The organism is Peptoniphilus pacaensis, assembly GCF_900088125.1.
Classification (GTDB): Bacteria; Bacillota; Clostridia; order Tissierellales; family Peptoniphilaceae; genus Aedoeadaptatus; species Aedoeadaptatus pacaensis.
This window is the reverse complement of record NZ_FLQT01000003.1, coordinates 1660862-1776204: the sequence shown is the minus strand read 5'-3', so window position 1 is coordinate 1776204 and position 115343 is coordinate 1660862. Positions and strand designations below refer to the sequence as shown.

The window sequence follows — 115343 nt, the reverse complement described above, 5'->3', positions numbered from 1 at the left end:
TTAAGTCAAACCATATTAAATGATGCCGCCGAAGCGTGTTGTTCCGACGTGCATATCGAGCCTGCCGGCGAGAGCTGGCGGGTCCGTATGCGTCGTAACGGCACGCTTTTTTTGTACGGCACCTATCCCAAAAGCGCCTACTCCGAGTTTGTAACGCGGATCAAATTTCTTTCCTCCATGGATATCGGCGAAAAGCGCCGACCTCAGGACGGCCGCTTCACCTTTGAATACGGCGGGCGAGGTGTAGACGTTCGCGCCTCGGCTATTCCCGTAAAAGGGGATGAGAAGCTGGTGCTACGTCTTTTGGACCGCACGGGCCTGGACTACACGCCGGAAGGCATCGGCTTAGGCGGAAGTAATTTGGAACTGGTTCAAAAATTACTGCGTCAGCCCCTTGGTCTGGTCTTGATCTGCGGGCCCACGGGCTCGGGCAAGACCTCCACCCTCTATACATTTATTCAGCTGTTAAACCGCGTGGAGCGAAATATTTTGACCATTGAAGACCCGGTGGAGTTCGATATCGACGGCATCAATCAAATGCAGGTCAATCCCAAGGCGAACATCACCTTTTCAACGGGCCTTGAAGCCATGCTTCGGCAAGATCCGGAGGTCATGATGGTCGGCGAGGTGCGCTCCATGGAAACGGCGGAAATCGCTCTGCGCTCCTCCATTACGGGCCACTTAATTTTTTCCACTCTACATACGACGGACTCGCCTTCGGCCATGATTCGCCTCATGGACATGGGCGTCGAGCCCTACATGCTTTCGGCGGGAATCATCGGCGTCATCTCCCAGCGCTTGGTGCGAAAGCTATGTGACCATTGCAAAAAAGAAGTCCACACGCAAGACGACTATTTCAAAATCGACGACACCACCTACGAAGCGGTGGGTTGCGAAAAATGTTTCGAAGGTTATACGGGAAGGAAAGCCGTATTTGAAATCATGGTAATGGATGAAAAGATACGTTCCCTCATCAAGCCCGGTGTCTCCTTAGATGCCTTAAAGGCTGCGGCAGTGGAATCGGGCATGATACCCTTGAAAGAAGCCCTCAGAGAAAAGATTCTGGAGGGCAGCATCAGCATTGAAGAAGCATACCGCACCATTATGACCATGTAGGTGAGCCATGAAATACAAATACAAGATGTTCGACGGATCTTCCGGTCTCTTCACAGGAGAAATGAACGCCGACAGCATGGAGGAAGTGAAAGACCGACTTCACGAAGGTGGCTACCGCGTGATCTCCATTGAAAAATCTGGCGGGAGTTTTCATTTAACCAAACCCCGACGAATGCTACCCAAGGGGCAGCTGGCCGTGATGTTTTCTCAACTGGCCCTTATGTCCTCCGGCGGTTTGGATTTAGTTACGGTCATGGAATTAATGGCCAGACAGAGCAAAGGGCTACAGCAGGAGAAGCTGGAATTTATTGTGGATTCCGTAAGGCAGGGAAAGTTGCTTTCCGAGGCTTTTGCCGATGCCGACTGTTTTCCCCGTTTCGTCCCCGGCATGATTAAGAGCGGCGAAGCGGCGGGCACATTGGATGAAATTTTTCATCAGCTGGCGGATTTTTTCGACGACGAGCAGCAAATGCATCGAAAGCTGACCAATGCCTTGGCCTATCCGGTGATCCTTATGATTACTTCCCTCTTCGTCTTGCAAGTCGTGCTTCACTCGGTGCTTCCCGTATTCACCGATGTATTTGAATCTCAGCAGGTGCCGCTTCCGGTCATGACCCGCATGCTCATCGCCATGGCCCGCCACTTTGAGCATTACGGCCTGGTTTACATGATTGCCATATTAGTGGTGGTGCTGGCGATTCTTATTTTGAAAAATCATCCGAAGACCTCGGAAGGCTTTTACAGACGGCTCTACCATATGCCATTGGCAACACCTTTTCATAGAGATCCCTTCGAGCTACGCCAGTTGAGAACCATGAAAATGCAAATGGACAACGGCGTGGATCTTTTGCGAATAATCGAAAACATTCACGTGGGCTCTGAAAACCCTTATATTCAGCGGCAAGCCGGCGAAATGATTCAAGGCTTGATGAAAGGGGAGGAGTTGTCCAAGGTCATGAACGAAAGCGATCTCTTTAAGGAGCAGAACTGCTCATTTGTCGCCTTAGGCGAGGCTTCTTCAGCGGTGAGCGATATGCTGAGCGTGGCGATCCACTTGGAAGAAGGCCGACAGAAGAATCGCGCCGAACGCATCAGCGTCTATATGGAACCGGCTCTGATTTTAATTATGGCCGCCGTCGTCGGATTTATTATTTTTTCTATCGCCATTCCTATGTTTGACATGGTAAATAGTTTTTAGGAGGAAATCATGAAGAAGAAAAAGGCATTTACCCTTATCGAACTGATCATCGTCATTGCGATTTTGGCGCTTCTCATCGCCATTGCCATTCCTAAATATCAAAAATCCAATTTAAGCGCCCAAGCCACGGCACACAATGCCAATGTGCGGGTCTTAAAGAATGCGGCCATTCTTTATTCCATTGACCATCCCAAAGAAGGGAAGATCGAGGAAAAGTTTCTGAAACCTTATCTGGAATCCGGCGAGTATCCTAAACCGGCAAAGGCTTTGGATGAAGACAAATTTACCGTCGAATTAAAGGACGGGCAGGTGATTGTAAAACCGGGTCCGGTGAAAGTCGGTGACAAGAAACTTGTTCCTGACAATTCGAATCAATGATTCCCATCTATTTTGCCGTTTTTTTCCTGGCGGCATCCTTTGTTTCTTTCTTTAACTTGTTCGACGAGAGGCGCAGGCGGGGAGAGGATTGGATCCGCGCCAGAAGCCACTGCAACGCTTGCGGTCGACCGATTCCTTGGCCCTATTTAATTCCCGTCTTCGGCTATTTTTTGGCCAAAGGACGCTGCATCTGCGGCGAAAGAATCTCCCCCTTTCATCCTTTAACGGAAGCCATCGGCGGCATCCTCGTCGTCTTTTTGTGCCTCAACCACGGCATGGACAGCAGAACACTGTTTTGGATTGCGGGAATCTTCATCCTATATCTTTTGGCAGTGGAAGACTGCCGCCACCGGGACGTATACACGAGAGATTTAATCGTCGGCGGGATTGTTTTCGTCCTCAGTCTCTTTCTCAAACATTCCCTGCATCCTCTAAGCGGTCTTTTTATTTTACTTATCATGGGCGTTCTGTATCTTCTCTTTCCGAAGGCCGTGGGCGAAGGCGATATTTATTACGCAACTTTGCTCGCCTTAGGCATTGAGGGAATATGGAACAGCTATCTATTTTTTACCTGCGCCTTTGTTATGGCGGCCGTTGTGGGCGGGGGATTATTTCTTTTGAAACTGACCAAGGAGAGGGCCATTCCCATGTTTCCCTTTTTCCTTTGGGCCTATGTGATAGTAGAAAATTTTTTATTATAGAAATCGGCGGTTTTCCATAAAAATTTCGCATTCATAGGATATAATGCCTGTAGGAGGGTAAGATGAACTTATTTAATAAAAATGAAGCGATTGTATATTTTGAAGATCGCCGCTGTTACGTCTTCAAGTATGGCGATAAAGATGCTAACGGCGAAATTTATTCCTTTGATATACCGTTGAACGTCGTGGGCGACGGTCAAATTTCCGACAGCGCCCAATTACATTATTTGCTTAAAAAGACCTTGGAAGAAAACGGCCTGACCAAGTCCAAGGCATTATTTGTCGTGAATTCAAGCTTGGCGGTGAACCGCACCATGCACGTGCCGTCCATGACGGATAAGGAGCGGGCTTCTTTAATCGAAAACGAAAGTCCGTCCCTGTTTGCCCAAGATTTGGAAGACTACGCCATGGATTCGGTGGATTTGAAGAGCGACGACGATGTCAATCACTTGCTGATCACCATTTTCCCGGAAGCGACCTTGGACGGGTATCGGGATTTGGCGAAAAAATGCGAATTAAAACTTCGCGGCGTGATTCCTTTTTCGACCTTGTGTCTGGAGTACGCCCATTGGTTGGGCGGCGGCCGAATTAATTTCGTCGGCACGAGCCATCTGGGATTCTATTACGGTCACGAAAACCGCTACTTCGACCGCACGGAAGTCAACGACGCCGTGCTTGATTTCATGAGCAGAAACGAATTGGAAGCCGAGGACGTACTGCGTATTAAAGACGATAATTACGACGGTCGCATGAGCGATGTGGATCGTCCCAATGTCATGATGGACATGCAGTCGGCCTACTACGAAGCCCTGGGCCATGTAGAGCATATGGGCGGCGATTTTTCCCTCACCGACCGACAATTTATCGCCGGTTCCTTCGTCGAATGCGGCTTATTCGAAGAATTGGCGGACGACAAAAACTATCGTCCTCTTTTGCTGAGTGATATTTTCTCCTCGGCTATGGATAATCCCGATGCAACCGCTCTGTTTATGAAAAGCAAAGGCTCCGGCGGTCTGGGTAAAAATTATTATATTCCGGCGGCAGGGCTCGTTCTGGCCTTCGTTATCTTGATCGGCTCCTTTATTTACGGCGAAAAACTAAAACAACAAAATCGCGATCTTATTGTCGCGACCCACGAGCAGGAAAAGGAACAGGAAGAAGAAATGCCTTCCATGGAAGACGGCGACCTTCAAAACGCCGTCGATGTGGCCGATGCCATTACTAAAGTCAAATCTTCCGCCCCGGATACATTGACCGTAACGGGTCTGGATTATCAAGGAGGCACCTTAACCATTCGCGGCGAAACAAACGACGCCAATGTGGTTCAATCTTGGTGTAAGCAATTGGAAGAGCTTCTAAATGTAAAAGTGGAAGAAGAGCCGACGGCAACGGTCGCCGATGTGGTGTACTTCCAATTGACCGTATATTTAGCCGGCGGGGAAGGGGACACTTCCTCTGATACCGATTCAACCGAAGGCAATATGAACAATTCAAACGTCTCCGAAACGATGCCGGGCGACGAAGCCAACGGCGATATGGGAAGCATTTAGAGGCTGCCCATGAGAGTTTTCAAGGATGTGGGAAAATTATCCAATGAAGATTTGGATGCACTGATTCTTTCGAAGCTGAAATCGAAGCGCAAGGAAGTTTTATGCGCATCCTCTATTGGCGAGGACACGGCACTACTGGACATGGAAGGTGACTATATCGTCTTAAGCAGCGACCCCATTACCGGCGCCGCCGAAAATCTGGGTGCCCTGGCCATTCACATCAGCGTCAACGATGTGGCCACGAAATCCGCCGATGCCGTCGGCGTGTTGCTCACTTTGCTGCTGCCGGTAAACACATCGTCGAAAGAGATCGAAACCATTATGGCCGATGCCCAAAGGGCGGCGGATGAAGTGAATATGGATATTATTGGCGGTCACACGGAGATCACGGATGCCGTATCAAAGCCGGTGATGATCTCTACGGTGATCGGTCGCGTCGCCAAAGAGCATATGCCCGATTCCGACGCAGTCAAACCCGGTGATGTGGTGGCTATGAGCAAGGTTGCCGGCCTGGAAGGCACGGCGATTATATGTACGGATTGCGCCGATGCATTGAAGGACATGGGCGAGGAACTTCTTTCCCAAGGGCAAGAGCTGATGAATGAACTGAGCGTTCAGAAAGAGGGAGAAGTGGCCGCGGGCTATCACATCCGCGCCATGCACGATGTCACCGAAGGCGGCGTGGAAGGCGCCCTTTGGGAAATGGCGCGAGCCCTCGGCGTCGGCATGTGCATCGAAAAAGAAGCCATTCCCGTTCTCGATTCGACGAGAGCTCTGGCCGAGATAGCCGATATCGATTTATACCGGCTTATATCCAGTGGATCCATGTTGGTCGTTATGGACAGAAACGACTTTGAACCCATGAGAAACGAATTGGAAGAGCGATCTATTTTATTTACGAAAATCGGCGAGATCACAGACGATTTTCGCGTCATTTATAAAAACGGAGATGGAGAAGAAGCCATTCCATCGCCCGGTCCCGATGAGTTATATGGCGCTCTTTTAAAGTTACAGTAAAATTACAAAATCTCAGAAGCGTTTGACATTTTAGGGCGAGGCAAGGATAATTAGGGTGACAAATTGTTACGAATTGAAGGAGGTTCTCTTGAAGCGATTCTTACAGAGTCTCGCACTTTGCTTTGCCTTTCTCTTAGTACTTACGGGATTTTCAGAGGCGGCCGGTGCGACCTTGCGAGTCAAAACAAACGGCAATAGCCGCAGAGTCGGCACGGCCAATGTGAAAGTCAACGGATTCGATTTATATTGTGAATACAAACCCTACGTGGATAACGGACGCACCTTCGTTCCCATTCGCGAACTGACGGAACTTATGGGTGCCAATGTAAAGTGGAACCAAAATACGAAATCGGTCAGCATATCCATGCAGGACAAAGACATAAAATTAAAGATCGACAGCTCAGTCGTCTACGTAAACGGTAAAAAACAGAAGCTGGACAGTGCTTCCGTTCCGAGACTGACAGAATATACGGAACAAGGCAAAGCTTGTAAGACCATGGTGCCCTTGCGATTTTTATCGGAGTCCCTGGGCTTTGCAGTAAATTGGGATCAAAGCAAAAAGCTTGCCACCATAGACAACGGCGTGGTGCAAGCGCCGAAACAAACGCCGGCACCGCAAAAGACAGAAAAGCCTGCTGTGAAGGCGAAGGATCCCGCCCCCATGCCGAAAGCTCCGGAGGTCGATCAGGCGAAACCTCAGTCCATGAACAAGGGTCAAAAGAAGGATGTTACCATCGTACTTGATGCCGGACACGGAGGAAAAGATTCCGGCGCCGTCGCTGAAGACAAGACGACGGAAAAATCCCTGACTCTTCGCTTGGCGCCCCGCGTCGAATCCTTATTGCGTCAACGGGGCTACAATGTCATTATGACCCGTACCACCGACGAATTTATTGCATTGAGTGAGCGGGCGGCCATCGCCAATCGCAACAATGCGGATATTTTTGTGAGCATTCACTTTAACTCGGCGGGCAGCTCATCGGCATACGGAATCGAAGTACTGTATGCTTCCGAAAACGATGTGGATCGCAAGATAAATGCAGGCGATCAAACGAGACTGGCCAGAGAAGTGTTAAACGGCGTGCTGAAAGAAACCGGCGCCAATAATCGCGGCATTAAAAACCGTCCGGAACTTGCCGTCCTTCGAAGAACGAATATGACGGCCTGCCTGATCGAAGGTGGCTTTATGTCTAACCCCGACGAACTTGAAAAGATCAAGAGCGACAGTTACCTGGACAAATTGGCCATCGGCATCGTCAACGGCATCGAAAGTTACAATCGCAAATACATGTAAGGAAGGCGGAAAGCCTTCCTTTTTTTAAAGGAGAGCCTATGAACATAATCGTTTCAACGGACAATCAACACAAACTCAAAGAGATTCGCGAACTTGTGGAGGGCAAATGCCACGTCCTTTCAAAGACGGAAGCCGGCTACGGCGCCATTCACCCCATCGAAGACGGGGACAGCTTGGAAGAAAATGCCGTGATTAAAATAAAACCCCTCGAAGGCGAAATCGTCATTGGCGACGATACGGGGCTGTTTGTCCACGCTCTGGACGGCCGTCCGGGCGTCTATTCCGCACGCTATGCCGGGGAAGACGGAAACGATGAAAAAAATCGCGAGAAGCTTTTGCGTGAGATGAAAGGTAAAACCGATCGTCGGGCCTATTTCAAAACCGTCATCGCCGTGAAGCGAGGTGGCGATATTTACACGGTAGAGGGAATTTGTCCTGGCAAGATCACTGAATCGGCAAGGGGAGATGGAGGCTTCGGCTACGATCCTCTCTTTATTCCCGAAGGTTATGAAAAGACCTTTGCGGAGATGACAGATCAAGAGAAAAATGCCGTCAGCCATCGAGGTCACGCCCTCCGCGCCTTCGTCGAATCCTTAGAGCTATAAAACATTTGACATGGATATAAAATGATGTTAATATATATCCATCGTCAAATTTTGTGGTGGGTATGGCCTAGTAGGTTAAGGCGCCAGATTGTGGTCCTGGAGATCGTGGGTTCGATTCCCACTATCCACCCCATAATCCTTCGGGATTTCAACTCGCGAAAGCGAGCACGCGGGAATGGCGGAATTGGCAGACGCGCTAGACTTAGGATCTAGTGTCAACGACGTGGGGGTTCAAGTCCTCTTTCCCGCACCAAGCAGACTCCCCAAGTCGAGTTCCGTTGAGCTCGATGGCGGGTGTCCTATTGACGATATTAACCTTACAACCGTTAAAGGTTGTAGGGTTATTTTTTTTATGCGAAAATTTCTCCACTTTTCTCAAACGGTTGAATGACTAGGAGGATTTATATTACAATGGATTGGATCGAACAGAGGTATTTCACCGAAGGTTTAATATAAAGGGGAATCATATGAAGATAGCTTTTGATTGTCAGGGTGGCGACCACGCACCGGGCGCCATCGTACTGGGAGCACTGAAGGCAAAGGATGCCTACGGCATCGAGCCGTACTTTTTCGGCGACAGGGATTTGCTCGCGGAATTTAACGGCGTAGACGAGGCGCATATCGTGCACTGTCCTTCGTCTATATCACAGGACGAAAGCCCGGCTCTGGCCATAAGGAAAAAGAAAGACAGCGCCATCGTGCAGGGCCTTGCCGCGTTGAAAGAAGGCATGGTCGACGGAATGGTGAGCGCGGGCAGCACCGGCGCCTTGCTGGCCGGCGGCATGTTTATCGTCAAGAGAAAAGAAGGCGTGGAACGGGCGGCCCTTCCCGTATTTTTGGAAATCAGCGGCCAAAAGAAATTGATCCTGGACGTTGGCGCCAATATGGATGCCTCTCCCGAGCTGCTGTTAAGTTTTGCGAAAATGGGTTTGGATTATATGCGCCATGTGGAAGGCGTCGACGATGCGACGGTGGCCCTGTTAAATGTGGGCACGGAAGAAGGCAAAGGCAATCAACAGGTAAAAACCGCTTATGAACTGATGGCGGAAGAGCTGGATTGCTTCAAGGGCAATATCGAAGCGCGAGACGTCCTCTTTAACAATGTGAATGTCATCGTCGCCGACGGATTTGCGGGAAATATCATGCTTAAAACCATCGAGGGAACCGTTGGCTATATTCAACAGGGAATGAAATCTCTGGCGAAGGGAAGCGAACATGGGGGCGAAATAAAAATGCTCGGCCAAAAGATACTGGGCGATTTGGATTACAGCCGTTACGGCGGCGTTCCGCTCCTCGGTTTGGACAAGCCGGTGTTTAAAGCCCATGGCTCGTCGAATGAAGAGGCAATTCTTTCGGCGACGGCGGCGTTGGTTAAAATGGTTCGCGGGGAAGAAAGAGAATAAAGGAGTGTCATGATGAGAGAGAGAATTTTAGAAATTATCGCAGAACAATTAAATCGTCCGGTGGATGAATTGGATCCTTCCATGGATTTCGTCGAAGATTTAAATATGGATTCCATCGAGTTGGTCGAAACCATTATGAGCGTGGAAGATGAATTCGATATTGAAATCGAAGAAGAAAAATTGGAAAGCGTCCACACCATCGGCGACGTTTTGGATTTGCTGGAAGCGTACGATTTCGAGTGATCGATTTTAAAAAGCTAGAAGAGCGCATAGGCATTCACTTTAATGACACGGCCCTATTAAAAGAGGCCTTCACTCACAAGACTTACAGCAGGGAAAACAACACCCATTCATACGAGCGATTGGAGTTTCTCGGCGACAGCCTGTTAAATTTCCTCGTGGGAGACTATCTTTTTTCCAATTCAGAGGAAGAGGAAGGCGCCCTGACGAAGGAAAGGGCCGCCATGGTTTGCGAGGCGTCTTTGAAAAGGGCAGCGGATGATTTAGGTCTTCAGGAGTTTTTTCTCAAAGGAGAAGAGCTGAAGAGGGATGAGAAGTTTAACGTGCCCGGAGACGATTTATACGAAGCCCTTCTCGGTGCCGTTTATTTGGACCAAGGCATGAATGCGGCTAAATCTTTCGTGGAAAAGACCTTGTTAACAGGCGGTTCCGAAGAGGCGACGGACTACAAGTCCCGTTTGCAGGAGATGGTGCAGAAAGAGCATCACAGCAACGGCGTGGACTACCGCTGTGTTGAAATCGACGCCCAAGCCGTCGGCGACGAAGATCGCTTTGAAGCGACGGTCTATATTCTCGGCCGCCCCGTGGCTTCGGGCCGGGGGCGTAACAAGAAAAAAGCTCAAAGCCGTGCCGCAGCGCAGGCGATCAGAAAGTTGGAACATGGCGAAGCGTAATATTATTCCCATTTTTATACCTTTTTCCGGCTGCCCGGTGAAATGCATTTACTGCAATCAAAATCAAATCACCGGCGTATCCGGTCTTCTTTCTGTGAATGAAGTGGAGGAGAGGATTACAAGGGCTCTGGAAAGGAACGGCAACCGACCGTCGGAGGTCGCTTTTTACGGCGGCACCTTTACCATGCTGGCCTTGGAAAAACAAAAAGCCCTTCTTTCTTCGGTACAGCCTTTTATCGAGAGGGGACAGGTCACCGGGATTCGACTTTCTACGCGGCCCGAAGCATTATTTGAAGAAGATTTCGAACGGTTAAAGGTATGCGGCGTCAAGACCATCGAATTCGGCATCCAGTCTATAGATCCTGAGGTGCTAAGGACTTCTATGCGCGGCGTGAATGTGGAGGAGATGGACCGAACGGTAAAATCGGCAAAGGCTGCGGGGATTCAGGTGGGCCTTCAGCAGATGATCGGCTTGCCGAAGGATTCTTTCGAAAAAGATCTGAACACGGCACGCTGGATTGTCAATCGGGGCGATTTCGTGCGGATTTATCCCACGGTGGTATTTCAAGGGACGGAGCTTTATGCCATGTATAGCGATGCCCGATACAAGCCCTTAACCTTAAAAGAAGCTATCGGGCGAACGGCCGCTTTGCTTGATAAATACGAAGCGGCGGGTCTGGATGTTATACGGGCGGGCCTCCCTCAAATGGATCGCAGCGCCTATGTAGCGGGGCCTTATCACGATAATTTCAGGGAATTCGCTGAATCGCGACGGCGAGTGAATAAAATCCTTGCTCGCTACAAGTCGGTGCAGTCCGTGGAAGGAAGCGGCCGGGCGATCAATTACCTGGTCGGCCCTTTCGGCTACGGAAGAAAAGTCCTGGAAAAAACTTACGGTCCCATACTATTTCGAACCATTCCCGGCGAGGGAAATTTGTTGCGGATCGACGGAGAGGAAAAAGATACTTATGCACTTAATTGAAATGGAGCTTTACGGCTTTAAATCTTTTGCAAAAAGAACGCGCATACGCTTTTCCGAAGATATTACGGCCATTGTCGGCCCAAACGGCAGCGGCAAGAGTAATATCGTCGACGGCATTATGTGGGCACTGGGCGAATCCAGTGTCAAACAGCTCCGCGGCAGCAAGATGGAAGATGTTATTTTCAGCGGCACCGATCGTCAACAAGGGGTGAATTTTGCAGAAGTCGTTCTCACATTTGACAATAAGGACGGCTTTTTTGATTTGCCCTACGAAGAGCTGTCCGTTTCAAGAAAATATTTCCGCTCCGGGGAGAGCCAATACACGATCAACAAAAAGCGCGTTCGCCAAAAAGACGTACGAGAAATATTTTTAGATACGGGGATCGGCAAGAACGGCTACTCATTTATCGGCCAAGGGCAAATCGAAGAGATTTTAAGTACGAGGCCCCAAGACCGTCGAAATGCCTTCGAAGAAGCGGCGGGCATCAGCCGTTTTAAATTGCGGAAAGAAGAAACGGTACGAAATCTAAATAAAACCACGGAACACATCGAGCGTATCGACGATATTTTTTCCGAGCTGAAAAGCCGCAGCGGCGAAATGGAAGAAAAAAGGGAAAAAGCACTTCGCTTGGCGGAACTGGAAGTGGAGAAGGAAAGATACGGTTTTGCCCGCTTAACCCGAGAAGTGGAGGCGGCGAAGGAGCGGCAAGGAAAAGTCCTCCATCGTTTCGAAGATTTAGAGACGACTTGGAAGGAACAAAAAGAAGCGAATCGGCAAATGGAAGCAGCCATTGAGGCGGAGGAGGCGGCCATCGATGCCGACGGGGATCGTGAAGCCGCTTTAAACGAAGAGATCATGTCTTTGATCCGCCATAAGGAACACGCCTCCGGCGACCTTCGCTCGAAGATCCAGCGGCGAGATTATTTATCTGAAGAAAAAACACGATTGGAAGCATCTGCAGAGCTGTTGCAGAACGAATTAAAGGACCTGGAATCTGCAAAAGAAAAGCAACAGGAAGAAGCCGACGAGCTGAAGCGGGCCTCCGATGAAAAGGATAGCGCCGTGGAAGCTATGAGCGCGGAATACGACGCCTTCCGGGAAAGAGTCGAGGCCTTGGACCTCGGCGAAAAATCCCGTCGCGAGGCTTTGGAACAGCTTTCCGACCGCCGCCATTCCCTGGAATCCCGTTTGCAAGCCCTCGACTACTTATCGAAAGAACGCAAGGAGCGACTGGCGCAACTGAATCTACGAAAAGATGAATTAGTTCGCGAAACCGGGGAAGTATCGTCTCATGTAGATGAATACGAGAAGAAAGAATCGGACATCCGGCGGGAGCTCGGCGACTTAAACGACGCAATGGAAAAACTGCAAGGTCACATGAAAGAGATCAAAGCAGAAAAAGAACGGGCGGAAGAAGAGATCAAGAGCCTGTCCATTCGCGCCGAAGGATTGGACAGAGAAAAAAGATATTTGGAACGCTTACGGGACAATCACGAAGGCTTTCAATACGGCGTCAAGCAATTTTTAAAAGAAGCCAAGTCGGAAAGCTTTTACGGGGACGTTATCGGGCCCGTGGCGGAGCATTTGCATGTGGAAGAGCGTGATGCCTTGGCCATATCCACGGCCTTGGGCTACGGCGGTCAAAACATTATCTTAAAAGACGATCACAAGATTCGTTCGATTCTGTCTTACTTAAAAAAACACAAAATGGGTCGATTGACCTTTCTGCCTTTAACGAGCTTAAGCTATCGCGCGCTACCCGGTGACGTCAAAGATAAAACATCGGTCCCGTACCGCGTGGCATCGGATTGCGTGCGGGCAAAGGAGGAGCTGCGCCCCGCCGTCGAGTTTCTCCTCGGCCGAATTCTCATCGTGGATACGGTAGATGAGGCGAAGCAGCTGGCGAAAGATCTGAAGCATCGCTATCGCATCGTGACGAAAGGCGGCGACGTCTTTCAAGTCGGCGGCGCCGTGACCGGCGGTCAGGCGAAGAACCAATCCACGGAGCTTTACACTCGAGACGGCGAAATCACGAAAAAAGCCGGCGAGTTAAAAGAGGCATTGAATAAACTGACGAGGACGAAGGAAAACTTTGCATCCTTGGATAAAACCCACGGCGATCTGCTTGGAGAGGAAAAAGAGCTGGCGGCCGATGCACTGAGCCATGAAGAGAGACGCAGAAAATCTTCCGAGCAGCTCTATCGTCTGCGTTCAGCATTGGAATCCGTGGAAGCTCGGTTGGATTCCATTAAAGAAGAGATTCAAAAGGAAACGGACGCACTGGCGCGTGACGACGAAGACCGCAAGGAACAGGAGGCGGTCCTGGAAGGGGTGAGCCTTTCCGAAAAAGATTGGGCTCAAGATGCATCGGAAGATGTGGCCTCGTTCCACGAAAATCTTGAGAAGTTGCGTGAGGAACTGAATGCGGCGAAAATCGACAGACAGAAAAAGATTTCCGCCTATCGGGAATCGGCCCTTCGCTTGGAACAAATCACAAAAGATGCCGAAGGAATCAAAGCCCGACTGGAAGCTTCCGCAGAAGATTTAAAGTCCATGACCGATGAGACGGCAGAATTGGACGATGCCATCGCCTCGGCAGAGCCGGAACGAGCCGCCTTGGATGAAAAGGCGACGGCCCTTGAAGAGGCTTTGGCTGCGCTGAAGAATCACGTGACAGAGAAAAAGCACAAGCTTCGTGAAGAAAAGTTGAACCTCGAAGAGAAAAAAGAGCAGGCCTTTACCTTAGAAAAGGAAATGGTGCGCCTGCAAAATCAATTGGAAGAGGCGGATCGCGCCTGCGTTATTTTTACCGACGAGCTGAGTCAAATGAAAGACCCCGGCGATATCGGCGATCTGCTGGAGATGCCCGTCACCGGGCTACGCAAAAAAGAAGGGGCCATCGATAAAGAAATCGCCTTTATCGGACCCGTAGACGGCGACGCCTTGGAGCAATACGATGCATGGAAAGAACGGGTGGATTTTCTTTCCGAGCAGCGGGAAGACTTGGTGCTTTCCAAAGACAAACTTGAAAAAATGATTAAACGCCTGGACAAAGACATGCGGAAACAATTGGAAGAGGCGCTGATTTTAATCAACGGCTACTTTAACGATATTTTCCGGGAGCTCTTTCAAGGGGGCAAGGCCTCTCTGGCTTGGGACGAAGGCGATATTTTAGAGGCGGGAGTTTTAATTTCGGCACAACCGCCGGGGAAGAAGCTGCAATCCCTGTCCCTCTTGTCCGGCGGCGAGCGGTCCATGACGGCAGTAGCCCTTCTGTTTGCCCTGCTGCGCATGCGCCAGTCGCCATTCTGTATCGTCGACGAAATCGACGCGGCCCTTGACGACGCGAACATTCGACGTTACTCGAACTACGTGAAGCAAATCGAGGATATGCAATTCATAATGATCACCCACAGAAAGCAGACCATGGAAATGGCCAATGAAATTTACGGCGTGACTATGGAAGAAAAGGGAATTTCCCGGCTGTTATTTTTAGAACTAGAGGAGGTTGAATCCCATGTTGGAGTGGCTCAAGCGAAAGATCGGTAAGGAAGACGAAAACGCCGATACGAAGGAAGAGGCGAAAGTCGAAGAGTATTCGGAAGAACGCATCGACGAAGAAGCCTTAGAAGCGAAACCGGCGGAAGAAGTTTCGGAAGAAATCACCGTCGAAAAGGCGGAAGAAAAAAGCGAGGCGGATCCGGTCCGCCATAAAGCCTATGATTTTTCCCAATCGAAAAAGGACGCCGTTGAAGAAGTAAAGCTGGAAGAGGAAAGCCAAGAGCCCTATGAAGAGCCGGCAGTTGAAGAGGAGAAGGCCCCTGAAAGCCAAGAGGCCTTTGAGGCGCCCATGGAAGAAGGGGAAGAGATCGCTGAAGAAGAAGAGGCTTCCGATTCCGCCATTGAAGATGCGGAAGTTGAAGCTCCCACCACTGACTCTTTATCGGATGATGTCGAAGCGCCTGAGCTGAATGAAGCCTTCCAAGACGATAATGAAGAAACAGAAGCGGAAGAGATCGAGGGCGAAGAGCCTATAGAAGAAGCACCTGTTTCCGAAGGAGCCGAAGAAAAAGTCGGCTGGTTCCAACGTTTAAAACAAGGTCTCGAAAAAACGCGAGACGACATGAATTATAAGATCAACGACATCTTAGGCAATTATGTGCAAATCGACGACGACATGATGGAAGATTTGGAAGATCTTTTAATTTCATCGGACATGGGCATGGAAACCACCATGCTTTTAATCGACCGCTTAAAAGAAACCATTCGCGAAAAACAAATCAAGGATCCGAAGCTGGTGAAAGGCCTCTTGGCCGAAGAAATCAGAGCCATTTTGGAAGACGATCCGGCAAAGAACCGACTGAATGTGGAACCGTCTCCGGCGATTATCCTCATCGTCGGCGTCAACGGCGTTGGCAAGACCACCACCATCGGCAAGCTCGCTTATCGCTTTAAAACCGAAGGGAAATCCGTTTTAATTGCGGCGGCAGATACCTTCCGTGCCGCTGCTATCGAGCAGATCGAGACCTGGGGCGAACGTTCCGACACGCCGGTCATCAGTCACAAAGAGGGCGCTGATCCCGCGGCGGTGGTTTACGACGCCATTCAAGCGCAAAAATCCAGAAACATCGACGTGTTGATTTGCGATACGGCCGGACGCCTGCACAACAAGAAAAATCTGATGAACGAGCTTGAAAAGATTCATCGCATCATCGAAAAAGAAGCCCCGGAAGCACAAAAGGAAGCGCTTTTGGTTCTCGATGCAACCACGGGACAAAATGCCATTCTTCAGGCGAAAACATTTAACGAAGTCACGGACTTAAGCGGATTGATCCTCACGAAATTAGACGGCACCGCCAAGGGCGGCGTGGTCTTGCCCCTGGTTCAGGAATTGGATATCCCCATAAAGCTCATCGGTGTCGGCGAAGGAATGACCGACTTACAGGATTTTTCGGGAAAAGATTTTGCCAATGCATTAATCGATGCAGAATAATATGTACAATTCACTCTAACACTTGCAATTTATTTGCGAAAGTCGGATAATAAAGAAAAGAAATTGTTTTGAATTTGTTTTTTGAGGAGGAATTATGAAAATCACACGTCCCGCTTGGCTGGAAATCGACCTGGATCAAGTGAGAAAAAATATGCAGGAAATTCAACGGCACCTCGGCGAAGGAACCGAAGTCATATCGATCGTCAAAGCGGACGGTTATTCCTTTGGCGCCATAGAAATCGCCAAGGCCATGACCGAAGCCGGCGTGAAGCGATTCGCCGTTGCATCCGGCAATGAAGGTGTCGCCCTTCGCCGCGCCATGCCCGATGTGGATATTTTGGTCCTGGGTTATACTCCGGAAGAACTGGCCGACGTGATGATTGAAAACTCCATCGATATGGCTCTTTACCGCGTCGATGTGGCGGAAAAACTAAACGAAGTTGCCGCACGCATGGGTAAAAAAGCCGGCGTGCACATCGCCATCGACTCGGGCATGAACCGAATCGGCTTCAAGCCCACAGATGAAAGCATCGACGCCATCGAAAAGATCGTCAATATGGATCACTTGGAAGTAAAAGGTATGTTTACCCACTTCGCCCTGGCCGATGAAGATCGCGAATTTACGCTGAAACAATACGAACGCTACGATTGGGTCGTTCAAGAACTGAAAAAACGCGGCATTTCTTTGAATCGCCACGTTTCCAACTCCCACGCCCTGATGAACTTCAGAGAATTCGATTTGGAATATGTACGCCCCGGCATCGTTCAATACGGCACCACGGAAGGCGATTCCGGCGGAAAAGATTTCGACGTACACTTTGTCGCCCAATTAAAGGCAAAGATCGGCCACGTAAAGACCGTTCAGGCAGGCGAAGGCGTTAGCTACGGTCAAATCTATGTTACGGAAGGCGAAACGAAAATCGCCACGATCCCCATCGGTTATGCCGACGGCATGGAACGGAGCATGTCTGAAAAATTCGACGTTCTCGTCGGTGGGAAGCGTTGCCCGCAAATCGGTCGGATCTGCATGGACCAAATGATGATCGACGTCACCGGCGTCGACTGCAAAGTAGGCGATGAGGTTGTGTTGATCGGCAAACAAGGGGACGAAGAAGTAACCATCGAAGAGTTGGCAAAGGCCAACAACGAAATTCCCACATCCTTCGTCACCCACTTTAAGAAACGTCTCCCGAAGGTTTATATGAAGGGCGGCGTGCACTATAAAACAGTCGATGAAGTCATGGGAATTGAATATTGACAAGCCGCTGAAAGGATAGTATAATTCACAGGGTCAAGGAATAAACCTGACCCTGTTTTTTATTGGAGTGATCATGGATAAGACAGTACACGTCAATGTTTTGTTGGACTTATACGATCAATTGTTGAGCGACAGGCAAAGACAAGTGATGGATCTCTATTACAAGGAAGATTATTCCTTAAACGAGATTTCCGATCTCTTAAGTATTTCTAAACAAGCCGTTTCCGAACACATTAAACGTGCCGAAGCGGCATTAAAGAATTACGAGATGGCCCTTGAACTCGCCAGAAAAACGAAACGATGGAATGAAGACGGTAAGGCCATTGCCAGATCCTTGGAAGAGCTTCGGCAGTTTTCCTCGGATGCCCGTTTTCAGGACATTATCGATGGAATTGAAACTCGTATAGATAAGGAGGGATACTTTGATATTTGAATCCCTGGGCGATAAGTTGCAAGACACCATCGGCAAATTGCGCGGCAAAGGAAAAGTAACCGAGCAAGATGTCGACGAGGCGATGCGCGAAGTAAAATTGGCGTTGCTCGAGGCGGATGTTAATTTCAAAGTCGTCAAATCCTTTGTAAAAAAAGTAAAAGAACGCTCCTTGGGCAGCGACGTCATGGAAAGTTTGACGCCGGGCCAGCAGGTCATCAAAATCGTTATGGAAGAACTGTCCGCCCTGATGGGGGACAGTGCAGAAAAAATCGATTTTTCCAAAAATCCGACCGTCATCTTAATGACCGGCCTTCAAGGGGCAGGGAAGACGACGACGACGGCAAAACTGGCGCGGCTTTTAAAGAAAAAGAACAAGCGGCCTTTGCTCGTTGCCTGTGACGTCTACCGACCCGCGGCCATTAAGCAGCTGGAAGTCTTGGCTTCGCAAATCCAAGTCCCTGTCTTCGAGCAGGGAACGGATAAAGATCCCGTAGAGATCGCCCGACAAGGGATCGACCATGCGAAGGCGAACGGCAACGACGTCGTCATCATCGACACGGCCGGTCGTCTCCACATCGACGAAGCGCTTATGGACGAAATCAAAGGCATTAAAGAGGCTACGGAGCCTACGGAGATCCTTTTGGTTTTGGACGCCATGACGGGACAAGATGCCGTGAAGGTCGCTCAGGCCTTTAACGATGCTTTGTCTATTACAGGCGTCGTCCTGACTAAGCTGGACGGCGACGCTCGTGGCGGTGCGGCCCTATCGATTCGCTCGGTTACGGATGTGCCCATTAAGTTTATCGCCTTAGGCGAAAAAATGGATGCACTTGAAGTTTTCCATCCGGATCGAATGGCGAAGCGCATTCTCGGCATGGGCGATGTGGTCGGATTGATCGAAAAGGCGGAAGAGTTCGTCGACGAGAAAAAAGCCAAGGAACTGGAGGAAAAGCTCCGTTCCCAAACTTTTACCTTCGACGACTTCCTGGACCAGATGCAGCAGATGCGAAACCTGGGTCCCTTGGAAGATCTGCTGGGCATGGTCCCCGGCATGAACAACAAGGCCTTGAAGAACATGAAGATCGACGAGAAGGAATTTGCACGTGTCGAGGCAATTATTCGTTCCATGACGAAAAAAGAGCGGACACATCCCGAAATCATCGACAGTTCGAGGAAAAAACGAATTGCCAAAGGTTCGGGCACCGATGTCAGACAGGTAAACGCGCTCTTAAAGCAGTTTAAAGAACTGCGAAAAATGATGAAGAAGCTCGGCGCAATGAGTGGCGGAAAGGGCAAACGCAGAATGAAAATGCCGTTTCCGTTTTAAATGAGAAATATGGGAGGACATAATGGCAGTAAAAATTAGATTGAAGAGAATGGGTTCCAAAAAGAATCCCTTTTACAGAATTGTTGTAGCAGACTCCAGAAAACCGAGAGACGGTCGTTTCATCGAAGAAATCGGCTACTACAACCCCTTAACGCAACCGAAGATTTTACGTGTCGATGCCGATAAGGCAAACACCTGGATCAAAAACGGCGCAAAACCGACGGACACCGTGGATCGCCTCTTTAAGGAAAATTCCGTCTACGAAGCTACGGGCAATTACGATAACACCGACGTTCAAAAGGCTAAGCGTGCCGAAGAAAAGGCAGCTGAACAAAAGGCTCGTGCCGAAAGAGAAGCTGAATTAGATCGTTTGGACGAAGAAGCGAAAGAACGCAAGGCAAAAGAAGCTGAAGAAGCCAAGGCTGCCGCAGCAAAGGCTGAAGAAGAAGCCGCAGCTGCCGAAGCTGAAGCCGAAGGCGAAGAATCTGTTGAAGAATCCGAAGAAGCTGTAGAAGAAACAGCTGAAGAAGCGGAAGAAGTTGCCGAAGAAGAATAAAGTTCGAAGCAGGAGGTGAAACCGTGGAAGCATTGATTCAATACATTGTTTCAAAGCTCGTCGTGGATCCGGATTCCGTCGAAGTCGTCGAAACCAGAGACGGCGATGAGGTTCACGTACAGGTTTATATCAACCCCGACGATATGGGGCGCGTCATCGGCCGTCAAGGCAAGATCGCTCGTTCCATTCGCAGCATCGCTAAAGCTATAGGGACGAAAGAACAAGTCATGGTCTCGGTGGATTTCGATGCCAAAGAAGAATAGAGTGCTGGTCGGTGAAATTACATCGGCTCACGGCATTCGTGGCATGGTGAAGGTTTATCCCTATACGGACACGCCGGAACGGTTTCAAACCATCTCTCGCATCTATATCGAGGGCGAGGACGGCCTGCGTTCCGTGGAATCGGCATCAGTTCAAAAAAATATGGCTCTGATTAAAATCGAGGGCATCGATACGCGCAACGCATCGGAGGCGATCTGCAAAAAGAAATTGTTCATTCCTTTTGAAGATCGGAAGCCCTTGGAAGAAGATCAATATTTTATTGACGACTTAATCGGTCTTAAGGTATATACTGTAGATGGGAAACTCGTCGGCGAGCTGACCGATATTATGACACAGCATGGCAACGACATTATGGTCATTCAATCAGGCGGCAAAGAAGTGCTCATACCTTTCGTAAAGGCATTTGTACGCTCGGTCGATCAAGACGGCATCGTCGTCGAGCCCATTGAGGGGATGCTTTCATGAGATTTACCGTATTAACTCTGTTTCCCGAGTTCGTCGATGCGATGAAGAGCTATTCCGTCATCGGCCGTGCGGTAGACAATGGCTTGATTCAACTGGATTGCGTAAATATTCGCGACTATACCACGGATAAACACAACAATGTGGACGACTATAGTTACGGCGGCGGTCCCGGCATGGTGCTGCAGGCGCAACCCGTGACCGACGCTATCTTAAAAAATCGCGGCTGGGACGGTTACGTCATTCACCTTTCTCCCAGAGGGAAAGTGCTGGATCAGGCGAAGCTGGAAACATTGGCAAAGAAAGAACACATCGTGTTAGTCAACGGCCACTACGAGGGCATCGACCAGCGCGTGTTGGACCACTATATAGACGAGGAAATTTCTGTCGGTGATTATGTGCTTTCCGGCGGGGAGCTGGGCTCCATGATTTTAATCGACGGCATCAGTCGATTGATCGACGGAGTCTTGAGCAACGAAGATTCGGCGGTGGAAGAATCCCACAGCCAAGGACTTCTGGAACACGGCCACTATACCAGGCCCTATAATTTCAGAGGGTATTGTGTTCCCGATATTTTATTAAGCGGCAATCACCGAAAAATCGAAGAATATAGAAGAAGAGAAGCTCTGAAAGTTACCTATGAACGTAGGCCGGATTTGCTTAAATCCGCGGAACTGTCGGAGTCGGATAAGAGTTTTTTAAAAACTCTGGAAGAAAAACAAGAGGGGGAAAAACATGGACATCATTAAATCCATTGAACAAGCGCAATTAAAAGACAATCTGCCTGACTTTAAAGTCGGCGATACGGTACAAGTTCACTATCGCATTATCGAAGGTGCCAGAGAAAGAATCCAAGTATTCGAAGGTACCGTCATTAAGCGCCAAGGCGGCAGCATCAACGAAACCTTTACCGTCAGACGCCTTTCCTATGGTGTCGGCGTAGAAAGAACCTTCCCGGTACATTCCCCGAGAATTGCCGAAATCAAGGTATTAAAGCGCGGTAAAGTTCGTCGCGCCAAGCTTTACTATTTACGTGATCGTCAAGGTAAGGCTGCAAAAGTTAAAGAAAAGAAGTTTTAATTGTTAATAGGCATTGCTCTGGCAGTGCCTATTCTTTTAGATTCTATTCGAAACAAAGAAAGTAGCAGGTGCCATGAAAAAACTACTTATTTTACTACTGGTCTTCGCAGGCTTGCTGTTTGGCGGTTACACCGTGTTAAATAAAGCCGGCGGCAACAATCAATATTCCGAAATTTACAAATCCTTTCACGTGATCTATGAAGACGAGCTCGTGCCGAAAAAATACGCCATGCGTGAAGACGGCCAGTACTTCATGTCCTTGGAAGGAATTCAAAAATACATCGACGAAACGGCGCGCTTCGACGAAGCTAAAAATTCCGTCGTCTTTAACAATCGCAGCGGCGAAAAAGTTTTGCCCTTAGACAGCAAGGAAGCGACAATTAACGGCGGGAAGATCGCCTTAAGAGACCCGTTAGTGAAGAAAGACGATCAAATCTTTATCCCGGTGGAAGCTTTTATTCACGATTATCCCATTCGCATGAATTACGAAAAAGATAAAAACGTGTTGATCATGGATAATCGCATGAAGAAACACGCCGTCGGCAGTTTGTCCGGCGACGGCGTCAATCTCCGCGAATCGAACACCACGGATTCGCCCATCGTCGCCACATTAGATGCCGATAGCAAGCTTTGGGTTTACGGCAAAAAAGACGACTGGTATCACGTCAGAGAGCAAGACGGATACCTAGGCTGGATCCGCGAGGATAATATAAAGGTCGAGACCTTGGACGGCGGGGAGTATACTGCGGACAGCGGTCTTGTTCAGCAATCGGCCATTAAAAAGCCTTTGAACATCACCTACGACTACACCTATGCCCAAGTGAAGGACGAGGTGGTTACCGGCATTAAGAAGATCGAAGGGCTGGACGTCGTCATTCCTACTTGGTTCTCTGTAGAAAATCCGCAAGGGGATATTCGCGACCGCGGCGATATTCGCTATGTAGAAAACTATGCGAAGCTGGGCATTGCGACCTGGGCTTATTTGGACAACAGCTTTGATCCGGACTTAACCCATCAATTCCTTCAAAACGAAGAAGCCCGTAAAAAAGCGGTAGCGACTTTAATTAACTTTACCAAGTCCTACGGCATGAAGGGCATTAATATCGACTTTGAAAATATGAACGTGGAAGATCGCGACGCTTTAACGGCTTTCGTCAAGGAAGTTTCCGATGCCGCGAAGGCGGAAAATCTTCTCGTCTCCGTTTGCGTGACGCCGCAGATTTCAAAAAATGTAAAAAATGAACTCTACGACCGAAAAGCGTTGGCCGAATGTTGCGACTACGTCGTTCTCATGGCCTACGACCAACATTGGGGCAGTTCCGACAAGCCCGGATCCGTTGCCGAATACAAATGGGTGGAAGGGAATGTCAATGTCAGCTTAAAAGACATTCCGCCGGAAAAATTTATTCTGTCGGTGCCCTTCTACGCCCGTTTATGGAAAGAGGGAGAAGGCGGTCTGACTTCCAGCGCCGTGGGCATGCAAACCACCTCTGATTACGTCAAGTCTCACAACTTGAATCCCACTTGGGACGAGGATGCAAAACAATACACCATCAATCAAGACGTCAACGGAAAGAGCGAGAAAATTTGGATCGAAAATGCGGAATCCGTGGCATGGAAAGTATCGCTTATGCGCAAATACAATCTTGCCGGGATCTCCTCCTGGCGGTTGGGCTTTGAAACGCCGGACGTATGGACTGCCATGGCGGATCAATTCAGCAAATACCAGTATCCGTACCAATAAAAATTGCTTATTTCGGAAATTTTGATATAATAGCTTAGTAAGTTGGAATAAAGACAAAGGAGTGTTCATGGTACCTGAAACACATCGCATTATAGCTGGTGAATTAAGAGACCGCATCATGCAGGATTACGGCATCATTTTAGACGAATCCAAAATGTTACGCGGGTCCATTGCACCGGATATTTATCCGAAGTACAAATTTATTCCCCATTACTATGACGAAAGCATCGACTATATCGTGGACAAGATCGTATCCATCGTCCCCTATATGTCTGAATTGCTTCGTGATACGGCATGGAAGGATCTTTTAAATCTTCCGGTAAGCTATAAGATCGGCGTCATTAGCCACTATCTTTGCGACTACATGACCCATCCCCACGCGCGGCGCATTCGTTGCACGTCCATGAAAGACTTGCACGCTCATATGAGTTACGAAAAAGAGTTAAATCGCCATGTAAAAAAACACGGCATCGATCGCGACTCTATTCGCGGCTTTGACATGGGCAGCTTTCACGGAAATAAAGACGATTTAAGAGTCTATGTGAAAGATCAGATCGCGTCTTTAGTCGCGCTTTATAAAAAAGAGACCATCACATTTGAGAATGATGCAAATTTTGCCTACATGATCAATGTGTTTATATCGAACGTTATTTGTGAAGCGGCCTTAAGTTACGAAAAGGTCGGACAAGTTCAAATGGCATAACCTTAGAAGAGAAGGGAAGTAGGATCGCTTCTATCCAGCGAGGCATGACGGTGAAAGATGTCTTGAAGCACCTATGGAAAACATCTCGGAGGTTCTGCTCTCAAAAGGGCAGACGGTTTTACCCGTTATTTAGTAATAGAGTATGAAGTACTCGAACAGGTGGCATAGCGAATTTTTCGTCCGTTTGATGAAGAATTCGCTTTTTTATTTAAGGAGTTAGTATGAGAAACAATTCTGAAGCGACAAAATTTACCATTAAAGAAACACAAATCGCCATAAAAAGTTTAAAGGATTACTTTGAACGGGACTTGGCCAATACATTAAACTTAACCCGGGTATCGGCGCCTTTGTTTGTGCGGCCGGAAACGGGTTTAAACGACAATTTAAGCGGCGTTGAAAAAGCCGTGTCCTTTAAGTTGCGTAAGTACGATATCGACGTGGAAATCGTGCAGTCCTTGGCGAAATGGAAGCGCAATGCTTTAAAAGCTTATGGCTTTAATTATTACGAAGGTCTTTACACGGACATGAACGCCATTCGTCCCGACGAAGAGCTGGATGACATCCACTCCATTTACGTGGACCAATGGGACTGGGAAAAAGTGATTCGCAAAGAAGACCGCACCGAAGCCTATCTGCATTTTATCGTTTCGGAAATCTACGCGGTTTTCCTTCGGACGGAGACCTACATTAACAGCGTGTATCCTTATATTCTTACAAAAAAATTGCCGTCGTCTATCTACTTTATGACGGCTCAGGAGCTGGAAGACAGATATCCGGATATGAGTCCCAAGGAAAGAGAGTACGCCATCTGTAAGGAGAAAAAGGCGGTCTTTTTGCAAGGAATCGGAAAAGACCTTGCCGGCGGCAAGCCCCACGACGGCAGAAGCCCGGACTACGACGATTGGGATTTAAACGGGGATATTCTTTTCTATAATCCCACGACGGATGCCGTCATTGAGCTGTCTTCCATGGGGATTCGCGTCGACGAAGACAGTTTAATGCGTCAATTGGAATTGAGCGGTGAGACCCATCGAATGGAAATGGACTACCACAGAGCATTGATGGATGGCAAATTGCCTTACACCGTGGGCGGAGGCATCGGCCAATCGCGGATTTGCATGTTCTTTTTGGAAAAGAAATCCATTGGCGAAGTGCAAGCCTCCGTCTGGCCCGACGACTTTTTACTTGAAGCAAAACTGCGTGGAGAAGACATCCTGTAAAAGGTAGTGAACTCTTTCGCGCTTTATGATAAAATAAAAAGCGATAAGGAGGAAAGGCATGTCCGTACAAAACGCGCAATTGAATCAACAGACGTTGAATTTCGTCGATATGAAAACGAAGCTGACGCAGAAGTTTTTGTATGGTGCGGACAGCTCGGCCATGCAGCTCCTTTTAAATTTGTATGATCTGGAAGAGAAAATTCATAATATTTTCCCTTCATACGTTTCCATAAAAAACCTAAAGAAGGACATTTTGTCTTTTCTGCGTCGTAAAGAGAATCGCGATATTTTTGCCAACAGCTTAACCAATGCCATCTATGACGACATTAACCGCTTTGAACTGGTTATGTATTTGGCAGGTTATAAATACGGCTACAACGCGGCCTCAGAAGCCAATGAGCTTGAGGTCATTGCCCTTCGCCACATCGACTTATGTCATATGTTTGAGCGCAAGGTGTTGTTTCACTACGACATCGAACACGAGGACGTGCGACGCTTTAGGAAGGAAGCCATGGAACGCCATATGAACTATATCGGCGGCGGCAACCGGATTAAAGAAGAGGCGAATCGCTTTTCGAAGGTCGTATTGAGGCGAAAGGTATTAACTTTAAACCACTATGTGGATCGGCAACTGCAAGTCGATTTTTTAAGCCCGAAAAAGTTATACCGCGAATCGGATTACGTCCTTACGAGGGAAGAGCTGATCGGTTTAAATCGCAAGTTAAAGAATTTTTTATATCGAGACGGATTGAGAATTTACTTATCCGCATACTGGCGCGGCATAAATGATTCCGTCTTAAGAAGATATCATCCGTAACCGAAGGGCTCGCAAGGGCCCTTTTTTTAAGGAGTTTTATGAGAGTATTGGGAATCGATCCTGGCCTGGCGACCATGGGCTACGGCATCATCGACGTGACGGGCAACCGACTCACGGCGGTGGAATACGGCACCATCGAAACGGGAAGCAAGACGGACTACCCGAAGCGGCTGTTTCAACTTCACGTAGAGCTGAAAAAAATCATCGAAGATACGAAGCCCGGCGAAGTGGCCATGGAGGAGTTGTTTTTCAACAAAAACATAACTACGGCCATTTCCGTGGCCCAAGCTCGCGGCGTGGAAATTTTAACTTGCATGGAAATGGGGCTTCCCATTTACGAATACACGCCTCTGCAGATTAAGCAGGCCGTGGTGGGCTACGGCCGCGCGGAAAAACATCAGGTACAGGAAATGGTGAAGATGTTTTTGAATTTAAAAGCCATTCCAAAGCCGGATGATGCCGCCGACGGACTGGCCATCGCCATCACCCATATTCATTCGGCGAAGAGCAAGGAACATTTTGAATTAAAGTAGGTGGGATATGATCGATCGCTTGCGCGGCATTATTTTAGAAAAAAGATTGGACGGCGTCGTCGTCGAGTCGGGAAGTTTCGGACTGAGGGTCTTTTTACCCGGGCCGAATTTAGGCCGCCTCGACGAGGGAGATGAGGTGGTGCTTTACACCTATCTTCAGGTAAAGGACGACGGTTTTTCGCTCTTCGGATTTCTTGATGAGGAGGACCGGGAACTGTTTCTCCTCTTAATCGGCGTCAGCGGCGTTGGGCCGAAAGTCGCCATGGGAATTTTCAGTCGTTTTTCTGCAGGCGATGTCATTTACTTTATTCAAAACGGCGACGCAAAATCCCTGACGGAGGCGCCGGGAATCGGCAAAAAGACGGCGCAGCGCTTGATTTTAGAGCTGAAGGACAAGATGAAGGATCTGCATCCCGTGGCACCGACGGCGGACGTGGTGCAAACGAGTAGAGCCGAACCGCAACAAGATGCCCTCGACGCTCTGATCAGCCTGGGCTATTCGCCGAATGAGGCGAGGGATGCCGTCAAGGGCATCGACAGCGACGATGTGGAAATTGTGCTTAAAGAGGCGCTGAAGCGCCTGGCCATGAAAGGGTAAGGAGGGCCTATGGAAGAGGAACGATTAGTATCAAAAACCGTTTTGCCTCAGGAAGAGCGAATAGAGGTGGCCCTTCGACCCAAGTTTTTATCGGAATACATCGGCCAGGACAAGGCGAAGGAAAAGCTGGAGATTTTTATCGAAGCGGCTCGGCGTCGGGACGAATCTCTGGACCACGCCCTGTTAAGCGGGCCGCCGGGTTTGGGGAAGACAACCCTCGCCAATATTATTGCCAACGAAATGCACGTCAATATGCGGGTGACCTCGGGACCGGCCATCGAGCGGCCCGGCGATTTGGCCAGTATATTGACCAACTTAGATGAAAATGACGTACTCTTTATCGACGAAATTCACCGCATTCCTCGCACGGTGGAAGAAATTCTCTACCCGGCCATGGAAGACTTTGCCTTGGACATTATCGTTGGGAAGGGGCCTTCGGCAAGGTCTCTGCGCCTGGACCTCAACCACTTTACATTAATCGGCGCCACCACCCGCTCCGGCCAGCTGGCGTCCCCATTGAGGGACCGCTTCGGCGTGCTCCTGAATTTGGAACTCTACGATGCGGAAAGTTTAAAGACCATTTTGCTTCGCTCCTCGGAGATTTTAAATATACCCTTGAGCACTTCCGGTGCCATGGAAATCGCCAAGCGTAGCCGAGGTACTCCGCGAATCGCCAATCGCCTCTTAAAGCGGATTCGGGATTTTGCAGAGGTGAAACGGAACGGTCTTATCGACGAAGACGTGGCGAAGGAAGGTCTGCGTCTTTTAGATGTGGATGATTACGGCTTGGATGATTTGGACCGAAAGATTTTGCGGACCATGATTTTGGATTACGAAGGCCGTCCCGTGGGAATCGACACCCTTGCGGCGACCATCGGCGAAGAGCGCATCACCATCGAAGACGTCTACGAACCCTATTTGCTGCAAATTAACTTTGTTCAACGGACGCCCCGAGGACGCATGGCCACAAAACGGGCCTACGATCACCTGGGAATCCCCTACAGAAAGGACGAGTCATGAAAAAATTACTAAGTCTTCTCGTGCTTATCGCGTGTCTCTTTATCAGCGTACCGGCTTTTGCCGCACAGGGACCCATTCATGTAAAAGTCGGGCCCACGGCATCGAGCATAACCCTGTCATCCGAAGGCGGCATTATGCGCAACGGATCCCCCGTGGGAAACAGCTTTGTCGCCACGGCTTCCAATGTAACTGAGTCAGATGTGTTTTCATCGTCTTTAGGTTATATCAATATCGGCGGTAAGCCTTATCGGGGCAATGTGCGCTTCGTAAAATCCGGCAATGCCTTGAAATCGGTCAACATCGTAGATGTGGACGATTATATTCGCGGCGTCCTGCCGAAAGAAATCGGCACGACGACCCCCATCGAAGCCTTGAAGACTCAGGCGGTTATTTCCAGAAGCTTTGCCTATGCCAATTGGAATAAGTTTGAGAAATACGGTTATAATTTGGACGATTCCAGCGCATCCCAAGCCTATGCCGGCATGAGCGTGGAATCGCCGATGACGGATCGGGCTGTGGCTGAAACCAGAGGTCAGATTTTATACTACAAGGGCGAAGTGGCCAATACCATTTTCCACGCCACCAGCGGCGGGGAGACGGAAGCCATCGATGATGTATGGGGCGGCAATCCCTGCCCTTATTTAATCGCCATAAAGGACCCTCAATCGGTGAATACCCGTAACGCCACTTGGACGGCGACCCTTTCCTCCGGCGATATTCAAAGGGCTTTTCCTTCGGTGGGACGTCCCACGGCTCTGGAAGTGCTGGAACGCTCTTCCACGGGACGGATTAAATCCATGGCCGTCGTCGGTACGGCTGGAAGAGAAGTGGTGACGGGGAATCAATTCCGCATGAGATTGGGCTCTATCAAAATTAAAAGTGCCAATTTCGGCACCGATAAAATTGCCCGCACGTCCGAAAAGCCTTTGACAGTAATAACATCCAAGGGCGTAAAGCCATATGCCAACGAGAGAATTATTACCGCCAAAAGCATACGCACCGGCAATGCGGATTCGATTATTCGTGCAAGCGGCCTGAGCAAAGCCGTCGGTCAAGTGTCGAGCTTTAGCGACGTCATGCCTATTTCCGGCAGTATCACTCTAAACGGCATAGGCTATGGCCACGGTGTGGGACTCAGCCAATACGGCGCCATTAATATGGCGAAAAGCGGCATGAATTACAGACAGATATTAAGCTTTTACTATCCGGGCACGGAACTAAGATAGAAAGGACAGCATGAAAACAAGCGAGTTTTACTACGATCTTCCCGAAGAGCTGATCGCCCAACATCCGGCGGACAAACGGGATGCGTCCAGACTTTTACACGCCATGCCCAATGGGGAAGTGGAAGACTTAACTTTTCGGGACATATTAAAATTCATTCGTCCCGAAGATGTCTTGGTTATTAACAACACGAAAGTTTTGCCTGCGCGCATCTTCGGCCATCGGCCGGGAAAAGACGAACACATCGAAGTGCTCCTCGTCAAGGAAATTGAAAAAAATCTGTGGCAGTGCATGGTGCGCCCGGGGAAAAAATTAAAAGTCGGGGGCACGATCGAATTCGGCGAGGGCCTTTCCGGAGATGTGGAGGCGGTGACGGAAGATGGCTTGCGCCACATTCGCTTCGACTACGAAGGCGTCTTCATCGAGATTTTAGAGCGACTGGGCGAGATGCCTTTGCCGCCTTACATTCACGAAAAACTAAAGGACAAGAACCGCTACCAAACGGTCTATGCCAAGTACGAAGGATCGGCGGCGGCACCGACGGCGGGTTTGCACTTCACAAAAGAGCTATTGGATGAGATCCGCGCTCAGGGAACGGAAATCGCCGAGATCACCCTTCACGTAGGGCTCGGGACTTTCCGTCCGGTGAAGACCGACGACATCGAAGCCCACGAAATGCACAGCGAGTATTATAAAATCGACGAGAAGTCGGCGGATGTCATTAACCGCGCAAAGGAGAAAGGCGGCCGCGTCATTGCCGTAGGCACTACATCCATCCGCACTTTGGAAAGCTGTATGCAGAAAAACGGGAGGATCTGTCCCGATGCGGATAACACCCATATTTTTATCTATCCCGGCTACGAGTTTAAAATCGTCGATGCCATCGTGACGAATTTCCATTTACCGGAATCCACATTGATCATGCTCGTCTCCGCATTTTACGGAAAAGATGCCATATTAAAGGCTTACGCCCATGCCGTAAAGGAACGCTATCGCTTTTTCAGTTTCGGTGACGCCATGTTTATAGAAAAGAGAGAATCATGAAATTTACATTAACCCATGAATCTTCCGATACGAAGGCGAGACGAGGCGTCTTGGAAACCGATCACGGGACGATTCAAACGCCCATCTTCATGCCCGTCGGCACCCAGGCCACGGTGAAAACCATGACGCCGGAAGAGTTGCGGGATATAAAGGCACAAATCATTTTGTCCAACACCTACCATCTGTTTCTGCGCCCGGGCACGGAGATCATTGAAGAGGCGGGAGGCCTGCACAAGTTTATGCACTGGGACGGCCCGATCCTCACGGACAGCGGCGGATTTCAAGTCTTCAGCTTGTCTCATCGCAGGAAGATTACGGAAGAGGGCGTCACTTTCCGCAGCCACATCGATGGATCAAAACAATTTCTTTCGCCGGAAAAATCCATGGAAATTCAGCACATCCTTGGCTCGGACATTATGATGGCCTTTGACGAATGTGCCCCTTACCCCGCGTCCAGGGAATACATCTTGCATTCCGCGGAGCGAACCAGTCGCTGGGCGGATCGTTGTAAAATTTACCACGACGACAAGCCCGGGCAAAATCTTTTCGGCATCATTCAAGGCGGCATGTATAAGGACTTGCGCCGCAGAAGCGCCGAACAATTGGTGGCCATGGACTTTCCCGGCTACGCCGTGGGCGGTCTTTCCGTAGGCGAACCCATCGACACCATGTGCGACGTCCTGGACCATACAACGGACTTTATGCCCAAAGACAAGCCGCGGTACCTCATGGGCGTCGGAACGCCGGATTTCCTCTTTGAGGCCGTCGAAAGGGGTATCGACATGGCGGACTGCGTCCTTCCCACGCGCAATGCGAGAAAGGGGAGCTGTCTAACCTCCCACGGGAAGCTGGTCATAAAAAATGCCCAGTACGCCCGGGACTTCAGACCTCTGGATCCGGAATGCGATTGCTACGTCTGTCGCAACTATTCCAGAGCCTACATTCGTCACTTGTTTAAGACCAATGAAATCCTCGGTCTGCGCCTGGCTAGTTACCACAATCTGTATTTCTTGTTGAATCTCATGGACAATATTCGAAAGTCCATCGAAGAGGACAACTTCCTCCAATATAAAGATGACTTTTACGAGAATTATGGTTATAATAATAAGAAATAGATAGGAGGTATGTATGGAATTTGGTAATGGTCTTTTCTCCCAAGCGAATGGCGGAAATTCTATGGTCCCTACACTAATCTCTATTGTTTTAATGATCGCTATTTTCTACTTCGGTATTATTCGTCCGAATAAGAAGAAGGAGAAGGAAGCGCTCAAAATGATGGAAAACCTTGCAGTCGGTGACGTCGTTTATACTTACGGCGGCATCGTCGGAAAGATCGTCCAAGTGAAAGCCGACGTGATCGTCATCGAATCGACGGGCATGAAGACGCGCTTGGAAATCATGAAATGGGCTGTTAAGAATGTTACGAAACAGTCCGGACGGAAGGCAGATAAAGAAGACAAAGAGGAAGAAGAATAGGAGTATTTTTATGAAGTACATAAAAACATTGACGAAACGTTCCTTACGCAAAGGTTTAGAAAAAGCCGGCTGCGGCGAATGTCAAACCTCTTGCCAATCGGCTTGCAAGACTTCTTGTACCGTAGGCAATCAAAAGTGCGAAAATAAGGATAGATAAGGTTGTGGGATTCCCACACCTTTTTCTTTTAGAAGGGGAAATTTGTGCGTAAAATTCATCGTTTTCAAGGAAATGGCAAGAATATTATTCTGGATGTGGCGTCCGGTTCGGTTCATGTCGTCGACGATATGATTTTCGATATGGCGGCGGATATGTTGGACATGAGCAAAAAGGCGATTGTAGAAAAATACAAAGCTCGTTACGATTCCGATGCTCTGTCCGAGGGTTATGACGAGTTGGACTACCTGATTGAGGAAGGTCTGCTCTATGCCGAAGATACGCCCGTCGATTTAAGCGGGTTTAATCCTCATTGCCATATTAAGGCCATGTGTTTGCACGTGTCTCACGATTGCAATTTGCGCTGCGCCTATTGCTTCGCTTCCCAAGGGGACTTTCACGGCGAGCGCATGGTCATGGATCTTGAAACCGGTAAAAAGGCCTTGGATTTTCTCTTAGAGAACAGCGGTAGCCGCCGCAATTTAGAAGTAGACTTTTTCGGCGGCGAACCCATGATGAATTTCGACGTGGTCAAAGAGCTGGTGGCCTACGGCAGAGAGCGCGAAAAGGCGTATGGGAAACATTTCCGCTTTACCATGACGACCAACGGGATTCTCCTCGACGACGAAAACATCGAGTACTTGAATCGGGAAATGGCCAATGTGGTTCTTTCCATCGACGGTCGCAAGGAAATTAATGACGCCATGCGTCCCACGGTGAACAAAAGAGGCAGCTTCGATACCATCGTGCCGAAGTTTCAAAAACTCATCGCCTCTCGCGGCGACAAGGACTACTACATTCGCGGCACCTTCACTAATCACAATTTGGACTTTTCCAAAGACGTCATGCTTTTCCACGATTTGGGCTTTGAAAAGACGTCCATGGAACCGGTAGTTACCGATCCCAACGAGGAATACGCCATTCGCGAGGAACATCTGGATCAAATTTTAAAAGAATACGAAAAACTCAGCGAAGAGTACCTTCGCATTCGCAAAGACGATCCCGATTTTCTCTTTTTCCACTACATGATCGATCTTTCAGGCGGACCCTGTGCCTATAAAAAAAGTATCGGCTGCGGCGCCGGCAGTGAATACGTGGCCGTAACGCCGACTGGCGATATTTATCCCTGCCACCAATTTGTAGGCGAGGAAGATTTCCTGCTGGGCAATGTGGGCGACGGCATCGTGAACAAAGATCTGCAAGACCACTTCCACAAGGCCGATGTGTTTCACAAAGAAACCTGTGGCGAGTGCTGGGCAAAATATTTTTGCAGCGGTGGTTGCCACGCCAATGCTTACCACAACAACGGCGATATTTACGAACCCTTCGACATCGGCTGCCAAATGGAACGAAAACGACTGGAATGCGCTTTAAGCGTCTATGCCAACGAACAGAGTGAATGATGAAATATTGGTCCGTAAAAAATGAACAAGCGAAAGAAGCCATCGACTTCCGCGCCATGGGTCTGCAGGAGTGGGAATTTCGCGTCTTAGTCAACCGCGGCGTGGATACGAAGGAAAAGATTTTAAACTTCCTTCACCCTTCTATGGAGCATTTGCATTCCGCCATTACCATGAAAGATATGGTGAAGGCGGGGAATCTGGTTCAAGGCGTCAAGGGAAAAATTCGCATCATCGGCGATTACGATTGTGACGGCGTCATGAGCACCACCATCCTTATGAAGGGGCTCCGGGGTCTCGGCTATGACGTGGATTACCGCTTGCCCCATCGCAGGGAAGACGGCTACGGCATGCAGCCTTTTATGGCGGAAGACTCCAAGCACGACGGCGTGGAGATGATCATTACCTGTGATAACGGCATCGCTCAATTCGACGCCATCGAACGGGCGAAGGAATTGGGTCTGAAGCTCATCGTCATCGATCACCACCAAATTGTGCGTCGGGACGGGGAAGAGGTGCTACCGAGAGCCGATGCCATTATTAATCCTCATCAATCGGCCTGCAACTATCCTTTTAAAGGCTTATGCGGTGGTGCACTGGCCTTTTATTTTGTAAACTATCTATATACCATCTCGGGACAAACGGAAGCCATGGACGAAGACCTTATAGGCTTTGCCGCCCTGGCCACCGTTTGCGACGTAATGGAGCTTGTCGGTGAAAACCGGGACCTGGTCACCTGCGGCCTCGCACAATTGAACCGTACGGAAAATATAGGTTTTAATGCGTTAAGAGATGCGGCAAAGATCAAAGGAGATATCGGCGCCTACCATTTAGGTTTTATTTTGGGGCCGACGATCAATGCGGCAGGCCGACTGGACACGGCAGCCGATGCGGTGGAACTGTTTTTATCCGACGACCCGTCTTTTGCCGAAAAGACCGCCCTTTATTTGCGTGAATTAAATCAAAAGCGCCAAGCCTTGACGACGGAAGGGCTGCTTCGTTTAGAAAAGCAGCTGGCTAATCCCAAGGAAAAGGTGCAGCCCATTTATATTTTAAAAGACGAAACCATCGACGAAAGTATTGCGGGCATTATCGCCGGGCGCATCAAGGGCAAGTATTACCGCCCCTGTATCGTGTTGACGTCAGGAAAAGACGGCCTTAAAGGTTCCGGCAGAAGCATCGAAGCTTACAATATGGTGGAGAAAATTCGCGAGAGCGAAAAGTATCTCACATCTTTCGGCGGCCACGCCATGGCATGTGGTCTGAGTTTACGAAAAGACCAATACATCGCCTTTAAACTGGACGCCATCGAAAAGAGCGATTTGGATCCCCGGGATTTAGTCCCTCGTGTGCGGCTCGATGCCATTATGCCCCTCGACAAGGTGAGTTTTGAAACGGTGGAGCGATTGGATCGGCTGAAGCCCTTTGGCAACGGCAATCCGAAGCCCCTTTTCGGCGCCACCGGCGTCTATGTTTCGCAGTACCGAATTTTCGGTAAGAATAGAAATGTTATTAAGCTCGAGCTTTTCTATAAAAACGCCCGCTACGACGGCGTCATGTTTATGGAGGCGGAGGATTTTATAGCCTTTGCTAATGAGACCAAGGCGCCGAACGGGAGCCTCTGCGTGGACATGGCTTATATTCCCACCATCGATACCTTTAACAATAGGAACACATTACAATTTCAAATCGAAGATTTGAGACGATCTAAAACGGTGATGAAATGATTGAACAATTGATTGAAAAGATTTTGTCTTACAATCCCGACGGGGATGTAGATAAAGTTCGCGAGGCCTATGCCTTTGCCGAAGCTCATCATAAGGGCCAAAAGCGCAATTCAGGGGAGGACTACATCGTTCACCCTTATAATGTTGCGCTTATTTTAGCGGAAATGAATATGGATATTACCACCATCATCGCCGGCCTTCTGCACGACACCATTGAAGACACCGATGTGACCTATGAAGAAGTAGAGGAGCGCTTCGGAGAAGAAGTGGCCGTGGTGGTGGAGGGCGTGACGAAATTAAAAATGCTCTCATACCAAACGAAGCAGGAAAAGCAGGCGGAGAATATTCGCAAAATGGTTCTTGCCATGGCGAAAGACATTCGCGTGGTCATCGTCAAATTTGCCGACCGCTTACACAATATGCGTACCTTGGAATACATGACGCCTGAGAAAAAGCACGACAAGGCCCTGGAGACCATCGAGATCTATGCGCCCCTTGCCGACCGCTTAGGTATGAGCCGGGTGAAAAGCGAGCTTGAGGATTTGTCTCTGCGCTATTTGGATCCGGAAAACTACTATAATCTAGTGGATATGGTTCAGCGACGCCGCAGCGAGCGGGAAGAAATTATCCAATCTTTAATCGACGATATTTCCAAACAGCTGAAGCGCATGGGCATCGCCGCCGACATTAACGGACGTCCGAAGAATTTCTACAGCATCTACAAAAAGATGATGAAAAAAGGCAAGACCTTTGAAGAAATTTACGACTTACAGGCCATTCGCATTCTCGTCGACGACGTGAAGGATTGCTACGGGGCATTGGGCGTAGTACACACCATGTACAAGCCCATTCCCGGCCGGTTTAAGGATTACATTTCCATGCCGAAGCAAAACAAGTACCAGTCCCTGCACACAACCGTTATCGACGACAATGGCGAGACCTTTGAAGTACAAATCCGCACCTGGGAAATGCACAAAACGGCGGAATACGGGATCGCCGCCCACTGGAAATACAAAGAAGGCGCTAAGAAATCCACGAGTTTCGACGAAAATCTGACCTGGCTCAGACAGCTTTTGGAATGGCAAAAGGATCTGAAGGATCCAAACGAGTTTATGGAAACTCTGAAGGTGGACTTTTTTGCCGATGAGGTCTTTGTCTTTACGCCAAACGGCGATGTCATTAACTTGCCGGACAATTCCACTCCCATCGACTTCGCCTATCGCGTCCATACGGATGTGGGTAACACCTGTGTCGGCGCGAAAATCAACGGCCGCATCGTTTCTCTCAGTCACAAATTGAAAAATGGGGAGATCGTCGAGGTCATTACCAATAAAAATTCCGAGCCCTCTTTGGACTGGCTCTCCATCGTCGCCAGTCCTCAGGCCCGCACGAAGATCAGACAGTATTTTAAAGTCAAGGACCGGGACAAGAATATCGAAAAAGGCCGGACCATGATCGAGCAAGAGGCGAAGCGCCTCGGCTACAAACCTGCCGAATTCATTCGTGACGAGTGGATGGAAGAAGTGCGGCAGCGTCTCAAATACGACAATTTAGACGACCTCTACGCACAAATCGGTTACGGCAGCATGAGCGTGCGCCAAGTGACGGCGAAGCTGGAAGAGTATGTCAAGGAAGAAAAGCGCAAGTCCATGGCGGAAAATATGTCTGTGGACGACATCGCCTTGCAAGAGGACAAGAGGGATCATCGCAATACGGGAGGCATTGTCGTTAAAGGCATCGACAATGTCAAAGTGCGCATCGCCAAGTGCTGTACGCCGGTACCGGGCGATGAAATCGTCGGCTTTATTACCATGGGTCGGGGCATTAGCATCCACCGATCCGATTGCATTAATCTGAAAAATAATTTGAACGAAGATCGGCTCATTCCCGTGCGTTGGGAATTCGACGACAGCGAAACCTACAGTGCCGAAATCGAAATCCGCGCCGCCGCAAAAAATAATGTGTTGGCGGATATAGCCAATCGGATTCACGATTCCCGCTTGGATATTCAAAACCTCTCCGCACGAGAGGACAAGGATCACAATTTGATCATACGGACGGTGGTGCGAATTCATCATATCGACGAACTGTCACGTCTCTTGAAGAAACTGGAAAAAGTAGAAAATGTCTATGAAGTCTATCGAGTAAGCGGTTAAGGAGGAATTATGCGAGCAGTGGTTCAACGGGTTAAGAGGGCACAAGTTTCCGTCGAAGCGGAAGAGGTTTCTTCCATCGGTGCGGGACTGATGGTACTCGTCGGCGTCACCGACGAAGACACGAAGAAAGATATGGAATACATCGGCAATAAAATTATGGGGCTGCGAATTTTCGACGACGAAAACGGCGTCATGAATGTCAATGTGGCCGACAGCGGAAAAGAAATTATGGTGGTGAGCCAATTCACCTTGTACGGCGACGCCAGGAAGGGCATGCGTCCCAGCTACATTCGTGCGGCGAAAGGCGACGTTTCTGAGCCCATGTATGAGGAGCTGATTGCATACATCGAATCGAAAGGCCACAAGGTGGCTCGCGGACGCTTTGGTGCGGACATGGCCATCGACATGGTCGGCGACGGGCCGGTGACTATTTTAATCGACAGTGAAAGGAGCTTTTAATGACCATCGATGCTCTTTTGGTGGGTGGAACCACCAATTGCTACCTGGTCTATGACGATGCCAAAAACGGTTTTATCGTCGATCCCGGGGCGGAGCCTGAAAAGATTTTGGATCGCGTGAAACGCTTGGAACTATCCATCGAAGGTATTTTGCTCACCCATGGTCATTTCGATCACATTTCGGCATTGAATAAAGTGCGGGACGACCTCGGCGTTAAGGTCTATATGCACAAGGATGAGTTGGAGAATTTCCTCAATCAATCGCCGCAATTTATCGCCATGATGGGAGGAGAACAGCCCGACAAGAATCCCGATGTCTTGTTAAAAGACGGCGATGTCATTCACTTTAAAGCGGGGGATGTAAAAGTCATCTTCACCCCGGGCCACACTCCGGGCGGCGTATGCTATCTTTACGGAAACATACTGTTCAGTGGAGACACTTTATTCCAAGGCTCCATGGGTCGCACGGATTTTCCCGGCGGCGATGAAACCGCCATTATGGAGTCGCTGGCGAAGCTTTCCAAATTAGACGAAGACTTAAAAGTTCTTCCCGGTCACGGCTTTCCCACGAATATCGGAAACGAAAAGCGTATGAATCCGTTTATGCGGCAGGTCTTATGATACGAGTAGTTAACGGTACAGATTCGGAGTTGCACACGTTCTATGAGCTGCTTCGAATCTATTTTCCTGCATACGAGATATCCGGCGAGTTGTTTTTAATCATCGACACACTGGCCGAAAGCAAGCGCGTGACCTTAATGATCGGAGACGATCGCTACGAGCGCACCTTCCCCGGGACGGATGAATTTGCACTCAAGCGAAAAATCAGTGCATGGATTGCTAAAGAAGTGGATCATCCTGACAAAGAGGCTTCTGCCTGGGGAAGCCTGACGGGAACAAGACCCATTAAATTTCTGCAGAAACATCGTAGACGCTTAGGCGACGACGGAGCGTTCAATCTCTTAACGGAGGATTACTTGGTCGATCCGAAAATGGCTTCTCTCTTAATGGAAATCGCAAAGCGAGAATCTCGTCTTGCCGACGAATACTTGGGAAGGGGCTATTCTCTATACATCCACATTCCCTTTTGTCCCTCCCGCTGTGAGTACTGCAGCTATCCCACCATCGGCAGCGCCAATAAAGAAGCCGTCAATGCCTATATGGACTTCCTTCTGAGGGAGCTTGATTTTGTTCTCGAAAAAGTGGGGCGCCCGCCTGAGACGATTTATATCGGAGGCGGAACGCCCACTTCTATTCCGATAAAGGAGCTTGAGCGGATTTTAAATTGTCTCGATGATTTTAAGCCGCGGGAATTTACCCTGGAAGCAGGAAGGCCGAAGACCATTACAAGAGAACTGGTGCAAAGTCTCGCGAACTATCCCATTACGAGGATCAGCATTAATCCGCAGACGATGGTGGAGCGCACCCTCAAAGCGGTGAAGCGGCCTCATGCTCCGGAGGACATTTTAAGGGCCTACGCCCTCGTCCGGGAACAAACCGATTTTCAGGTCAATATGGATATGATTCTGGGACTGGGTGACGAAGAGGTGGAGGAGGTGGCCTATACTTTGGACCGCCTTTCTGAATTGGATCCGGAAAACATTACGGTTCACATGCTGTCTTTAAAGAACGGTTCGAAGATTTTTGAAAACAACAGCGTGTACGTAAAAAACACGGGTGCCATGCAGGACTACACCATGAATTACTTGGTGGAGAGAGGCTATCGGCCTTATTATCTCTATCGGCAAAAGCGAATTTTAGGCAACGGCTCCAACATCGGTTACGCGAAAGAAGGCACGGAGTCTTTGTATAATATGATTATGATGGAGGAGATCCATTCCGTCATCGGCGTCGGCATGTCTGCTACGACCAAACTCGTCGACCGGGAGGGCAAAACCATTCGTAAGTTTTCGAATTTCAGAAATATGCGGGACTACACCGATCGTTTCGGCGAAGTATTGAGAAAAAAGGCCATGTATTTGGGAGAAGGATTATGATTTTAAAAACACTTTTAGACGGGATTGAAATATTAGATCGAAAAGGCGAGATCGACGAAAATCTCGACATACCCCATATCGCCAACGATTCCAGAGAGATCGGCCAGGGAGATATTTTTGTCGCCATGAAAGGCGTCTTGGTCGACGGTCACGACTACATTCAAAAAGCCAAGGCCAACGGCGCCGTATTGGCTGTGGTCGATCACTTGACAGACGACGATATTCCTCAAATCGTCGTAGAAAATCCGCGGAAAGCTCTGGCGGATTTGGCGTGCATATTTTACAATCACCCGTCGAAGGAATTAAAGGTCTTCGGCGTGACGGCCACCAACGGAAAGACCTCCACCGCCTATATGATTCGAGACATCTTTAAAGCGGCAGGCTATGAAGTGGGCGTCGTGGGCACGGTGGAAGTGCAGTACAAGGACGTATCTATTCCATCAATTTTGACCACGCCGGAAAGCATTCACCTGCAAAAGCATTTGAGAGACATGGTGGATGCCGGCATCGAGGTCGTGGTCATGGAGGTATCCTCCTCTGCTCAAGAGCTTTACCGAAGCAGAGGCATCGACTACGACATCGTCAGCTTCAACAATATTTCCGAAGAGCATTTGGAACAGCACGGCACCTTTGAAAATTACTTCCACTTCAAAAGTCGCCTCATTCGCCACGCCGACGAGAAGACGGCGGTGATTTTAAACATCGATGCGCCCCTTATTGAAGGACTGGTTGATAAGACGAAGGGCGATGTTTTAACGGCAGGGATCGAAAAAGATGCCTCCATCGGCATCGAGGACATCGATTTGTCTACGGGCTTTGCGAAATTTAATTACGTGGTCAAAAAGGCCCATCACAGTTCCCAATGGAATTTGGATCCTGTGGTCCTTCCTATTGAGCTGGAAGTGGCGGGCTACCACTCCGTCCTCAATGCCATGATTGCCATTACTTACGGTTTGCTGGAAGGCGTCGACGGGGCGACGATTCAAAAGGCCCTTCGCAATTTTTCCGGGGTCGAAAGACGCTTCGAATTGATTTATAATAAAGACTATATGATCCTGGACGATCACTTTGCCAACGAAAAAAACATCGCCGTGACCTTGGAGACTCTTTGTCAAATGGATTATAAAAATCTCCACGTCCTTTATGCCGTTCGCGGCGGAAGGGGAGCGGCGCTTAATCGCGACAACGCTTTGGAAATGGTGAAGTGGATGGATAAATTGCCGTTAAAGACTTTTTACGCCACCCGAAGCGAGGAAGTGGTATCCTCGAAAGACGTGGTCACCGATTCCGAACTGGCCGCTTTTTACGAAGTTATGAAAGACGCCGGATACGACGTACCCGTCGTCGACGATTTAAAAAGCGCCATCGCCAAAGTGTGGGACAAAGTCGGCGAGCACGACGTCTTTTTGTTGGCCGGCTGCCAAGGCATGGACCACGGCGCCAAGTACGTGTGGGAAACTTTAGCCGAACAATCCGAAGGTGAAGAAAAAACCTATTGGTTGAATAAAATAGAAAACAGAATTTGTTAGGAGGCATCATGGGAGAAGCATTGGGCTCTTTAAAACGTAGCCATTTCTGCGGAACATTACGAGAAGAACATATCGGTGAAAGCGTCACGGTCATGGGATGGGTGCAAAAATCCAGAAATCTCGGCGCCATCGTATTTGCCGATTTACGCGATTACACGGGGATTGTTCAAGTGGTCTTTGACGGCGATACGGACGAGGCTATTTTCGAGAAGGCGACGAAGCTGCGCTCGGAATTTTGCGTCGCTGTCGTCGGCAAGGTACGCATGAGAAGCTCTGTAAACGAACAAATCCCCACGGGCAAGATCGAAATTTTGGCGACGGAGCTGAAGATTTTATCCGAATCCGACGTTCCTCCCATTTATGTAAAAGACGACGATGACGTCTCCGACGACTTGCGCCTGAAGTACCGGGCCCTCGACTTGAGAAAGCCGAAAAGCCAGGAAATTTTGCGCACCCGCTCCCGCGTATATAAATTGACACGGGATTTCTTCGACAGCGAAGGCTTCGTCGAAGTGGAAACGCCTATGTTAAACAAGCCGACGCCGGAAGGGGCTCGGGACTACTTGGTGCCCAGCCGTATCCACGAAGGCGAATTCTACGCGCTGCCTCAATCGCCGCAGCTCATGAAGCAAATGCTTATGGTGGCGGGATTCGATCGCTACATTCAAATCGCCCGCTGCTTCAGAGACGAAGACCTGCGCTTTAACCGCCAACCGGAATTTACGCAAATCGACATGGAGCTCAGTTTCGTCGAAATGGAAGACATAATCGACGTCAACGAGCGTTATTTAAAAATGCTCTTTAAAGAGGTTCTGAACAAGGATTTAACCATTCCCTTTAATCGCATGACCTATCAAGAAGCCATGGATCGCTACGGCGTGGATAAACCGGACGTGCGCTTCGGCATGGAGCTGAAAGACGTTTCCGAACTGGTGAAGGATTGCGACTTTAAAGTATTTACCTCCGCAGTGGAAAGCGGAGGCAGCGTTCGCGCAATCGTCGTCGAAGGCGGGGCGGAAGCTTACTCCCGGAAGAAAATAGACAAGCTGGAAGCCTTCGTCAAAGATTTCAAGGCGAAGGGACTGGCCTGGGCCAAGGTGAAAGAGGACGAAATCCAATCGCCTATTTTAAAATTCATCGGCGACGACACCATGGATGCAATTCTTAATCAGCTCGAAGCAAAGGTCGGCGATTTGGTTCTCTTTGTTGCGGACAAAAACGACACGGTTTATGCGGCTCTGGGCAATTTAAGAAATCACATTGCCAATGAGATGGGTCTCATTCCCGAAGATGTGATAGCACCTCTTTGGATCGTCGAATTCCCCTTATTCGAATACGACGAAGAAGAAGGGCGCTACGTGGCCAAGCACCACCCCTTTACATCACCTATGGACGAAGACCTGGATAAGCTGGAATCCGATCCCGGCGCTTGCCGCGCGAAAGCCTACGACATCGTCATTAACGGCGATGAAATGGGCGGCGGCTCCATCCGTATCCACGATAGCGAAGTGCAATCCCGCATGTTTAAAGCCCTCGGATTTACCAAGGAAGAAACGGAAGAGAAGTTCGGCTTCCTCATCGAAGCTTTCCGCTACGGGGCACCGCCGCACGGTGGCCTGGCATACGGTCTCGACCGCCTCATCATGCTTTTAACCGGAGAAAAGAACATGCGCCACGTCATCGCCTTCCCGAAAACTCAATCGGCCAGCGACTTACTCACCGGAGCACCCGTGGCTTTGCCTGAAAAACAACTAGAGGAAGTTCACATTCACGTCATAGAGGAGTGATCTCATGATCCAAATTGGACGTATCTTATCTGTAAAAAACGGACTGGCTTACATGGAGGTGAGCAGAAAAGGCGCCTGCGGTTCCGCCTGCGCCACCTGCTCGAGTTCGGCCTGTGAATCGAAGTCGGAGTTTATCTCCGTACCCAATGATTTAAACGCCAAAGAAGGGGACAGCGTGGAGTTGTTCGTCAACGACCATTTCGTCCTCCACTCGATTTATAGAGTCTACGGCATTCCCCTGATCGTCTTCTTGCTTGCCATCGGCCTGGGGCAGCTCCTCCTGCCCGATGCCTTGCCGAAGCGCGATCTATATGTCTTTATACTGGGCGCCTTATCTTTGGTCATCAGTTTCTTTATTTTAAAGTCTGTAGACAAAAAACACGGCGACGCGGCCCGTCTGAAAATGATTCGAATACTATGAAAAAAATCCATGCTTCGCGCATGGATTTTTTATGTTGAGCCAATGGGCTAAAATGATTTAGATTTGTGAAAGATGGGCCGGGCATTGTGCAAAGACCGCTTGCGAAAGGCTCGAAGGGACCTGGAGAACAAACTGGACGCTACGATGCCCAAAGAGAGAGCGACGGCGATAGAGAAAGTATTGGCGCCTTCCCGCACAAAAAATTCCATATTGTCCTGAATCAAATAGCTCATGGTGTAATACATGCCGCCCCCGGGGACCAATGTAATCAATTGGGGCAAAACAAAAATCGTGGCGGGCATTTTATAGTGTCGAGAGAAAAATTCGCCTAAAATTCCCATAATAAGTGCGGCAACGAAGGCGCCGAAAAACGCACTGCCATCCAAGTCTATAATTTTCAAATAAATTAAATAAGCGAAGCCGCTGCTCAAGGCACTGGGGATTAAGGAACGCTTCGGCGCCTCCACGGGCACCGCATAGCCGATAGTCGATGCCACTGAAACGACAAACATCAAAATAAGTTTAGACAGTTCCATATCAGCCTCCGATAATCTTTTGTATGTTTAAAATAAAGCCGACGCCTAATGCGATGGCGAGAGCGACGAAAATTCCCTTTGTAATTCCGATCATGCCGGAGACAAAGTCCCCGCTCATAATGTCCCTGAGTGAATTGGTGATTTGCATCCCGGGGACTAAAGGCATAATGGATCCGATAATGATCATGTCCATATGAAGCCGATTCGTAGCATTTGCTCCGATAAATGCGAGGATGGACACGACCATGGTGCCGATGAGCGTATCTGCGAAGAAATTTATATTGTATCGTGAAGTAGTGCGCATACAAAAACTTAATACCATGCCGACGAAGAAAGTGTAGCCGAAATCATACCAATCCCCGCCGAACATGACAGCAAAAGACGCACTACAGAGTCCGATAAAAAACATGGACATGGGTAGCGAACATTTTTCCATAGAGGAAATCGCCAGCAGTTCACTACGGGCATCGTCCAGAGAAATGGTGCCGGATACGAAATTTCTGGAAAAAGAATTGATGGCATCGATGCGGGACAAGTGTACGCCTTGGTTTTTGATGTCCTTAAACATCGTGATGGTTTCGCCCTCGTACTGAGCGGATACGAAGATCGCAGAACTCAGGGCAAAGACTTCCACCTCTCGGATTTCTTCCACACAAGCGCACATACGCACAATGGTGTCTTCGGAGCGGTAAATTTCCGCACCATTTTTTATCAGCATTTGACCGGTGATCATGGCCAAGTTTATCATGCTCTTGGCTTCGTTTAAATTACCGACGTGGCGTTTTTCCATGGATATCACCTGCTTTCTCTATCAGTTTTAATTTCTCTCTGCGTGTCAATTTCTTTATGGCGGCTTCGCGACGAAGCCCCCAGGACAGATCTTCTCCCTCTTCTATATAGACCATGGAGACGGGGAGGCGAGAGCGGGTGTACTTGGCACCCGTGCCCTTATTGTGTTCCTCGAGGCGTCTTGCGGGATCCGTCGTGTAGCCCGTATATAAAGTGCCATCCCTACACAGAAGTATATAGACGTAATGTTTGCTCAGTTTTTCCATCGCTTCAACACTTCTTTAATTTCGCTGTAGTGAAAGCCCCTCGAAAGGAGGAAGCGGATGATCTTTTCTCGTTCCTTTACAAGAATGCCGTCGCGAAGGTATTTTTTTTCGACGATGGATGCGATCATCGCTTGTTCCACATCCGCCGTATATTCTTCCAGGCCGCGGGCGATAGTGGCATCGTCGACGCCCTTTTGGCGAAGGATATAGGCGATTTTTACCGGCCCGTAACCGTTAATGTTTCGTTTATCTCGACAGAATAAGAGGGCATAGGACTCGTCGTCCACAAAGCCGTACTCGATTAAGTAATTCACGACTTCATCGATGACTTCTTCATCGAAATTTTCCGAAGACAGAAGCGTTCGAATTTCATGCTCTGTTTTCCGGTTGGTTAATTTCTTCAAGGCGAGATCGATTCCGTCTTGTCGCTCGCCGTCGAAGACGATGGCGGCGATTTGATCCCCGTCGATTTCCTTTCCCTTATATAAATTGTGGCGAACAAAAACCGACTCTTTCAGAGACAGTGTTTCGTTATTTGAAAGGTGCAGGACGTAGCGTCCGCCCTCTTTTTTTATTCTCATAATTTCCATAGGTATCACCGATATATTTTAACATAAATTAGATTTTTCTTCTCGATGTTCCCGGCCTTTGAAGCTGCGGAAACGTTGAAAATGAACCCTTGCTGTGATACTATTTATGTAAAATTGAGAAGAGGTGCGGAATGGCAATAATATCACAGATTTTCAAATACATCTTCATTCTGATTATATACCTGTTTATTTTTACGATCATTCGCATGATTTACTTAGATATTCGCTCCATGCAGTCCATGGATATAGGCAAGGATGAAGCGTATTTGAAAGTCGTCAATCGATTGGATTCACTGAACTTTAAAATGCAGGAATACTACGTCTTGCGCGGCTTAACGAAATTGGGACGGAGCAGTAAAAATGACATCGTCATTAAAGATAATTTCGTTTCGAAGAATCATTTGCTCATTGAAAAGGAAAACGGCCACTATTACATTCGCGATTTAAACAGCGCCAACGGAACCTTTTTAAACGGCCAAACCCTTCACGAGGAAACGGAATTGAAGAACGGCGACCGCATCGGCGTAGGTTTCATTCAATTCTTATTTGTCGACCAAAGTAGGTGATACAGTGGATAAAAAAATTTTCAGACGTCCGCGAGACATACTGCTCGTTTTAGAAATTTTGTCCATCGCATTGGTTTTTTACACCTACGAAGGGCATCTGGATCGCCAGTTGTTATTTTTAACGGGCGGTCTTATTTTTGTCATCTACATTTCCAATTTTATCCTGGGAAAAATTACCACCGGCGATAATTACATTTTCTTAATCGTATCCCTTCTTTTGACCATCGGCATAATCACGATTTTCCGCATTCAGCCGGAGACGGGGATTAAGCAACTTCAATGGGCATTTATAGGGGTATTGTTTTTTTACGCCACTTACTTTGTCGTTCGCATCGTTCCTCGGGTTGAACGCTACGGCTCTCTAGCCTTACTGATCAGCGTTCTGTTGTTTCTATCGACGCTGATATTCGGCAATACCGTGCGGGGTGCGAGAAACTGGCTCAGTATCGGGTCCATCGTCTTTCAACCGACGGAGTTTATCAAGATCCTGCTTATGTTTATCTTAGGCAGCTTTTACAGCAATTACGAAAAATACAAGAAATATCCCTACACCAGCTATATCATCATGGCGGTTATTTACTTTTTCGTCCTGCTTTTGTTTATTCAGCGGGATTTGGGGACAGCCGTTCTGTTTATGGCCATGTACATCGCCATTCAATTCGTCTACGACCCGGACATTAAGGCCTTTTTCATCAACCTGGGCCTTTTGGCTTTGGGGGGCGTGCTGGGCTACTTCCTTTTCGGCCACGTGCGTACCAGAATCGATATTTGGCTCGATCCCTGGACCTATGCTTACAGCACGGGAAGACAAATCGTTCAATCTCTTTTTGCCATTGCGGAAGGGGGATTTTTCGGCGCCGGCATCGGCTTCGGCCATCCGGAGTTAATACCCGTCGCCGTATCGGACTTCATCTTCCCGGTTATATGCGAAGAAATGGGTCTGTTTGCGGGATTTGCTATTATCCTCTTGTACATCCTCTTAATCTATCGCGGCATCAAGATCGCTTTGGAGCAAGAGTATAAGTTTTATCGCATGCTCGCCATTTCGGCGACGGTGCTTATTTCCGTCCAGGCCTTTTTAAATATCGGCGGCGTCATCAAGCTGATACCCATGACGGGGATCACGCTGCCCTTTATGTCCTACGGCGGCAGCTCGATCCTGTCCAGCTTTATCGCCCTGGGTATTTTACAGGTCGCATCGGAAGACTTATCGTGGAAATACGAGCGGGAAATTATGAAAGGCGAGGTGAGCAGTGAACCGATCAGAAAATAAGCGCATCATTATTTTGCTCGCCGGATTGATCCTTTTATTTTTATCTTGCATTATCTATTTGACCTACTTTTATTTCTTCCAGGCGGAAGAGGTAAAGAAGAATCCGTCAAATCGTCGGGGCTATATTGAAGAGGCCCAGATTAAGCGCGGAGATATTTACGACCGCAACGGCGAAGTTCTGGCTACGTCGAAAGGGGAGCCGGGGAATTACCGCAGGGAATACGCCTATCCGATTTTGTATTCCCACATTATCGGCTACTCTCATCCCTCTTTGGGAAAGAGCGGCTTGGAATCTTCTTACAACGACTATTTGTTGAATCGCAACGGCAATCGCACCTTAAAGGCGATTTCCGATATGATTCGCTCGAAAAAACAAGACGGCAACTCCTTGGTTCTTACCATCGACACCCAAGTCCAATCCAAGGCGCGGGAAATGTTGGAAGAAAATGCGAAAAAAGGCAGCATCGTGGTCATGAACCCGAAAACCGGGGAAATTTACGCCATGGTCTCTTTACCCGATTTTAATGCATCGACCATCGCCCAGGATTGGAACGAGCTGCAGAAGAATGAATCCGGCGCATTGCTGAATCGATCCATTAACGGTCGCTACCCGCCGGGGTCAACTTTTAAGCTTATAACTGCGACGTCTCTTTTAAGTCAAGATCGCATCGATTTAGACTATGAAGATAAAGGCTCTCAAGTCATCGACGGCCGAACGTTTAAAAACGCTGAGGGCGCTCAATACGGCTCCGTGGATCTGCAAGAAGCCTTGGTAAAATCCATCAACACTTATTTTGTCGAAAAGGGTTCGAAATTAGGAAAGGACAACCTGGGCGGGGCCGCCGATAAATTCTACTTCAACAGCAAAATTCCCTTCGATCTGCCCGTGTCGGTTTCGGTCTTTGACTATAAAAAGAATTTGCCGAAAACGACTTTAGCCGCATCGGCTATAGGGCAGGGGGATGTCTTGGCGACGCCCCTTCACATGGCCATGGTCGCATCGGCGGTGGCCAATGACGGGAAGATGATGCAACCTATTTTGGTTAAAGAAGTGGAAGACACAAAAGGATCGGCTATTGAAACGAAAGAGCCTAAGGTGTTAATCGAATCCACCACGCCGGAGATTGCAAAGAAGCTGACCAAGTATATGATCTCCGTCGTTCAAGACGGGACGGGCCGCAGAGCCGCTTTAAGAAATACTCAAGTGGCAGGCAAGACCGGTTCGGCGGAAAATGCGTCCGGAGAAAACCACGCGTGGTTTATCGGCTTTGCGCCGGCAGAAGATCCGCAAATCGCCGTCGCCGTCATCGTCGAGCAGGCGGGCAGATCCGGCGGCAGTGTGGCAGCACCTATGGCACGGGATATTATCGCCTATGCTCTAAACAATATCGATTTCAACGCCTCTGACATTCAATTGGAGGACGACGATGATTGATCGCGAGGTTTGCGTCATGATCGCCGCAGCGGGCATGGGAAAGCGCATGAATCTAAAGCAGAACAAGCAGTATCTGCCGATTCACGACAAACCCATGGTGCGCCACACCATCGAAATATTCGACGACATGGACGAAATTACCTTTCTCGTGCTTTTAATTCGCGAAGGCGAGGAAGCCATGATGAAAGATATTCTGGAAGACATGGACTTAAATCACAGCATCTACATGGTCGTCGGCGGCGACGAACGCCAGGACACCATTTGGGAAGGGCTTCAGTTTTTAAGGGACTGGGACGGTATCGTCCTGACCCACGACGGTGCCAGACCCTTCGTAACGAAAGAAGAAGTGCTGGCGGTTATCGAAGGAGCCGAGGAGAGTGGCGCATGCTGCCTGTCGACTCCGATGAAAGATACGGTAAAAATCAGCGAAGACGGACGGTGGAGCGGCGTCACCCCCGATCGGTCGAAGCTCTTTGCCATTCAGACGCCACAGGGCTTTCAAAAGGATATTTTGGTTCGAGCCTATATCCAGGCCTATGACGAAGGTTACTACGGAACCGACGACTGCTCCCTGGTGGAGAAGACGGGTCGAAAGGTGAAGTTAATTCGCGGTTCCTATAACAATATTAAAATCACAACGCCGGAAGATTTGATCTTTGCCGACGCCATCTATTCAGATAGGAAGGGCACATGAGAATTGGAATTGGATACGACGTCCATCAATTAGTCGAAGGAAGAAAACTGGTTCTCGGCGGTGTGGATATACCTTATGAACGAGGACTCTTGGGTCACAGCGACGCCGATGTTCTCGTTCACGCCATCGAGGATGCCATCCTTGGCGCCTTGGCCATGGGCGATATCGGGAAGCATTTTCCGGATACGGACCCGGCCTACAAAGACGCTTCGAGCATGGAAATGTTTAAGCAGGTCATGGCCCTCGTAAAGAAAGAAGGGTATGTTATCGGCAATATCGATGCGACCATTATTGCTCAGAAGCCGAAGCTCGCGCCCTATATCACCGCCATGCGGGAGAACATCGCCGAGGTTTGCGAAAAAGATTTAAGCGACGTCTCGATTAAAGCGACGACCAGTGAACAAATGGGGTATGAAGGAAGGGGAGAAGGCATGACCGCCATGGCGGTGGTGCTCTTGGAATCCTCGGAAAAGAAAGGACGATAAAATGTTAGTAACGGGAAAACAAATTTTACAACATGCGGACGAACACGGTTATGCCGTCGGCGCCTTTAATGTCAACAATATGGAAATTATTCAGGCCATCGCCCAAGCGGCCGATGAACTTCGCGCTCCGGTCATTTTACAGGCATCTCAAGGTGCCATTAAATATGCCGGCATCGAATACATCACATCCCTGGTAAAGACCACGGCACAACAAATCGACGTGCCCATCGCTTTGCACTTGGACCACGGCACTGATTTTAACGAAATCATGAGCTGTATTCGCAACGGCTTTACATCCGTGATGATCGACGCATCGAAGCACGAACTGGAAGAAAACATCCGCTTGACGAAAGAAATCGTAAAAATCGCGCACGCCGTCGGCGTTTCCGTGGAAGCTGAACTGGGCAAAATCGGCGGCACGGAAGATCAAATCGTGGTTTCTGAAGCGGAAGCCACCTATACCGATCCCGAAGAAGCCCGTATTTTTGTGGAAGAGACCGGTGTGGATAGCTTGGCCATTGCCGTCGGCACGGCACACGGTGTCTATAAAGGCGAGCCGAAAGTGGATATTGATCGCATTAAAGAAATCGACCGCGTCGTCAGCGTTCCCTTGGTTCTTCACGGCTCCAGCGGCGTTCCCTACGACACTTTGGAAAAAGCCGTCGGCGCAGGGATTCGCAAGATCAATATCGACACGGACATTCGCGCCAGCTTTGCCGGCTCGGTAAAGGCTTTTGTCACCGAAAATCCCGATGAAATCGACCCGAGAAAGATTTTGAAACCGGCTCGCGCTGCCATGGCCGAAACGGTAAAGGAAAAAATCAAAGTATTCGGCAGCGATGCAAAGGCTTGGAAATAATGAAGTTTTTCATCGATACGGCGAATATTGCGGAGATTAAAGAAATAGAAGCTTGGGGCGTCCTGAACGGTGTAACCACCAATCCTTCCCTTATCGCTAAGGAGAAGGACGTGGTTTTCGAAGATGTCATCGAAGAGATTGCATCCATCGTCGACGGTCCCATCAGTGCGGAAGTGACGGCTATGGATGCCGAGGGCATGATCGCCGAAGGAAAAAAGCTCGCCGCCATCCATAAGAACATCGTCATCAAGGTTCCCATGAACGAAGAAGGCTTGAAGGCCATACGCACCCTGAAAAAAGAAGGCATTCGCACGAATTGCACTTTGATTTTTTCCGTAAACCAAGGTCTTTTAGCCATGGCGGCCGGCGCCTCATTTATCAGCCCATTTATCGGGCGGCTCGACGACATCGGCCACGACGGCATGGAATTGGTACACGACCTTTCGGAAATCATGGAATACTACGGCTACGACTGCGAAATGATCGCCGCAAGCATTCGCCACCCCATGCACGTGAAAGAAGCGGCGGAGGCAGGGGCGCACATCGCCACCGTGCCTTACAAGGTGTTTAAGCAAATGTTGAAACATCCCTTGACGGACAAGGGCATCGATCAATTTAACAAGGATTTTGAAGGGACGAAGAGAGCCAATGGATAGAGATCTCAGTTTAAACTTAGCACGGGTAACGGAAGCGGCCGCATTAAGCGGAGCACGCTTTCTCGGAAAAGGCGACAAAAACGGCGCCGACGGGGCTGCCGTCGATGCCATGCGCCGCATGTTTGATACGGTTCACATTCGCGGAACCGTCGTAATCGGCGAAGGCGAAATCGACGAAGCGCCCATGCTTTATATCGGTGAAGAAATCGGCACGCGCCATCAATCCGACGAAGCCGTTGACATTGCCGTAGACCCCATTGACGGGACGACGGCCATCGCCAACGGCATGAACAACGCCATAGCCGTTGTCGCCGTGGCACCGGAAGGCTGCTTGTTGCACGCACCGGACGTCTACATGAAAAAAATCGCCGCGGGTCCCAAGGCTAAAGGGGCCATTCGCTTGGAAGACTCCGTAGAAGAAAATATTCGTCGCGTGTCCGAAGCCATCGGCAAAGCTCCGGAGGAAATGACCATTTCCGTTCTCGATCGTCCGAGACACGACGATTTGATCAAACAAATACGCGCCACCGGCGCCCGCATTAAAAAAATCAAAGACGGCGATATCGTTACCGCCATTTACACTTGCTTTGAAGAGAGCGGTATTGATATGATAATGGGTATAGGCGGCGCACCGGAAGGCGTCATTGCAGCGGCTGCTTTAAAATGCCTCGGTGGCGACTTCCAGGGAAAGCTCGTCGCTACCGACGATGCGCAAAAAGAACGTGTCGCAAAAAGCGGCGCTGATCCCGAAAAGATCTTTACCATTGAAGACTTAGTAAAGGGCGATGAAGTGATCTTTGCCGCTACCGGTGTCTCCAACGGCGATTTGCTCAAGGGCGTTCGCTACATGAAGGACAATAAGGCGACGACGCAATCCATGGTACTGCGGCTGCCTTCGAAGACGGTACGCTTTATCGACAGCGTTCACGATTTAAAGAACAAGCCCGAGTACGCAAAGTAAATTGACAAAAAGAAGAAAGTATGCTATCCTATAAAAGTTAGTAATACGAATTAAATTTTTAGAGAAAGGAGTGTGGACAGATGAAAAAAGGTATCCATCCCGAATACAAAGAAGCGACGGTCACTTGTGCATGTGGCAACACCTTCAAGACGGGCTCTGTAAAAGAGGATTTAAAAGTGGAAGTTTGTTCCGAATGTCATCCTTTCTTCACAGGACGTCAAAAGTTTACTGATACGGGCGGACGTATTGATAAATTTAACAAAAAATACAAAAGATCATAAAAGACGGCCCGTGAAAGCGGGCCTTTTTTTTAAGGAGTTTCACCAATCTATGAACGAATCCTTTAAGACGACCATCGGCGGCCAAGCCCTTATCGAAGGCGTGATGATGCGGGGGCCTTCCAAGACAGCGTATGCCGTAAGGAAGCCCGACGGCGAGATCGCCCTTCGCACGGGAAAGAACAAGAGCGTCGCCGACAAGTATCCCTTTTTAAATTGGCCTATATTGCGAGGTGCCGTGAAATTAATCGAGGCCATGGTTATCGGCGTTGATGCCATTATGTATTCCGCCTCTTTTTGGGAAGAGGAGGAAGGGGCCGATGAAGGCTTTTTCAGAGAACATTTCCCGGAACACGGCGAAAAGATGGAGCAGATTTTTACGGTAGCTTTTTCGTTTTTATTAGCCGTTCTTTTTTTCATGGTGCTTCCTAACGCACTGGCCACATTCTTCCAACGCCATATTGAAAGTTCCTTTCTGCTGAATCTGGTGGAAGGGGTTTTCCGTATCGGAATTTTCTTTGCCTATATGGCATTAATCTCTAAACAAAAAGATATCGGCCGCGTCTTCGAGTACCACGGGGCGGAGCATAAATCCATCGCGTGCTACGAGGCCGGCGCACCCTTGGAGGTGGAGGAAGTACGGAAGTATTCCCGTCTGCATCCTCGATGCGGAACCAGCTTTTTGTTTATGGTGTTGATCTTATCGGTCATTATATTGTCCTTCTTCGGCTGGCCTTCTTTTATCGGTCGCATCCTCGTGCGCATCTTAATCTTTCCCTTAATTGCGGGAATCAGCTATGAAGTGAACCGTCTCATCGGCAAATACGACACGCCCCTCACTATGGCCCTGCGCTACCCGGGCCTCATGATTCAAAAACATTTCACCGTGCGCGAGCCGGACGACAGCCAAATCGAAGTGGGTATCGCCTCTTTAAAGGCGGTTCTTCCCGAAGCAGGGGAAAGCGACCTATGGAAGTAAAGAAAGCCTTTGGAGAGGCTTCTGCGGCCTTAGAAGGGGATCGACGTCGCGCATACCTTGTCTTCGACGCCCTCTTTCAACTGGATCAAAAGGCCTTGCTTCTTTATCCGGAGAAAAATCTGACGGATTCCGAAATTGCAGAGTTGCGTCGAGTGATTGGCGACATGGCAAGTGGAAAGCCCATGGCCTATGCGTTGAAACAGGAATATTTCTACGGCGAAAAATTTTACGTCGACGAGAGGGTCTTGATTCCCCGCTACGATACGGAAAGAAGTGTGGATTGTATCAAAGCCCTGGCGCCGAATGCCGAGTCCATCCTTGAAATCGGCACGGGCTCCGGCTGCGTGGCCATTACCTTGGCTCGACTTTTTCCCGAATCACAGGTTCATGCTGTGGATATTTCATCCGATGCCCTGGATGTTGCCGTATTAAACGCAAAGCATCACGGCGTAGAAAATGTGTGCTTTATGGAATCCGATCTTTTTACACAGGTGCGGGGAACTTACGATATAATCTATTCCAATCCGCCTTATATTACGGCCGAGGAAATGGAAAATCTGGATAAAAGCGTCGCCGATTACGAACCGGAAGGGGCGCTCTACGGCGGTGAGGACGGATTGGATTTCTACCGAAAAATTACGGTTGAGGCTCCGAAGTATTTAAATCGCGGCGGTTACCTGGTTTTTGAGATCGGCGCCAAACAGAGAGAAGACGTGGAAAAATTATTACGTGAACATCGTTTTTCGGCCATCGGTTGCGAGAAAGATTTCAGCGGTTTGGATCGCGTCGTTTACGGGAGGATAGAAAATGTTTGAAAACTTATCGGTATATGAAGATCGCTATAATGAATTAAACGATATGATGATGGATCCCAAGGTGCAAAGCGACAGCAAATTGCTTCAAAAAACGGCCATCGAACACGCGGAAATCGAACCCATCGTAAAAAAATACAGAGAATATACTGAAACCTCCGAAGCCATCGCCGAAAACAAGAGCATGTTTGACGAGAAGATCGACGACGAAATGCGCGAGCTGGTGAAAGAGGAATTGAAGATAGAAGAAGAACGCTTGGCTGAAATCGAAGAAGAATTGAAGATTCTCTTGATTCCCAAAGACGAAAACGACGACAAAAACGTCATCGTCGAAATCCGTGGCGGTGCCGGCGGCGACGAAGCGGCGCTTTTCGCCGGCGTGCTCTTGCGCCAATACATTCACTACGCCGACAATCACAACTGGAAGTCGGAGCTCATGTCCAGTAACGAAAACGGCATCGGCGGTTTTAAAGAAGCCATTCTTTTGATTCAAGGCAAGGGCGCCTATTCCCGACTAAAATACGAATCGGGGGTTCACCGTGTGCAACGGGTGCCCGAAACGGAATCTTCCGGTCGCATTCATACATCAACGGCCACGGTCATCGTCATGCCGGAAATCGACGATGTGGAGATCGAGATCGACCCCAACGACGTACGGGTCGACGTGTTCCGCTCCTCCGGAAACGGCGGCCAGTCGGTTAACACCACGGACTCCGCCGTTCGCCTGACCCACGAACCCACGGGGATCGTCGTCAGTTGCCAGGACGAGAAGAGCCAATTGAAAAACAAGGACAAGGCTTTTAAAATTTTGAAGGCGAAGCTTTACGATATGGAGCTTCAAAAACAGGAAGATGCTGTCAGCAAGGAAAAGAAATCCCAAATCGGCTCCGGCGATCGTTCCGAACGGATTCGCACCTACAACTATCCTCAAGGCCGTGTGACGGATCACCGTATCAATTACACCAGTCACCGCATAGACGATATCAATAACGGCGATCTGGACGATCTCATTGATGCCCTGACTGCGGCGGATCAAGCAGCGAAGATCGAAAGCGTGGACTAGACCTCTTATCGGTTAGCTCAAAAACTTGTTTTATTATCAATTACGTGATATGATGAACGAGCGAAAAGCAACAAGATATAAGGAGGCATTATTATGCACGCAATGACTCAAGACAACTTAAGAAGTGCTTTTGGTGGCGAAAGCCAAGCACATATGCGTTACGGTATTTGGGCGAAAACCGCTGCCAAAGAAGGTTTCCCCAATGTCGAAAGACTCTTTAACTGCACCGGCGAAGCCGAAAGAGTCCACGCAACCCTGCACTTCAAAGCTATGAAAGATGTGCACGGCGATTTCCCCGTCACCAGTATGGCAGGCTTCGGAATCGGAAGCACCTCTGAAAACCTTCAAAAGGGTATCGACGGCGAAACCTTTGAATTTACTGAAATGTATCCCGCTTTTATTGAAGTCGCTAAGATGCAAGGGGAAAAAGAAGCGGTCAAGGCTATGGAATATGCTATTGAAGCTGAAAAGATCCACGCCGTTCGCTACGAAGAAGCGAAAAAAGCAGTTGATGCAGGTAAAGACTTGGATGCTGAAGACATTCTTCTCTGCCCCGTTTGCGGTTACATCACCTTCGATGCAAACGAAGAAGAATGCCCCATCTGCCACACCAAGGCAAAAGCATTCGTCGCTTACTAAGATCTGAAAAGACATCTTCGGATGTCTTTTTTTCATGCCCGAAATTTTAATTTCAACTATGGTATAATTAAGGGTACTGTTAATCAAAGGAGTAAGCATGGAAGAGCAATTTCAACATTTAATCGATCGTGTCAAGGAAGTCCACGGCGGCGAAACTTACGTCATCACCACTCATGGATGCCAGATGAACGAACACGATTCCGAAAAAATAAAAACCTTATTAAATACAATGGGCTTTAAAGAAATCGACAGAGAAGAAGATGCCGACCTGTCGATTATCAATACCTGCTCCGTTCGCCATAGTGCGGAAGACAAAGTCATCGGTCATATCGGTCGCTTAAAGCACATTAAAAAGAAAAATAAAAAACTGAAAGTGGCGGTCTGCGGTTGCATGATGCAACGAAAGGAATCCCGAGACTACGTACTTAATACGTTTAATCATGTCGACATCGTCTTCGGTACCAATAATATTTACCGTCTGCCTCAATTAATTTTGGAGAGCGACGATAGGAAAAATGCCGTGGTGGAAATCGACGAAAGCTACACCAATTTCGACAATCAGATTTATTCCAGAACGGCGAGCAATGCCGCATACGTCAACATCGTTTATGGCTGCAATAATTTCTGCACCTACTGTATCGTGCCCTATACCCGGGGCCGGGAAGTGTCCAGAGAGCCGGAAGATATTTTAGATGAAATCAAGAATCTGGTGGCCGACGGCGTTAACGAAGTAACTCTTTTGGGACAAAATGTCAATTCCTACGGAAAAAATTTAGAAGAGAAGACCACCTTCGCCGAGCTTCTGCGCATGGTACACGAGGTGGAGGGAATCGACCGCATCCACTTTATGACCTCCCATCCCAAGGATATGTCCGACGACTTAATCGCCTGCTTTAAGGATTTGCCGAAGCTTGCCAATTATCTGCATTTGCCCGTGCAATCGGGTTCCGATCGCGTGCTGAAAATGATGAACCGCCACTACACGCGGGAAGATTACTTTACGCTGATCGATAAAGTGCGCTCCGTTCGCCCGGATATTTCCCTTTCCACCGATATTATGGTGGGCTTTCCCGGGGAAACGGAAGAGGACTTCGAAGACACTTTGGATCTGGTGAAGCGCGTGAAGTACGACAATGCCTTTACCTTTATTTACTCCAGACGAGAAGGCACTCGTGCCGACAAAATGGAAGATCAGGTGCCTAAGGAAGTAAAAGATGCGCGATTCCAGCGGCTCTTGGATGCAGTGTATGCCATACAACGGGAAAAGTACGAGGCTTTACACGGTACCGTACAGGAAGTCTTGTTCGAATCGGCGAGCAAAAACGATCCGACGAAAATGAGCGGACGCACTAGCGGTTTTAAATTGGTCCACGCACCCTACGATCCGGAATACATCGGTCGCATAGCGCAAGTAAAGATTACGGGAGGCAATACATTCTCTTTAGAAGGAGAAATCGTTCATGGAAAGCAGTGATTTCGAAAAATTGACGCCGGCTATGCGCCATTACGTCGAAACAAAAAATGAAAACCCCGATGCCTTTTTGTTTTATCGCCTCGGGGATTTTTACGAGCTCTTTTTTAACGATGCCATCGTCGTATCCGACCTGCTGGATCTAACATTAACTAAAAAAAGCGGAGGTCTGGAAGACAAAATCCCCATGTGCGGCGTGCCCTATCGCGTGGCCAATCAATACGTGAAGCGGCTGGTGAAAATGGGTTATTCCGTGAGCATTTGCGATCAAGTGGAAGATCCCAAAGAGGCGAAGGGCCTGGTGAAGAGAGAAGTCACAAAGGTCATTACGCCGGGCACTTTTATCGACGAGGACGACACAGACGAGCCCCGCATACTGACCTCAATCGCCCAAGGGGGGAAAATCGTGGAGCTTGTGCATTGCGACTATCCTTCCGGGACATTGGTCCTGGAGCGCAAGGTGTGCTGGGACAAGCGGGAAACGGAAAGCTTTCTCGAAAAGCAATTCGCCCTCTATCGTCCTACGGAGATCCTTTACGAAGACGGCTTTAAGGAAAAAAAGATTATCCATAAGCTGGCGCGTCGTCATCACGTCTTGAAGACGACAGAAGTGACGGAAGACAATCGCTCACTTTTGGCCGATTACGCCGAATTAAATCGGGGCATCGATTACGACAGCTTGTCCCTCGCCAATTTATTGGCCTATTTGGAAGCGACCCAGCAACATAAACAGAATCACCTCCATATTGCCGAGCGCAAGGATCACGACGATACCATGGATTTGTCGGAGACGACCATTCGCAATTTGGAGCTGGTAAGCAACAGCCACGACAACGAAAAGGAACATTCCCTCTACGCCATTTTGGATCGATGCAAGACGAAAATGGGCAGTCGCTACCTTCGTACGGCTATTCTGCATCCCTTAATGGACGCCGATGCCTTAAATGATCGTTACGACCGCATCGATGCCCTTCACGGCAATCGAATTCTATTTGACGATATTCGTGAACAGTTGGCGGCGATTTACGACATCGATCGCCTGTCCATCTACATCGCCAACGAAACCATGACGCCGAAACAGATTCAGCGGCTGGAAAAAAGTTTGGATGCCGTGCAGGAGATCGTGCGACTTCTCGAAAATGCAGACAATAGTGCCCTGCTCCGCCTTTTCGACGGCGTGGATCTCATGTGGGATCTATCGGAACAGTTGAAAGAAACATTTATCGAAGACGTGCCCGTCAACTTCCGCGAACAGCGTTTTATGGCCGAAGGCTTCGACGAGGAGTTGGACCGCCTTTTCGCCCTATCCGAAAGCGGCAAGCAGTGGATTTTGCAGCTAGAAGAAAAAGAGCGGGAAGCGAGCGGCATAAAGAATTTGCGAATTAAGTACAATAAAATTCTCGGCTACTTTTTCGAGGTGTCCAAGTCTTATGTAAACCAAGCGCCTGATCATTTTATTCGCAAACAAACCCTGGTGGGCAGCGAGCGCTTTTTTACAGAGGAATTAAAGGACAGGGAAGAGGAAATTCTTCACGCAAAAGAGCGTGCCCTAGCGCGTCAGCTGGATTTGCTGGAAGGAATTCAACAAACCATTCGCTCCAATCTTCTATCCATTCAAAAGCTGTCGGAAGCTGTACAAAAGCTGGATGTGGCATGTTCTTTGGCCACTATTGCTGAACGCCACCACTACATTCGACCCACCTTTAACGACAAGGGCGTGATCTCCATAAAAGGCGGTCGCCATCCCGTGGTCGAGCAGTCTATGGAGGACCCCTACATCCCTAACGACACTTATCTCGACGACGAGAAGGTGCTTCTGCAAATTATTACGGGGCCGAACATGGCGGGCAAATCCACCTATATGCGGCAAGTGGCCTTGATTCAGATTATGGCTCAGATCGGCTCCTTTGTACCGGCCGATGCAGCCGACCTTCCCTTGGTGGATCAGATCTTTACGCGGATCGGCGCCTCCGATTACCTGACGCGGGGTCAATCCACTTTTATGGTGGAGATGACGGAAGTGGCGGAGATTTTGCGTCTGGCTACGGCCAGGTCCCTGATTTTATTTGACGAAGTGGGTCGCGGCACCAGCACCTACGACGGCCTATCCATCGCCTGGTCCATTATCGAATACATTTGCAATGACGTGCGGGCGAAAACCCTCTTTGCCACTCACTATTTCGAGCTGACGGAATTGGAGGATCGCTACGACGGCATTTTAAATGTCACCGTGGCCACGGAAGAAGTAGACGACGAGATACGCTTTTTACGAAAGCTCGTCGTGGGACAAAGCAATTACTCCTTCGGCATCGATGTGGCGAAGCTCGCCGGCGTCAAGGAAGAAGTCATCGATCGTGCACGAGATGTGCTGAACCATCTGGAATCGAAGGAAGACGGAAAGATTGCCGAACGGGTGGAGGAAAAAAGCGTCGTTTCGGAAAAGGGACCGGATCCTTTACGTGAGAAAATTCGCTCCATCGACATTAACCACACGACGCCATTGGAAGCTTTGATGTTACTGGAATCTTTAAAGGAGGATGTTGATGCATGAAATCTATGCACTGAGCGATCAGACGATTTCTCAAATCGCCGCCGGCGAAATCATAGAAAACCCCGCCTCCATTATTAAAGAATTGGTCGAAAACGCCATGGATGCCGGTGCCGATCGAATCAGCATTCGTCTTTCAGACAATCTTCTGGATGAAATTCGCATCGCCGACAACGGCACGGGCATGGATAAGAGCCAAGTACCCAAGGCTTTTGCCCGACACGCCACATCGAAGCTGCGTACCATTTCCGATTTGGATATGATTACCAGCCTGGGCTTTCGCGGCGAAGCCTTGGCGAGCATCGCCAATATCAGCCAAGTGGAATGCGTCACGAAGACGGCGGACAGCGACTTCGCTTACAAATTTACCGTTGAAAAAGGCGTCGTCTCTCGCGGCGAGCCCGTAGGGGCACCGGTAGGCACTACCATGATCGTGAGAGATATCTTTTACAACACGCCGGTGAGGAAAAAGTTTCTGAACACTACGGCGAAGGAAGTTCGTCGAATCGTAGAGGTGGTGGAGCTCTTAGCCCTGAGCCATCAAGATGTGTCCATCCACTTATCCCGCAATCAGAAGACTCTCTTGCATTCCCAAAGCGCCGAGAACAAGATCAATCACATCTATTCGATCTTAGGCAAAGACATCGCCAGAAATCTGTTGCCCATTTCCTTTGAAACGGAGTCTTACCAAATCGAAGGCTTTGTCTCCAATAATTTGCTTCACCGCTCGTCGCCGGATCGGGAATTTCTCTTCGTCAACGGCAGGGGGGTGAGGAGTAACGACATCGCCCAGGCCATTCGAAAGATCTATCGATCATTGATTCCATTGAACCACTATCCGGTTTACGTCCTATACATTACAATCGACCCCATTTTAATCGACGTAAACATCCATCCCCAGAAGCAAACCATTCGTCTTTCCAATGAAAATCAATTGACGACGATTCTAGAGCGTCTGGTGGAAGAAAAGCTCATGCCGAAGCGGGAAATTCCGTCGGTGGACGATTTAAAAGACGGGACCGAAAAAACAGAGGCACCCGTGCCGGAGAAGACCATTTTTGAACTGAGCAGGGAGCGAAAGCAGGAAAGAGAGGTGCCGAAACCGAAAGCACCTGCCTTTGTCTTGACGGAAGAGATGCCGGTGGCTGCGGAAAGCGAAAGAGAATACGATAAAGAACCACCTTATATTGACTCGGCGGTTAAAGATGAAGGCGAAGAAAAAGAATCGTCCTATGAACCGTCCTATGAACCGCCCTTGGACGCAAGCCTATACGAATTTTTGGCCGTGGTATTCAAGACCTACCTGCTTTTCGAAAACAAGCGGGACCATCGCGTTCTCGTCGTAGATCAACACGCCGCTCACGAGCGGATTCTATACGAGCGCTACAGCAAGAAGATTCAGGAACACGCCGTGGCGACCCAGCTTCTTTTGGCGCCAATAACCATCCATTTAAGCCCCGAGGAAATGCAGGCGGTGGAAATGCACAGGACGGATTACGAGCGACTGGGCATCTTTCCCGAAGTCTTCGGCGAACAGGATATCCTCATCCGCGAAGTGCCGGAACATATTCTTATCGACGACTTCCGGCAATTTTTCCTGGATTCCATCCATCAATTGGATGACGGCGTCCATGTGAAGGAGCAAAATATATATAAAATCATGCGCCTCGCCTGCAGAAGCGCCATTAAGGCGGGGGATGCCATTTCCGAAACCGAAGCCTACGCCCTTTTGGACGAACTAAACGATGCCGACACGCCCTTTACCTGTCCTCACGGTCGTCCGACGATGATTCACGTGGAAAAGCGCGCCTTTGAAAAATTATTTTTAAGGGAGGGTCTATGAAGCCCTTAATTTTAATCACCGGGCCCACCGGCTCCGGCAAGTCGGATCTGTCTGTGGCCTTGGCCAAAGCGCTGAATACGGAAGTCATTTCTGCGGATTCCGTTCAGGTCTACTGCGGCTTTACCATCGGCAGCGGAAAAATCACGGCCGATGAAACGGACGGCGTCGTCCATCATTTAATCGATATAAAGAATCCTGAGGAATTTTATTCCGCCGCGGATTTTTACGAAGCGTCTCTGCCGATTTTCCATCGCCTTTGGGCCGAGGGAAAGATTCCCGTCGTTTGCGGAGGCACAGCTCTTTATATCCATAGTTTGATCTACGATTTGGATTTTTCCAAGAAACCTTCATCGGAGCTTCGGAATCATTTAAATCGCCTCTTCGACGAACATGGCTTGGAATACATGGCGGAACTCTTGAAAGAAAAAGATGAGGCCATGGCCCATGCCGTGGACTTAAACAATCCGCGCCGCGTCATACGAGCCTTGGAGCGCATCGAATCCGGCCATGTGGAAACGGAACAGCTCCGTAAAGTGAGAGAGGACGTCGACCCCCTATACATCGTATTGGATTGGGAACGCGAGGCGCTCTACGACCGCATTAACAGCCGTGTAATCAAAATGGTAGCGTCCGGGCTGTTTGATGAGGTAGAAAGCCTCTATAGGACCTATGGCGACGATGTCAAGCCCATGGGATCCATCGGCTACAAAGAAGTAGTGAAATATTTAAAATGGGAGTGGGACGAGGCTACGACCATCGAAAAAATACAGCAACATTCCAGAAATTTTGCAAAAAGGCAAATGACCTGGTTTCGCAAGGAAGAAGATGCTATCTTTCTTCCCATGTCCGAAATGACGAGAGAAGAAGCAGTAGAAAAGATTTTAGAACTGGAGAGAGAAAAATATGGTACAGATTGCGGATCTGCGGGAGATAGAGAATAGTCTTCGTGAACCCTTTGCCGCCCTGGACGAAATTTGTCTGATCAATCAGGAAAAAGTATTAAACGCCATGCAGTCCGTGCGTTTGGCGTCCACGGATTTCAACTGGACCACGGGCTACGGCTACGGCGATGTAAGTCGCGATAAGGTGGAGGCCGTCTATGCGGCCCTCTTTCGCACGGAAAATGCCCTGGTGCGTCCCAATATCGTATCCGGCACTCATGCCATCGCCCTCGCGATCAAGGCATTGACGTCTGCGGGAGACACCATCGTTTCCATCACCGGCACGCCCTACGACACTTTGCATAAAGTTCTGGGCACATCCGGCGAAGCACCGGGCAATTTACGATCTAAAGGCGTCGATTATCGGGAGCTTCCCTTGGTCGACGGCACCATCGACTACGATGCCATCGCCGATTTCGTTTCCCACGATACGGATCTGGTGATTATGCAGCGCTCCACGGGCTACTCAAATCGACGCGCCTTTACGGTGAATGAGATGAAGCGGGCCGTGGATGAAGTAAGAAAAAGTTTCGACGGCATTATTTTTCTCGACAATTGCTACGGCGAGTTTACGGAAACAATCGAGCCCACGGAAGTGGGCGTGGATATCATGGCCGGCTCCCTCATTAAAAATCCAGGCGGCGGCCTGAGCCTCTCCGGCGGCTACGTCGTGGGGAAGGAGTCGCTTATCGAACGGGTGGCCTCGGAGCTTACGGCACCGGGCATCGGCAAAGAATGCGGCCTTACCTTCGGCCAAAGCCGTAACACGCTTATGGGCCTGTTTCTCGCGCCCCACCGCGTGGTCCAGTGCATTAAAGGAGCCATGCTTTTCGCCAAAACCTTCGAGAACATGGGCTACGATTGCGTTCCCGCATCGTCAGATCCCAGAAGCGACATCGTACAGTCCATTGCTCTCGAAACGCCGGATAATTTGGTCCGCTTCTGCCGCGCCATTCAAGCGGCCTCTCCTGTAGACTCCCACGTGACACCCTATCCGTGGGACATGCCCGGCTACGAAGATCAGGTCATAATGGCTGCCGGCGGCTTTATCGAAGGCAGCAGCATCGAACTTTCCGCCGACGGACCCATGCGCCCGCCCTACCGCGTCTATTTCCAAGGCGGACTCACCTACGAACACATCAAGCTCGCCTTAATTCGCGTGCTCAACGCCCTTGAAGAAGAGCAATAAAATACTCCCGAGATCTTCTCTTATGAGAAACTCGGGAGTTTTCTTTACTTACGAATAAATGGAAAGAATGCGCTTAAATTCAAATAAGTCGGTGTAGCTATTGGACCTCTTCGCTTGCTTATGCTTGAAACCCTGCCGCTTCAGCCGTAAATCACGACACAAGCCCTGCAGTTCATAAGGCGAAGGCAACTGACCGAATGTGTAAACCGGCGCGCCGCCCGGTGCCGGCTCGACGAAAAAGTCGGTAATAAAAAGATCATAAGGTGCCTTCGTAAGCTCCTCCATATCGATTCGATAGCCCTCATAAAGCTCTGCCTGAATGAAGTTCGACGTACCCTTATTGATCAATTCAACTAAGGCTTTTCCGAAGAAGGAATCGCTTTGACTAATCACCAAGGCGCGAAGTGGTTGTCGCTCATAAAATAGTTGAGACAATAAATCGGGCCACAAACCATAGAATGCGAGCGTTAGCTCCTCGATTTTGTAATCGGAAAACTCCGGAAACTCCCGAACAAAATCCGTAAAAATTCCCATGATTTCCTCATGCAATTCGGGATTGGCGAGGCTGATATAGGACAATAGATAGGTCGATCGCTTAAGAAAAAACTCCTCTTTCTTAAAATTGGCCAAACGAAAAGTAAAATAGGCCGCCAAGGATTGATACAATTCGTCTCGATCCTTTAAGTCCAAATCATATTTTTCCAGGAAACCCGGAATATGAGATTCGAAAAAGTCTTCTTTGCTTTTAATGGTCCGAAGTCGTTCGTCTAAGAGTTTCGGATCGTCAAAAAGAATGGGATTTTCCTCGGCGTAAAAAATCGATAAAACGCTCACTAAAATATCATCCAGGGAATTGTCTCCGACTTTTGAGGAAATTTCATCCCAAATGTCATTGACAACATCATCGGAGGCGAGGAGCTGTGCCTTTTCCAATAAATGGTCTCGATAGTTTTCCGTGTGGATGGAATGGCCTTGCATCAAACGGACAAACGAAACGGCGATCGAGGTTTTTACGTACATGTGCTGTGCCGGGGTAGGGGAGAAGTTCAAGAAGCGATACATGCGCTCGACAAAAGAATCTATAACTTCCTCGCAGACATAGCCCTCAAAGGGCCATTCACCCGGAAAGACCATGGTCTCCTTAAACATATTGACATAAAACTTTCTAATTTCATCTTCTTCACCGAGCAATTGGAAATCGGAGTAAGAAAATTCCAGTTCATAAGCGCTGTCGAGGAGTTCATTAAAATTTTGTGCATGCCGATAAATAGATGTTTCACTGAAACCGAGTTCGAAAGCCAACTCCGCTTTTTTGGTTTCCGGTTCAAAAAAAGAATTGACGAGAATTCTATAGAGAAGAGATTCACGGATTAGTAATTTTTTCATGCTAATTAAGCCGAAATTAGGATGAAATTGTACATAAACCATGGAGCCGTTGTAATAAAAGCGTACGTGCTCCCTGAATTTTTCCTCAATGGAAAGAATATAATTGCGAACGGTTTTTCGCGTAACGCCGATTAATGCGGCTAAATCAGCCATTTGAATCCACTTATTCCGTTCCTTATAGAGAATGGTCAAGAGCGCCATTAAATTTTTGTCTTGATTTAAAAATAACATATTGCCTCCCAAAATAGATAACGAAGACTTTCAACTATTATAACCTTTATACTCATTTTAAGCAGTAAAAGTTGTAAGAAAAAAGAAAAAACCGCCGAGCATTTTCTCGGCGGCATCAGGCTAAATATTAAAACAGGCGATAGAGACCGATCACGCGGCCCAAGATCTTTAAATCGTCGACATAAATGGGATCCATGGTACTGTTTTCCGGTTGAAGGCGGAAGCGGCGATTGGCCTCGTCGCGATAAAAAGTTTTAATGGTGGCTTCGTCTTCGATAAGAGCCAAAATAATTTCGCCCTCTCTGGCAGTAGAAGTAGGTTCGATCAAGACTTGGTCACCATCTAAAATACCGACCTCGATCATACTTTCGCCTTGAACCGTTAAAAAGAAGAGATTGCGATCATTGACGAAGTCCGTGGCCATAGGCACCGTATCAGAAATATTTTCAGATGCCAAAATAGGCAAGCCAGCGGCGACGCGCCCGAGAATGGGAATGTCCGTGGTTTTCTTTTTTGCCGAAAGAAAATCGTCGTCTTGGTGAATGACCTCGATGGCGCGGTTAATGGTGGCGCCGCGGCGAATATAATTTTTCAGCTCCAGCTTTTCTAAATTGGAGTGAACCGTCGAGGTGCTCTTAATATTGCAGCCATTACAGATTTCGCGAATAGAAGGGGGGTAACCCTTGGAGTCGATAAAGCGTTTAATATAAAAGAGAATTTCCATTTCCCGTTTTTCAAGATCTTCATACATAAATTTCAATCGCTCCTTTTCATGAAGTAAGTTTAGTATATCAGAGACGAACAAACATTTCAAACATACATTCAAAAAAGCTTGACAGGGAACAGTTGTTCAGATACAATGAGAACAAACGTACGAACGGACATTCGAATAAATGGTCTGAATCAATTGCATGGAGGTCTAAAATGAAAAAGGATAAAAGCATGCAAAAGCAAAATAATAAAAATTCGCGCCCGTCTTCCCGGGCTTTAAAAAATAGAAAGCGGCTGCGTCTGCTGCCGATCGTCATTCTTTTGCTCATGAGCATTATGGGAACGACGGTGCCACATAACCGCACTAATACTTACCAAGTGCAGGAAGAACACCTGGTACAACCCGGCGACACCCTGTGGTCCATTGCTACGAGCTACGCCGAAGAAGGCGACGACATAAGGCTCATGGTCGATCGCATGGTGGAAGCCAATCACTTAGGTGACGACTACGCTTTAAAACCCGGCGACAAAATCATGGTCGTATTAGACGAGCGGGATCTTTCGTTATAGATTTAAGAGCAGACTTTGATTTCTCGATTTTTTCTCGGAAGATAAACTCCAAATCCAAATAAATATGGAATAAAAAAAGGCGACTTCGGTCGTCTTTTTTAGTGAGATAAAAGAGAGGAAAGAGAAGGAACAACGGATCATTAAATAGATGGCCTGAAATATTTAGTCACAAAATAAAGATTTTGTGACTAAATACATCGCATTAAAGAAAGGACGAGCTGAGGTTTATGTAAAGCCTTTAAAGCGGCAATCATGTCTTCTTATGTGACCTAACAAGTTTTCTATTTTCTTATTTAAAGATCTTGAGTGCGATTCCGTAGTTTGTTTTTCAAAGTCTCTAATTTAATTTCGGAGTTTATTTTTTAAAATCTGTAAATTAATTCCGGACCTTCCCTTTAAAAGCTTTTAATGATCATCAAACAAATCTATTGTTATTATTGGCAGATTCTATTACCACATCTAATCCTTATACTTATACTTAATGCTGTCAAAGTTACTATCAATGGCCTAAAGCATGTCTCATTTAAACAATAAGGCAACTCCAATGTACATATCTGAAAAATGACGTCGTAGGATCAAAATAGCGGGCTTTTGTGGTTCAAATCATATAACTGCATGAAAGAAACAGGGAAGTTTCTTAAAAGGCGTCTAAGGCCCTTTAAGGACGTAATAGCCTAAATTATGGTATGAAGAAGGATTTATAGACATATAAAGCCGGCTTAAAGGAGTTTTTATCGAAGGACCTATGAGCAATGGTACAAAAATTTAAACCGTATGTTCGAACATACGGTTATATCATTCCTTTGACTCATTTTCTTTTTCCGCATCCTCGAGCATTTTTTCTACATCATCAATATTAGCCAATGGGTTTTGATTCATGGTGTGGCGAATGTCTTCCAGATTCACGTGGGTATAAATTTGCGTCGTGGAAATGGATTCGTGGCCAAGGATTTCTTGCAGTGATTTTAAATCTTCGTCGCCGAACTGATACATTAAGGTGGCGGCCGTGTGGCGCAATTTATGCACGGTGTATTTCCGCGTATCGAAGCCGGCATTTTTTAAATGCTTCTCCAACATATGCTGAATGGAGCGATTGCTCATGCGAGTTTTGCGCATGCTCAAAAACAGCGGCTCTTCATCTGCCAAGCCTTCGGTCTTGCGGGCAAGCAAATAGGCGTCGATGGAGCGCTCCACATTGTCGTTTAAATAGACCAAGCGCTCCTTGAAACCCTTGCCGATAATGCGCAAAGTACGATCCTTATTTAGATCCTTAACATTCAAAGAAGCGAGCTCGCTGAGCCGCAGGCCGCAGTTTAAAAAAAGCATGGCAATGGCATAGTCCCTGAGACGATAGATGTTTTTTTGTTTGAAGTTCTGAATACTTCGAAGCAGCCGGATAGACTCTTCCAGGGTTAAATAAACGGGAAGGGATTTTTCCATTTTCGGCATATCGATATTTTCCGCAGGATTTTTTTCCAGGACATCCACCTTATAAGTCAGGTAATCGAAAAATGAGCGCACGGAAGAGATCTTTCGAAATTTCGTACGGCTGTTGTTTTTCCGCTCCCGGTCTAAATAGGAAATGTAGGCGTAAATATCCGATTTTTCAATTTTTCTGAGCAAGTCGCCGTCGACGGTATCGATGTCTACCTCGTCTAGAGATTCCACGGCGAGGCCCTCTTTTCTTACGCGCATGTAGCGGAGGAATTGGCGTATATCGTAAAAATATTCTTTCACCGTGCCTTCGCTGCGGCCTCTGGCGGCGCGCATATAATTTAAGTAATCGTCCAATATATTTGCCCGAATCATGTTTCACCTCCTAACTATCATAGCAAAGAAAGCAATAAAAAACCCGCCCGTAGGCAGGTTTTTTTATTTTGCATATTCGACGGCGCGGGTTTCGCGGATCACATTGACTTTGATCTGTCCGGGGAAATCCAGCTGCGCTTCGATTTCGTTGGCTATATTTCGAGCCGTAGTCACCATGTGTGCCTCGTCGATTTCCTTGGGCTTCACGATGATGCGCAGTTCGCGGCCGGCTTGAACGGCATAGGATTTTTCAATGCCGTCGAAACCGGTGGCGATTTCTTCCAATTGTTCCAGTCGCTTAATGTAGTTTTCGATGGTTTCACGTCGTGCACCGGGTCGAGCCGCACTGATGGCGTCGGCCGCCTGTACTAAGACGGATTCCAACGAGTCGAATTCCACATCGCCGTGGTGTGCCTCGATGCCGTTAATGACGGCTTCAGGCTCCTTGTAACGCCTTGCAAGTTCCACACCTAATTCCACGTGGGGTCCTTCCACTTCGTGGTCGATGGATTTGCCCAAGTCGTGGAGCAGACCGGCGCGTCTAGCCAATTTCGAATCGATGCCGATCTCTTCAGCTAAATAGCCGGCGATTTTCGACACTTCCACGGAGTGACGCAGACAGTTTTGTCCAAAGCTGGTACGGAATTTCAGTCGACCTAAATACTTCACCAATTCCGGGTGAAGGCCGTGAACGCCGGCTTCAAAGGCAGCTTCTTCGCCGCTTTCTTTGATGATCTCATCCACTTCCTGTCTCGCCTTTTCCACCGTATCTTCGATACGAGTCGGGTGGATCCGTCCGTCAAGGACCAATTTTTCCAAAGCGACGCGGGCAATTTCCCGGCGAATGGGATTAAAGGATGAAACGACTACCGCTTCCGGCGTATCGTCGATAATCAAGTCGACGCCAGTCAAGGCTTCGATGGCGCGAATGTTTCGTCCCTCTCTGCCGATAATGCGTCCCTTCATTTCATCGTTGGGAAGATTGACCACGGATACCGTCGTCTCGGCCACTTCGTCGGCTGCAATCCGTTGAATGGCATGGACGATGACGTCTTGGGCGATCTTTTTGCTCTCATCCTTAATGTGGCGTTCGTATTCTCTGATTTTCACAGCCGATTCCTGAGTCAACTCATTTTCCAATTCGTTGAGCAGAATCTGCTTTGCTTCTTCTTTAGATAGGCCGGAGATCCGTTGAATTTCTTCGGATTTCTTTTCCACCAATTCGTCGATCAGGTCTTCTTTTTCTTGAATGCGATTTTGTTGATCGAAAATTTGGCTTTCCTTTTTTTCCAAGGTCGCACTTTTCGATTGCAGCAAATCTTCCTTCGAATTCAAACGATCTTCGTAGCGTTGAAGTTCGTTTTTCCGAGCATCGCTTTCCTGTTGGACCGTATCCCGAAGCTTGTGAATTTCCTCTTTCGCTTGGAATAAAATATCGCGTTTATTGTTTTCGGCTTCACGTTCCGCATCAATAATGATATTCTTGGCTAATTCTTCTGCACGGTTGATTTTTCCTTCAGCCAATGACTTACGTACAAAATAACCAATAGCTACTCCGAGGATTCCAATTACCAATGCCCCTAGAAAAGGTACCAAGTATGCGGGCATATGGAACACCTCCTTATTTAGTTTTCATGATTCAAATGGTATAAACCACTTGTTTATTATATCATAGTTCGAAACTTTTGTTTGATGATTTACCCTATTAATAAAATTTGCGACAAAAAGACCGCTTACGCAAGCGGTCCATTTACTATTTCATTTTCCTCAGCATCGTCGATTACTTCAGTTACCTCGCTGGTGCCGTTTCGTATGTCTACGCGAAAGGCTTTGTCGCAAATATTGGTCAGGTAATCGTTGTGCGTGACCATGATGATCTGCCTGGAAAAAAGGCGGGAACATTCCTTTAAAAATTCGCCCATGTTAAAAATGTAATCGTCGCTAATGTGTTTGCCAGGCTCGTCGAGAAAAAGAGGGCCGTCCATTTTCGGCCGATGATTTTCCAAAAATGCAATGCGAAGGGCGAGGCTGACGATATCTACCACGCCGCCGCCTCGACTTAATTCCGGCTTCGTCTTGACTTTGTAGTCGCCGTAATCGGATTCGACGAAAAATTCCGCAATGGGCAGGCCGCGCTTTTCGGAAAGGTCCACGATAAATTTCGAGCTGTTTTGCATAATATAGGCGATGGATTGAGTGACGATGTCTTCGATCTGGTGAGTCGCCTGATTTCTCGAAAAATCCGCCGCCTTTTGCAGGAGAAAAACCACGCCGTTTAGCTTCTTCTCCTCCTCTTCCACTGCTTCTATCTCGCTCTTCTTTTTTTCAATCTGCTCCTCAATCGAGTCTCGTATGCCCTCCCGTCGGTTAACTTCCTTTGAAAAATCATCGAAACGCCGGCAAACATCGTCGTAGGTCATGACCGATCCTCGGGAAGGAGTTTTTCCGCTTCATCTAACAGGCGAATGATCTCCCCTTCCATCCGCTCGATCTCTTCTTCCAAGGTGTCGGGGTCAAAGCCCAAGGCTTTGATTTTCGCGTTTAGCTCCTTCTCCTCCCTTTCCAGCTCTTCCATACGCCATTCGGCGCGCTTTCTTGTGTCCTTAGCCTGCTCATAGCGTTGATTCAGATCGCTGATCCGTTGTTCTAAGTTCATCTAATCCTCCAAACTGTGCTTAATGGCGTGAAGCGCCTCGTAGTCGATGGTCTGCTTGCACAAGGGGCAAGTGCCGGCGTGGGAGAGACATTCCAGGTAAGCATTCATTGCCTGTCGGTCGCCCTCGATCAACTTTTTCAATTCGACAGCCTTTTTATTTTTCTCATCCCTTAAACGTCTTTGGTCGTTTTTTAATGCTTCAACGGAACGCTCTTTCACCATTATTTCACTAATTTCAGCGTTTAGTTCGGCCAACCGATCCAGTTGATCGAATCGAGAGAGAAACAGTTTCCCCTTCTCCATTCGAAGCTTTAGTTCTTTGAAGGCTTCCAGAGTACGGCTGTAATCGCAAAAAGCGGCGTATTTCTTCCGGAGATCCATGGCCTCCACGTCAAAAACACCTTTCGTTTCCTGCAACATGACTTCATTAGCTTTCTCTGCCTCACAAATGGATTTCATGCGATTAAATTCGGGCAAGATACCGTCGTATGTAGCCTTGACTGCCGACAATTGCGTCAGATTTGTTTCCAGGAGATCGACATTTTCGTAGAGAGAGAGTTGGTATTTCGTCTCTTTTCGCGCCTGCTGATTTTGCATAAACAGATCGAAAAGCAGACGTTCACTTCGATAATCATCGACATTTCGCCGCAAGTGCACCAGCTTGTCTTGAAGTAGATCCAATACGGCGTAGCGAGATAACAGGTCATTGGTTAGGACGCGTTCTTTTTTAATTTCCTTCAGTGCTTCGGCGCAAGTTTTGGCCGTCTCCGTTTTTTCCTTTAGATCCGATACAGAGGACAGGATGTTCTTAATTTTTTCACGTAAAACAATTTGATCATCTAAGTCGGAAAAAGCCTTCAGGGACTCTTCCGTTTCCTCGAGATCTTTTTCCATCAATTCCCGGTGAATAGAGATCTGTTTTTTATCCCGCAAGGTATCGCGCATGGTCTCGTCTAAAAGATCGACGCCCACCATGCGGCCGATGGCCTGGGCCTTATAGGCGTCGGTTTCCTGAAGCAGAAAGGGACCGTCCAGTTGGTCGGCAAAGTTTAAAGGCAAGGACTTCTTGTCGTCCAGCATGATTTTTTTGATGCCGGTGGCCTCTTCGATTTCTGCCGGCACATTCTTTCCGAAGCCTTCGAAAACGAGCTCCTTTTCGTCCGGGCGACGCAAAATATATTGATTCTTCGAACGGCTGCGACGCCGCTCCACCTCTACGTTGTTTTGAAAGCGTACGGTGACCGATACCTCCGACTCCCCTTCCCGAACGAATTCCACGCCGGAAGGATCGTTAAACATATTCCAGCGCAGGGCGCGCATAATGGCTGTCTTGCCGCTGTCGGAAGGGCCTACGATGACGTTGACGCCGCGGGAGAGGCAAAGTTCGGAGTAGACATGGGATTGAAAATTGACGAGAATAATTTTTTCGATAAAATTCAAATGCCGCTCCTCCTCTCCTGTACTTGGGCGATGCGTGCCATGGCTTCTTCTTTGATGGCCGGATCCAGTTTTTCGTTGGCGGAAATATCGGCGAGCAGGTCAAAGAAATTAATGCGGTCGTAATTTCCCGTGCGATCGATGGATTCCTTAAACTCGGCCAACTCCCTGCGCTTAAATTTGTGCATCTCGATTTCCGTTCGGTCTAAAATTTCCGATCCTGGTCGTGCGGATTTTAAATAACGCTCCGTAATGGTGGCACTGTTTTTCTTCACGTCGATAAGTAAAACTTTCGGGCGCCGCTTAAGCTCCGTCATGGAATTTGAAATTCGAACAACGGCGCCGGGATTGGCGAAGACCTTTCCCTCTACCTCTGTCGTCGGGAAACCGTCGTGTAAATGGCCGGACAGAGTCAGATCCGCCTTGGTGTCTAAAATATCGTCGATCAGAGTGTTTGCAAATATGGCCTTTACATCGCCGGTCATCAGGAAGCCGTGGACCAAATGAATGGCGTAATCCGCCAAAGGGTCTCGCTCCTCGACGATATAGAGGGCGCGATTCTCCTCCCTGTCGATCCCGTAAATATAGGGAGAACCGCTTAATTGAACCACGGTCTCTTCGTCCTTTAAAAGAAAGCGCTGATTGTTGATCAGGTGAATAATCCCCAAGGTATCCAAAAGGCCCATCATGGTCCTGGGCAGGGTGATGGGATTGTGCCCGTAAATATCGTGATTGCCGCTAATGGCATAAATCGGCGCCGTGAAAGATTTTAAAATCGGAATGATTTCGTTCATAACCGAAATCGATACGTCGGGTCGATCGAAAAGATCGCCGCCATGTAAAATGGCGTGGACTTTTTCTTCGGCAGCGATGGATTGAATCTCCTGTAATTTAATTTTGACCGTATGGAAAAACGAATCCGTTCTGGATTTCGGATTCGTTCCTCGAATGTGACTATCTGTGAAGTACAGGAATTTCAAATTTTATTCCTCCTCGGAGGGCACGCCTTCGCTGCTTTCCTTGTGCTCGCCCATGTGGTAGTGGATGCGCACTTTTTCGTCGATGTCCTTTAATAAATCGGGATTTTCCAGCAAATAGGCCTTGGAATTTTCACGTCCTTGACCGAGTTTTGCATCGCCGTAGCTGAACCAGGAGCCGGATTTTTCAATAATGCCCGCTTCCACGGCGGCATCCAAGACGGAGCCTACCTTTGAAATACCCGTGCCGTACATAATATCGAATTCGGCTTTCTTGAAGGGCGGCGCCACTTTGTTCTTAACGACTTTCACGCGTACGCGGTTGCCGATAATTTCGTCGCCCTTCTTTAAGCTGTCGATGCGGCGAATGTCCATGCGCACGGAGGTAAAGAATTTAAGGGCGCGGCCGCCGGTGGTGGTTTCCGGATTGCCGAACATGACGCCGATTTTTTCACGCAGTTGATTTATGAAAATGACGGAGGCCTTGGATTTGCTGATGGCGCCGGTAAGCTTTCTCAAGCCTTGGCTCATGAGACGGGCCTGAAGACCCATATGGCTGTCGCCCATTTCCCCTTCGATTTCCGCTTTCGGAACCAGTGCCGCCACAGAGTCCACGACGATTAAATCCACGGCGTTGCTGCGAACCAGGCTTTCCGTGATTTCAAGGGCCTGTTCTCCCGTATCCGGTTGAGAGATGATTAAATTTTCCGTGTCCACGCCCAAGTTTTTGCTGTACTGAGGATCCAAAGCGTGTTCCGCGTCGATAAAGGCCGCCGTGCCGCCGAGCTTTTGTGCTTCGGCAATCATGTGTAGGGCAAGCGTCGTCTTCCCGGAAGATTCGGGACCGTAAATTTCAATGATCCGTCCCCTGGGAATGCCACCGATCCCCAGCGCCACGTCCAAACTTAAGGAGCCTGTGGGAATCGATTCGATATTTAAATTGGCGTTTTCGCCGAGACGCATAATGGCGCCTTTGCCGTATTCCTTTTCGATTTTAGCGATGGCATCGTCTAAAGCTCTTTTTCTACTTTCGTCCATGTCCCTCTCCTAACTCATGTAATAAAATCCGCGCCAAAATGTATTTCGAACTGCGATATTGAACGGTGGTTCGATCTCCTTTGAACATTCGGCTTTCCCGCAACACTTCTTCTCCGTCTTTTCGTATGGAATAGATCACCGTGCCGACTTCTTTTCTCGTGGCCGATTCGGGCCCCGCTTCACCGGTGGTGGCGATACAGTAACGGCTTTTCGTTTTTTCGTAAAGACCGCGGCTCATTTCAGTGGCCACGGCTTCCGATACGACGGTATCTTTTGCAATGGTTTCCGGACTCACGGCCAATAGCTTTTCCTTCACCGCATCGCTATAAGTGATATAGCTTTCGTGGAGCACATTGCTCGCCCCCGCTACCGACGTGATCATATGGGCCATCTGTCCCCCGGTCACCGACTCGGCGAAGCTGATGGTCATCTTCTCACGCGTGAGGCAATCCACCAATGTTTCGAAGACGTCTTTCTCGCCGTCGCCATAGATGAACTCGGCAAAGAGCTCCCGTAGGGCGCGAATAGCCTCGGTGTGTTCCTTTTCGATTTCTGCAGCCTCCGCCTCGTCTTCGGCGTGGGCAATGACCTTGATTTCAACTTCGCCGCTCTTGGCAAAGGTGTTGATCTCCACACGCTCCGTTTCGATTTGCGCTGCTCTGAACATGGATTCACACTTCGATTCGCCGATATTCACCAGGCGCAGCGAAGTGATGAAGTTTTTTCCGTGAACGGGCTTCAGGTAATTAGCCACAATATCGTCCGCCATGGGTTCAAATTCCCGAGGCGGCCCCGGCAGCATGAAGAATTGCTTGCCCTCGTAGTTCAGCATACAGCCCGGCGCCGTTCCCTTTGCATTGGGAATGACCACGGCGCCTTCGGGAAATTCCGCCTGCCGCTTGTTGTTTTCCGTAATGTTTTTTGAAAAACTCATGGATACATTGCGAATGTAATCCCACTGTTCTTCATCGAAAATAAGCTCCAAGTCCAGGGCATGGGCCAAGGCCTGCTTCGTCATATCGTCCTGAGTGGGTCCTAAACCGCCGCAGAGAAAAATAACGTCGGAGCGGGTCAGGGCGATGTCTATGGCATCCCGAATGGCTTCGTACTTGTCCCTTACCGAAGCGTGGTAGAAGACATCGTAGCCCACGTCGGTGAGCTTTCGGGATAAATAGGGCCCGTTGGTATTTAATATGGATCCGATGAGAATTTCGGTCCCTACAGTAATGATCTCAGCTTTCATAGACGCTCCTAAATATTTTCCAAATCCAAGACGCCCTTGTTCTTAATCAGGTAATCCGCGCCGCTTAAAACCGTGAGCACGACGGCAATGTAAAAAAGAACGATGCCGAGAGATTGCGGTACGGGCGGTGCAAACAACAAGGCGATCAGGGACAGAAGCTGCGTAATGGTTTTAATTTTTCCAAAGGGGCTTGCGGCAATGGTTATATTGTCCGAAGCCGCCAAAATTCGAAAGCCTGTAATGGCCAGCTCACGTGCCACGATAATAATAACGCCCCACGCCGGGATGACTCCCTCTTCCACGAGCATAATAAATGCCGAAATCGTAAGGACTTTATCGGCCAGGGGATCGAGAAATTTTCCGAAGGTGGTCACCAATTGGTACTTTCTCGCCAAATGACCGTCGAGAAAGTCGGTAAAAGCGGCCACACAAAAAACCAAAGAGGCGGCAAGTCTGGTACCGGGGGTCTTCATCAAGAATAAGACGACAAAGACGGGTACCAAAATCAAGCGCATAATCGTAAGTTTATTTGCAATGTTCAATGTAATCACCACCTAAATCATAAGCCGTGGATTCAGTAATTTCAACTTTAATAAAATCGCCGACGGATAAATTTTTGTCTGTATAAATCACAATCTCGCCGTCGATATCCGGTGCATCTAAATAGGAGCGGCCCAAGGCACCCTCTTCCGTGAGCTCCGTGATCAAGACGTCCAAGACCCGTCCCACATGCTTTTCCATGAGAGCTTCCGACACACCCATTTGCAACGCCATAAAGGCGTCGACACGCTGTTCCTTTACGGCATCATCCACCTGATCTTCCATGGTTGCGGCAGGCGTGCCCTCTTCACGGGAGTAGGCAAAGGCGCCGGCTCGATCCAGAGGATATGCTTCCAGAAAATCCAGGACTTCCTGAAAATCCTCGTCGGTTTCTCCGGGGAAGCCCAGCAAAAAGGTGGAGCGAATGGCGATATCCGGCATGGCACTTCGCAGTCGCGTGATCAAGTTTTCGATGGCGCGGCGATCGGTTTTTCGATTCATGCGCTTTAAGACGGGATCGGCGACGTGTTGAATGGGAATGTCGATATAGGGAAGAATTTTCGGATTATCTTTCATTTCCTCGATTAAGGCGTCGTCGAAATGATCCGGGTAGGCGTAAAGGATACGCACCCAGCGCAATTCGTCGATGGATCTGAGAGCCTTTAAGAGATCGACAAGGGCGTAGCGGCCGTATAAATCGATGCCGTAGTCCGTGGTGTTTTGCCCGATAAGTATGACTTCTCGGGTGCCGTTCTCTACCAGGTGGCGAATTTCATCGACGATGTGCTCCATGGATCTGCTGCGATTATTGCCTTTTAGGTAGGGAATAATACAGTAACTGCAACGATTGTTGCACCCTTCCGAAATTTTAACGTATTCGGTGACGGAAACCTCTTCACGTCTGGCATCTTCCAGATAATTATTTTCTAAAGAAGACGCGTAAATGGGCTTTTCGTGATTTTCCGCTTCCACGATTGCTTCGTTAATGGAGCGAATATGGCCCGGCCCCAAAATACCGTCGGCTTCGGGTATGGCTTCCAGTAATTCTTCCGGATAGCGTTGGGCGAGACAGCCTGCCAAGAGCAGGGTCTCCAGTTTGCCGATTTCTTTTAATTTAGCCAAGTCCAAGATGGTGTCGATGGACTCTTCTTTCGCCGCGTCGATAAAACCGCAGGTGTTGACGACGATGACTTCGGCCTCCTCTACCTGATCCGTAAATGCAAAGCGGGATTCGTCTAAGACGCCCCGCATTTGGCCCGAGTCGATGTCGTTTTTAGAACAACCCAGGGTGACGATGGACACATGTTTCATATATTCTCCTGATTTTCTTTCAGTTCTTCGATTTGTTCTTTTGTCATAAGCAGTTTTCGCGGTTTCGTGCCTTCGTGAGGCCCGATGATCCCCATCTCTTCGATTTGGTCCACGATGCGCGCCGCACGGGCATATCCCACCTTCAGCTTGCGCTGTATAAAGGATATGGAGGCTTGCTCTTGAGTCAGGACGATATCCACGGCATCGTAAAGCAGTGGATCTTCATCGGCCACGGCCTTTTGAACCTTCTTCTCCATGGTGTCCAGGGCCTCTTCGTCGTAGTCCGTGGACTCCGTGTGATGCTTCACGTAATTTAATACATCTTCCACTTCCTTATCCGACACAAAGGCGCCCTGCAAGCGCTTGGGCTTCGGGAAACTCGAGGGATAAAAGAGCATATCCCCTTTACCCAGAAGTTTTTCTGCGCCGGACATGTCCAGAATCGTGCGGGAATCGATGGAGGAAGATACGGAGAAGGCGATGCGGGATGGAATGTTCGCCTTTATCGTACCGGTAATGACGTCCACAGATGGGCGTTGGGTGGCGAGGATCAAGTGGATTCCCGCCGCTCTCGCCATTTGAGCGAGGCGGGGAATGTAATCTTCCACTTCTTTTGCCGCCACCATCATTAAATCGCTTAACTCGTCTACGACAATGACGATTTTCGGCATGGTGCTTTCGCCGCTGAGCTTCATCTTTTCGTTATAGCCGGACACGTCGCGCACGCCGGTTTCCGCAAAGGCCTTGTAGCGCTTTTCCATTTCGTCCACGGCCCAGGCCAAGGCGAAAGCCGCCTTCTTAGGATCCGTCACTACCGGGATAAGCAAGTGCGGAATGCCGTTGTAAATCCCAAGTTCCACCACTTTCGGGTCGATAAGGATTAAGCGCACGTCTTCAGGCGCTGATTTGTATAGAATGCCCATTAAGATCGAGTTGATGCACACGGATTTTCCCGATCCCGTAGCACCGGCAATTAACAGGTGGGGCATTTTGTCGATGGATGAAACGATGGCATTGCCGCTAATGTCCTTGCCTAAGGTCAAAGGCACGTTTGAATCCAGGGAGTCGAAGGCGTCGCTTTCGATAATTTCTCTGAGATTGACGCTGTCCTTCACCTTATTGGGCACTTCGATGCCGATGGCGCTCTTGCCGGGAATCGGCGCTTCGATACGGATACCCGGGCTCGCCAAAGAAAGGCTGAGATTGTCGTGAAGGGACACGATTTTTGAAATCTTCACGCCGGGGGACGGTTCCAATTCGTACGAGGTAATGGTGGGGCCTCGATTAATGGCCCGCACGCGACAATCCACGTTGAAATTGTCCATGACTTCCTGAATAATGGCGGCGTTTTGTCGAATGCCTTCGTCGCTCAATGTGGATCCGCCGGAAGGCTTTTTCAAAAGTTTTAACGGCGGGAAGTGATAGACGGACTCTTGGACTTCCGTATTGACATCCTTAGCAAAGGCGGCTTTTTCCGTTTCCTTTAAGGTCTCCGTCCGCTTCGGCTTTTCTTCCGCTGCCGGACGGTAGTCGCGAATTTCGACGGCCTCCGCTGCCGGCTCAGTACTTTCTTTTTTACCCGACGCACCGAATACGTCGAAGCCGGAAGTAAGAGGCGTCTTGTTCTCTTTCTTTGTGGAAGGCGATGCACTCTTTTTCTTCTTTGCCGCAGGCTTTTCCTTCTCTTTCGCTTTTTCGTTTTTCTTCTCTTTTTGTTCGCGGAAGAAGCTGCTTATCTTCTCCTTTACCAATGCCTTTCGCTCTTTCGACGGCAAGAGATAAAGCAATAGAGACGCGATTAAAATCATCAACGTCCAACTTCCTACGATGCCGAGAAGGCCGACGAGGAGTCGTGAGAAGTTTTCGCCGATAAATCCCGGGTCCGTATACGGCCCTCGCTGATTTAAGCGGCTGTTCCACGTCATAACGGGGCCCGTGGGATCATAGGTATAGAGCATGCCCATAAGGAAGGCCAAAATACCCAGGCCTAGTACTTTTACTTTTATCTTTACATCCCAGTCCGTAATAAAGAACAGGCCGATGATGAAAAGAAGAGCGCAAAAAAGCGGGCCGACCTTTCCAAAGAGAACGCCGATGGCCGATGACACGAAGTCGCCAAAGACACCCATCTGTTTGCTGAAAAGGCTCAACATGGAAAGGATGGCCAGAATAATGATGAGGCCACCGATCATATAAGCTTTTTGTTGGCTCTGAGCGGTAGTCTTTTTTTTCGTCGATTTTCTTTTTCTAGACAAGGGAATCCTCATTTCGTCAAATGTATGTTCGGATATATTATAACATAATTTACGGGATTCCACATGATTTTAACGTATCCCGGTGTGGCCAAATCCGCCTTCGCCTCGCTCCGTTTCAGACAATTCGTCCAAGCTTTCCACTTGAACCCAATGAGCCACTTCGTAGGCCATAAAGACCATTTGGGCGATGCGGTCGCCGTCTTCAATGGTGACCTCTTCGTCGGAAAGATTGACGACAAGAATGCCCAGCTCGCCTCGGTAGTCGCTGTCGATGGTGCCGATGCCGTTAATGAGGGTAATGCCTTTTTTTAAGGAAAGGCCGCTCCTCGCCCGCACTTGGCCTTCGATGCCCTTGGGGATTTCGAAGAAAAGGCCCGTGGGAATCATGGCCCGCTCCAAGGGCTTTAAGATTTTCGACTCTTCTAAATTCGCCCGTAAATCCATGCCGCAAGAGCCTTCGGTTTTGTAAGACGGAAGGGGATGGCGGGATTTATTCACTACTTTTACGTTCATAGAATCTCCTTTATGAAAAAAACCGCCGAAGCGGTTTTCTGTTTATTTGTTATTTTCTTTGTCTTCCGGTTTTTTATCCCGAGGCGGATGGTTGCGCTCCGGCTTGGGTAAGAGGGCTTTTCTGGAAAGACCGATCTTTCCTTTTTCAAGATTCATGACCTTAACCTTGACCTTATCCCCTTCCTTCAGCACATCTTCCACTTTGCCTACGCGCTTGTGGTCGATGTTTGAAATGTGCAGGAGGCCTTCTCTTCCCCAGAGGATTTCGACAAAGGCACCGAAGTCGACGACCTTCGTTACCGTACCGTCGAATACCTCGCCCACTTCCAATTCGTGAACGATGTCTTCGATGATTTTCTTCGCAATAAGGGCGCCTTCATCGTTGGCTATAATGGAAACGCGGCCGTCGTCTTCGATTTCGATTTGTGCGCCGGTTTCTTCGGTAATCTTGTGAATCACCTTGCCGCCGCTGCCGATGACTTCGCCGATCTTTTCGGGATCGATTTGTAAACCGGTAATCTTCGGTGCATAGGGCGAAAGCTCTGCTCTCGGCTCGGCAATGGTGCCTGCGAGGTGAGCCAAAAGTTCCATACGGGCGTCGTGTGCCTGTTTCAAGGCGCGGGAAAGAATTTCTCTGGATACGCCGCTGATTTTAATATCCATTTGTAAGGCGGAGATACCTTCCGACGTTCCCGCCACTTTAAAGTCCATGTCGCCGTAATGGTCTTCCAGACCTTGGATGTCCGTCAGGATCACGGGATCGTCTCCGTTGTCGATAAGGCCCATGGCGATACCGGCCACCGGCGCTTGAATCGGCACACCGGCATCCATTAAAGCCAGGGTCGATCCGCAAATGCTCGCTTGTGACGAAGAACCGTTGGATTCCAGGATTTCATTGACCACGCGAATGTAGTAAGGAAAGTCTTCTTCCGTGGGAAGCACGGGAAGCAAGGCTCGTTCGGCCAAATTGCCGTGACCGATTTCGCGACGGCCCGGGCTTCTCGGCGGACGGGTTTCGCCGACGGAATAGGACGGAAAATTATAGTGGTGAACGTAGCGCTTCGTGTATTCTGGATCCAAGCCGTCGATAATTTGGCCTTCCGTCAAGGGCGCCAGGGTGACCGAAGTCAAGGCTTGGGTTTGTCCGCGAGTAAAGAGGCCGCTGCCGTGTACGCGAGGCAAAAGACCGACTTCCGAAGACAGGGGGCGGATTTCCGTAAAGTCTCTTCCGTCGCTCCGTTTTCTGTCTACGAGAATTTGTTTTCTGAAGATTTCTTGCGTCAGGTTTTCAAAGATGACGTTTAATTCGACTTCTCTGTAATCTTCTTTCTCTTCCAATTCGGCGATCAGTTCGTCCTTCACTCTGGAAAGCTCGTGGCCTTGCTCCGTTTTATCGGCGATCCACAATGCCTTTTCGACCTTGTCGTATACCGAGTCAATAATCATGGCCTTGTAATCTTCGTCGATGACCAATTGATCGTAGTCCATTTTTTCTCTTCCCACTTCGTCGACGATGCCGTCGATAAAGGAAACCAGTTTTTTAATTTCCTCGTGGGCATAGAGTATGGCGTCAAGCACTTCGTCTTCATTGAGCAAATCCACTTCCGCTTCCACCATCATAATGGCATCGGCGGTGCCGGATACGGCGAGATTTAAGCGAGAGCGCTTTTGATCGTCGACGGAAGGGTTTAGAACCATCTCGCCGTCGATATGACCGATGCGCACGGAGCCCGTAGGCCCTTGAAAGGGAATGTCCGATATGGACAGGGCGATGGAAGATCCGATCATAGCCAAGATATCCGTCGGGTAATCGGGGTCGTAACTGAGCACCGTGGCCGTGACTTGAATGCTGTGGTGATAGTCATCGGGGAACAGAGGACGAATGGGACGGTCGATTAAGCGGCTGACCAAAATCGCGTTGGTTCCGGGACGCCCTTCTCTTTTGTTGAAGCCGCCAGGGATCTTACCCGAGGAATAATATTTTTCTTCGTAATCGCAGCTTAAAGGCAGAAAGTCCGCCCCTTCACGGGCCTTGGTTGATGCCGTCGCCGTGACGAGAACTACGCTTTCGCCCTGTCTGACCCAGCAGGCGCCATTGGCCTGTTTGGCAACCTTCCCGATCTCTACATACAGAGGCTCGCCGTTTAGTATAGTCGAAAATGTTTTATACATGTCACACTCTTTTCTCTATAAAGAAAGAGCGGTCGCCCGCTCTTTGATTCCTGTCTTAACCTCTGATGTCTAAACGTTCGATAAGAGTTCTGTAGCGTTCCACATCCTTGTTCTTCAAATAGCGGAGCAGGTTCCGTCTCTTACCGACCATCTTTAAAAGACCTCTACGAGAGTGATGGTCTTTTTTATGTTCTTTCAAGTGTTCGTTCAGCGTATTAATAGTGTAGGTTAAAATAGCGATTTGAACTTCCGGGGAACCGGTGTCGCCTTCTTCTCTTTGATACGCTTTGATGATTTCTTGTTTCTTTTCTTTCGATAACATAATTTCCTCCTCATAAAAATACGGTTTGACCAAGTAAGCGTCGAGGATCGGCAAACTGAGCCAAACTAACGAATACTAAAGTATTCTACCATTTATCTGCTTATTTGTAAATTCATCTTTAAGAATTTGTTGGCGGATCAGTTCCAAATCGTCGTTCATGCGATCCTTTAAAGCTTCCACATCTTTAAAGGTCATCTCCGGACGAATGAATTCCAATAGAGCCACGTCCATGCTCTTCCCGTAAAGACTGTCGCCGTGGTAGTCGTAAAGATAAGTTTCGACTTTTATTTCCTGCTCCGAAAAAGTCGGATTGGTGCCGATGTTCGTTGCGCCGTAATAAAACTTTCCGTCTACGATGACGCCGGTAAGGTAAACGCCGAATTTCGGTATAACGTAGTGGGCGTCGTAGAGAATATTTGCCGTGGGAATGCCGATAGTCCGCCCCAATTGCTTGCCGGGAACGACGGTGCCTCGAATGGTAAAGGGACGCATTAAAAGGGATTGTGCCAGTTCCACATCCCCTTCTTTTACAGCTTCCCGAATGCGCGTACTGGAAACAGTCTCGCCGCCGTAGCTTACCGCTTCTTTGACGGACAAGGCGATGCCGTTTAAATCGCAAAGGCTTTTAAGTGTGGCAACAGTACCCGAGGCTTTATAACCGAATCGATAATCGTAGCCTACGACGATGCCCTTCGCCTTTAAATGATCAACTAAAAATTTCGTCACAAAGGCTTCGGGACTCATGTGCATGATTTCATCGGTAAAGTCGATCTCGTAAATAATGTCGATGCCCAAGGAGCGAAGAATGTCGTGTTTTTGAGATCCGGATGTTAACAGTTCCTGGGAAATACCCTCCGTCGTGTTTTTCGTGTGCGTCGTAAACATGAGAACAGAAGAGGGACAGTGAAGCTTTTTTGCCATGTCGACAACACCTTCGATCAGGGCTTGATGGCCTTTGTGTATGCCGTCGAAATTGCCCAGGGCAATCGTCGCCTCCCTATGAATTTCCGACTCTAAATCGACTTGTATAACCTCCATAAACACCTCAAACTAATACTTTCTTCATGGATACGTTTATCGCTCCGTCCAATTCTTTCACTGTACCTAAGCCGACGAATGTATCGCCCGCGTAGACGCGGTATACATCTCCGCAGGGAACGGTCGAAGGAATGCGAGAAGACATGCCGTTGACGGAAGGCTTCAGGCGATTCGCCGGCAGATGGATCGCAGGCATATGCTCAAGCAACCGGTCCATGGGAAGAAGGACGTCTTTCCGCTCCCGAGGGGTCATAGCTTCCACCTCTTCGATGGTAAATGCATCGTCGATACTTGTATCTCCCACGGAGACGCGGCGCAATGCGGACATAGTCAAATAACAACCGGCCGCCACGCCGATGTCGTCGAGGAGCGTGCGGATGTAGGTGCCGGAAGACACCTCGGCTAAAATCGTCACCGATTCTTTATCCGACGCCAAGCACTCCAGTTTCGAAACAGTGATGGGACGCTCTTCTCGCGGAACACAGATGCCCTTGCGTGCGTATTCGTATAATTTTTTGCCCTTATACTTCAGCGCCGAGTGCATAGGGGGCAGCTGCAGCTGTTCCCCTCTGAAAGCATCCAGAACGCTTTCTAAGTCCTCGGGAATCGGTTTAGGGGATCTTGCATAGACTTCGCCCGAAGTGTCCCCTGTGTCCGTTCTAAAGCCCGCTGATGCCTTGGCGATATACGCTTTGCGGTCGTCTGAAATATATTCAGCCACCTTCGTCGCGCGTCCGATACATATGGGCAATAGACCCGTGGCCATGGGATCTAAGGTCCCGGTATGGCCGACCTGTTTCGTTTCATAGAGCCTGCGCATTTTCTGCACCACATCGTGAGATGTCCAGCCTTCAGGTTTATCGATTAAAAGGATTCCGTTCATTGACCCGCATTTTCTACTTTTTCTTTGACTAAAGCTTCCACTTTCTCCAACACGCTTTCCAGGGACTCACTTGACGATGCCCCGGAGGCACGAATATGGCCGCCGCCACCGAAGACGGACGCGAATTCCGTGCAGTTTAAATAGCTCTTCGAGCGGAAAGAAAGTTTGACTTCATCGGCTTTTTCTTTGAGAAAGACCGCCATTTCGACACCATCGATATTTCTGGCTTTTTCAACGATGCCTTCCGTGTCGTCCTTGGATGCGCCCGCCGCTTCCATATCCTTTAAGCGACAGACGGCGATGGAAATTTTCCCGTCGGCCATAAAACGCAAATCGGAAAGGACGCGAGCGGACAGCGCCAACTTTTCCTTGGACATGGATTGATACACCGATTTAACGACCGTGTTGTGATCGCAGCCGGCATCGTAAAGCTTGGCGACGATGCGGTGGGTATCCCCGTTGACGCTGTCGTATTGGAAGCTCCCGGTATCCGTCGATATGGCCGTGTAAAAGCCCGTAGCCATGGCAGGCGTAACCTCGGCATCCATGGCATCCAACACGCGAAAGAGCACTTCCCCGGTGGATGTGGCCTTGGGAAGCACGCAGTTTAAATCGGCATAGGAAAGATTGCTCATGTGGTGATCGATATTCACCGTAAATTTCGCCTTTTCAAAAAGCTCTTTTCCCTTGGCGCCGAAGCGATCGGCATCCGATGAATCCAAGGCGATCAGCAGATCAAAGGCTTCATCGACGGACGAAACGTCGACTCGGGCTGTTGTCGAAGGTAAATAAGCAAAGTCTTTCGGGACGTCGTCGTTGGACAGGTAGACGACTTCTTTGTTCAGCCCTTTCAGAAAGCCGTACATAGCCTCCAGGCTGCCGAGATTATCTCCGTCGGGGCTGGTGTGGGACATAATCGCAATAGAGTGCGCATCGCGAATCTTATCACGAAGCGCGTCGGCGAAAATTTTAATATCACTCACTGCGATGCTCCGATTCCATTACTCTATTAATCGTTTCTTCCAGAGCCATGCCCTTTTCGATGCTTTCGTCTAGTTCCAAAAGGAGCTCGGGCATCGCTCGTAATTTTAAGCGGCTGCCCAATTCCTTTTTCATAAAACCTTTTGCACTTTCCAAGCCGTCCATGGCATCTTTTTTCGCTTCGTCGTCGCCGAAAATCGAAATGCCCACGGTGGCATAGGAAAGATCTCTCGTCACCGAGACAAAGGAGACACTGGTCAAGGGAGGAATCCGCGGATCTTTCAATTTATTTTGAATGATGTCGGAAAGCTCCCTCTTCACCTCTTCCGATATTCGGTGAACCCGTTTATCTTTCATGTTAAATTTCCTTCTTTATTTCTTTTTCGATATAGCATTCCAGCAAGTCGTTGACTTGAATGTCGTTAAAGTTTTCCACCATGAGACCGCCTTCGTAGCCTTGGGCGATTTCCTTGGCGTCATCTTGGAAGCGCTTCAAAGAAGAGATCGCACCTTCGTGAATGATGACGTCGTCGCGCAAAACCTTGACGAATGCTTTTCGAGCAATTTTTCCCTTGAGGACGTAAATACCGGCGACGATGTCGTTGGAGGGAAGCTTGAAGGTTTCACGTACTTCGCAACGACCCAAGACTTCTTCGGTGATTTCCGGCGTGAGCATGCCGCTGATGGCATTTTTCACATCATTTAAAATGTCGTAAATGACGCGGTAGGTGCGCACGTCTACTTCTTCCTGTTTGGCTAGTTCGATGGCATTAATGTTCGGGCGCACGTTAAAACCGATGACCAATGCATTGGATGCGGAGGCCAGGTTAATATCGCTTTCGTTAATTCCGCCGGTGCCGGAGTGGATAATGTTAACTTGGACTTCATCCACATCTTCGTTGTCGTTTAATTTCAGCAAGGATTGATTCAAGGCTTCTACGGTCCCCTTCACGTCGGCTTTGACGATCAGGTTTAAATCCTTCAACTCGCCTTCTTTAATCTTGTCGAAGAGATTGTTCAAAGAGACCTTGTTCTTCGATGCCAATTTTTCTTCCCGTTCTTGGGCGATGTTTCGAGCGGCAATTTCTCTGGCTGTCTTTTCATCTTTAACGGCATAGACCATATCCCCGGCATTGGGAACGCCGTCGAGACCGAGAACGACGACAGGCGTCGCCGGTCCGGCTGTCTTCAGACGCTTCTTCTTATCGTCGTTCATGGCGCGAATGTGACCGTAGCAGGTGCCGCTGACGATATAGCTGTCGTTGGTCAAGGTTCCCTTTTGAACGAGAATCGTCGCCATGGGTCCCTTGCCCTTGTCGAGACGGGCTTCCACAATGGTGCCTACGGCCAGACGATCGGGATTTGCCTTTAATTCCAACACTTCGGCTACGAGAAGCACCATGTCCAGAAGCTCGGGAATCCCTTGCTTGGTTTTCGCCGACACTTCCACCATGATGGTATCGCCGCCCCAGTCTTCGCAGACCAATCCTTCTTCCGTCAGCTCTTGGCGTACGCGGTCGGGGTTGGCGCCGTCGCGGTCGATCTTATTGATTGCGACGATAATGGGAACGCCGGCTGCCTTGGCGTGGTGGATGGCTTCTCTGGTTTGAGGCATGACGCCGTCGTCGGCTGCGACGACGAGAATGGCAATGTCCGTAATGGACGCCCCTCTGGAACGCATGGCCGTAAAGGCTTCGTGACCGGGGGTATCCAAGAAGGTAATGGGCTTACCGTTTGCCGTTACCTGATAAGCACCGATATGTTGAGTAATGCCGCCGGCTTCCGATGCCGTGACGTGACTCTTTTTGATGACGTCCAAGATCGAGGTCTTGCCATGGTCGACGTGACCCATGACGGTGACTACCGGTGGTCTTCCTACCAAGCTGTCCTCGGGATCTTCCTGATCCAAGCCGTAGATTTCTTCGATATTCGAATCTTCTTCGGAAATAAATTCGATCTCTATTTTTAATTCATCGGCTAAAATCTCGATAACGTCACGATCGATGGATTCGTTTTGTGTCGCCATAACACCTAAGCCGATAAGCTTCGTAATAACTTGTGCCAAGCTGATGCCGACTGTATCGGCAAATTCCTTAACCGTTAACGGTGCCTTGATCTTAATAGCCCCGTCCCCCTTTACATCTTCCTTCGCCATACGCTCTTTGCGCTTCTGACTTCTCGTTTTCTTCTTCGGTGCCTTCGGCTTTTCAAAGTCTTGCGGCCGGGCATTCGCTTTTTCTCTTTCCTTCTGTTTCTTCGCTTCTTTTTGCTTTTTCTTTTTGCTCTTCTTCAGATCCGAATGCTTTTGGCCGGTGCCGTCGGAATATTGCTTATCCTCATAAGCATCCACTTCCGGTGCGCTTTTTTCCTGCACTTTGCGCGAAGATTCTTTTACCGTATCGGGACTGGTAGGCGTATGAGCAGGAGCCTTGTCCTGTTTTTTCGCCGTCGTCTTTTCCGTTTCCCTTTTCGCCGGCTTACGTTCCGTCGTGATTTTTTTCTCGCTCTTTTCAGTTGTCCGCTTCTTTGCGGGGGTCGAATCTTTTTTCTTCTCGTCCTCCACTTTTGGTGCCGGTTTCTTTTCCGTCTCTTCGGCTTTTTGAGCACCGCCGCTTTGCGCCGTTTGCGCCTTTCTGATATAGCTCAGAAGATCCTTTTGTTGCTGTTCACTTAAAGTACTCATGTGACTTTTGACGGTGATATTTGCCTGCTCAAGAATGTCCATTAAATCCTTGCTGGCCATGCCAAATTCCTTGGCTACCGTGTAAACTCTTTTGTTCGACATGAGAACACCTCCTCATTAAAAGAGGATTATAGATCTGCCAGTGATTGGCGAAGCGATTCGATCATTTCCTCAGTAAGATCTTTTCCCAAGGCCTTGTAGATAGCCTTCGTTTTAATCGCCCTGTCCAGGCACTTTATATCTTTACAAACATAAGCGCCTCTGCCATTTGCTTTTCCCGTTTCATCTATAAAAACCTCTTGTTCTTTATTTTTTACGATTCGTATGAGCTCTTTCTTCGGTTTCGATTCAGAACACCCTACGCATTTGCGCAAGGGAACTTTTTTCGTTTTGTTCATTGATGAATCCTCTTACTCATCTTGCGCTGCTTCCTCCGCTGTACTATCGCCGGCATCTTGGAATAATTCCGACAGGTCCATGCCGGTGAGACCGCCGATACTTGCGAAATTGTCGCTGACTTTCGTTTCGCCACTTTCATCGGCTGCGAATAATTCGTCCGATGTACTGTCTTCCGTGGATTCCGCCGACGTATTTTCAAAATAGGTTCTGAAGTCGTCCATGTCCATGGAAAGGGAATCCAGGTATTCGTCAAATTGCGTTTCGGATTTTATATCGATTTTCCAGTTCGTCAGCTTTGCCGCCAGGCGCGCATTCTGCCCTTCTTTTCCGATGGCCAGAGAAAGTTGATAGTCCGGTACGACGACCATGGCGGATTTTTCCCGTTGATTGATAAAGACTTCTACGACCTTCGACGGGCTCAGGGCGTTGCCGATGAATGCAGCAATGTCTTTTTCCCAAATGACGATGTCGATTTTTTCGTCGTGCAATTCGTCGACAATGGTCTTCACTCGACTGCCTTTAAAACCGACACAGGCGCCCAAGGGATCCACGTCTTCGTCTTTGCTGAAGACGGCGATCTTCGTCCGGCTCCCCGCTTCTCTCGCGATAGAGAAAATCTCGACGATTCCGTCGTGAATCTCCGGCACTTCCAACTCAAACAGACGTCTCACTAAATTCGGATGGCTTCTGGAAAGGACGATTTGCGGTCCCTTCGGCTGTTTGTTGACTTCCAAGACCAACATTTTATAGCGGTCGCCCTGCTCGTAAGACTCCCCTTGGATTTGTTCCGACACGGGCAAAATGGCTTCGGTCTTTCCCAGGTCGACGAAGACATTACCTTTCGTCACGCGCTGTACGTCGCAAGTAATAATTTCATTTTCCCGATCGGCGTAGTCGTCGTAGATAACATCTCTTTCGGCGTCTTTGATCCGTTGGATGACCACTTGTCTCGCCGTTTGTGCGGCGATGCGACCGAATTTTTCCGGTTCGATGTCTTCGTAGTAAATATCGCCTATTTCCAATCTGGGATTTTCTTGTCGCGCCTCTTCCACGGAGATTTCCGTGTTGTCGTCGAAAACTTCTTCCACGACTTCTTTTTCGGCGGCCAAAGAAATTTTTCCCGTCTCTCGATCGATATCGACGACCACATTTTGCGAGGTGCCGAAATTTTTCTTATAACTGGACAAGAGTGCCGTTTCAAGGGCCTCGATGATTACATCTTCGGGAATTCCTTTTTCGCTTTCTAATTGCTTCAGAGCTAAAATAAACTCTTCATTCATTGTTTTTTCTTTGCCTCCTAAAATTCAATGACCTGTCGCATTAATGAGATGGATTTTGAATCAAAGGTGACAATTTTTCCATCTTCCGTGCGGATATCCACGGTTTCTTCGCCGTAGTCCGCTAAAATACCAACAAATTCTTTCCGCTCGTCTACTTTTTTGTAGAGGTGAACCTCGACCTTTTTTCCCATATTTCGCCTGTAATCGTCTTTGCTGCGAATCGGCCGATCCAATCCCGGCGATTGAACTTCCAGGGTGTATTTGCCTTCGAATAAGTCCTCGCCGTCGATTAACTCGCCTATGTGGCGGGAAATATCGGCGCAGTCGTCGATTTTCACGCCTTCAGGATGATACACCGTGATCACAATACGCGACGGCGTCTTGTTCGAAACCTCCACTTCTACAATTTCGTAACCTCGTTCACTTGCCGCCTTTTCTGCAGCCGATGTGACGATTCCGCGTACTTGAGAATGTTTCAAGAACTCACCTCCCATAAAAAACTAGAGTGGTGGACCCACTCTAGTTCTACTCGTCTATCTTTTCTTTAGTATATCACATTTTGCCGGTATCGCCAATAAGATCCATGATGCTTAACTGGTTATCTTGCGGGATTCCCCTGAGGGCGCCGTGTGCTTTTAAGGTCTCCACGACAGTTTTGGAAGCGCCGGTCCGCTTCATCATATCTTCTACGGAAAGAAATTCCTGTTCAGCAACGGCTTCGTAAATTTCTTTCGCCACCGTGCGTCCGATTCCCTGAAGGGAACTGATGGGCAAAAGCACCTTTCCTTCGTAGACATAAAACTTTTCGTAATGGGACACGCCCAGGTGGATGGGCTCAAAGGCATAGCCCCTCGCCATCATTTCCATGACGACGCGCAGAATGGGTATTTCGGATAATTCCGCCTTGGTCGCCTCGTCATTGTTTTCGATCCATTCCATCCGTTTTTTAATGCTGTCGATGCCGCCGATCAGCAGATCGCCGTTTAGGTCCGACAGCTTGGTCGTAAAGTAAGCGGCGTAAAATGCCAGAGGGTAATGGACTTTATACCAGGCGATGCGAATACTGGTCATAACATAGGCCACGGCGTGGGCCCGGGGGAACATGTACTTGATCTTTTCGCAGCTTTCGAAATACCAACTCGGCACATCCAAGGTCTTTAAGACGTCCATGTATTTTTCAGGAAGGCCGCGACCTTTTCGCACCGCCTCCATGGTATCGAAGGCCACTTTGTTTTCCGCACCGGCGACGATGAGGTAGTTCATTATGTCTTCCCGGGTACTGATAACTTCCGATATGGTGGCCTTATTGGAGTGCACAAGGTCCTGGGCGTTGCCCGTCCACACGTCGGTGCCGTGGGAAAGGCCGGAAATATTCACCAGCTCGCCGAAGGTCGACGGTTTCGTGTCCATAAGCATGCGCACGACGAAATCCGTCCCGAACTCGGGAATCCCCAATGTCCCCGTCGGGGAAGTGAAGAGTGTTTCGTCCACCTTTAATGCATCCGTGGAGGTAAATAAACTCATGACATCGGGATCGTTCAGGTCGATGCTTTCCATGGGAACGCCGGTTAAATCTTCCAGCATACGCAGGATGGACGGCGCATCGTGGCCGAGAATGTCCAGCTTTAAAATATTTTCACTGATGGAGTGGTAGTCGAAGTGGGTGGTAATGACGTTTTTCTTCTTCTCATCCGCCGGATACTGAATCGGCGTAAAGTGGTGGATGTCTTCGTCCTTCGGCACGATCATAATGCCGCCCGGGTGTTGTCCACTGGTGCGCTTCACCCCTTCGATGCCCTTGGCCAGTCGCAAGATCTCCACGGGGTTTTTCTGAATGTCATTTTCTTCGATGAATTTCTTCACCAAGCCGAAGGCGGTTTTCTCCGCCAAGGTGCCGATAGTGCCGGCGCGGAAGACGTAGCCTTCGCCGAAGTAATCCTCGATAAATTTGTGGGCCGTGGGCTGATACTCGCCGGCAAAGTTTAAGTCGATATCCGGTTCCTTGTCGCCGTAAAAGCCCAGGAAGACTTCGAATGGAATCTTATGTCCTTCGCGAATCAAGGGCTCGCCGCAGACCGGGCAATTCTTTTTCGGCAAGTCGAAGCCCGTGCTTACCTTACCGTCGTCGATAAACTCGCTATATTGACAGTTACCACAAACGTAGTGAGGCATGAGGGGATTGACTTCCGTAATGCCGGTCATTGTGGCGACAAAGGAGGAGCCTACGGAGCCCCGAGAGCCGACGTAATAGCCGTCGTCGTTTGATTTTTGCACCAGCTGCTGAGCGATTTTATACATGACCGCGTAGCCGTTTCCAATAATGCTTTCAAGTTCCGTGTTTAAACGGTCCTCTACGATTTTCGGCAGTGGATCGCCGTATATATCTTTCGCCCGTTTAAATGCGTCGGCCTTTAAATCTACGTCGGCATTTTTAATTTTCGGCGGATATTTTCCCGATGGAATCGGAGGAAACACGTCGATGGAATCAGCGATCTTCTTCGGATTGTCGATGACGATGGCTTCGGCCTCTTCTCCCAAAAAGGAAAAGGCATCGAGCATTTCGTCGGTGGTCATAAAGTATGCGCCCTTATTTGTAAAGGGGCGGCCCCGGAATTTCGAATGCTCAAGTATTTGAAGAAATTCCGCGTTGTCTTCGTTTAGGTAACGCACGTCGGAAGAGGCGACGACGGGGATATCCAGTTCTTTTGCCAGCTTGATTAAATCCAAAATCATTTCCCGGGCGTCGTCTTCATTTCTTAATAGGCCATCGGCATAGGCCTTGCCGTAACGTTTCGGCGGCGCCACTTCGATGTAGTCGAAATTCGAAGCGATATGCTTTAGCTCCCTTTCTTCTGCACCGCGCAAATAGGCATCGATCAACTCGCCCTCTTCTCCCCCGGATCCGATGATAAAGTTCTCTTTATTTTTTAAGACTTCCGAACGGAGCATACGGGCCGTACGGAAAAAATGATCCATGTGAGAGCTTGAAACCAAATGGTACATGGCTGTAAGGCCTTCCAGATTTTTCGGGAATATGGTCATTTTAGCGGGGAAAGATTTTTCCGGCCCTTCGGGTTTCAATGTGTTTAGGTCGTCGGGCTTTTCGACGCCGCACTTTTCCGTCAGCCGTTGCAGTTGCAAAAATAATTCCGCCGTGGCCTCGGCGTCGTTGACGGCCCGGTGAGCGCCCTGCAAATTGATGCCGAAGCGCTTCGCCAGCGTGCCCAATCGAAAATTCTTCACCTGAATATCCAAGGACCGAGCCAAGAGCAAGGTGTCGATGGTGGGATAGGGCGCCTTCCCCTTCCGTCTGTATTCGATAAATCGGGAGTCGAAAGAAGCATTGTGTGCTACCAAAATACAATCGCCGATAAAGGTCTCGAATTTCGGTAGGACCACGTCGATGGGGTCCGCATTCGCTACCATCTCGTCCGTAATATTGGTAAGCTCCACCACCCTTTCCGGAATGGGCCGCATGGGATTGACGAAGGTTGAAAAGCGTTCGGTGATGCGCCCGTCTTCGATTTTTACGGCGCCGATTTCCGTGACTTCGTCGTAGCGCGGCGAAAAACCCGTAGTCTCCAAGTCAAAAACCACGTAACCGGTTCCGTGATCGACCTGCGCCGGATTTTTATAAATAAGTTCCTCGTCGTCCACCACATCGGCATCGATGCCATAAAGTATGCGTATGTCGTTTTTCTTAGCCGCATTCATGGCGTCCGGATAGCCCTGCACCACATTGTCGTCGGTAATGGCGATGGCCTCGTGGCCCCAGGCCTTGGCCTGCTTGGCGAAATCGCCGATGGTGTTGGTGCCGTCCATATTGCTCATCTTCGTATGGACGTGAAGTTCGATACGCTTGCGTTCGTTTCTATCGACGCGCTTCGGCGCGGGGGACAGCTTGATGTTTTTTGCCACCATGCACTCCCGCTTGTCGAAGCTGTCGAAATCGTACTTCCCGTGAACGGACACGGTCTTGCCTTTGGAGAAGGTCCCGGCGAAGGCATCGGCTTCTTTGTTTTTGGCGAAAGCCTTTACCGTCGTACTGTCCGTGCCGTCGTAAATCGACAGGATAAACAGGGTTTTGTCATTTTTAATGGGTCGGGCGTCGAAATCGAAGACAGAGCCCGTAATCGTCACCGTCTCGCCGAGTCTGCACTGATTGAGAGGAGTCGGCGCTTCGAATTTATTCTTGCCGAAGCTGTAAACTTCGTCCTCGTTTTTCGCAGGCGCTTGGACGGCCGTCGGCGTTTCAATTTTAAAATCGTTGCAGAAAACCGACTCTTCGCTTTCGATCATCTCCTCTAAGGCTTTTAATTCACAGCCCTCTTCCGAGCAGCAGCATTCCAGGAAGTAATGGCGTCCGGTTATTTCCTCCAAGCGGCTTTCAATGCCCATGGAAAGGACTGTCTTTTCCACGGTGGCATTCGGTACCTGAAGGGTGATGTGGCTCTCTTTTAAGGAGAAGCATCCTCTCTCGAGCCAAGCGCCGGAAGAAATAATCGACGTCTTTAAAAAATCATAGATCTCGTCTTCCGTATAGGACGGCAGCTCCTTTTTCTTTTCCAAGTAAAACATCTTAACGGCCAATGTGGGGTAACATTCTGCCACAAGTTGTGCGAAGTCGTCGCTCCAATCCCCTTCTTCACAGTTGAAGTGCAAATTTAAAGCGGATCTGTCTCTGTTATAGACGAGCTTTTTGAAAGGTATGGAATGATTTAAAATAAAATCCATCAGGGCGCGCTCTGATGGATGCTTTTCTTGATTGATCACCGATGATCCCTTTCTATTAAGTCGATAAGAGCGTCTAAGAGCTCGGCTTCCGGCACGGTTTTTATCACTTTTCCCTTTTTAAAGATGACGCCTCGTCCGTTTCCGCCGGTAATGCCGTAATCCGCTTCCTGTGCTTCGCCGGGGCCGTTGACGCGGCAACCCATAATGGCGATCTTGCCTTCATAATCCAGAGCCTTAAAGCGCTCTTCCGCTTCTTCAACGATGTTGATTAAGTCGATTTCCGTGCGGCCGCAGGTGGGACAGGCGACGATGTCGATCCCCTCTTGTCTGAGATCCAGGCTCTTCAATATGGCCTTGGCACAATAGACTTCATCTACGGGATCCCCCGTCAAGGAGACGCGCATGGTATCGCCGATGCCTTCTTCCAGCAAGGTTCCCATGCCCACGGCCGATTTGACGATGCCGTTTAAGGCGGCGCCTGCCTCGGTAATACCGAGATGGAGCGGGTAATCGGACACTTTTGAAAACTCGCGATAGCTTTCGATAGACTGGCGAACGTCGGAAGATTTCAAAGAAACCTTAATGGAGTCGAAGCCGAATTTTTCCAAGGTGGCGATCTCTTCCAATGCCGATTCCACAATAGACTTTGGATTGACGCCGTGGTACCTTTCGATGAAGGAAGGCTTTACGGATCCGGAATTGACGCCGATACGAATGGAGACGTTTCTTGCATTCGCCGCCTCTGCCACTTCCTTTACCTTCCATTCTTCGCCGATGTTTCCGGGATTGATGCGCAGGCCGTGGACGCCGTGTTCCAGAGCGTATAGGGCCAGGCGATAGTCGAATTGAATGTCGGCGATGACCGGAATGGCGATGGCGGGAATGATTTTATCCAACGCTTTCGCATCTTCCTCGTCGTTGACCGCCACGCGAATAATATCGCATCCTGCCTTTTCCAATCGAAGAATCTGATCGATGGTCGAAATCGCATCTTTCGTCTTCGTGTTCGTCATGGACTGAATGCTAATCGGGGCGCCGCCGCCGATTAAAACGTCGCCGACTGAAATTTGCTTCGTGTACTTTGCCACCTTGTCGTCCTTTCTAGTGTAAAAAACGCGCGATGTCGCCGAAAATCGTCACGTAAATCATTAGGCTGAATAATAAAACAAAGCTTGCTACGGACAGGCCCTGTTCCACCCTTTCATTGACGGGCTTACCCGTGATGCCTTCGATGAGTAGGAAGACAAGCTTTCCACCGTCGAGGGCGGGGATTGGGAGCAGGTTCATAAAGCCTAAATTCGCCGAAATATAAGCCGTAATAAAGAGCAGGGAGCCGAATCCGTATTTCACCGAGTCGCCGATGACTTTTACCACGCCCACCGGCCCTGAGAGATTATCGACGCCGAGCTTGCCGGAAAACAATTTGCCTAAGACATCGAAAATCGTCACGACGGTCTTCCCGGTCATGGCGAAGCCGTCGCCAATGGCTTTGATCGGTTCTTTCTTGTTCGTCGGTTGAATGCCGACGATAGGCCGACCTTCTTTTTCCACCGGCGTGACGGAAAAGGACAAGTCCTCGCCATTGCGACGAACGCCGATGGTCAAGGTCTTTTTCGATGCCGCCACCTTTTCGGAAAATGCGTCCCAATCTTCGACAACTTTTCCGTCGATGGTGTGAATCACATCGCCGGTCTTTATCCCCGCTTCTGCCGCAGGGGATTTGGGAAGCACTTTATCGACGGTGCGGGTAGGATAGCCCGTGATCAGTAAAAACAGGGAAAAGGCGACGATGGCCAGGACGAAATTCATTCCGGCACCGCTAACGATCACCGCCGCCCGTTTCCAAAGGCTTGCATTATTAAAAGACCTGGGGTCGTCAGATGCCGATTCCTCCCCTTCCATGGCCACATAGCCGCCGATGGGCAGGGCCCGAAGGCTGTACTGGGTCTCACCTTTTTGTTTTTTAAAAATTAAGGGGCCCATGCCGATGGCGTATTCGTTGACTCGAATACCCACGGCTTTGGCCACGGCAAAGTGGCCGAATTCATGAATGGCTATGATTAATATAAAGACAAATAGTGAACCTAATAAGGTTGACATAAAACCTCCTAAAGGGCAAAACGGAATAAGATATAGATCATGGGAATGATTAATAACATACTGTCGAATCGATCCATAAATCCGCCGTGACCGGGAAGGAATTTTCCGAAGTCTTTAATGCCCGTCGTGCGTTTAATTTTCGATGCAAATAAATCGCCGAGCTGTGCCGTCACCGAAGCGAGGCCGATAAAAAGCCCGTGAACGAAGTTAATTTCAATATTAAAAATTAGACAATAGATCAATCCGCAAATCAATGTGCCTATCACCCCACCCAAGGCGCCTTCAACGGTTTTATTCGGGCTGATGGATGGGCAGAGCTTGTGTTTCCCGAAGGCCATGCCCGTTAAATAGGCAAAGGTGTCCGTGGCAATGGATATAACGAAGACCAGATACAAGTAACGAGTCTTGTCCAGAGACATAATGGGAAACAAAAAGGTGGGCACATAGATAAGGATTAAGACGGAAATGCCCATGTCCTCGATGGAAAATTCATCTTCTTTTAAATAATAGAGAATTAAGAAGAACATGGGTATGGTAAATGCGACAAACCATGGCCAATCGAATTCAAATACCACAAAGTGGAAAGCACAGGCGAGCAAAATGTAATGCTCCGGAATGTGATTGCCCTTATGCTTAAAGGCGGCAATCAGCTCCCTGGACAGCTCCAGGGAGAATAAGAGCACGGCAATTTGCAGCACCCTGCCGCCAAAATATAAAATCGTGACCAAGAGCGCAATAAGAACCAGTGCCGTTATCGTACGTTTTAATAGATTGCTCAATTATACGCCTCCAAATCGCCTGTTTCTACATTGGTAATCGTCGATGGCACTTTTTAATGTTTCTTCGGTAAAGTCGGGCCATAAAATATCCGAAAACCAGAATTCCGCATAGGCCAGCTGCCAGAGCATAAAATTGCTGACACGCAACTCCCCGCTGGGACGAATCAAAAGATCCAAGGGCGGCTGATTTTTCGTGTAGAGCTCTCGTTCAAATGCCTCTTTGTCGATGGCATCGAGGTTGATTTCTTTCGCTTCAACTTTTTGAGCCAAAGACTTTGCCGCACGAAGGATTTCGTCTTGTCCGCCGTAATTCAGACCAATGTTCAGTACGAGATCTTTATTGGATTCCGTACGCTTCACGGCGCCCATTACCATCTCTCTCGTCTTATCTCCCAGAGCCGATACGTCGCCCATGATGTTCAGCTTCACCCCGTTTTCACACAATTCGTCCAGATACTGATCGATAAATGAGCGCAGCAAAAACATGAGATTGGACACTTCCTGCTCGGGCCGTTTCCAATTCTCTGTGGAAAAAGCATACAGGGAGAGATAGGGAATATTTAATTTGTAGCAGGCTTTGACGATTTCTATCACTCGCTTTACGCCTTCTTTATGGCCGAAGGTGCGGGGCAAATTTCGTTTTTTTGCCCAACGACCGTTTCCGTCCATAATAATGCCGATGTGTTTCGGCATTTCTTTTTTTGCAGAATCCATGATTTCTCCTAAAAAGAAAGAACCCCCTAAGGGGCTCTATTCAATTGTATTTAAATTTCAAGTAATTCGTCTTCCTTCGTCTTGGCAATGGCATCGATGTTTTTGATAGCGGCGTCGATAAGTTTTTGAATTTCTTCTTCATAATCTTTCAGATCATCTTCCGAAATTTCCTTGCTCTTTTCCGCTTTTTTTACTATATCGATGGCGTCGCGACGAATGTTACGAACGGCAATTTTCGATTGCTCCGCATCTTTTCCCACGACCTTAATCATGTCCTTGCGTCGCTCTTCCGTCAGTTGAGGAATCGCCAGACGGATTAATTTACCGTCGTTGGAAGGATTTAAACCCAAATCGGATTTTAGAATCTCTTTTTCAATGGCCGGAATCAAGGATGCGTCCCAAGGTTGAATGGTTAACAAGCGCGCTTCCGGTGCCGTAATGCCGGCAACTTGGTTTAAGGGCGTTTGTTGGCCGTAAGCTTCTACGGTGATTCGGTCTAAAAGAGAGGGATTGGCGCGACCGGCACGAATAGATGCCAACTCTTCCTTTAAGCGATCGGCAGTCTTTTGCGTTTTGGTTTGAACTTCTTTTTTGATTTCGCTAAAATCCATACAAAATCCTCCTTATTCCACACGGGTTCCCAGCTCCTTGCCCATGGCCGCATCGTACAGATTGTTCGATTCGTCGATGCCGAAGACAAGTAGGGGAATTTCATTTTCCATGCATAGAGAAGTGGCTGTCGAGTCCATAATTTTTAAATTCTTGCTTAAAATATCGAAATAAGTCAAGTTGTCAAATTTTACGGCGTCTTCATAGACATTGGGGTCGGAGTCGTAAATACCGTCCACGCCTTTTTTCGCCAGCAAAATGACTTCCGCGTCGATTTCAGCTGCACGGAGGGCCGCCGTGGTGTCCGTGGAGAAATAGGGATTGCCTATGCCGCCTGAGAAGATAACCACGCGTCCTTTTTCAAGGTGACGAATGGCGCGGCGACGAATATAGGGCTCGGCCACTTGTTTCATTTCGATGGCCGTCATGACCCGCGTCACCACTTCCATTTGCTCCAAGGCATCTTGAAGGGCCAGGGCATTCATTACCGTTCCCAACATCCCCATGTAATCGGATGTGGCACGATCCATTTCTTTACTGTCGCGGCCGCGCCAAAAGTTGCCGCCGCCGACGACGATACAAGTTTCCACGCCGGCTTCGGAAATACGCTTGATTTCTGAAGCGAAAAGCCGGACGACGGAAGAATCGATGCCGATTCCTTTTTCACCCGCCATGGCTTCCCCGCTGAGTTTTAAGACGATTCGCTTATATTTAGGTTCCATGGTCGCGGTCCGATTATTGCATTTGTTTTGCAACTTCTTCGGCGAAGTCTTCGTTGCGTTTTTCTAAGCCTTCACCGACTTCATAGCGGCAGAAACGACGAATGCTGATCTTTTCACCAATCTTTGCGATGAGTTCGGTTAACAGATCGTTGACGCTCTTGTCGCCGTCTTTAATAAAGGGTTGATCCAATAAGACGATTTCTTTGTAGAATTTTTCTAAACGGCCTTCGACCATTTTTTCTACGATCTTTTCGGGTTTGCCTTCGTTTAAAGCTTGTTCCTTTAATACGGAACGTTCGTGATCCAATTCTTCTTGGGGCACTTCTTCGCGGGTGACGTATTTCGGATTGGCAGCTGCTACTTGCATGGCCATGTCGCGAACGAATTCTCTGAAGTCTTCGTTCTTGGCGACGAAGTCGGTTTCGGAGTTGACTTCGATCAGCACGCCGATGCGATTGTTGTGGATGTAGCTTTCGACGATGCCTTCAGCTGCAATACGGCTGCTCTTCTTAGCGACCTTGCTCAAGCCTTGTTCTCTGAGAATGTCGGCAGCGCGATCGATATCGCCGTCGGATTCCTTTAAAGCCTTCTTGCAGTCCATCATGCCGGCGCCGGATTTGTCTCTCAGTTCTTTAACCATTTTTGCAGTAATTTCCATTTTACTATCCCCTTTCAATTATGAATCACATCTTCAAAAAAATAAGAGTTCCATTGGCTTAGAACTCTTATAATCTACCTTATTCTTGTTCTTTTGTATCAGCCGCACTGTCCATGTTTTGATTTTCAGTTTCTTCGGTTGCTTCTACTTCTTCAGCCACTTCAGCTTCTTCTTCCGCGTGGTCTTGTGCCCCTTGTTTTCCTTCGAGGACGGCATTGGCCATGGTTTCTGTAATTAACTTAACGGCACGAATGGCATCGTCGTTGCCGGGAATGGGGAAGTCCAATTCATCGGGATCGCAGTTAGTATCCAAGATACCGACGATGGGAATGCCGAGCTTTTGTGCTTCTTTAACGGCGATGTTTTCCTTCTTCGGATCGACGACATACATAACATCGGGCAGGCCGTTCATGTCTTTAATGCCGCCTAAGAACTTTTCAAGACGTTCTCTTTCGTGACGAAGGCCGATAACTTCCTTCTTGGGAAGAACGTCGAAACGACCGTCTGTTTCCATTTCTTCCAAATCTTTCAGACGAGCGATTCTTTTCTTTATGGTTTGGTAGTTGGTAAGAAGACCACCTAACCAACGTTGGTTAATGTAGAATTCTCCACAACGCTTTGCTTCTTTTTCAATGGCATCTTGTGCTTGTTTCTTCGTGCCGACAAACAATACTTGTCCGCCGTTTTCAACGGTTTCGCGAACGAAGTCGTAGGCTTCTTCAATTTTACCTACGGTTTTTTGCAGGTCGATAATGTAAATGCCGTTACGTTCGGTGAAGATGTATTTCTTCATCTTCGGGTTCCATCTTCTGGTTTGGTGACCAAAGTGTACGCCGGCTTCAAGCAGGCTCTTCATAGATACTACAGACATATTTCCTCCAATTGTTTTTTTCCTCCACAGTTCGTATGGACAGGACGACCCGTAGGCAACGGCCCTGTTCTGAAACTGTGTGCGTATTTGTACCGATATATTATAACATGGGCTCTGGGGGCATGCAAGAATCCTTTCTCCTTTTTTGTCCCGAACTTGTGATATACTTTTTCTGTAAAAGGAGGAATTATGAATTTCGAACAACGCTTACAAGCTTATGCTGAATTATTAATAAAGACCGGTGTTTCTTTAAGGGAAGGACAGGATTTAGTGATCCGTAGTCCACTGGAAGGAAGGGATCTCGTCGTCGCCTGCGCCCGCGTCGCCTATGAGGTCGGTGCGGCAGATGTCCACGTCATTTGGTCCGACGACGATCTGGTTCTTTTAAAATACCAATGCGCTCCCGACGACGTTTTAAATACGGTTCCGGATTTCGAACAAGACAAGTATCGCCATTATTTAGAGCGTGGCGCCGCCTTCTTGTCATTCACAGGTTCGGATCCCGACCTTCTCAAGCAAATCGATCCGAAGAAGCTGCACAAGGCTTCCGGAAGTCGGAGCAAGGCCCTGCGCTTTTATTCCGAAGCCATGATGAAAGACGAAAATCCCTGGACCGTCGCCGGCATCGCAACCAAGGCTTGGGCCATGAAAGTCTATCCGGACTTAGAAGCCGATGCGGCCGTGAAAAAATTATGGGATGCCATACTCGACATGTCCCGCGTGTCGGAAAACCCGCTGGCTGATTGGGAAGAGCATATGGAAACCATCGACGGACGCGCAAAGAAGCTCACCGAAGCGTCCTACGCTTCCCTTCACTACAAAAACGGATTGGGAACGGATCTGACCATCACCTTGCCCGAAGGCCACATTTGGGCCGGCGGCGGCTCCCATCTGCCCGACGGTCGTTATTTCGTGGCGAACATTCCCACGGAAGAAGTCTTCACCCTTCCCCACCGCAAGGGCGTCGACGGCATCGTCTTTGCCTCCATGCCTTTGGCATATAACGGAAACATCATCGACGGCTTTTGGCTGCGCTTTGAAGATGGTAGGGTCGTGGACTTCGATGCCGAGAAAGGCAAGGATGTTCTCGCCCATTTGCTTGAGACGGACGACGGCGCCAAGCACTTAGGCGAAGTGGCACTCGTCCCCGACGACTCGCCCATTTCCAATCGCAATCAACTGTTTTACAACACCTTGTACGACGAAAACGCCTCTTGCCACTTGGCGCTGGGCAAGGCCTACCCCACCTGTTTAAAAGACAGCGGCGATTTAAGTAAAGAGGAACTGTTGGAACGAGGGGCCAACGACAGCCTGACCCATGTGGATTTCATGGTAGGTACGCCGGATCTTTCCATTACGGCAAGGACGGTGGACGGAAAAGAGATCCCGATCTTCGTCGACGGGAATTGGGCAAAATAAAAGGACACCCGAAGGTGCCCGCAAAAAAAGCTTCCGAAATATCGGAAGCTTTTTTCTTATACTTCTTCAGAAGTTGCGATAACTTCTTTGCCATCGTAGTAGCCGCAGCTCGGGCAAATACGGTGGGGTAACTTCGCTTCGTGGCAATTGGGGCACTCAGCGACAGTCGTTTTATTTAGACGATAAGAAGATGCACGTCTTTTGTTTTTACGTTGTTTCGAAGTTTTACTCTTAGGTACTGCCATGTCTACACCTCCCTATCTTCATGCTTTTTCATCAAATAAATTTTTTAAGGATTCAAAGGGGCTTACGCCTTCCGACTCACAATGATGGTCGGGGTGTTCATTTAAATCCTGACCACAAACCGGACAAAGTCCCTTGCAATCTTCGTCGCACAAAACCTTGTTCGGTACAGATGTTATCACTTGCGAGAATATCAATTCCGCTAAAGGAAATTCATCCAGTGCTTCCACGAGAAGGACATTGCCGTCGTCGTCTTCGCTATCGTCGGTGGTTACGACGATATGGGATTCGCTTTTTACGGTTTCTTCAACCGGCTGTAAACAGCGATCACAACAGCTTTCGAACGAATAACCCACGCGAACGTCGACTTCCAAATCGTTGTCGACCTTATAAATATCCATGTCGTAGTCGATGGGATCGATTAAGCCCAATCCGGAAACATCCAGGGGACTCTCTTCTTTCATCATTTGCCCTTCGACATGTTTATGGATGTCACTTCCCTGTAAAAAATCAGAAAAATCTCTACGCAAAGGTATCACCTCTAAAACTGCTGCAAGCTATTATATGACAAGTAATGATCTCCTGTCAAGGAATTTAGACGAGTTTAGCCGTTTCCATGGCGATCTTCAATTCTTCGTTGGTGGGGATGACCAATACGGGAATGGAAGAATCGTCGGTGCTGATAACTGCTTCTTTGCCGCGCATATTGTTTTTGTCGTCGTCGATCTTAACGCCTAAGGAGGTTAAACCCTTAATGACGCGTTCTCTCGTGGTAATGGAGTTTTCACCGACACCGGCGGTAAAGATAATGCCGTCGCAGTGATCCATTTCGGTTAAATAGGCGCCGATGTATTTGCGTACGCGGTTTTCAAAAATATCTAAAGCCAGTTGGGCGCGGTCGTTGCCTTTTTCAGCTGCTTCTTCCAAGTCTCTGAAGTCGCTGGAAACGCCGCTGATACCTAAGACGCCGCTCTTTTTGTTCATGACATTGGACATTTCCTCGGTGCTGAGGTTTTCTTTGTCCATAATGAAGGGAACGATGGCGGGATCCATGTCGCCGGTACGGGTGCCCATGGCCAAACCTTCAAGCGGCGTAAAGCCCATGGTAGTGTCGAAGCATTTGCCTCCGACGACGGCGCTGATGCTGGAGCCGTTGCCTAAGTGGCAGGTAATTAAATTTACTTCGTCGAGCTTCTTGCCCAGCATGTCGGCAGCACGTTCCGTAATGTATTGGTGGCTGGTGCCGTGGAAGCCGTAGCGACGAACTTTGTATTTTTCGTAGTATTCATAAGGCAGGGCATAAATGTAGTTCAATGCCGGGATACTTTGGTGGAAAGCCGTGTCGAAGACAGCGACCATGGGAACGTCGCCCATAATTTCTTTGCAGGCTTCGATACCGATAATGTTCGGCGGGTTGTGCAAAGGTGCGATTTCCACATTGTCGTTAATGGCCTTCATGACCTTTTCGTCGATGATGACCGATTGGGCAAATGCTTCACCGCCGTGTACGACGCGGTGGCCAACGGCATCGATTTCGTCCAAGCTCTTTACTGCGCCGTATTCAGCATGTTGTAAAGAATCCAAGACGATTTTCAGGGCAGCTTTGTGATCGGCAAGTTTTTCTTCGATGACGATTTCATCTTTGCCGGCTGCTTCGTATTTTACGCGACCGCCTTCAATGCCGATACGTTCTGCCAAACCCTTGGCCAGGACCTTCTTTTCTTCCATATCGATTAACTGGTACTTTAAAGAAGAACTTCCGCAGTTAATGACTAAGATGTTCATGTATTTCCTCCTTATGCGTTTTCATTTTGACCGTAGTTATTATATCATATAACTGTTCCCTATCGAAGAAAAGAGCAGAAAAGGATTTAATCATGCCCTACGCCCTGATTGTGGCCGAGACCAATCCTCTCCATTACGGCCATACCTACTTAATTCAATGTGCCAAAGACCGAGGCTATTCGGTGATCGTCTTGATGAGCGGCTCCTTTACCCAAAGGGGTATTCCCGTCGTCACCGACAAATTTAGCCGTGCTGAGGATTTAATCGCACAGGGCGTCGATCTGGTGATTACCCATCCGGTGCAGTCGGCCACATCGGCCGGGGAACTCTTTTCCTACGGCGCCATGTGTGCGGCGACGCGCCTTCCCGCCATCGATGCCGTTTTCTGCGGCACGGAGTTCGGCGACGAAGATGTTTTTGCCGCCATGTACGATTATGAACAGACGGAGGCCTTTAAAAGCCGTTTAAAAGATGCCATGAACGACGGTTCCTCTTATGCCGCCGCTTATAAAAAAGCTTTTGCAGAAAAAGACCCCGAGTGGACGCAGCTCTTTCAATCCAACGCCCTCTTGGCTTACGGCTATTACAAAAGTTTGAAGAAGCTCTCTTCGCCTATTCCCTTGAAGATGGTAAACAGAAAAGAATCAACCGGCATCCTGTCCGCCTCCGCCCTTCGCCAAATGAGCGAGAAAAATGCCCATGAGGTCAAAGCCCATTGTGCCGGAACCGCACCCGCTTACCGGGAATCGGATCTTTGCGACAGGCTTTTTCGAATTTATCGCAGCGCAATCTTAACCTCGGAACTCGATCTGTCCCCTTGCGACGGCTACGAGATCGGCATCGATCAACGGATTAATAAACTGATCAGGAGCACCACGGACTTTCATGCTTTTTTGGATCTGGCAAAGACGAAGCGATACTCCCGTTGGCGCATCGCCAGACTCTTGCTTCATCACCTACTAGCTATGGACCGGGTCAACGTCCGGGCTGCCATTGAAAACCAAAACACCTATCAGGTGTTGGCATTTTCGAAAAAAGGCACCGACTACCTGCGCCTGGCAAAAGCATCTTCCACGAATCTTCTAACCAATTACAAACAAATAAAAAATTCATCTGCCGACCAACAGCGGATTCTCTCTTTCGAAGAACGGGCCACGGATTTGTGGAGCGTTCTGACGGGAACGGAAATGGGTCGGGATTACCTGGGATTTTGAGCAAAGAAAAAAACGGCGCTAGGCCGTTTTTTTAAAGCTCTTTTCTGTTTTCGTTAATGGTTTTAATCATATCGGACAGATGCACTTGCGTGTTTTCCAACATATTGTCCACGTAGTCGCGGGCCGAGAGACGAATTTGATCCGATTCAATTTCGGCACGGTTCATGATTTCTCTGGCCTGTTCTTGGGCGGCGAGGGTAATTTCGTCTTCGTTAACCAGCTTTTGTGCCTCCACATGGGCCGCTTGAACGATTTGTTTTGCCTGCATATTGGCTTCTTCAAAAATTTCGTCTTTGCGATCACGAATGCTTTGAGCTTCGGCTAAATCTTGAGGAAATTGCGATTCGATTTGGTTCAAAAGTTCGTTGACTTCATCCTTATCGACCATCACTTTTCCCGTCAAAGGAATGGTGGAGCTCACTTCCAATAAATCTTTTAAATCTTCGATGTAACGCATAACTTCCATAAGTTACCTTCCTCTCATTTTTTCTTTCATTGCATCCCCGACCACATCGGGTACAAACAGCGACGTATCTCCATTAAACAAAGCAACTTCTCTGGCGAGAGAAGAGCTGATAAACAAATGCTCCTGTGTCGTCAATAAAAACACCGTCTCCAGATTGGTTCCGTAATTTTTATTGGCCATGGCCACCGTGTATTCGTTTTCGAAATCGTGATTGGACCGAAGACCGCGAACGACGACGTCGACATTTTTTTCCTTGGCATAATCGACGAGGAGACCTTCAAAGTGGTCCACCTCAATGCCCTCTTCATCTTGAAGGGTTTCTCTTAACAGCCGGAGCCGCTCTTCCACCGTAAAAAAACCGGACTTATCTTTATTATTCAACACGGCGACGATAACTTCACCGAAAATCGCCTTCGCCCGATGAATAATATCCAAGTGCCCGTAGGTTACGGGATCGAAACTTCCGGCATAAATGACTTTCAAATCCTAATCACAACTTTCATAAATCCAAATGATCTTCTTGCCGTAGGCCTTTTGCCGCACCAATTTAAAATGCTCGTAGTCGGAAAAATCATAGTCTATCGGCGACTCAAACACCATGCGGCCGCCGGGGGCCAATAAGTGATCTACCCCGACGATAGACGCCGTGCGATCGTAAAAATCTCTATTGGCATACGGCGGATCGACATATATGTAGTCGAACGTCACATTTTCTATTCGGGCAAGGTCCAAGCACGCCTCGAAAGATCCGGCCACGACCTTACTGTTCTCATTATACCCTGTTATGCTGATATTTTCACGAGTAATTCCTATACTTTCCCGATGATTATCGCAAAACCAAGCGAAGTTTGCGCCTCGACTTAAAAACTCGATCCCCATATGGCCGGTGCCTGAGAACAGATCCAATACCTTCGCCCCGCTAAAGGGGCCGTAGAGAAGATTAAAAACATTTTCTTTAATGCGATCTTCTGTCGGGCGAATGCGATCGCCTTTCGGCGTTTTCAGTCGCTGCCCCTTCTTCTCCCCTGCTATGACGCGCATAATAACTTCCCTTCAAATTTTAGCATATTCCCTCACCCTTGCCAATTAAATCCCTAACGTTCGCCTTTCATAATCTTCCACGGCACGCAAAAGCTCCGGCTCTTCTCGTTCGTTTAAATGCCCGCCCTGCAAAATAGCGTCGGCTTCTACTTTTGCGTAACGCATAATGTCCATGTTTTCAAACAGATCCCCGACGCGGAAGCTGACCGTGCCCGACTGGCGGGTGCCGAAAAAATCCCCGCCGCCCCGCAGCTTCATATCTTCTTCCGCTATATAAAAACCGTCGTTTGATCTTTCCATAATACCCAACCGCTGCCGGGACTTTAGATTTTTATTATCGCTATGCAAAATGCAGTAGGCCTTCTGATCCCCGCGTCCGACGCGGCCCCGAAGCTGATGCAAGGTCGCGAGACCGAATCGATCGGCATCGTAGACGAAGAGGAGATTGGCATTGACGACATTAACCCCCACTTCAATGACGGTGGTGGAAATTAATATCTGCACGTCATTTTTTTGGAAGGCCTCCATGATTTGATTTTTCTCTTCCGCAGACAGTTGGCCGTGAATCAGGGCCACGGAATAATCCTTAAAGCGATCCTTCGAAAAATAGTCGTAAACCGTTTCAGCCGCGTGTAAAGGAAAGTCCGGATTCTCTTCGATCAGGGGGCACACGACGTAAATCTGCTGCCCGCTTTTTAAGAAAGACTCCATAAAATCATAACTATTCTTCAGCCCCGCCTCGTCGACCACCGTCGTCTCCACGGCCTTTCGCCCCTTGGGCATGGTTCGAATCGACGAAATCTTTGTATTGCCGTACATAACGATGCCCAGGCTCCTGGGAATAGGCGTCGCCGTCATAATCAGCCGATCGCTCTTCGATTGCTTCTCCTGCAAGGCTTCCCTTTGCATGACGCCGAAGCGGTGCTGCTCGTCGGTGATAGTAAGCCCGATGCGGTCGCTTTTTAAGTCTTCGTTAAACAAAGCATGGGTGCCTATAATAATATCGCAGATGCCGCTTTCGAAATTTTCGCGAATGGTTTTTTTCTTGCTTTCCTTCGTGCTGCCCGTCAAAAGCTCCACGCGCACGCCGTGGGGCATAAAAAGATCGAAGGTCTCTTCGTAATGTTGCTTGGCGAGAATTTCCGTCGGCGCCATAAAAAGGGCCTGATGCCCCGATGCCACGCAGGTAGCCATGGCGAGAAAGGCGATGACGGTCTTGCCGCTGCCTACATCCCCCTGAACCAGACGCTCCATGCGCGTCTCAGACGCCATGTCACGCTGAATATCCTTCCACGCCTGCTCCTGCCCTTCCGTCAATTGAAAGGGCAATTCCGCCAAAATTTCTTCCGCCAAATGGGTCTTCTTCATAGAGAAACCGTCTTCGCTTCTGTTTTGATGAAAGCGGCCCAGGGCCAGCTGAAAGCAAAGAAACTCCGAAAAAATCAAAGACTGTAAGGCGGTATTCCCTTCCCCTAAGGTCTTCGGTGCGTGGAGCTTACAAAGCGCTTCTTTCTCGGGCAAAAGGCCGTAGCGCGTGCGTAAATAAGAAGGCACCACCGAAGGCAGGTCCACTTGGTTCAGCGCTTCGCCAATGTATTTCGCCATGGTTTTTTGTCCGATGCCGCTGACGAGAGGGTAGATCGGCGTAATGGCTAAAGCCTCTTTTCGCTTCGACTCGTCAAAAATTTTCGGCGTGGAAAAATCCAGGCGATTTCTGAAAAGCTTCGGCTTGCCGAAAATATAGTAATCCTTCCCCACGATCAGGCTCTTGTCCAAAAAGGGCATATTAAAAAAGGTCATGGTCGCTTCCCGCGTTCCGTCGGTAATGCCGTAGCTCTGCATACTCAGCCCTTTTTTTAAATAGCGACGGGGCCTTTTCTCCACAAGGCGCACGGCATAAGTGGCCGGCTTTTCAAAATCGGCATGAGAAAAATCTCGAAGCTCGCTGCCGTCGTCGTAACGATAGGGCAAAGTATAGATCAGATCTTCCACCGTTTCAATGGACGCTTTATTTAATTTTTCCGCGATTTTTTTGCCGATGCCCTTGATTTGTAAGATGCTCGAATGCCGGTCCATATAACCTCCAATGAAAAAGCAGGCCTACGCCTGCTTATCACTCGACTGAAATTAAATAATAGTAAATGGGCTGTTCGCCGCGCATGATTTCCACATCCATGTCGGGGAAGGCCTCTTCCAATTTTTCTTCCAGCTCTTCGGCCTCATCGTCGCCGACATCTTCTCCGGCGTAGAGAGAGATAAAGCTGGCGTCTTCGTCCACCATTTTTTCGATCATTTCGACGGTGGTTTCGTTAATGGATTGGCCCTTAGCCAGAATTTTCTTTCCGGAAAGGCCGATGTAGTCGCCTTTTTTAATAGCGATGCCGTCCATTTCCGTGTCGCGAACCGCATAGGTCACCTGACCGGTAGTGAGGTCGTTGACGGCTTCCATCATAGATTCCACATTCTCTTCCACGCTTTTATCGGGCATGAAGTGGATGCAGGCGTTGATGCCTTCGGGAATGGAGCGTGTCTTCAACACGATGACGTCTTTATCGGAAATTTCCGCTGCCGCTTCCGCCGCGAGGAAGATATTGCTGTTGTTGGGCAGGACAAAAACATGTTCCGCATGAACCCGATCGATGCCGGCGAGAATATCTTCCGTGCTGGGATTCATCGTTTGTCCGCCGGTCACGAGGTAATCCACGCCGACTTCGGTGAAAATCTCTTCGATGCCCTTGCCGGCACAGATGGAGACGAAGCCATAGGTCTTCTTTTCCGCAGGCTCAGCCGGTGCCTCTTTAGCCTCTTTGACTTCGTAGTCAGTAAACAGGCGCTCGGAGTGTTGCAGGCGCATATTGTCGATTTTAATATCTTTTAAGAAGCCAAATTTCAACGCACTTTGAATGGCGAGTCCCGGGTCGTTGGTATGAACATGGACCTTAATCATGCTGTCGTCGCCGACGACGATTAAGCTGTCGCCCCTGGGAATCAACTCTTCCTTCAAATCGTTGACGTGATTGGATTCGGTGTTAACGATAAATTCCGTGCAGTAGCCGAATTTAATATCATCGGTAGAAATTTCGTGGCGCTCTGTTTTAGCTTTTGCCTGAGTGCCTTCCGCTTCCACATCACCTAAGATGCCTTCGCCTTTTAAAGCCTTCAGCGCCCCTTCCATAATGGTGACGAGGCCTTGGCCGCCGGCATCGACGACGCCCGCTTCTTTTAATACGGGAAGAAGATTCGGCGTATTGGCCAAAGATTCCTTGGCGCGTTCCAATACCGCTTCGCCGAATAAAATCAAATCGCTGTATTTCTTCGCGTGTTTGACGGCGAAATCGGCACTTTCACGTCCTACGGTAAGAATGGTTCCTTCCGTGGGCTTCATGACGGCGAGATAGGTCATTTCCGATGCGCTCTTCATTGCCTGAGCCAATACCGGCACGGTAATCGTATCGTGACCTTGAAGGCCATCGGCGAAACCTCTGAAAAGTTGGGATAGAATAACCCCGCTGTTTCCCCGAGCGCCCATGAGGGCGCCGCGGCTCATCTCCGTTGCTAAAGTAGCCAGGTCTTTGGCGTTAGATGACGCCACTTGTTTCACCGCACTGTGAATCGTCTTGGACATATTGGTCCCCGTGTCCCCATCGGGCACGGGAAAGACGTTTAAGTCGTTGACGTGATCTTTATTTATTTCCAAAAAATTCGAAGCACTGATCAGTGCTTCCTTAAATTCTACAATTGTAATCTGATCCATAATCCTACCTCTAGTTCATTCGTATTCCTTCGACCAAAACTTCGATTTCATCGACATCTAAGCCGGTTAAGGATTCTACATTGAATTGAACGGCATCAATAATATTTTGTCCCACGGTAGAAATGCGAATGCCGAATTCGATGATGACATGCAATTGAATGTGTACCCGTTCGTTTTCCGTGTGCACATCGATGCCTCGCGTTAAATTTTCAAATTTCAGTAATTGAAAAATACCGTCCGCCGCATTTTTAGAAGCCATGCCGACGACGCCATAGCTTTCCATGGCGGATATGCCTGCGATGGTGGCGATCACTTGATTATCTATGGTAATATTGCCCTTTTCGTTTGGGATTGTTACTTGCATAATATATCTCCTTTACGCTTCTGGGATTTACGGATATTATATCATATAAACCGAAGAGAAAAAACCAAAGGCCAATTGCAATTTGCTTTTCTCTGTGGTAAAATAATTCGAGTTGAAAAAATGTCGGAGGAGGTGTAAGAATGGCAAAAAGATGTGAAATCTGCGGAAAAGAAAAAAAATTCGGTAACTCGGTATCCTTCTCCCACAAGAGAGGAAACAGAGCCTGGTCCCCGAACCTTCAACGCGTTCGCGCCGTCGTGAACGGTTCCAAAAAGAGAATTTACGTATGTACGCGTTGCCTGAGATCCGGCAAAGTTGAACGCGCACTTTAAACATTAGTCGATTCCCCGGGAGTCGACTTTTTTTATTGAAAATATCAGGAGGAAAGCATGAAACTTTTTATTTCCAGTCGCGTGCCCGACGAAATCATCGGTCGTCTGGAAGGCGTCGATGCCAGCTACAACGCCAGCAATGTTCCCATGACGAAAGAGGAAATCATCTCAGGTCTTCAAGGAAAAGATGCTCTGATCTGTCCCCTTTCCGATAAAATCGACAAAGAGATCATGGACGCCGCCAAGGATTTGAAGCTCATTTTAAATTACGGCGCCGGCTTCGATAATATCGACATCGCCTACGCCCGCGAAAAAGGCATCGTCGTGTGCAATGCGCCTGCTCCCTCTTCCGCTGTCTCCACAGCGGAGCTGACCTTCGCCTTAATCCTCGCCCAAGCGCGGAAATTAATTCTCGGCGACAAGGATTTGCGTGCCGGAGGCTTTCATGGATGGCGCCCCACATACTTCCTAGGCCAACAATTAAAGGGCAAGACCTTGGGCATTTTCGGCATGGGGAATATCGGACAAAATCTGGCAAAACGCGCCTTGGCTTTCGATATGAAGGTCATTTACTTTTCCAGAAATCGCAAGGAAGCCATCGAAGAATCTGGCGCCACCTACGTCTCTTTCGACGAGCTTCTTAAGAAGTCGGATTTCATCAGCCTTCACTCCGCTTTCGTTCCCGAGCTGAAGCACAAATTCGACGCCGACGCCTTCAAGGCCATGAAGAAATCCGCCACATTCATTAACGCCGCCCGCGGCCCCTTAATCGACGAGCAGGCCTTGGCCGATGCGTTAAAGGACGGCACCATCGCCGGCGCCGCTTTGGACGTCTACGAATTTGAGCCAAAGGTCACCGAAGATCTTTTGAAGTTGGACAATGTGACCCTGGCTCCCCACCTGGGCAATGCCACCGTAGAGGCGCGACTGGAAATGGGCAATGCCTGCGTCGACAACTTAGAGGACTTTATGGCCGGCAAGAAACCGAGAAATCAAGTAAATTAATCGCAACAAAAAAAGCCCTTCGGGGCCTTTTTTATTTGGAAAAAAATTTTTCCCTTATTCGTCTTTCGATTGAATCATCAGGGCCGTGCCTTCGTGTAAGGTCACTGTCCCATCTTCGCCTATCAACTCATTGCTTACGCCGCGGGTCTTTTTTCTGTAGAGATTTAAATACTCCACCTCGTATTTAAAACCTTTGGTGGATATAACGATGGCTTCGGTGACGGGAATAAAACTGATGTATCGAAAGCCGTCTTTCTTTACGTCGTAGGTGCCTGCAGGAATCATACGAAGGCGATTGTTGTCGTCGATCAAACTGATCTTCGCCTTCTCATCCAAATAGGCTTCCATGGAAAAAATTGTCGCCACACTGTGGTCCCAACGACTGCCCGTGGCGCCCAAAATGTGAATTTCATCCGGTGCAAATTCCAGCATGCGCAAAACTGCCATCTCCGTATCCGTTTCGTCCTTCTCGGGCAGCAGGACTTCAATGGGCAGTTTTTTTGCTTTCAACTCTTCCAAACGATGGCTGCTGTCGAAGTCGCCGATGACGAGCTTTAGCTTTTCCGGCACATGAGCGAGGGCGTCGTAGCCCCCGTCGGCACAGATAATGCCGTCGGCCCACCGGATTTCTCTCGCCAACAGATCGGGAGAAGGACGTCTGCCTCCCGTTACAATCAAACCTCGTTTCATAGACGTTTTAACGCCTCGATGGCGACCATGGGATCGTCTTGTTTAAAGACATAAGAGCCGGCGACTAGGCTGTCGCAGCTCGCCTGTACCATGTCCGCGCCGGTGGTTTCGTTAATGCCGCCGTCCACCATGATTTCCAAATCTTCGCGATCAGTCATGGCCCTTAATTGCTTCGCTTTTTCGATGGTCGACGGAATAAAGGATTGACCGCCGAAGCCGGGATTTACACTCATAAGGAGTACGAGGTCCACATCGTCCAGCAAATAGCGAATGGACTCGGGGTTTTGCGACGGATTTAAACTGACACCCGCCTTCACCCCCGCCTCTTTTATTTTGTGAATGAGGCGGTGGGCGTGAATGGTGGCGTCGGTATGAAAGGTGATTCTATCGGCGCCTGCGGCGATGTAATCGTCGACAGAGTCTTCCGGCCTTTCGATCATCAAATGCACGTCGAAGGGAATGGATGTGAATGGGCGTATGGCTTTTATCACGGGGGGACCGAAAGTTAAATTCGGTACATACTTTCCGTCCATCACGTCAATATGGATGAAATCTACTTCAGCCTTATCTAAAAATGTAATGGCTTCGCCTAATTTAGAAAAATCTGCCGACAAAATCGACGGTGCCACTAACGCCATTTCTCATTCTCCTTTTCTTTCAATTCCTCGTAAAAACGCGTGTAATTTTCAAAGCGGCTCGAGGGGATGTCTCCGCTCTCATAGGCGTCCCGCACGGCGCAACCCGGCTCTTTCATATGCCGGCAGTCCTGAAATTTACAATCTTTCATATAGGGAATGAATTCCCGAAAGTGTTCGTCTAAATCCTCAGAAGGAATGGAATCAATTTCGATACTGGAAAAGCCCGGCGTATCGAAAAGATAAATGCCGTTCTCTCCCGTAAAGATTTCCGTATGCCGCGTCGTGTGTTTGCCGCGATTGGTTTTTTCACTGACCGTTCCCGTTTCCAGTTCCAAATTT

Annotated in this window: 114 protein-coding genes, 2 tRNA genes and 1 pseudogene (2 of these 117 running past the window's edge); 68 read left to right on the top strand and 49 right to left on the bottom strand. The window is 48.8% G+C overall.

Translation table 11 applies throughout. From position 1 onward, the window contains the following. From BN7444_RS08595 to BN7444_RS08380, 45 genes and pseudogenes are all read left to right on the top strand, one after another. On the top strand, positions 1–1116 hold the 3' portion of the coding sequence (locus BN7444_RS08595; protein ID WP_068458223.1) for a GspE/PulE family protein. 93 nt of this gene lie to the left of the window's left edge; 1116 of the gene's 1209 nt are visible here — the last part of the coding sequence; the start codon falls outside the window, past its left edge; its stop codon occupies positions 1114–1116. A 7-nt stretch (positions 1117–1123) separates the two neighbouring features. After that, positions 1124–2314 (top strand): type II secretion system F family protein, encoded by a 1191-nt coding sequence (locus BN7444_RS08590; protein WP_068458221.1) that lies wholly within the window; start codon positions 1124–1126, stop codon positions 2312–2314. A gap of 9 nt (positions 2315–2323) precedes the next feature. After that, a complete protein-coding gene (locus BN7444_RS08585) occupies positions 2324–2692 on the top strand; it encodes a prepilin-type N-terminal cleavage/methylation domain-containing protein (RefSeq protein WP_068458219.1) in 369 nt (122 codons plus the stop codon). Beyond that, positions 2689–3393 (top strand): prepilin peptidase, encoded by a 705-nt coding sequence (locus BN7444_RS08580; RefSeq protein WP_068458217.1) that lies wholly within the window; start codon positions 2689–2691, stop codon positions 3391–3393. The genes BN7444_RS08585 and BN7444_RS08580 overlap by 4 nt, the downstream gene beginning before the upstream one ends. 62 nt (positions 3394–3455) lie before the next feature. After that, entirely contained in the window at positions 3456–4943 is a 1488-nt protein-coding gene (locus BN7444_RS08575) for a type IV pilus biogenesis protein PilM (protein ID WP_068458215.1), read from the top strand. Positions 4944–4952: 9 nt separating this feature from the next. Next, a complete protein-coding gene (locus tag BN7444_RS08570) occupies positions 4953–5960 on the top strand; it encodes an AIR synthase family protein (RefSeq protein WP_068458213.1) in 1008 nt (335 codons plus the stop codon). A gap of 88 nt (positions 5961–6048) precedes the next feature. After that, the gene (locus BN7444_RS08565; RefSeq protein WP_068458211.1) at positions 6049–7254 is read left to right on the top strand and encodes an N-acetylmuramoyl-L-alanine amidase; all 1206 of its coding nucleotides are present in this window, start codon (positions 6049–6051) and stop codon (positions 7252–7254) included. A 38-nt stretch (positions 7255–7292) separates the two neighbouring features. Next, positions 7293–7859, top strand: a complete 567-nt coding sequence (gene rdgB, locus BN7444_RS08560) for an RdgB/HAM1 family non-canonical purine NTP pyrophosphatase (RefSeq protein ID WP_068458210.1) — start codon at positions 7293–7295, stop codon at positions 7857–7859. A gap of 56 nt (positions 7860–7915) precedes the next feature. Next, positions 7916–7992, top strand: a tRNA-His gene (locus BN7444_RS08555). Positions 7993–8028: 36 nt separating this feature from the next. Next, positions 8029–8112: transfer RNA gene (locus BN7444_RS08550), tRNA-Leu, on the top strand. Positions 8113–8326: 214 nt separating this feature from the next. After that, positions 8327–9262: a phosphate acyltransferase gene (locus BN7444_RS08545; protein WP_068458207.1), complete on the top strand. Its 936-nt coding sequence runs from the start codon at positions 8327–8329 to the stop codon at positions 9260–9262. Between the two features lie 12 nt (positions 9263–9274). Beyond that, positions 9275–9505 carry an acyl carrier protein gene (locus BN7444_RS08540; RefSeq protein WP_218016016.1) on the top strand — a complete coding sequence of 77 codons (231 nt, stop codon included), beginning with the start codon at positions 9275–9277 and terminating at the stop codon, positions 9503–9505. Beyond that, positions 9502–10176, top strand: a complete 675-nt coding sequence (gene rnc, locus BN7444_RS08535) for a ribonuclease III (protein ID WP_167627219.1) — start codon at positions 9502–9504, stop codon at positions 10174–10176. The genes BN7444_RS08540 and rnc overlap by 4 nt, the downstream gene beginning before the upstream one ends. Further along, positions 10163–11158, top strand: a complete 996-nt coding sequence (locus BN7444_RS08530) for an elongator complex protein 3 (RefSeq protein ID WP_068458202.1) — start codon at positions 10163–10165, stop codon at positions 11156–11158. The genes rnc and BN7444_RS08530 overlap by 14 nt, the downstream gene beginning before the upstream one ends. After that, positions 11145–14708: a chromosome segregation protein SMC gene (smc, locus tag BN7444_RS08525; protein WP_068458200.1), complete on the top strand. Its 3564-nt coding sequence runs from the start codon at positions 11145–11147 to the stop codon at positions 14706–14708. Before BN7444_RS08530 ends, smc begins: the two co-directional genes overlap by 14 nt. Beyond that, positions 14677–16152: a signal recognition particle-docking protein FtsY gene (gene ftsY / locus BN7444_RS08520; protein WP_068458198.1), complete on the top strand. Its 1476-nt coding sequence runs from the start codon at positions 14677–14679 to the stop codon at positions 16150–16152. Before smc ends, ftsY begins: the two co-directional genes overlap by 32 nt. A gap of 94 nt (positions 16153–16246) precedes the next feature. Beyond that, the gene (gene alr, locus BN7444_RS08515) at positions 16247–17410 is read left to right on the top strand and encodes an alanine racemase (RefSeq protein WP_068458197.1); all 1164 of its coding nucleotides are present in this window, start codon (positions 16247–16249) and stop codon (positions 17408–17410) included. Between the two features lie 73 nt (positions 17411–17483). Next, complete coding sequence (gene ylxM / locus BN7444_RS08510; RefSeq protein ID WP_068458195.1) at positions 17484–17843, top strand: YlxM family DNA-binding protein; 360 nt, start codon at positions 17484–17486, stop codon at positions 17841–17843. Next, on the top strand, positions 17833–19170 hold the full coding sequence (gene ffh / locus BN7444_RS08505) for a signal recognition particle protein (RefSeq protein WP_068458193.1): 1338 nt from the start codon (positions 17833–17835) through the stop codon (positions 19168–19170). Before ylxM ends, ffh begins: the two co-directional genes overlap by 11 nt. A 22-nt stretch (positions 19171–19192) precedes the next feature. Continuing rightward, positions 19193–19438, top strand: a pseudogene (gene rpsP, locus BN7444_RS09435) (30S ribosomal protein S16); the annotation flags it as partial. 311 nt (positions 19439–19749) lie between these two features. Next, positions 19750–19989, top strand: coding sequence for a KH domain-containing protein (locus BN7444_RS08495; RefSeq protein ID WP_068458191.1), 240 nt, complete (start codon positions 19750–19752; stop codon positions 19987–19989). Continuing rightward, the gene (gene rimM / locus BN7444_RS08490; RefSeq protein ID WP_068458189.1) at positions 19973–20473 is read left to right on the top strand and encodes a ribosome maturation factor RimM; all 501 of its coding nucleotides are present in this window, start codon (positions 19973–19975) and stop codon (positions 20471–20473) included. Before BN7444_RS08495 ends, rimM begins: the two co-directional genes overlap by 17 nt. Beyond that, on the top strand, positions 20470–21219 hold the full coding sequence (gene trmD / locus BN7444_RS08485; RefSeq protein ID WP_068458187.1) for a tRNA (guanosine(37)-N1)-methyltransferase TrmD: 750 nt from the start codon (positions 20470–20472) through the stop codon (positions 21217–21219). The genes rimM and trmD overlap by 4 nt, the downstream gene beginning before the upstream one ends. After that, positions 21206–21550 (top strand): 50S ribosomal protein L19, encoded by a 345-nt coding sequence (gene rplS, locus BN7444_RS08480; protein WP_068458185.1) that lies wholly within the window; start codon positions 21206–21208, stop codon positions 21548–21550. The genes trmD and rplS overlap by 14 nt, the downstream gene beginning before the upstream one ends. Positions 21551–21623: 73 nt before the next feature. Beyond that, a complete protein-coding gene (locus BN7444_RS08475) occupies positions 21624–23294 on the top strand; it encodes a glycosyl hydrolase family 18 protein (RefSeq protein ID WP_068458183.1) in 1671 nt (556 codons plus the stop codon). Between the two features lie 67 nt (positions 23295–23361). Further along, a complete protein-coding gene (locus tag BN7444_RS08470) occupies positions 23362–23997 on the top strand; it encodes a zinc dependent phospholipase C family protein (RefSeq protein WP_082941330.1) in 636 nt (211 codons plus the stop codon). A gap of 221 nt (positions 23998–24218) precedes the next feature. Further along, positions 24219–25217, top strand: a complete 999-nt coding sequence (gene asnA, locus BN7444_RS08465; protein WP_068458179.1) for an aspartate--ammonia ligase — start codon at positions 24219–24221, stop codon at positions 25215–25217. Positions 25218–25275: 58 nt separating this feature from the next. Continuing rightward, positions 25276–26034 (top strand): hypothetical protein, encoded by a 759-nt coding sequence (locus BN7444_RS08460; protein WP_068458177.1) that lies wholly within the window; start codon positions 25276–25278, stop codon positions 26032–26034. Between the two features lie 38 nt (positions 26035–26072). Then, a complete protein-coding gene (ruvC, locus tag BN7444_RS08455; protein WP_068458176.1) occupies positions 26073–26567 on the top strand; it encodes a crossover junction endodeoxyribonuclease RuvC in 495 nt (164 codons plus the stop codon). A gap of 7 nt (positions 26568–26574) precedes the next feature. Further along, entirely contained in the window at positions 26575–27165 is a 591-nt protein-coding gene (ruvA, locus tag BN7444_RS08450; RefSeq protein ID WP_068458174.1) for a Holliday junction branch migration protein RuvA, read from the top strand. 9 nt (positions 27166–27174) lie between these two features. After that, positions 27175–28185, top strand: a complete 1011-nt coding sequence (gene ruvB, locus BN7444_RS08445; protein WP_068458172.1) for a Holliday junction branch migration DNA helicase RuvB — start codon at positions 27175–27177, stop codon at positions 28183–28185. Next, a complete protein-coding gene (locus BN7444_RS08440) occupies positions 28182–29411 on the top strand; it encodes a SpoIID/LytB domain-containing protein (protein ID WP_068458170.1) in 1230 nt (409 codons plus the stop codon). Before ruvB ends, BN7444_RS08440 begins: the two co-directional genes overlap by 4 nt. 10 nt (positions 29412–29421) lie before the next feature. After that, positions 29422–30453 carry a tRNA preQ1(34) S-adenosylmethionine ribosyltransferase-isomerase QueA gene (gene queA / locus BN7444_RS08435; RefSeq protein WP_068458168.1) on the top strand — a complete coding sequence of 344 codons (1032 nt, stop codon included), beginning with the start codon at positions 29422–29424 and terminating at the stop codon, positions 30451–30453. Further along, positions 30450–31568 (top strand): tRNA guanosine(34) transglycosylase Tgt, encoded by a 1119-nt coding sequence (tgt, locus tag BN7444_RS08430; protein ID WP_068458166.1) that lies wholly within the window; start codon positions 30450–30452, stop codon positions 31566–31568. Before queA ends, tgt begins: the two co-directional genes overlap by 4 nt. A 13-nt stretch (positions 31569–31581) precedes the next feature. Next, positions 31582–31929 (top strand): preprotein translocase subunit YajC, encoded by a 348-nt coding sequence (gene yajC, locus BN7444_RS08425; RefSeq protein ID WP_082941329.1) that lies wholly within the window; start codon positions 31582–31584, stop codon positions 31927–31929. Positions 31930–31939: 10 nt separating this feature from the next. Next, positions 31940–32086, top strand: coding sequence for a six-cysteine ranthipeptide SCIFF (scfA, locus tag BN7444_RS09195; RefSeq protein WP_077075141.1), 147 nt, complete (start codon positions 31940–31942; stop codon positions 32084–32086). Positions 32087–32130: 44 nt separating this feature from the next. After that, positions 32131–33486, top strand: a complete 1356-nt coding sequence (scfB, locus tag BN7444_RS08420) for a thioether cross-link-forming SCIFF peptide maturase (RefSeq protein ID WP_068458164.1) — start codon at positions 32131–32133, stop codon at positions 33484–33486. Next, a complete protein-coding gene (gene recJ / locus BN7444_RS08415; protein WP_082941328.1) occupies positions 33483–35210 on the top strand; it encodes a single-stranded-DNA-specific exonuclease RecJ in 1728 nt (575 codons plus the stop codon). Before scfB ends, recJ begins: the two co-directional genes overlap by 4 nt. Beyond that, positions 35207–37366 carry a RelA/SpoT family protein gene (locus tag BN7444_RS08410; RefSeq protein ID WP_068458161.1) on the top strand — a complete coding sequence of 720 codons (2160 nt, stop codon included), beginning with the start codon at positions 35207–35209 and terminating at the stop codon, positions 37364–37366. The genes recJ and BN7444_RS08410 overlap by 4 nt, the downstream gene beginning before the upstream one ends. Before the next feature lie 9 nt (positions 37367–37375). Next, complete coding sequence (dtd, locus tag BN7444_RS08405; protein WP_068458158.1) at positions 37376–37825, top strand: D-aminoacyl-tRNA deacylase; 450 nt, start codon at positions 37376–37378, stop codon at positions 37823–37825. Continuing rightward, positions 37825–38445 (top strand): MBL fold metallo-hydrolase, encoded by a 621-nt coding sequence (locus tag BN7444_RS08400; RefSeq protein WP_068458156.1) that lies wholly within the window; start codon positions 37825–37827, stop codon positions 38443–38445. Before dtd ends, BN7444_RS08400 begins: the two co-directional genes overlap by 1 nt. Next, a complete protein-coding gene (gene hemZ, locus BN7444_RS08395) occupies positions 38442–39821 on the top strand; it encodes a coproporphyrinogen dehydrogenase HemZ (RefSeq protein ID WP_082941327.1) in 1380 nt (459 codons plus the stop codon). The genes BN7444_RS08400 and hemZ overlap by 4 nt, the downstream gene beginning before the upstream one ends. Further along, entirely contained in the window at positions 39818–41350 is a 1533-nt protein-coding gene (locus BN7444_RS08390) for a Mur ligase family protein (RefSeq protein WP_068458153.1), read from the top strand. The genes hemZ and BN7444_RS08390 overlap by 4 nt, the downstream gene beginning before the upstream one ends. 8 nt (positions 41351–41358) lie before the next feature. Beyond that, the gene (gene aspS, locus BN7444_RS08385) at positions 41359–43137 is read left to right on the top strand and encodes an aspartate--tRNA ligase (protein WP_068458152.1); all 1779 of its coding nucleotides are present in this window, start codon (positions 41359–41361) and stop codon (positions 43135–43137) included. 4 nt (positions 43138–43141) lie between these two features. Then, positions 43142–43558 carry a SoxR reducing system RseC family protein gene (locus BN7444_RS08380; protein ID WP_068458150.1) on the top strand — a complete coding sequence of 139 codons (417 nt, stop codon included), beginning with the start codon at positions 43142–43144 and terminating at the stop codon, positions 43556–43558. A 47-nt stretch (positions 43559–43605) separates the two neighbouring features. Here the strand turns inward: BN7444_RS08380 and BN7444_RS08375 are convergent, their stop codons facing one another. From BN7444_RS08375 to BN7444_RS08360, 4 genes are read right to left on the bottom strand one after another with little or no spacing between them, the layout of a single operon-like run. After that, positions 43606–44094, bottom strand: a complete 489-nt coding sequence (locus BN7444_RS08375) for a threonine/serine exporter family protein (RefSeq protein ID WP_068458148.1) — start codon at positions 44092–44094, stop codon at positions 43606–43608. Position 44095: 1 nt separating this feature from the next. Beyond that, positions 44096–44884 (bottom strand): threonine/serine exporter family protein, encoded by a 789-nt coding sequence (locus BN7444_RS08370; RefSeq protein ID WP_068458146.1) that lies wholly within the window; start codon positions 44882–44884, stop codon positions 44096–44098. After that, entirely contained in the window at positions 44862–45149 is a 288-nt protein-coding gene (locus BN7444_RS08365; RefSeq protein ID WP_068458145.1) for a GIY-YIG nuclease family protein, read from the bottom strand. The genes BN7444_RS08370 and BN7444_RS08365 overlap by 23 nt, the downstream gene beginning before the upstream one ends. After that, positions 45137–45739 carry a regulatory protein RecX gene (locus BN7444_RS08360; protein ID WP_068458144.1) on the bottom strand — a complete coding sequence of 201 codons (603 nt, stop codon included), beginning with the start codon at positions 45737–45739 and terminating at the stop codon, positions 45137–45139. Before BN7444_RS08360 ends, BN7444_RS08365 begins: the two co-directional genes overlap by 13 nt. A 131-nt stretch (positions 45740–45870) precedes the next feature. On the opposite strand from BN7444_RS08360, the gene BN7444_RS08355 reads away from it, so the two are divergent. The 18 genes from BN7444_RS08355 (at position 45871) to BN7444_RS08270 (ending at position 64431) form a co-directional block, all read left to right on the top strand. After that, on the top strand, positions 45871–46305 hold the full coding sequence (locus BN7444_RS08355) for an FHA domain-containing protein (RefSeq protein ID WP_068458141.1): 435 nt from the start codon (positions 45871–45873) through the stop codon (positions 46303–46305). 4 nt (positions 46306–46309) lie between these two features. Next, positions 46310–47578 carry an FtsW/RodA/SpoVE family cell cycle protein gene (locus BN7444_RS08350; protein ID WP_068458140.1) on the top strand — a complete coding sequence of 423 codons (1269 nt, stop codon included), beginning with the start codon at positions 46310–46312 and terminating at the stop codon, positions 47576–47578. After that, complete coding sequence (locus BN7444_RS08345) at positions 47559–49013, top strand: peptidoglycan D,D-transpeptidase FtsI family protein (RefSeq protein WP_068458137.1); 1455 nt, start codon at positions 47559–47561, stop codon at positions 49011–49013. Before BN7444_RS08350 ends, BN7444_RS08345 begins: the two co-directional genes overlap by 20 nt. After that, positions 49006–49707: a 2-C-methyl-D-erythritol 4-phosphate cytidylyltransferase gene (gene ispD, locus BN7444_RS08340; protein WP_068458135.1), complete on the top strand. Its 702-nt coding sequence runs from the start codon at positions 49006–49008 to the stop codon at positions 49705–49707. Before BN7444_RS08345 ends, ispD begins: the two co-directional genes overlap by 8 nt. Continuing rightward, positions 49704–50192, top strand: coding sequence for a 2-C-methyl-D-erythritol 2,4-cyclodiphosphate synthase (gene ispF, locus BN7444_RS08335; RefSeq protein WP_068458133.1), 489 nt, complete (start codon positions 49704–49706; stop codon positions 50190–50192). The genes ispD and ispF overlap by 4 nt, the downstream gene beginning before the upstream one ends. A gap of 1 nt (position 50193) precedes the next feature. Continuing rightward, positions 50194–51051: a class II fructose-1,6-bisphosphate aldolase gene (locus BN7444_RS08330; RefSeq protein ID WP_068458131.1), complete on the top strand. Its 858-nt coding sequence runs from the start codon at positions 50194–50196 to the stop codon at positions 51049–51051. Further along, a complete protein-coding gene (fsa, locus tag BN7444_RS08325; RefSeq protein WP_068458129.1) occupies positions 51051–51707 on the top strand; it encodes a fructose-6-phosphate aldolase in 657 nt (218 codons plus the stop codon). Before BN7444_RS08330 ends, fsa begins: the two co-directional genes overlap by 1 nt. Next, positions 51700–52668 carry a class II fructose-bisphosphatase gene (glpX, locus tag BN7444_RS08320; RefSeq protein ID WP_068458127.1) on the top strand — a complete coding sequence of 323 codons (969 nt, stop codon included), beginning with the start codon at positions 51700–51702 and terminating at the stop codon, positions 52666–52668. The genes fsa and glpX overlap by 8 nt, the downstream gene beginning before the upstream one ends. Before the next feature lie 80 nt (positions 52669–52748). Beyond that, positions 52749–52949 carry a 50S ribosomal protein L31 gene (rpmE, locus tag BN7444_RS08315; RefSeq protein ID WP_068458125.1) on the top strand — a complete coding sequence of 67 codons (201 nt, stop codon included), beginning with the start codon at positions 52749–52751 and terminating at the stop codon, positions 52947–52949. Between the two features lie 49 nt (positions 52950–52998). After that, a complete protein-coding gene (locus BN7444_RS08310; protein WP_068458123.1) occupies positions 52999–53925 on the top strand; it encodes a DUF1385 domain-containing protein in 927 nt (308 codons plus the stop codon). Next, entirely contained in the window at positions 53916–54740 is an 825-nt protein-coding gene (gene prmC / locus BN7444_RS08305; RefSeq protein ID WP_068458122.1) for a peptide chain release factor N(5)-glutamine methyltransferase, read from the top strand. The genes BN7444_RS08310 and prmC overlap by 10 nt, the downstream gene beginning before the upstream one ends. Beyond that, complete coding sequence (gene prfA, locus BN7444_RS08300; protein WP_068458120.1) at positions 54733–55800, top strand: peptide chain release factor 1; 1068 nt, start codon at positions 54733–54735, stop codon at positions 55798–55800. Before prmC ends, prfA begins: the two co-directional genes overlap by 8 nt. Before the next feature lie 93 nt (positions 55801–55893). Next, positions 55894–56439 (top strand): rubrerythrin family protein, encoded by a 546-nt coding sequence (locus BN7444_RS08295; protein WP_068458118.1) that lies wholly within the window; start codon positions 55894–55896, stop codon positions 56437–56439. A 97-nt stretch (positions 56440–56536) separates the two neighbouring features. After that, on the top strand, positions 56537–57913 hold the full coding sequence (miaB, locus tag BN7444_RS08290; RefSeq protein WP_068458115.1) for a tRNA (N6-isopentenyl adenosine(37)-C2)-methylthiotransferase MiaB: 1377 nt from the start codon (positions 56537–56539) through the stop codon (positions 57911–57913). Continuing rightward, positions 57900–60461: a DNA mismatch repair protein MutS gene (gene mutS / locus BN7444_RS08285; RefSeq protein ID WP_068458113.1), complete on the top strand. Its 2562-nt coding sequence runs from the start codon at positions 57900–57902 to the stop codon at positions 60459–60461. Before miaB ends, mutS begins: the two co-directional genes overlap by 14 nt. After that, positions 60454–62301, top strand: a complete 1848-nt coding sequence (mutL, locus tag BN7444_RS08280) for a DNA mismatch repair endonuclease MutL (RefSeq protein WP_068458111.1) — start codon at positions 60454–60456, stop codon at positions 62299–62301. The genes mutS and mutL overlap by 8 nt, the downstream gene beginning before the upstream one ends. Beyond that, entirely contained in the window at positions 62298–63242 is a 945-nt protein-coding gene (gene miaA / locus BN7444_RS08275; RefSeq protein ID WP_068458110.1) for a tRNA (adenosine(37)-N6)-dimethylallyltransferase MiaA, read from the top strand. Before mutL ends, miaA begins: the two co-directional genes overlap by 4 nt. Next, a complete protein-coding gene (locus tag BN7444_RS08270; protein WP_068458108.1) occupies positions 63205–64431 on the top strand; it encodes a methionine gamma-lyase family protein in 1227 nt (408 codons plus the stop codon). Before miaA ends, BN7444_RS08270 begins: the two co-directional genes overlap by 38 nt. Before the next feature lie 48 nt (positions 64432–64479). Here the strand turns inward: BN7444_RS08270 and BN7444_RS08265 are convergent, their stop codons facing one another. Together BN7444_RS08265 and lexA are read right to left on the bottom strand one after the other, a co-directional pair. Continuing rightward, complete coding sequence (locus tag BN7444_RS08265) at positions 64480–66048, bottom strand: helix-turn-helix domain-containing protein (RefSeq protein ID WP_068458106.1); 1569 nt, start codon at positions 66046–66048, stop codon at positions 64480–64482. 127 nt (positions 66049–66175) lie between these two features. Then, on the bottom strand, positions 66176–66799 hold the full coding sequence (lexA, locus tag BN7444_RS08260; protein WP_068458105.1) for a transcriptional repressor LexA: 624 nt from the start codon (positions 66797–66799) through the stop codon (positions 66176–66178). Positions 66800–66972: 173 nt separating this feature from the next. Here lexA and BN7444_RS08255 point away from each other — a divergent pair, with 173 nt between their 5' ends. Further along, positions 66973–67329 (top strand): LysM peptidoglycan-binding domain-containing protein, encoded by a 357-nt coding sequence (locus BN7444_RS08255; protein WP_068458103.1) that lies wholly within the window; start codon positions 66973–66975, stop codon positions 67327–67329. Between the two features lie 795 nt (positions 67330–68124). Here the strand turns inward: BN7444_RS08255 and BN7444_RS08250 are convergent. The 31 genes from BN7444_RS08250 to rpsB all read right to left on the bottom strand — a co-directional run bounded on the left by BN7444_RS08250 (position 68125) and on the right by rpsB (position 102053). Beyond that, on the bottom strand, positions 68125–69138 hold the full coding sequence (locus BN7444_RS08250; protein ID WP_068458101.1) for a tyrosine recombinase XerC: 1014 nt from the start codon (positions 69136–69138) through the stop codon (positions 68125–68127). 63 nt (positions 69139–69201) lie between these two features. Further along, positions 69202–70746: a ribonuclease Y gene (gene rny, locus BN7444_RS08245; protein WP_068458100.1), complete on the bottom strand. Its 1545-nt coding sequence runs from the start codon at positions 70744–70746 to the stop codon at positions 69202–69204. A gap of 125 nt (positions 70747–70871) precedes the next feature. Then, entirely contained in the window at positions 70872–71558 is a 687-nt protein-coding gene (locus BN7444_RS08240) for an OLD family protein (RefSeq protein ID WP_068458098.1), read from the bottom strand. Continuing rightward, positions 71555–71794 (bottom strand): hypothetical protein, encoded by a 240-nt coding sequence (locus tag BN7444_RS08235; RefSeq protein ID WP_068458096.1) that lies wholly within the window; start codon positions 71792–71794, stop codon positions 71555–71557. Before BN7444_RS08235 ends, BN7444_RS08240 begins: the two co-directional genes overlap by 4 nt. Then, the gene (locus BN7444_RS08230) at positions 71795–73234 is read right to left on the bottom strand and encodes an AAA family ATPase (protein ID WP_068458094.1); all 1440 of its coding nucleotides are present in this window, start codon (positions 73232–73234) and stop codon (positions 71795–71797) included. Next, positions 73231–74211, bottom strand: a complete 981-nt coding sequence (locus BN7444_RS08225) for a metallophosphoesterase family protein (RefSeq protein ID WP_068458092.1) — start codon at positions 74209–74211, stop codon at positions 73231–73233. Before BN7444_RS08225 ends, BN7444_RS08230 begins: the two co-directional genes overlap by 4 nt. Before the next feature lie 3 nt (positions 74212–74214). Next, positions 74215–75246 carry a recombinase RecA gene (recA, locus tag BN7444_RS08220; RefSeq protein ID WP_068458091.1) on the bottom strand — a complete coding sequence of 344 codons (1032 nt, stop codon included), beginning with the start codon at positions 75244–75246 and terminating at the stop codon, positions 74215–74217. Next, the gene (locus BN7444_RS08215) at positions 75233–76489 is read right to left on the bottom strand and encodes a competence/damage-inducible protein A (RefSeq protein WP_068458090.1); all 1257 of its coding nucleotides are present in this window, start codon (positions 76487–76489) and stop codon (positions 75233–75235) included. Before BN7444_RS08215 ends, recA begins: the two co-directional genes overlap by 14 nt. A gap of 8 nt (positions 76490–76497) precedes the next feature. Beyond that, on the bottom strand, positions 76498–77031 hold the full coding sequence (pgsA, locus tag BN7444_RS08210) for a CDP-diacylglycerol--glycerol-3-phosphate 3-phosphatidyltransferase (protein WP_068458087.1): 534 nt from the start codon (positions 77029–77031) through the stop codon (positions 76498–76500). Beyond that, positions 77015–78340 carry a 30S ribosomal protein S12 methylthiotransferase RimO gene (gene rimO / locus BN7444_RS08205; protein WP_068458085.1) on the bottom strand — a complete coding sequence of 442 codons (1326 nt, stop codon included), beginning with the start codon at positions 78338–78340 and terminating at the stop codon, positions 77015–77017. The genes pgsA and rimO overlap by 17 nt, the downstream gene beginning before the upstream one ends. Then, the gene (locus BN7444_RS08200) at positions 78337–80595 is read right to left on the bottom strand and encodes an FtsK/SpoIIIE family DNA translocase (protein ID WP_245654212.1); all 2259 of its coding nucleotides are present in this window, start codon (positions 80593–80595) and stop codon (positions 78337–78339) included. The genes rimO and BN7444_RS08200 overlap by 4 nt, the downstream gene beginning before the upstream one ends. Positions 80596–80664: 69 nt before the next feature. After that, the gene (gene dut / locus BN7444_RS08195; RefSeq protein ID WP_068458084.1) at positions 80665–81108 is read right to left on the bottom strand and encodes a dUTP diphosphatase; all 444 of its coding nucleotides are present in this window, start codon (positions 81106–81108) and stop codon (positions 80665–80667) included. A gap of 42 nt (positions 81109–81150) precedes the next feature. Further along, a complete protein-coding gene (gene pnp / locus BN7444_RS08190; RefSeq protein ID WP_068458082.1) occupies positions 81151–83280 on the bottom strand; it encodes a polyribonucleotide nucleotidyltransferase in 2130 nt (709 codons plus the stop codon). 55 nt (positions 83281–83335) lie between these two features. After that, positions 83336–83602, bottom strand: coding sequence for a 30S ribosomal protein S15 (rpsO, locus tag BN7444_RS08185; protein ID WP_082941325.1), 267 nt, complete (start codon positions 83600–83602; stop codon positions 83336–83338). Between the two features lie 75 nt (positions 83603–83677). Next, complete coding sequence (locus BN7444_RS08180) at positions 83678–84640, bottom strand: bifunctional riboflavin kinase/FAD synthetase (protein WP_068458080.1); 963 nt, start codon at positions 84638–84640, stop codon at positions 83678–83680. 7 nt (positions 84641–84647) lie between these two features. Further along, positions 84648–85523 carry a tRNA pseudouridine(55) synthase TruB gene (gene truB, locus BN7444_RS08175; RefSeq protein WP_068458078.1) on the bottom strand — a complete coding sequence of 292 codons (876 nt, stop codon included), beginning with the start codon at positions 85521–85523 and terminating at the stop codon, positions 84648–84650. Continuing rightward, positions 85520–86506, bottom strand: coding sequence for a DHH family phosphoesterase (locus tag BN7444_RS08170; protein WP_068458076.1), 987 nt, complete (start codon positions 86504–86506; stop codon positions 85520–85522). Before BN7444_RS08170 ends, truB begins: the two co-directional genes overlap by 4 nt. Next, positions 86499–86861: a 30S ribosome-binding factor RbfA gene (gene rbfA, locus BN7444_RS08165; protein WP_068458074.1), complete on the bottom strand. Its 363-nt coding sequence runs from the start codon at positions 86859–86861 to the stop codon at positions 86499–86501. The genes BN7444_RS08170 and rbfA overlap by 8 nt, the downstream gene beginning before the upstream one ends. A 1-nt stretch (position 86862) precedes the next feature. Continuing rightward, complete coding sequence (infB, locus tag BN7444_RS08160; RefSeq protein WP_068458073.1) at positions 86863–89289, bottom strand: translation initiation factor IF-2; 2427 nt, start codon at positions 89287–89289, stop codon at positions 86863–86865. Between the two features lie 26 nt (positions 89290–89315). Continuing rightward, positions 89316–89585, bottom strand: a complete 270-nt coding sequence (rnpM, locus tag BN7444_RS08155; protein ID WP_068458071.1) for an RNase P modulator RnpM — start codon at positions 89583–89585, stop codon at positions 89316–89318. Positions 89586–89597: 12 nt separating this feature from the next. Further along, positions 89598–90866, bottom strand: a complete 1269-nt coding sequence (nusA, locus tag BN7444_RS08150) for a transcription termination factor NusA (protein WP_068458069.1) — start codon at positions 90864–90866, stop codon at positions 89598–89600. 17 nt (positions 90867–90883) lie between these two features. Continuing rightward, positions 90884–91345, bottom strand: a complete 462-nt coding sequence (locus BN7444_RS08145) for a ribosome maturation factor RimP (RefSeq protein WP_167627218.1) — start codon at positions 91343–91345, stop codon at positions 90884–90886. 73 nt (positions 91346–91418) lie between these two features. Next, a complete protein-coding gene (locus tag BN7444_RS08140; RefSeq protein ID WP_245654211.1) occupies positions 91419–95639 on the bottom strand; it encodes a PolC-type DNA polymerase III in 4221 nt (1406 codons plus the stop codon). Further along, positions 95636–96688, bottom strand: a complete 1053-nt coding sequence (gene ispG / locus BN7444_RS08135; RefSeq protein WP_068458066.1) for a flavodoxin-dependent (E)-4-hydroxy-3-methylbut-2-enyl-diphosphate synthase — start codon at positions 96686–96688, stop codon at positions 95636–95638. Before ispG ends, BN7444_RS08140 begins: the two co-directional genes overlap by 4 nt. Positions 96689–96701: 13 nt before the next feature. Continuing rightward, positions 96702–97700: an RIP metalloprotease RseP gene (rseP, locus tag BN7444_RS08130; protein WP_068458064.1), complete on the bottom strand. Its 999-nt coding sequence runs from the start codon at positions 97698–97700 to the stop codon at positions 96702–96704. A gap of 8 nt (positions 97701–97708) precedes the next feature. Then, entirely contained in the window at positions 97709–98479 is a 771-nt protein-coding gene (locus BN7444_RS08125) for a phosphatidate cytidylyltransferase (protein ID WP_068458062.1), read from the bottom strand. Further along, positions 98480–99193 carry an isoprenyl transferase gene (locus tag BN7444_RS08120; RefSeq protein WP_068458060.1) on the bottom strand — a complete coding sequence of 238 codons (714 nt, stop codon included), beginning with the start codon at positions 99191–99193 and terminating at the stop codon, positions 98480–98482. 50 nt (positions 99194–99243) lie between these two features. Beyond that, positions 99244–99804: a ribosome recycling factor gene (gene frr / locus BN7444_RS08115; protein WP_068458058.1), complete on the bottom strand. Its 561-nt coding sequence runs from the start codon at positions 99802–99804 to the stop codon at positions 99244–99246. 12 nt (positions 99805–99816) lie between these two features. Then, positions 99817–100524, bottom strand: a complete 708-nt coding sequence (gene pyrH, locus BN7444_RS08110; RefSeq protein ID WP_068458056.1) for a UMP kinase — start codon at positions 100522–100524, stop codon at positions 99817–99819. Positions 100525–100537: 13 nt separating this feature from the next. After that, positions 100538–101182, bottom strand: a complete 645-nt coding sequence (gene tsf, locus BN7444_RS08105) for a translation elongation factor Ts (RefSeq protein ID WP_068458055.1) — start codon at positions 101180–101182, stop codon at positions 100538–100540. Positions 101183–101261: 79 nt separating this feature from the next. Beyond that, on the bottom strand, positions 101262–102053 hold the full coding sequence (gene rpsB / locus BN7444_RS08100) for a 30S ribosomal protein S2 (RefSeq protein WP_068458054.1): 792 nt from the start codon (positions 102051–102053) through the stop codon (positions 101262–101264). 189 nt (positions 102054–102242) lie between these two features. On the opposite strand from rpsB, the gene BN7444_RS08095 reads away from it, so the two are divergent. Continuing rightward, positions 102243–103472, top strand: coding sequence for an aminopeptidase (locus BN7444_RS08095; RefSeq protein ID WP_068458052.1), 1230 nt, complete (start codon positions 102243–102245; stop codon positions 103470–103472). Between the two features lie 56 nt (positions 103473–103528). Here BN7444_RS08095 and rpmF read toward each other — a convergent pair whose 3' ends face one another. The 3 genes from rpmF to BN7444_RS08085 all read right to left on the bottom strand — a co-directional run bounded on the left by rpmF (position 103529) and on the right by BN7444_RS08085 (position 105500). Next, entirely contained in the window at positions 103529–103717 is a 189-nt protein-coding gene (gene rpmF / locus BN7444_RS09190) for a 50S ribosomal protein L32 (RefSeq protein WP_077075207.1), read from the bottom strand. A gap of 18 nt (positions 103718–103735) precedes the next feature. Then, complete coding sequence (locus tag BN7444_RS08090) at positions 103736–104182, bottom strand: YceD family protein (RefSeq protein ID WP_082941324.1); 447 nt, start codon at positions 104180–104182, stop codon at positions 103736–103738. 127 nt (positions 104183–104309) lie between these two features. Beyond that, the gene (locus tag BN7444_RS08085) at positions 104310–105500 is read right to left on the bottom strand and encodes an acetate/propionate family kinase (RefSeq protein WP_068458048.1); all 1191 of its coding nucleotides are present in this window, start codon (positions 105498–105500) and stop codon (positions 104310–104312) included. A gap of 92 nt (positions 105501–105592) precedes the next feature. On the opposite strand from BN7444_RS08085, the gene BN7444_RS08080 reads away from it, so the two are divergent. After that, complete coding sequence (locus tag BN7444_RS08080) at positions 105593–106714, top strand: nucleotidyltransferase family protein (protein WP_068458047.1); 1122 nt, start codon at positions 105593–105595, stop codon at positions 106712–106714. A gap of 31 nt (positions 106715–106745) precedes the next feature. On the opposite strand, the gene BN7444_RS08075 is transcribed toward BN7444_RS08080, so the two are convergent. The 6 genes from BN7444_RS08075 to BN7444_RS08050 are packed head-to-tail and all read right to left on the bottom strand — an operon-like array spanning position 106746 to position 112339. Beyond that, entirely contained in the window at positions 106746–107180 is a 435-nt protein-coding gene (locus tag BN7444_RS08075) for an ATP synthase subunit B family protein (RefSeq protein ID WP_068458045.1), read from the bottom strand. A 3-nt stretch (positions 107181–107183) separates the two neighbouring features. Next, positions 107184–107663 carry a pantetheine-phosphate adenylyltransferase gene (gene coaD, locus BN7444_RS08070; RefSeq protein ID WP_068458043.1) on the bottom strand — a complete coding sequence of 160 codons (480 nt, stop codon included), beginning with the start codon at positions 107661–107663 and terminating at the stop codon, positions 107184–107186. A 3-nt stretch (positions 107664–107666) separates the two neighbouring features. Continuing rightward, a complete protein-coding gene (rsmD, locus tag BN7444_RS08065; protein ID WP_068458041.1) occupies positions 107667–108221 on the bottom strand; it encodes a 16S rRNA (guanine(966)-N(2))-methyltransferase RsmD in 555 nt (184 codons plus the stop codon). Positions 108222–108266: 45 nt separating this feature from the next. Next, on the bottom strand, positions 108267–110297 hold the full coding sequence (gene recG, locus BN7444_RS08060; RefSeq protein ID WP_068458040.1) for an ATP-dependent DNA helicase RecG: 2031 nt from the start codon (positions 110295–110297) through the stop codon (positions 108267–108269). A 37-nt stretch (positions 110298–110334) separates the two neighbouring features. Further along, a complete protein-coding gene (locus BN7444_RS08055; protein ID WP_068458038.1) occupies positions 110335–111975 on the bottom strand; it encodes a DAK2 domain-containing protein in 1641 nt (546 codons plus the stop codon). Positions 111976–111985: 10 nt separating this feature from the next. Then, positions 111986–112339: an Asp23/Gls24 family envelope stress response protein gene (locus tag BN7444_RS08050; RefSeq protein ID WP_068458035.1), complete on the bottom strand. Its 354-nt coding sequence runs from the start codon at positions 112337–112339 to the stop codon at positions 111986–111988. A gap of 140 nt (positions 112340–112479) precedes the next feature. Here BN7444_RS08050 and rpmB point away from each other — a divergent pair, with 140 nt between their 5' ends. Both rpmB and BN7444_RS08040 read left to right on the top strand, forming a co-directional pair. Beyond that, positions 112480–112671 carry a 50S ribosomal protein L28 gene (gene rpmB / locus BN7444_RS08045; RefSeq protein WP_068458033.1) on the top strand — a complete coding sequence of 64 codons (192 nt, stop codon included), beginning with the start codon at positions 112480–112482 and terminating at the stop codon, positions 112669–112671. A gap of 57 nt (positions 112672–112728) precedes the next feature. Beyond that, positions 112729–113676 carry a 2-hydroxyacid dehydrogenase family protein gene (locus tag BN7444_RS08040; protein WP_068458031.1) on the top strand — a complete coding sequence of 316 codons (948 nt, stop codon included), beginning with the start codon at positions 112729–112731 and terminating at the stop codon, positions 113674–113676. A 54-nt stretch (positions 113677–113730) separates the two neighbouring features. Here the strand turns inward: BN7444_RS08040 and BN7444_RS08035 are convergent, their stop codons facing one another. The 3 genes in view from BN7444_RS08035 to rsgA are tightly spaced (each overlapping or abutting the next) and all read right to left on the bottom strand, a layout consistent with a single transcriptional unit that may run on beyond the window. After that, entirely contained in the window at positions 113731–114366 is a 636-nt protein-coding gene (locus tag BN7444_RS08035) for a thiamine diphosphokinase (protein WP_082941323.1), read from the bottom strand. Beyond that, the gene (rpe, locus tag BN7444_RS08030; protein ID WP_068458027.1) at positions 114363–115004 is read right to left on the bottom strand and encodes a ribulose-phosphate 3-epimerase; all 642 of its coding nucleotides are present in this window, start codon (positions 115002–115004) and stop codon (positions 114363–114365) included. Before rpe ends, BN7444_RS08035 begins: the two co-directional genes overlap by 4 nt. After that, positions 114995–115343 carry the final stretch of a ribosome small subunit-dependent GTPase A gene (gene rsgA / locus BN7444_RS08025; RefSeq protein WP_068458025.1) on the bottom strand. 536 nt of this gene lie beyond the right edge of the window, so the window shows 349 of its 885 coding nt (coding positions 537–885); the start codon falls outside the window, past its right edge — the gene reads right to left on this strand; the stop codon is at positions 114995–114997. The genes rpe and rsgA overlap by 10 nt, the downstream gene beginning before the upstream one ends.

Coding starts and splice junctions, on each gene's coding strand:
- BN7444_RS08590 (WP_068458221.1), top strand. CDS start 1,124: ATGAAATACAAATACAAGATGTTCGACGGATCTTCCGGTCTCTTCACA.
- BN7444_RS08585 (WP_068458219.1), top strand. CDS start 2,324: ATGAAGAAGAAAAAGGCATTTACCCTTATCGAACTGATCATCGTCATT.
- BN7444_RS08580 (WP_068458217.1), top strand. CDS start 2,689: ATGATTCCCATCTATTTTGCCGTTTTTTTCCTGGCGGCATCCTTTGTT.
- BN7444_RS08575 (WP_068458215.1), top strand. CDS start 3,456: ATGAACTTATTTAATAAAAATGAAGCGATTGTATATTTTGAAGATCGC.
- BN7444_RS08570 (WP_068458213.1), top strand. CDS start 4,953: ATGAGAGTTTTCAAGGATGTGGGAAAATTATCCAATGAAGATTTGGAT.
- rdgB (WP_068458210.1), top strand. CDS start 7,293: ATGAACATAATCGTTTCAACGGACAATCAACACAAACTCAAAGAGATT.
- BN7444_RS08545 (WP_068458207.1), top strand. CDS start 8,327: ATGAAGATAGCTTTTGATTGTCAGGGTGGCGACCACGCACCGGGCGCC.
- BN7444_RS08540 (WP_218016016.1), top strand. CDS start 9,275: ATGAGAGAGAGAATTTTAGAAATTATCGCAGAACAATTAAATCGTCCG.
- BN7444_RS08530 (WP_068458202.1), top strand. CDS start 10,163: ATGGCGAAGCGTAATATTATTCCCATTTTTATACCTTTTTCCGGCTGC.
- smc (WP_068458200.1), top strand. CDS start 11,145: ATGCACTTAATTGAAATGGAGCTTTACGGCTTTAAATCTTTTGCAAAA.
- ftsY (WP_068458198.1), top strand. CDS start 14,677: ATGTTGGAGTGGCTCAAGCGAAAGATCGGTAAGGAAGACGAAAACGCC.
- alr (WP_068458197.1), top strand. CDS start 16,247: ATGAAAATCACACGTCCCGCTTGGCTGGAAATCGACCTGGATCAAGTG.
- ylxM (WP_068458195.1), top strand. CDS start 17,484: ATGGATAAGACAGTACACGTCAATGTTTTGTTGGACTTATACGATCAA.
- rimM (WP_068458189.1), top strand. CDS start 19,973: ATGCCAAAGAAGAATAGAGTGCTGGTCGGTGAAATTACATCGGCTCAC.
- trmD (WP_068458187.1), top strand. CDS start 20,470: ATGAGATTTACCGTATTAACTCTGTTTCCCGAGTTCGTCGATGCGATG.
- rplS (WP_068458185.1), top strand. CDS start 21,206: ATGGACATCATTAAATCCATTGAACAAGCGCAATTAAAAGACAATCTG.
- BN7444_RS08475 (WP_068458183.1), top strand. CDS start 21,624: ATGAAAAAACTACTTATTTTACTACTGGTCTTCGCAGGCTTGCTGTTT.
- BN7444_RS08470 (WP_082941330.1), top strand. CDS start 23,362: ATGGTACCTGAAACACATCGCATTATAGCTGGTGAATTAAGAGACCGC.
- asnA (WP_068458179.1), top strand. CDS start 24,219: ATGAGAAACAATTCTGAAGCGACAAAATTTACCATTAAAGAAACACAA.
- BN7444_RS08460 (WP_068458177.1), top strand. CDS start 25,276: ATGTCCGTACAAAACGCGCAATTGAATCAACAGACGTTGAATTTCGTC.
- ruvC (WP_068458176.1), top strand. CDS start 26,073: ATGAGAGTATTGGGAATCGATCCTGGCCTGGCGACCATGGGCTACGGC.
- ruvA (WP_068458174.1), top strand. CDS start 26,575: ATGATCGATCGCTTGCGCGGCATTATTTTAGAAAAAAGATTGGACGGC.
- ruvB (WP_068458172.1), top strand. CDS start 27,175: ATGGAAGAGGAACGATTAGTATCAAAAACCGTTTTGCCTCAGGAAGAG.
- BN7444_RS08440 (WP_068458170.1), top strand. CDS start 28,182: ATGAAAAAATTACTAAGTCTTCTCGTGCTTATCGCGTGTCTCTTTATC.
- queA (WP_068458168.1), top strand. CDS start 29,422: ATGAAAACAAGCGAGTTTTACTACGATCTTCCCGAAGAGCTGATCGCC.
- tgt (WP_068458166.1), top strand. CDS start 30,450: ATGAAATTTACATTAACCCATGAATCTTCCGATACGAAGGCGAGACGA.
- yajC (WP_082941329.1), top strand. CDS start 31,582: ATGGAATTTGGTAATGGTCTTTTCTCCCAAGCGAATGGCGGAAATTCT.
- scfA (WP_077075141.1), top strand. CDS start 31,940: ATGAAGTACATAAAAACATTGACGAAACGTTCCTTACGCAAAGGTTTA.
- recJ (WP_082941328.1), top strand. CDS start 33,483: ATGATGAAATATTGGTCCGTAAAAAATGAACAAGCGAAAGAAGCCATC.
- BN7444_RS08410 (WP_068458161.1), top strand. CDS start 35,207: ATGATTGAACAATTGATTGAAAAGATTTTGTCTTACAATCCCGACGGG.
- dtd (WP_068458158.1), top strand. CDS start 37,376: ATGCGAGCAGTGGTTCAACGGGTTAAGAGGGCACAAGTTTCCGTCGAA.
- BN7444_RS08400 (WP_068458156.1), top strand. CDS start 37,825: ATGACCATCGATGCTCTTTTGGTGGGTGGAACCACCAATTGCTACCTG.
- hemZ (WP_082941327.1), top strand. CDS start 38,442: ATGATACGAGTAGTTAACGGTACAGATTCGGAGTTGCACACGTTCTAT.
- BN7444_RS08390 (WP_068458153.1), top strand. CDS start 39,818: ATGATTTTAAAAACACTTTTAGACGGGATTGAAATATTAGATCGAAAA.
- aspS (WP_068458152.1), top strand. CDS start 41,359: ATGGGAGAAGCATTGGGCTCTTTAAAACGTAGCCATTTCTGCGGAACA.
- BN7444_RS08380 (WP_068458150.1), top strand. CDS start 43,142: ATGATCCAAATTGGACGTATCTTATCTGTAAAAAACGGACTGGCTTAC.
- BN7444_RS08375 (WP_068458148.1), bottom strand. CDS start 44,094: ATGGAACTGTCTAAACTTATTTTGATGTTTGTCGTTTCAGTGGCATCG.
- BN7444_RS08370 (WP_068458146.1), bottom strand. CDS start 44,884: ATGGAAAAACGCCACGTCGGTAATTTAAACGAAGCCAAGAGCATGATA.
- BN7444_RS08365 (WP_068458145.1), bottom strand. CDS start 45,149: ATGGAAAAACTGAGCAAACATTACGTCTATATACTTCTGTGTAGGGAT.
- BN7444_RS08360 (WP_068458144.1), bottom strand. CDS start 45,739: ATGGAAATTATGAGAATAAAAAAAGAGGGCGGACGCTACGTCCTGCAC.
- BN7444_RS08355 (WP_068458141.1), top strand. CDS start 45,871: ATGGCAATAATATCACAGATTTTCAAATACATCTTCATTCTGATTATA.
- ispD (WP_068458135.1), top strand. CDS start 49,006: ATGATTGATCGCGAGGTTTGCGTCATGATCGCCGCAGCGGGCATGGGA.
- ispF (WP_068458133.1), top strand. CDS start 49,704: ATGAGAATTGGAATTGGATACGACGTCCATCAATTAGTCGAAGGAAGA.
- BN7444_RS08330 (WP_068458131.1), top strand. CDS start 50,194: ATGTTAGTAACGGGAAAACAAATTTTACAACATGCGGACGAACACGGT.
- fsa (WP_068458129.1), top strand. CDS start 51,051: ATGAAGTTTTTCATCGATACGGCGAATATTGCGGAGATTAAAGAAATA.
- glpX (WP_068458127.1), top strand. CDS start 51,700: ATGGATAGAGATCTCAGTTTAAACTTAGCACGGGTAACGGAAGCGGCC.
- rpmE (WP_068458125.1), top strand. CDS start 52,749: ATGAAAAAAGGTATCCATCCCGAATACAAAGAAGCGACGGTCACTTGT.
- BN7444_RS08310 (WP_068458123.1), top strand. CDS start 52,999: ATGAACGAATCCTTTAAGACGACCATCGGCGGCCAAGCCCTTATCGAA.
- prmC (WP_068458122.1), top strand. CDS start 53,916: ATGGAAGTAAAGAAAGCCTTTGGAGAGGCTTCTGCGGCCTTAGAAGGG.
- prfA (WP_068458120.1), top strand. CDS start 54,733: ATGTTTGAAAACTTATCGGTATATGAAGATCGCTATAATGAATTAAAC.
- BN7444_RS08295 (WP_068458118.1), top strand. CDS start 55,894: ATGCACGCAATGACTCAAGACAACTTAAGAAGTGCTTTTGGTGGCGAA.
- miaB (WP_068458115.1), top strand. CDS start 56,537: ATGGAAGAGCAATTTCAACATTTAATCGATCGTGTCAAGGAAGTCCAC.
- mutS (WP_068458113.1), top strand. CDS start 57,900: ATGGAAAGCAGTGATTTCGAAAAATTGACGCCGGCTATGCGCCATTAC.
- mutL (WP_068458111.1), top strand. CDS start 60,454: ATGCATGAAATCTATGCACTGAGCGATCAGACGATTTCTCAAATCGCC.
- miaA (WP_068458110.1), top strand. CDS start 62,298: ATGAAGCCCTTAATTTTAATCACCGGGCCCACCGGCTCCGGCAAGTCG.
- BN7444_RS08270 (WP_068458108.1), top strand. CDS start 63,205: ATGGTACAGATTGCGGATCTGCGGGAGATAGAGAATAGTCTTCGTGAA.
- BN7444_RS08265 (WP_068458106.1), bottom strand. CDS start 66,048: ATGTTATTTTTAAATCAAGACAAAAATTTAATGGCGCTCTTGACCATT.
- lexA (WP_068458105.1), bottom strand. CDS start 66,799: ATGTATGAAGATCTTGAAAAACGGGAAATGGAAATTCTCTTTTATATT.
- BN7444_RS08255 (WP_068458103.1), top strand. CDS start 66,973: ATGAAAAAGGATAAAAGCATGCAAAAGCAAAATAATAAAAATTCGCGC.
- BN7444_RS08250 (WP_068458101.1), bottom strand. CDS start 69,138: ATGATTCGGGCAAATATATTGGACGATTACTTAAATTATATGCGCGCC.
- rny (WP_068458100.1), bottom strand. CDS start 70,746: ATGCCCGCATACTTGGTACCTTTTCTAGGGGCATTGGTAATTGGAATC.
- BN7444_RS08240 (WP_068458098.1), bottom strand. CDS start 71,558: ATGACCTACGACGATGTTTGCCGGCGTTTCGATGATTTTTCAAAGGAA.
- BN7444_RS08235 (WP_068458096.1), bottom strand. CDS start 71,794: ATGAACTTAGAACAACGGATCAGCGATCTGAATCAACGCTATGAGCAG.
- recA (WP_068458091.1), bottom strand. CDS start 75,246: ATGGACGAAAGTAGAAAAAGAGCTTTAGACGATGCCATCGCTAAAATC.
- BN7444_RS08215 (WP_068458090.1), bottom strand. CDS start 76,489: ATGAAAGCTGAGATCATTACTGTAGGGACCGAAATTCTCATCGGATCC.
- rimO (WP_068458085.1), bottom strand. CDS start 78,340: ATGAAACATGTGTCCATCGTCACCCTGGGTTGTTCTAAAAACGACATC.
- dut (WP_068458084.1), bottom strand. CDS start 81,108: ATGAACGTAAAAGTAGTGAATAAATCCCGCCATCCCCTTCCGTCTTAC.
- pnp (WP_068458082.1), bottom strand. CDS start 83,280: ATGTATAAAACATTTTCGACTATACTAAACGGCGAGCCTCTGTATGTA.
- rpsO (WP_082941325.1), bottom strand. CDS start 83,602: ATGTTATCGAAAGAAAAGAAACAAGAAATCATCAAAGCGTATCAAAGA.
- BN7444_RS08180 (WP_068458080.1), bottom strand. CDS start 84,640: ATGGAGGTTATACAAGTCGATTTAGAGTCGGAAATTCATAGGGAGGCG.
- truB (WP_068458078.1), bottom strand. CDS start 85,523: ATGAACGGAATCCTTTTAATCGATAAACCTGAAGGCTGGACATCTCAC.
- rbfA (WP_068458074.1), bottom strand. CDS start 86,861: ATGAAAGATAAACGGGTTCACCGAATATCGGAAGAGGTGAAGAGGGAG.
- infB (WP_068458073.1), bottom strand. CDS start 89,289: ATGTCGAACAAAAGAGTTTACACGGTAGCCAAGGAATTTGGCATGGCC.
- rnpM (WP_068458071.1), bottom strand. CDS start 89,585: ATGAACAAAACGAAAAAAGTTCCCTTGCGCAAATGCGTAGGGTGTTCT.
- nusA (WP_068458069.1), bottom strand. CDS start 90,866: ATGAATGAAGAGTTTATTTTAGCTCTGAAGCAATTAGAAAGCGAAAAA.
- rseP (WP_068458064.1), bottom strand. CDS start 97,700: ATGTCAACCTTATTAGGTTCACTATTTGTCTTTATATTAATCATAGCC.
- BN7444_RS08120 (WP_068458060.1), bottom strand. CDS start 99,193: ATGGATTCTGCAAAAAAAGAAATGCCGAAACACATCGGCATTATTATG.
- frr (WP_068458058.1), bottom strand. CDS start 99,804: ATGGATTTTAGCGAAATCAAAAAAGAAGTTCAAACCAAAACGCAAAAG.
- pyrH (WP_068458056.1), bottom strand. CDS start 100,524: ATGGAACCTAAATATAAGCGAATCGTCTTAAAACTCAGCGGGGAAGCC.
- tsf (WP_068458055.1), bottom strand. CDS start 101,182: ATGGAAATTACTGCAAAAATGGTTAAAGAACTGAGAGACAAATCCGGC.
- rpsB (WP_068458054.1), bottom strand. CDS start 102,053: ATGTCTGTAGTATCTATGAAGAGCCTGCTTGAAGCCGGCGTACACTTT.
- BN7444_RS08095 (WP_068458052.1), top strand. CDS start 102,243: ATGAATTTCGAACAACGCTTACAAGCTTATGCTGAATTATTAATAAAG.
- rpmF (WP_077075207.1), bottom strand. CDS start 103,717: ATGGCAGTACCTAAGAGTAAAACTTCGAAACAACGTAAAAACAAAAGA.
- BN7444_RS08090 (WP_082941324.1), bottom strand. CDS start 104,182: ATGATGAAAGAAGAGAGTCCCCTGGATGTTTCCGGATTGGGCTTAATC.
- BN7444_RS08085 (WP_068458048.1), bottom strand. CDS start 105,500: ATGAACATCTTAGTCATTAACTGCGGAAGTTCTTCTTTAAAGTACCAG.
- BN7444_RS08080 (WP_068458047.1), top strand. CDS start 105,593: ATGCCCTACGCCCTGATTGTGGCCGAGACCAATCCTCTCCATTACGGC.
- BN7444_RS08075 (WP_068458045.1), bottom strand. CDS start 107,180: ATGGAAGTTATGCGTTACATCGAAGATTTAAAAGATTTATTGGAAGTG.
- rsmD (WP_068458041.1), bottom strand. CDS start 108,221: ATGCGCGTCATAGCAGGGGAGAAGAAGGGGCAGCGACTGAAAACGCCG.
- recG (WP_068458040.1), bottom strand. CDS start 110,297: ATGGACCGGCATTCGAGCATCTTACAAATCAAGGGCATCGGCAAAAAA.
- BN7444_RS08055 (WP_068458038.1), bottom strand. CDS start 111,975: ATGGATCAGATTACAATTGTAGAATTTAAGGAAGCACTGATCAGTGCT.
- BN7444_RS08050 (WP_068458035.1), bottom strand. CDS start 112,339: ATGCAAGTAACAATCCCAAACGAAAAGGGCAATATTACCATAGATAAT.
- rpmB (WP_068458033.1), top strand. CDS start 112,480: ATGGCAAAAAGATGTGAAATCTGCGGAAAAGAAAAAAAATTCGGTAAC.
- BN7444_RS08040 (WP_068458031.1), top strand. CDS start 112,729: ATGAAACTTTTTATTTCCAGTCGCGTGCCCGACGAAATCATCGGTCGT.
- BN7444_RS08035 (WP_082941323.1), bottom strand. CDS start 114,366: ATGAAACGAGGTTTGATTGTAACGGGAGGCAGACGTCCTTCTCCCGAT.
- rpe (WP_068458027.1), bottom strand. CDS start 115,004: ATGGCGTTAGTGGCACCGTCGATTTTGTCGGCAGATTTTTCTAAATTA.